The 115,343-nt window shown below is 41.9% G+C and carries 90 protein-coding genes, 3 tRNA genes and 1 pseudogene (1 of these 94 running past the window's edge); 17 read left to right on the top strand and 77 right to left on the bottom strand.

What is annotated here, in order from left to right; genetic code table 11:
* From rimO to V7D18_RS26015, 4 genes are all read right to left on the bottom strand, one after another.
* A protein-coding gene (rimO, locus tag V7D18_RS26030; RefSeq protein WP_426158804.1) for a 30S ribosomal protein S12 methylthiotransferase RimO crosses the window boundary here: on the bottom strand, positions 1 to 1,269 show its 5' portion. 72 nt of this gene lie to the left of the window's left edge; the window shows 1,269 of its 1,341 coding nt (coding positions 1-1,269); it begins with the start codon at positions 1,267 to 1,269; the stop codon falls past the left edge of the window.
* 69 nt (positions 1,270 to 1,338) lie between these two features.
* Positions 1,339 to 1,593 carry a DNA-directed RNA polymerase subunit omega gene (rpoZ, locus tag V7D18_RS26025; protein WP_426158802.1) on the bottom strand — a complete coding sequence of 85 codons (255 nt, stop codon included), beginning with the start codon at positions 1,591 to 1,593 and terminating at the stop codon, positions 1,339 to 1,341.
* 26 nt (positions 1,594 to 1,619) lie between these two features.
* Complete coding sequence (gene gmk, locus V7D18_RS26020; protein WP_426158800.1) at positions 1,620 to 2,240, bottom strand: guanylate kinase; 621 nt, start codon at positions 2,238 to 2,240, stop codon at positions 1,620 to 1,622.
* A 12-nt stretch (positions 2,241 to 2,252) separates the two neighbouring features.
* On the bottom strand, positions 2,253 to 3,131 hold the full coding sequence (locus V7D18_RS26015; RefSeq protein ID WP_426158798.1) for a YicC/YloC family endoribonuclease: 879 nt from the start codon (positions 3,129 to 3,131) through the stop codon (positions 2,253 to 2,255).
* Positions 3,132 to 3,271: 140 nt separating this feature from the next.
* Here V7D18_RS26015 and V7D18_RS26010 point away from each other — a divergent pair, with 140 nt between their 5' ends.
* Positions 3,272 to 5,017, top strand: coding sequence for an Rqc2 family fibronectin-binding protein (locus V7D18_RS26010; protein ID WP_426158796.1), 1,746 nt, complete (start codon positions 3,272 to 3,274; stop codon positions 5,015 to 5,017).
* Between the two features lie 76 nt (positions 5,018 to 5,093).
* On the opposite strand, the gene V7D18_RS26005 is transcribed toward V7D18_RS26010, so the two are convergent.
* From V7D18_RS26005 to V7D18_RS25995, 3 genes are all read right to left on the bottom strand, one after another.
* Positions 5,094 to 5,282: a hypothetical protein gene (locus V7D18_RS26005; RefSeq protein WP_426158794.1), complete on the bottom strand. Its 189-nt coding sequence runs from the start codon at positions 5,280 to 5,282 to the stop codon at positions 5,094 to 5,096.
* A gap of 193 nt (positions 5,283 to 5,475) precedes the next feature.
* Positions 5,476 to 5,625, bottom strand: coding sequence for an exodeoxyribonuclease V subunit alpha (locus V7D18_RS26000; protein WP_426158792.1), 150 nt, complete (start codon positions 5,623 to 5,625; stop codon positions 5,476 to 5,478).
* Positions 5,606 to 6,217 (bottom strand): accessory gene regulator B family protein, encoded by a 612-nt coding sequence (locus V7D18_RS25995; RefSeq protein WP_426158790.1) that lies wholly within the window; start codon positions 6,215 to 6,217, stop codon positions 5,606 to 5,608. The genes V7D18_RS26000 and V7D18_RS25995 overlap by 20 nt, the downstream gene beginning before the upstream one ends.
* A 465-nt stretch (positions 6,218 to 6,682) precedes the next feature.
* On the opposite strand from V7D18_RS25995, the gene V7D18_RS25990 reads away from it, so the two are divergent.
* A complete protein-coding gene (locus V7D18_RS25990) occupies positions 6,683 to 7,696 on the top strand; it encodes a sensor histidine kinase (protein ID WP_426158788.1) in 1,014 nt (337 codons plus the stop codon).
* Positions 7,693 to 8,433, top strand: coding sequence for a LytR/AlgR family response regulator transcription factor (locus V7D18_RS25985; protein ID WP_426158787.1), 741 nt, complete (start codon positions 7,693 to 7,695; stop codon positions 8,431 to 8,433). The genes V7D18_RS25990 and V7D18_RS25985 overlap by 4 nt, the downstream gene beginning before the upstream one ends.
* A gap of 58 nt (positions 8,434 to 8,491) precedes the next feature.
* Here the strand turns inward: V7D18_RS25985 and ilvA are convergent, their stop codons facing one another.
* The 23 genes from ilvA to V7D18_RS25870 form a co-directional block, all read right to left on the bottom strand.
* On the bottom strand, positions 8,492 to 9,715 hold the full coding sequence (gene ilvA / locus V7D18_RS25980; protein ID WP_426158786.1) for a threonine ammonia-lyase: 1,224 nt from the start codon (positions 9,713 to 9,715) through the stop codon (positions 8,492 to 8,494).
* Positions 9,716 to 9,718: 3 nt separating this feature from the next.
* Positions 9,719 to 10,660, bottom strand: a complete 942-nt coding sequence (ftsY, locus tag V7D18_RS25975) for a signal recognition particle-docking protein FtsY (RefSeq protein WP_426158784.1) — start codon at positions 10,658 to 10,660, stop codon at positions 9,719 to 9,721.
* Positions 10,661 to 10,671: 11 nt separating this feature from the next.
* Positions 10,672 to 14,232 carry a chromosome segregation protein SMC gene (smc, locus tag V7D18_RS25970; RefSeq protein ID WP_426158782.1) on the bottom strand — a complete coding sequence of 1,187 codons (3,561 nt, stop codon included), beginning with the start codon at positions 14,230 to 14,232 and terminating at the stop codon, positions 10,672 to 10,674.
* 143 nt (positions 14,233 to 14,375) lie between these two features.
* Complete coding sequence (gene rnc / locus V7D18_RS25965) at positions 14,376 to 15,062, bottom strand: ribonuclease III (protein WP_426158780.1); 687 nt, start codon at positions 15,060 to 15,062, stop codon at positions 14,376 to 14,378.
* An 84-nt stretch (positions 15,063 to 15,146) separates the two neighbouring features.
* The gene (gene acpP / locus V7D18_RS25960) at positions 15,147 to 15,377 is read right to left on the bottom strand and encodes an acyl carrier protein (protein WP_104436156.1); all 231 of its coding nucleotides are present in this window, start codon (positions 15,375 to 15,377) and stop codon (positions 15,147 to 15,149) included.
* 19 nt (positions 15,378 to 15,396) lie between these two features.
* Entirely contained in the window at positions 15,397 to 16,410 is a 1,014-nt protein-coding gene (plsX, locus tag V7D18_RS25955; protein ID WP_426159247.1) for a phosphate acyltransferase PlsX, read from the bottom strand.
* Between the two features lie 109 nt (positions 16,411 to 16,519).
* Positions 16,520 to 17,866 carry an MATE family efflux transporter gene (locus V7D18_RS25950; protein WP_426158778.1) on the bottom strand — a complete coding sequence of 449 codons (1,347 nt, stop codon included), beginning with the start codon at positions 17,864 to 17,866 and terminating at the stop codon, positions 16,520 to 16,522.
* Positions 17,867 to 18,060: 194 nt separating this feature from the next.
* The gene (locus V7D18_RS25945) at positions 18,061 to 19,077 is read right to left on the bottom strand and encodes a substrate-binding domain-containing protein (RefSeq protein ID WP_426159246.1); all 1,017 of its coding nucleotides are present in this window, start codon (positions 19,075 to 19,077) and stop codon (positions 18,061 to 18,063) included.
* 46 nt (positions 19,078 to 19,123) lie between these two features.
* Positions 19,124 to 20,086 (bottom strand): ABC transporter permease, encoded by a 963-nt coding sequence (locus tag V7D18_RS25940; protein ID WP_426158776.1) that lies wholly within the window; start codon positions 20,084 to 20,086, stop codon positions 19,124 to 19,126.
* Complete coding sequence (locus V7D18_RS25935) at positions 20,070 to 21,581, bottom strand: sugar ABC transporter ATP-binding protein (protein ID WP_426158774.1); 1,512 nt, start codon at positions 21,579 to 21,581, stop codon at positions 20,070 to 20,072. Before V7D18_RS25935 ends, V7D18_RS25940 begins: the two co-directional genes overlap by 17 nt.
* Before the next feature lie 27 nt (positions 21,582 to 21,608).
* The gene (gene rbsD, locus V7D18_RS25930) at positions 21,609 to 22,007 is read right to left on the bottom strand and encodes a D-ribose pyranase (RefSeq protein ID WP_426158772.1); all 399 of its coding nucleotides are present in this window, start codon (positions 22,005 to 22,007) and stop codon (positions 21,609 to 21,611) included.
* Positions 22,001 to 22,945 carry a ribokinase gene (gene rbsK / locus V7D18_RS25925; RefSeq protein WP_426158770.1) on the bottom strand — a complete coding sequence of 315 codons (945 nt, stop codon included), beginning with the start codon at positions 22,943 to 22,945 and terminating at the stop codon, positions 22,001 to 22,003. The genes rbsD and rbsK overlap by 7 nt, the downstream gene beginning before the upstream one ends.
* An 18-nt stretch (positions 22,946 to 22,963) precedes the next feature.
* Positions 22,964 to 23,599 carry a deoxyribose-phosphate aldolase gene (deoC, locus tag V7D18_RS25920; protein WP_426158768.1) on the bottom strand — a complete coding sequence of 212 codons (636 nt, stop codon included), beginning with the start codon at positions 23,597 to 23,599 and terminating at the stop codon, positions 22,964 to 22,966.
* A gap of 71 nt (positions 23,600 to 23,670) precedes the next feature.
* A complete protein-coding gene (locus V7D18_RS25915; RefSeq protein WP_426158767.1) occupies positions 23,671 to 24,684 on the bottom strand; it encodes a LacI family DNA-binding transcriptional regulator in 1,014 nt (337 codons plus the stop codon).
* A gap of 83 nt (positions 24,685 to 24,767) precedes the next feature.
* The gene (locus V7D18_RS25910; RefSeq protein WP_426158765.1) at positions 24,768 to 25,217 is read right to left on the bottom strand and encodes a PTS sugar transporter subunit IIA; all 450 of its coding nucleotides are present in this window, start codon (positions 25,215 to 25,217) and stop codon (positions 24,768 to 24,770) included.
* Between the two features lie 12 nt (positions 25,218 to 25,229).
* Entirely contained in the window at positions 25,230 to 27,197 is a 1,968-nt protein-coding gene (locus V7D18_RS25905; protein WP_426158763.1) for a BglG family transcription antiterminator, read from the bottom strand.
* Between the two features lie 70 nt (positions 27,198 to 27,267).
* Complete coding sequence (locus V7D18_RS25900) at positions 27,268 to 28,152, bottom strand: class II fructose-bisphosphate aldolase (protein WP_426158762.1); 885 nt, start codon at positions 28,150 to 28,152, stop codon at positions 27,268 to 27,270.
* A gap of 26 nt (positions 28,153 to 28,178) precedes the next feature.
* Positions 28,179 to 29,285: a PTS fructose transporter subunit IIC gene (locus V7D18_RS25895; protein ID WP_426158760.1), complete on the bottom strand. Its 1,107-nt coding sequence runs from the start codon at positions 29,283 to 29,285 to the stop codon at positions 28,179 to 28,181.
* A gap of 36 nt (positions 29,286 to 29,321) precedes the next feature.
* Positions 29,322 to 29,630 carry a PTS fructose transporter subunit IIB gene (locus V7D18_RS25890; RefSeq protein ID WP_426159244.1) on the bottom strand — a complete coding sequence of 103 codons (309 nt, stop codon included), beginning with the start codon at positions 29,628 to 29,630 and terminating at the stop codon, positions 29,322 to 29,324.
* Between the two features lie 183 nt (positions 29,631 to 29,813).
* Complete coding sequence (locus tag V7D18_RS25885; RefSeq protein WP_426158758.1) at positions 29,814 to 31,904, bottom strand: glycoside hydrolase family 3 C-terminal domain-containing protein; 2,091 nt, start codon at positions 31,902 to 31,904, stop codon at positions 29,814 to 29,816.
* A 27-nt stretch (positions 31,905 to 31,931) separates the two neighbouring features.
* On the bottom strand, positions 31,932 to 32,786 hold the full coding sequence (locus V7D18_RS25880; protein WP_426158757.1) for a carbohydrate ABC transporter permease: 855 nt from the start codon (positions 32,784 to 32,786) through the stop codon (positions 31,932 to 31,934).
* A gap of 13 nt (positions 32,787 to 32,799) precedes the next feature.
* A complete protein-coding gene (locus tag V7D18_RS25875) occupies positions 32,800 to 33,687 on the bottom strand; it encodes a carbohydrate ABC transporter permease (protein ID WP_426158755.1) in 888 nt (295 codons plus the stop codon).
* Positions 33,688 to 33,760: 73 nt separating this feature from the next.
* Positions 33,761 to 35,122 carry an ABC transporter substrate-binding protein gene (locus tag V7D18_RS25870; RefSeq protein WP_426158753.1) on the bottom strand — a complete coding sequence of 454 codons (1,362 nt, stop codon included), beginning with the start codon at positions 35,120 to 35,122 and terminating at the stop codon, positions 33,761 to 33,763.
* Positions 35,123 to 35,449: 327 nt separating this feature from the next.
* On the opposite strand from V7D18_RS25870, the gene V7D18_RS25865 reads away from it, so the two are divergent.
* Complete coding sequence (locus V7D18_RS25865) at positions 35,450 to 36,310, top strand: AraC family transcriptional regulator (RefSeq protein WP_426158751.1); 861 nt, start codon at positions 35,450 to 35,452, stop codon at positions 36,308 to 36,310.
* Here the strand turns inward: V7D18_RS25865 and V7D18_RS25860 are convergent.
* The 6 genes from V7D18_RS25860 to V7D18_RS25835 form a co-directional block, all read right to left on the bottom strand.
* Positions 36,307 to 37,830 carry a family 43 glycosylhydrolase gene (locus V7D18_RS25860; RefSeq protein WP_426158750.1) on the bottom strand — a complete coding sequence of 508 codons (1,524 nt, stop codon included), beginning with the start codon at positions 37,828 to 37,830 and terminating at the stop codon, positions 36,307 to 36,309. The genes V7D18_RS25865 and V7D18_RS25860 overlap by 4 nt on opposite strands.
* Before the next feature lie 9 nt (positions 37,831 to 37,839).
* A complete protein-coding gene (locus tag V7D18_RS25855) occupies positions 37,840 to 39,351 on the bottom strand; it encodes a sialate O-acetylesterase (protein ID WP_426158748.1) in 1,512 nt (503 codons plus the stop codon).
* Between the two features lie 200 nt (positions 39,352 to 39,551).
* A complete protein-coding gene (gene rpmF / locus V7D18_RS25850) occupies positions 39,552 to 39,734 on the bottom strand; it encodes a 50S ribosomal protein L32 (protein WP_097006282.1) in 183 nt (60 codons plus the stop codon).
* 2 nt (positions 39,735 to 39,736) lie between these two features.
* On the bottom strand, positions 39,737 to 40,264 hold the full coding sequence (locus tag V7D18_RS25845) for a YceD family protein (protein WP_426158745.1): 528 nt from the start codon (positions 40,262 to 40,264) through the stop codon (positions 39,737 to 39,739).
* Between the two features lie 114 nt (positions 40,265 to 40,378).
* Entirely contained in the window at positions 40,379 to 41,572 is a 1,194-nt protein-coding gene (locus V7D18_RS25840) for an acetate/propionate family kinase (RefSeq protein WP_426158743.1), read from the bottom strand.
* Between the two features lie 20 nt (positions 41,573 to 41,592).
* Positions 41,593 to 42,162 (bottom strand): PduL/EutD family phosphate acyltransferase, encoded by a 570-nt coding sequence (locus V7D18_RS25835; RefSeq protein WP_426158741.1) that lies wholly within the window; start codon positions 42,160 to 42,162, stop codon positions 41,593 to 41,595.
* Between the two features lie 162 nt (positions 42,163 to 42,324).
* Between V7D18_RS25835 and V7D18_RS25830 the strand changes: the two genes are divergently transcribed.
* Positions 42,325 to 43,584 carry a nucleotidyltransferase gene (locus tag V7D18_RS25830; RefSeq protein ID WP_426158739.1) on the top strand — a complete coding sequence of 420 codons (1,260 nt, stop codon included), beginning with the start codon at positions 42,325 to 42,327 and terminating at the stop codon, positions 43,582 to 43,584.
* Here the strand turns inward: V7D18_RS25830 and V7D18_RS25825 are convergent.
* Genes V7D18_RS25825 through V7D18_RS25785 form a run of 9 tightly spaced genes read right to left on the bottom strand, consistent with a single transcriptional unit; the run spans position 43,579 to position 51,672 of the window.
* Complete coding sequence (locus V7D18_RS25825; protein WP_426158737.1) at positions 43,579 to 44,085, bottom strand: NUDIX hydrolase; 507 nt, start codon at positions 44,083 to 44,085, stop codon at positions 43,579 to 43,581. The genes V7D18_RS25830 and V7D18_RS25825 overlap by 6 nt on opposite strands.
* 36 nt (positions 44,086 to 44,121) lie before the next feature.
* On the bottom strand, positions 44,122 to 44,466 hold the full coding sequence (locus V7D18_RS25820) for a phenylpyruvate tautomerase MIF-related protein (RefSeq protein ID WP_426158735.1): 345 nt from the start codon (positions 44,464 to 44,466) through the stop codon (positions 44,122 to 44,124).
* Between the two features lie 53 nt (positions 44,467 to 44,519).
* On the bottom strand, positions 44,520 to 45,686 hold the full coding sequence (locus V7D18_RS25815) for a class I SAM-dependent methyltransferase (RefSeq protein ID WP_426158734.1): 1,167 nt from the start codon (positions 45,684 to 45,686) through the stop codon (positions 44,520 to 44,522).
* A gap of 2 nt (positions 45,687 to 45,688) precedes the next feature.
* Positions 45,689 to 47,053 carry a PFL family protein gene (locus V7D18_RS25810; protein WP_426158733.1) on the bottom strand — a complete coding sequence of 455 codons (1,365 nt, stop codon included), beginning with the start codon at positions 47,051 to 47,053 and terminating at the stop codon, positions 45,689 to 45,691.
* A gap of 39 nt (positions 47,054 to 47,092) precedes the next feature.
* Positions 47,093 to 47,365: an ACT domain-containing protein gene (locus tag V7D18_RS25805; protein WP_104436132.1), complete on the bottom strand. Its 273-nt coding sequence runs from the start codon at positions 47,363 to 47,365 to the stop codon at positions 47,093 to 47,095.
* Between the two features lie 14 nt (positions 47,366 to 47,379).
* Entirely contained in the window at positions 47,380 to 48,177 is a 798-nt protein-coding gene (locus V7D18_RS25800) for an MBL fold metallo-hydrolase (protein WP_426158732.1), read from the bottom strand.
* Positions 48,178 to 48,181: 4 nt separating this feature from the next.
* Positions 48,182 to 48,766, bottom strand: a complete 585-nt coding sequence (gene coaE / locus V7D18_RS25795; protein ID WP_426158731.1) for a dephospho-CoA kinase — start codon at positions 48,764 to 48,766, stop codon at positions 48,182 to 48,184.
* A gap of 15 nt (positions 48,767 to 48,781) precedes the next feature.
* The gene (polA, locus tag V7D18_RS25790; RefSeq protein ID WP_426158730.1) at positions 48,782 to 51,313 is read right to left on the bottom strand and encodes a DNA polymerase I; all 2,532 of its coding nucleotides are present in this window, start codon (positions 51,311 to 51,313) and stop codon (positions 48,782 to 48,784) included.
* A gap of 8 nt (positions 51,314 to 51,321) precedes the next feature.
* Entirely contained in the window at positions 51,322 to 51,672 is a 351-nt protein-coding gene (locus tag V7D18_RS25785) for an anti-sigma factor family protein (protein ID WP_426158729.1), read from the bottom strand.
* A gap of 121 nt (positions 51,673 to 51,793) precedes the next feature.
* Between V7D18_RS25785 and V7D18_RS25780 the strand changes: the two genes are divergently transcribed.
* The 4 genes from V7D18_RS25780 (at position 51,794) to upp (ending at position 54,937) form a co-directional block, all read left to right on the top strand.
* Positions 51,794 to 51,876, top strand: a tRNA-Leu gene (locus tag V7D18_RS25780).
* A 162-nt stretch (positions 51,877 to 52,038) separates the two neighbouring features.
* Positions 52,039 to 52,878 (top strand): DUF4163 domain-containing protein, encoded by an 840-nt coding sequence (locus tag V7D18_RS25775; protein ID WP_426158728.1) that lies wholly within the window; start codon positions 52,039 to 52,041, stop codon positions 52,876 to 52,878.
* A gap of 72 nt (positions 52,879 to 52,950) precedes the next feature.
* Positions 52,951 to 54,276, top strand: coding sequence for a uracil-xanthine permease family protein (locus tag V7D18_RS25770; RefSeq protein WP_426158727.1), 1,326 nt, complete (start codon positions 52,951 to 52,953; stop codon positions 54,274 to 54,276).
* Between the two features lie 31 nt (positions 54,277 to 54,307).
* Entirely contained in the window at positions 54,308 to 54,937 is a 630-nt protein-coding gene (upp, locus tag V7D18_RS25765; RefSeq protein WP_288828325.1) for a uracil phosphoribosyltransferase, read from the top strand.
* A gap of 80 nt (positions 54,938 to 55,017) precedes the next feature.
* Here upp and V7D18_RS25760 read toward each other — a convergent pair whose 3' ends face one another.
* Genes V7D18_RS25760 through V7D18_RS25750 form a run of 3 tightly spaced genes read right to left on the bottom strand, consistent with a single transcriptional unit; the run spans position 55,018 to position 59,107 of the window.
* A complete protein-coding gene (locus V7D18_RS25760; protein WP_426158726.1) occupies positions 55,018 to 56,349 on the bottom strand; it encodes a sodium-dependent transporter in 1,332 nt (443 codons plus the stop codon).
* A 7-nt stretch (positions 56,350 to 56,356) separates the two neighbouring features.
* Positions 56,357 to 57,040: a UDP-N-acetylglucosamine pyrophosphorylase gene (locus tag V7D18_RS25755; protein WP_426158725.1), complete on the bottom strand. Its 684-nt coding sequence runs from the start codon at positions 57,038 to 57,040 to the stop codon at positions 56,357 to 56,359.
* Positions 57,041 to 57,052: 12 nt separating this feature from the next.
* Positions 57,053 to 59,107: a DNA topoisomerase gene (locus V7D18_RS25750; RefSeq protein ID WP_426158724.1), complete on the bottom strand. Its 2,055-nt coding sequence runs from the start codon at positions 59,105 to 59,107 to the stop codon at positions 57,053 to 57,055.
* A gap of 196 nt (positions 59,108 to 59,303) precedes the next feature.
* On the opposite strand from V7D18_RS25750, the gene V7D18_RS25745 reads away from it, so the two are divergent.
* Positions 59,304 to 59,783: a YbaK/EbsC family protein gene (locus V7D18_RS25745; RefSeq protein WP_426158722.1), complete on the top strand. Its 480-nt coding sequence runs from the start codon at positions 59,304 to 59,306 to the stop codon at positions 59,781 to 59,783.
* 77 nt (positions 59,784 to 59,860) lie between these two features.
* Here V7D18_RS25745 and V7D18_RS25740 read toward each other — a convergent pair whose 3' ends face one another.
* From V7D18_RS25740 to V7D18_RS25720, 5 genes are all read right to left on the bottom strand, one after another.
* Entirely contained in the window at positions 59,861 to 60,748 is an 888-nt protein-coding gene (locus V7D18_RS25740; protein WP_426158720.1) for a DMT family transporter, read from the bottom strand.
* Between the two features lie 76 nt (positions 60,749 to 60,824).
* The gene (locus V7D18_RS25735; protein WP_426158719.1) at positions 60,825 to 61,883 is read right to left on the bottom strand and encodes an aldose epimerase family protein; all 1,059 of its coding nucleotides are present in this window, start codon (positions 61,881 to 61,883) and stop codon (positions 60,825 to 60,827) included.
* 66 nt (positions 61,884 to 61,949) lie between these two features.
* Positions 61,950 to 63,038, bottom strand: a complete 1,089-nt coding sequence (gene asd / locus V7D18_RS25730; protein ID WP_426158717.1) for an aspartate-semialdehyde dehydrogenase — start codon at positions 63,036 to 63,038, stop codon at positions 61,950 to 61,952.
* A gap of 160 nt (positions 63,039 to 63,198) precedes the next feature.
* A complete protein-coding gene (locus tag V7D18_RS25725) occupies positions 63,199 to 65,433 on the bottom strand; it encodes a DNA gyrase/topoisomerase IV subunit A (protein WP_426158716.1) in 2,235 nt (744 codons plus the stop codon).
* 11 nt (positions 65,434 to 65,444) lie between these two features.
* Entirely contained in the window at positions 65,445 to 67,364 is a 1,920-nt protein-coding gene (locus V7D18_RS25720) for a DNA gyrase/topoisomerase IV subunit B (protein ID WP_426158714.1), read from the bottom strand.
* 156 nt (positions 67,365 to 67,520) lie between these two features.
* Here V7D18_RS25720 and V7D18_RS25715 point away from each other — a divergent pair.
* Positions 67,521 to 67,591, top strand: a tRNA-Gly gene (locus V7D18_RS25715).
* A 100-nt stretch (positions 67,592 to 67,691) separates the two neighbouring features.
* Here the strand turns inward: V7D18_RS25715 and V7D18_RS25710 are convergent.
* From V7D18_RS25710 to V7D18_RS25665, 10 genes are all read right to left on the bottom strand, one after another.
* Positions 67,692 to 69,029: an FAD-dependent oxidoreductase gene (locus tag V7D18_RS25710; RefSeq protein ID WP_426158712.1), complete on the bottom strand. Its 1,338-nt coding sequence runs from the start codon at positions 69,027 to 69,029 to the stop codon at positions 67,692 to 67,694.
* Positions 69,026 to 70,069: an SGNH/GDSL hydrolase family protein gene (locus V7D18_RS25705; protein ID WP_426158711.1), complete on the bottom strand. Its 1,044-nt coding sequence runs from the start codon at positions 70,067 to 70,069 to the stop codon at positions 69,026 to 69,028. Before V7D18_RS25705 ends, V7D18_RS25710 begins: the two co-directional genes overlap by 4 nt.
* A complete protein-coding gene (locus tag V7D18_RS25700; protein ID WP_426158710.1) occupies positions 70,066 to 72,045 on the bottom strand; it encodes a heparinase II/III domain-containing protein in 1,980 nt (659 codons plus the stop codon). The genes V7D18_RS25705 and V7D18_RS25700 overlap by 4 nt, the downstream gene beginning before the upstream one ends.
* Positions 72,046 to 72,057: 12 nt before the next feature.
* Positions 72,058 to 73,665, bottom strand: a complete 1,608-nt coding sequence (locus V7D18_RS25695; RefSeq protein WP_426158708.1) for a response regulator — start codon at positions 73,663 to 73,665, stop codon at positions 72,058 to 72,060.
* Positions 73,650 to 75,539 (bottom strand): sensor histidine kinase, encoded by a 1,890-nt coding sequence (locus V7D18_RS25690; protein WP_426158707.1) that lies wholly within the window; start codon positions 75,537 to 75,539, stop codon positions 73,650 to 73,652. The genes V7D18_RS25695 and V7D18_RS25690 overlap by 16 nt, the downstream gene beginning before the upstream one ends.
* Before the next feature lie 66 nt (positions 75,540 to 75,605).
* The gene (locus V7D18_RS25685) at positions 75,606 to 76,490 is read right to left on the bottom strand and encodes a carbohydrate ABC transporter permease (protein ID WP_426158705.1); all 885 of its coding nucleotides are present in this window, start codon (positions 76,488 to 76,490) and stop codon (positions 75,606 to 75,608) included.
* Positions 76,491 to 76,501: 11 nt separating this feature from the next.
* The gene (locus V7D18_RS25680) at positions 76,502 to 77,437 is read right to left on the bottom strand and encodes a carbohydrate ABC transporter permease (RefSeq protein WP_426158703.1); all 936 of its coding nucleotides are present in this window, start codon (positions 77,435 to 77,437) and stop codon (positions 76,502 to 76,504) included.
* Between the two features lie 74 nt (positions 77,438 to 77,511).
* Positions 77,512 to 78,960, bottom strand: coding sequence for an ABC transporter substrate-binding protein (locus V7D18_RS25675; RefSeq protein WP_426158701.1), 1,449 nt, complete (start codon positions 78,958 to 78,960; stop codon positions 77,512 to 77,514).
* 213 nt (positions 78,961 to 79,173) lie between these two features.
* Positions 79,174 to 79,449 (bottom strand): acylphosphatase, encoded by a 276-nt coding sequence (locus V7D18_RS25670; protein WP_426158699.1) that lies wholly within the window; start codon positions 79,447 to 79,449, stop codon positions 79,174 to 79,176.
* On the bottom strand, positions 79,446 to 81,596 hold the full coding sequence (locus V7D18_RS25665) for an EAL domain-containing protein (RefSeq protein ID WP_426158697.1): 2,151 nt from the start codon (positions 81,594 to 81,596) through the stop codon (positions 79,446 to 79,448). Before V7D18_RS25665 ends, V7D18_RS25670 begins: the two co-directional genes overlap by 4 nt.
* A gap of 180 nt (positions 81,597 to 81,776) precedes the next feature.
* Between V7D18_RS25665 and V7D18_RS25660 the strand changes: the two genes are divergently transcribed.
* A tRNA-Thr gene (locus V7D18_RS25660) sits at positions 81,777 to 81,849 on the top strand.
* A gap of 49 nt (positions 81,850 to 81,898) precedes the next feature.
* Here V7D18_RS25660 and V7D18_RS25655 read toward each other — a convergent pair.
* The 14 genes and pseudogenes from V7D18_RS25655 to V7D18_RS25590 form a co-directional block, all read right to left on the bottom strand.
* A complete protein-coding gene (locus V7D18_RS25655) occupies positions 81,899 to 82,102 on the bottom strand; it encodes a holin (RefSeq protein ID WP_426158695.1) in 204 nt (67 codons plus the stop codon).
* Between the two features lie 364 nt (positions 82,103 to 82,466).
* A complete protein-coding gene (locus V7D18_RS25650) occupies positions 82,467 to 82,826 on the bottom strand; it encodes a molecular chaperone Hsp90 (protein WP_426158693.1) in 360 nt (119 codons plus the stop codon).
* A gap of 116 nt (positions 82,827 to 82,942) precedes the next feature.
* Entirely contained in the window at positions 82,943 to 97,372 is a 14,430-nt protein-coding gene (locus V7D18_RS25645; protein WP_426158691.1) for a SpaA isopeptide-forming pilin-related protein, read from the bottom strand.
* An 83-nt stretch (positions 97,373 to 97,455) separates the two neighbouring features.
* The gene (locus V7D18_RS25640) at positions 97,456 to 98,175 is read right to left on the bottom strand and encodes a hypothetical protein (protein WP_426158689.1); all 720 of its coding nucleotides are present in this window, start codon (positions 98,173 to 98,175) and stop codon (positions 97,456 to 97,458) included.
* A gap of 93 nt (positions 98,176 to 98,268) precedes the next feature.
* The gene (locus tag V7D18_RS25635; RefSeq protein ID WP_426158687.1) at positions 98,269 to 98,487 is read right to left on the bottom strand and encodes a hypothetical protein; all 219 of its coding nucleotides are present in this window, start codon (positions 98,485 to 98,487) and stop codon (positions 98,269 to 98,271) included.
* A gap of 59 nt (positions 98,488 to 98,546) precedes the next feature.
* Complete coding sequence (locus V7D18_RS25630; protein WP_426158686.1) at positions 98,547 to 98,957, bottom strand: DUF5710 domain-containing protein; 411 nt, start codon at positions 98,955 to 98,957, stop codon at positions 98,547 to 98,549.
* Between the two features lie 440 nt (positions 98,958 to 99,397).
* Positions 99,398 to 99,697 carry a type II toxin-antitoxin system HicB family antitoxin gene (locus V7D18_RS25625; protein WP_426158684.1) on the bottom strand — a complete coding sequence of 100 codons (300 nt, stop codon included), beginning with the start codon at positions 99,695 to 99,697 and terminating at the stop codon, positions 99,398 to 99,400.
* A 68-nt stretch (positions 99,698 to 99,765) separates the two neighbouring features.
* Positions 99,766 to 100,032 (bottom strand): Txe/YoeB family addiction module toxin, encoded by a 267-nt coding sequence (locus V7D18_RS25620; protein WP_426158682.1) that lies wholly within the window; start codon positions 100,030 to 100,032, stop codon positions 99,766 to 99,768.
* Positions 100,029 to 100,283 (bottom strand): type II toxin-antitoxin system RelB/DinJ family antitoxin, encoded by a 255-nt coding sequence (locus V7D18_RS25615; RefSeq protein ID WP_426158680.1) that lies wholly within the window; start codon positions 100,281 to 100,283, stop codon positions 100,029 to 100,031. The genes V7D18_RS25620 and V7D18_RS25615 overlap by 4 nt, the downstream gene beginning before the upstream one ends.
* Positions 100,284 to 100,631: 348 nt before the next feature.
* Complete coding sequence (locus V7D18_RS25610) at positions 100,632 to 100,826, bottom strand: hypothetical protein (RefSeq protein WP_426158678.1); 195 nt, start codon at positions 100,824 to 100,826, stop codon at positions 100,632 to 100,634.
* A 9-nt stretch (positions 100,827 to 100,835) separates the two neighbouring features.
* Positions 100,836 to 101,279, bottom strand: a pseudogene (locus V7D18_RS25605) (single-stranded DNA-binding protein).
* Between the two features lie 63 nt (positions 101,280 to 101,342).
* Complete coding sequence (locus tag V7D18_RS25600) at positions 101,343 to 105,527, bottom strand: N-acetylmuramoyl-L-alanine amidase family protein (protein WP_426158676.1); 4,185 nt, start codon at positions 105,525 to 105,527, stop codon at positions 101,343 to 101,345.
* An 8-nt stretch (positions 105,528 to 105,535) separates the two neighbouring features.
* Positions 105,536 to 108,943 carry an InlB B-repeat-containing protein gene (locus tag V7D18_RS25595; RefSeq protein WP_426158674.1) on the bottom strand — a complete coding sequence of 1,136 codons (3,408 nt, stop codon included), beginning with the start codon at positions 108,941 to 108,943 and terminating at the stop codon, positions 105,536 to 105,538.
* A gap of 13 nt (positions 108,944 to 108,956) precedes the next feature.
* On the bottom strand, positions 108,957 to 111,026 hold the full coding sequence (locus tag V7D18_RS25590) for a DUF6273 domain-containing protein (RefSeq protein WP_426158673.1): 2,070 nt from the start codon (positions 111,024 to 111,026) through the stop codon (positions 108,957 to 108,959).
* Between the two features lie 732 nt (positions 111,027 to 111,758).
* Here V7D18_RS25590 and V7D18_RS25585 point away from each other — a divergent pair.
* The 5 genes from V7D18_RS25585 to V7D18_RS25565 all read left to right on the top strand — a co-directional run bounded on the left by V7D18_RS25585 (position 111,759) and on the right by V7D18_RS25565 (position 115,069).
* Complete coding sequence (locus V7D18_RS25585) at positions 111,759 to 111,971, top strand: zincin-like metallopeptidase domain-containing protein (protein ID WP_426158671.1); 213 nt, start codon at positions 111,759 to 111,761, stop codon at positions 111,969 to 111,971.
* Between the two features lie 95 nt (positions 111,972 to 112,066).
* A complete protein-coding gene (locus V7D18_RS25580; RefSeq protein WP_426159241.1) occupies positions 112,067 to 112,555 on the top strand; it encodes a GNAT family N-acetyltransferase in 489 nt (162 codons plus the stop codon).
* Positions 112,556 to 112,669: 114 nt separating this feature from the next.
* On the top strand, positions 112,670 to 114,148 hold the full coding sequence (gene istA, locus V7D18_RS25575) for an IS21 family transposase (protein ID WP_426158669.1): 1,479 nt from the start codon (positions 112,670 to 112,672) through the stop codon (positions 114,146 to 114,148).
* On the top strand, positions 114,145 to 114,921 hold the full coding sequence (gene istB, locus V7D18_RS25570; RefSeq protein ID WP_349666727.1) for an IS21-like element helper ATPase IstB: 777 nt from the start codon (positions 114,145 to 114,147) through the stop codon (positions 114,919 to 114,921). The genes istA and istB overlap by 4 nt, the downstream gene beginning before the upstream one ends.
* The gene (locus V7D18_RS25565) at positions 114,914 to 115,069 is read left to right on the top strand and encodes a hypothetical protein (RefSeq protein ID WP_349666728.1); all 156 of its coding nucleotides are present in this window, start codon (positions 114,914 to 114,916) and stop codon (positions 115,067 to 115,069) included. Before istB ends, V7D18_RS25565 begins: the two co-directional genes overlap by 8 nt.
* Positions 115,070 to 115,343 lie beyond the last annotated feature (274 nt).

The following is a 115,343-nucleotide window of genomic DNA, read 5'->3' as shown; positions in this document are numbered from 1 at the left end:
AAAATCTCCAGACATCAGTTCTTCACCAGTCTGAACAAAAATCATTCCATCCACTCCCGGACCATCCATATAGGTTCTTGCTACATAAGCATTCTCATCAGCAACTTTTCCTTCTATCATCACTTCCAGTGTCTTTCCAACCATTGACTGGGAATGATCTATGGAAATTTCCTGCTGAAGTTCCATAATTGCATCCCGGCGTTCCTCTTTGATCTCCTGGGGTACCTGATCAGGAAACTCTGCAGCCGGGGTATCCTCTTCTGAAGAATAGGCAAATACACCCAGACGTTCAAACTCCATTTCATCCACGAAGTCCATCAGCTCTTCATGGTCTTCTTCTGTCTCTCCCGGAAATCCGGAAATAAGAGTCGTTCTCAGTGCAATATCAGGAATTTCTGCACGAAGCCTGTTAATGATATCCTTCAGCTGCTCTTGGGTTGTTCTTCTTCCCATGCGTTTTAAAATACGGTCACTTGCATGCTGAATCGGCATATCTAAATATCGGCAGATTTTGTCCTCTTCTTTTATTACCGCAATCAGCTCGTCAGTAATCTCCTCAGGATAGCAGTACTGAATGCGGATCCACTGAATGCCTGATATCTTGCAAAGCTTCCTTAGCAATTCAGGAAGGGATTTTTTTCCGTATAAGTCCACACCGTACAAAGTCGTCTCCTGAGCCACTAAAATCAGCTCCTTTACACCCTTCTCTGCCAGCTTTTCTGCTTCCTTCACCAGTTTTTCCATGGGAACACTGCGATAGTTTCCTCTTAAAGTTGGAATGATGCAGTAGGTACAATGCTTGTCGCAGCCTTCAGCAATTTTTAGAAATGCATAATGACCTCCGGTGGTAAGGATTCTGTCTGTTTCTGTCTCAGGAAGTACGTCCAGATCGTGGAAACAGCTTACCGGTTCCTCCCCTCCCAGTGCACCCTTTAAAACATTGGATATCTCATCGTAGGTTGAGGTTCCCAAAATGCCATCCACTTCCGGAATCTCATCGATGATCTCCTGCTTATAACGCTGTGCCAGACAACCGGTGACGATTAATGCCTTACATTTGCCGTCTATCTTTCTCTGAGCCATCTCTAAAATGGTGTTGACGCTTTCTTCCTTGGCATCGCCGATAAAACAGCAGGTATTGATTACAATGACATCTGCTTCATACTCGTCATCTGTAAAGGTATACCCGTCTCTATTTAAAAGGCCTAACATCATCTCCGTATCAACCAGATTCTTATCACAGCCCAGTGAAATGCATAATAACTTCATGTTTAAACTCCTGTCGTTCTTTTTTCCTGAAAGAAAAGGCCATCTACCCAAACGGAGACGGCCCTCTTCCTAATTATCGTCTTCTTCTGTTGCGTCCGCTTCGCTTAAAATCTTCACTTTGCCCTCATATAACTCTTCTACGGCAACTGAAAGCGGCTTCTTGCCGGCTCCCGGAATCTCAGTATCAGAGCCTCCGATGATCTGTCTTGCTCTCTTTGCTGCGGCAATTACGATGGAATAACGGCTCTGGACAACCGGTGCTTCTCCTGGTTCAACCTCGCTGTTTACTACGTTAATCAAATCTGAATAAGATGGATGTAACATCTTCCATTCCCCTTTCTAAATCGAATTTATATATTTTTTAATTCTTCCCGGATCTGGGATAAAAATGCCATATTGTTGGAAGCTCGTTTATGCTGTATCTGAATCATAAGATGCATCTCTTCCACACATGTGTCGATCTCATCATTAATCAGAATATAATCATACGCTTCCATGCCCTGTGCTTCTTCAGCAGCTCTGCGCAGCCTGGCATTAATCACTTCCATGCTTTCCGTACCTCTGCCGACCAGACGCCGTTTCAGCTCTTGTGCATTAGGAGGCATGACGAACAGCAAAATAGCTTCCGGAAACCGTTCCTTTACTTTCAGTGCTCCCTGGATTTCTATTTCGAGAATAACATCTTTCCCCATTTTCATCTGGTTTAAAACATATTCCCTGGGAGTGCCGTAAGAATGATTGACGTACTGAGCGTACTCAATCAGTTCTTCCTTTTCAATCATATTTTTAAAATGTTCTTCTGTAACAAAAAAATATTCTCTTCCATCCACTTCGCCCGTTCTGGGTGCCCGGGTTGTGGCTGAAATAGACAGCGCATAATTCTCATACCGGTTCAGAAGCGCTTTCATAAGTGTGCCCTTTCCGGCACCGGAAAAACCGGATACAACTACCAGCATGCCATGCTCGTTCATACTGCGATTCTCCTACTCAATATTCTGGATCTGTTCCCGTACTTTTTCTATTTCGGTCTTTAATATAATTGCCTTGTCTGATACCTCTAAATCACTGGCCTTAGACAGAATGGTATTGGCTTCCCGGTTCATCTCCTGAGCAATGAAATCCAGTTTTCTGCCCACAATTCCTCCTGCCTCCAGTTCAGACCGTGTATGATCAATGTGGCTTCTTAACCGGACCGTCTCTTCATCCACACAGATCTTATCCGCATAAATGGTAACTTCTGCAGCAATTCTGCCTTCATCAATGGCAGCTCCTGCCAGAAGTTCTTTGACCTTGTCTTCCAGTTTCGCCCGATATTCCACAAGAATCTTTGGAGATCTTTCTTCAATAAATTCAAGAATATCATTCATCAGGTTCAGCTTTCCAAGGAGGTCCGCCTTTAAATTTTCGCCCTCTGTTAATCTTGTCTGCACAAAACGTTTTGCAGCTTCCTCTACTGTTTCTGAAAGAAGCTTCCACATCTGATCCTCATCTTCCGGTACTTCTTCCATAATTAGTACTTCCGGACATCTGGCGAGTGCAGAAACCTTGATATCGTTCTGAATTCCGAACTGCTCTTCCATCTTTGCAAAATATCCCATGTATTCAGCAGCCAGCGCACTGTTATACTTTAAACACATCTTGTTTTCTGTATAATCTTCATAACTGATAAAAACGTCTACTTTTCCGCGCTGAATATAATTCTTCAACAGATTCCTGATCCCTGCTTCAAAGAAATTAAACTTTTTCGGCATCTTTATGCTTAAATCCAAATATCTGTGATTTACAGCCTTCATCTCGACGGAAATTTTATATTCATCCGTGACGGTTTCGTACCTGCCGAAACCTGTCATGCTCTTAATCATTACAAATGCCTCTCTTTCGCCATAGATATAAACCATTATAAGTCATAATAAAAAACAAGTCAAATGGTTTTAAATTTTACAGAACACAGTTTCTGTGTTATACTATCTTCATCTATAAACCTTACCGGAGGACACAAACAATGGCATTAGATGGAATTGTTATGGCAAATCTCACGGCAGAAATGAAAGACCGGCTGGAAGGCGGAAAGATCTCTAAAATCGCCCAGCCGGAAAAAGATGAACTGCTGTTTACTGTTAAAAATCAAAAAAATACATGGAAGCTTTTAATTTCCGCCAGTGCCAGCTTACCACTGGTTTATTTTACGGAAAACAACAAGCAGAGTCCCTTAACAGCACCCAATTTCTGCATGCTTTTAAGAAAGCATATCGGGAATGGACGCATTATGAAAATCAGCCAGCCTGGTCTGGAAAGAATCCTCTGCATGGAAATCGAACATCTGGATGAATTAGGCGACAGACGAACAAAAAAACTTATGATAGAAATCATGGGCAAGCACAGCAACATCATCTTCTGCAATGAAGAAGATATGATTCTGGACAGTATTAAACACATTTCTGCCCAGGTCAGTTCTGTTCGTGAAGTTCTGCCAGGAAGAAAATATTTTATACCCCAGACCATGGATAAAAAAGATCCTCTGACGATTACAGAAGAAGAATTTATTGCAGCTGTCAGGCACGCAGCCGCGCCGGTACAGAAGAGCCTTTATTTAAACTTAACCGGTATCAGTCCCATTATCGGCCATGAGCTGTGTCATCTGGCGTCCATAGATGGAGATCATTCCGCAAATGAACTGACAGAAACGGAGCTTTTGCACTTATACCGCATGTTCTCCTTTATGATAGAAGATATTAAAAAAGGATCTTTTAAGCCAAATATTATTTATAAAAATGAAGAACCGGTTGAATTTGCCGCAGTCCCCCTCACCTGCTATGAAGGCAGTGATTATGAAGCGAAGTCTTTTGAATCCATCAGTACCCTTTTGGAAACCTACTATGCATCCAAGAATGCAGTAACAAGAATCCGCCAGAAATCTGTGGATTTAAGAAAGATTGTTCAGACAGCGCTGGAACGTAACTACAAAAAATACGATTTGCAGGAAAAACAGCTAAAAGACACGGAGAAAAAGGATAAGTACAAAATATACGGAGAGCTTTTAAATACCTATGGTTATGAACTGACAGGCGGTGAAAAGCAGCTTACCTGTCTAAACTACTACACCAATGAGGACATTACCATTCCATTGGATGAACAGCTGTCTGCTAAGGAAAACTCCCAGAAGTATTTTGATAAATACAATAAAATGAAACGGACTTTTGAAGCAGTCACAGGACAGATCAGCGAGACAAAACAGGAAATCGACCACTTGGAGTCCATCAGTGCTGCACTGGATATCGCTCTGCTGGAAGAAGATCTTGTTCAGATTAAAGAAGAACTGATGGAATACGGATACGTCAAACACAGAAAAAGCGGAGACAAAAAACCGAAAGTCACCAGTAAGCCCTTCCATTATATTTCATCTGATGGATTTCATATGTATGTAGGCAAGAACAACTATCAGAATGAAGAGCTGACCTTTAAAGTCGCAAGCGGCAATGACTGGTGGTTTCATGCTAAAGGAATTCCCGGTTCTCATGTGATCGTCAAATCAGAAGGGAAAGAGCTGCCGGACCGGACCTTTGAAGAAGCCGGAGCCCTGGCAGCATATTATTCCAAGGGAAAAGACAACGATAAGGTTGAGGTGGATTATATACAGAAAAAACAGATCAAAAAAGTCGCAGGAGCTGCTCCAGGGTTTGTGATCTATCATACCAATTATTCTATGGTTGCGGAACCGGGAATATTTTGTGAAACAGCAAATAACTAATTAATATGAAAAAGCAGATAGCAAAGGAAACTAATTCTTTTACTATCTGCTTCTTCATGTTGCACTTTCCGTTATTTTATTCTTGATAAATATCCAAACGTTCAATGACAACTTTTCTATCAGGAATCGTTGTTATCACTTCTATCAGATATTCTCTCGGAATGATCATTCTCTCATTATCTCTAATTATATCTTCGTTCAGAACGGAACTGTGAGAAATTTTGCCATCCAGACCAAGAATTTTTCGAAACATTTTTGTTTTCATCTGTACTTTCTCCCACCAACCTTACGCACAGTAAAACATTCGTAATGCACAACTATCAATTATATTAACACTCATAGATGACCAATTCATATTATGTAATTACGGTCATACTCCCCTTGCCTAAGGACAATATAATCGCCTTGAGATTATAAATTTTAGGCCATAATCAGAACTACGAAAGAAACGTTTAAATTTAGTTATTTTTTGCCTCAGTCTCATGTTTTTTCAGAACTGCTTTTGGTATTTCTCTTTCATACATAGTTGCGGGAATGCTCTTTCCAACTGAATCAACAGATACCTTAAGCAAAACCTTTTGTAAACCTTCAACAATTTTCTTCTTCATTTTTAAAATCTCCTTTCATAACATCTTTATTTGGAGGAAGTAAGGTTAACACTTCCAAAGCAACCGGATAAATAATCAACTCTCTTAGATTTTCATTGTAAACAGCTATTAATACCAAAAGGCTTAACAATAAGATTGATGTAGTTTTTTTCTTTAATATGGCTGAACGTGTAAAATAGGTAATGTTTTTGCTTTTGGGAACCATGCATACGAATACAGTCAGACTAAACATATATATTGCCATTACATTTAATAGGTTTAGTTTAAAAGTAACTGCTCCTGATAAAGACAAAAACCAAATTAGTAACATGCCTAAAAAACAACCCATATTTGTTTTTGCGTGAATTCCCCCCGCTTGCAGACGAAGAGTGCAAAATACAAACAAAACAATAAAAGTTTCAACTCCTTTACCCAATAAAATACCAAGTAATTGAATAAACAGAAGTTTTAACAAATTATCTAATATTAATTCAACTCCATATTGTATTGTAATATTATCATCTTCATCTCTTGGATTAATCTTATTTAACAAACAACAGAGAGAAGCTGAAAACTTCGAAATAATCACTTTATCACCACCAAACAATGCCATTTTACCATAAATTCCAACTAACAAATGTTTTTGCAATTATCGTTGTTTTTTTATTCCTGAGCGTCAATTTCTTAACTTCAAAATACAATTTCACTTTACTTTTTGTCATATGAATTGTAGAATAATAGTACCCGGCAGATGAGGTGGCATAATATGACTTACTTAATTTATTCTCTCACAGGAAGCCTTTGCAGTTATTTCTCATGCGTTAATTTACTTCCTCATAAACTAAACAAATTTAAGAAACTGATTTTGTTTTTATACTCATTTATAACAGTATATCTGTTTAATCAGATGTTTGGTCAGATCAGCACTTTTTTAACTTATGGAGGCATTCTGTTTATTGCGATGATTTTTTCAAAATTTGACTTTTTTTCCTCCTCCTGCATTCTTTTTGGTTACTTATATTCAGTTACTTTTAATTATATTATTATGTGGTTAACGGGCTATTTTTTGCATATGGACATGGCAGAACTGTTAATCCGGGATAATCTAACTATTATATTCTCGATACTCTATTGTATGTTTTGCGGATCAACTACAAAAATGCTGGGCTGGTATTTTCATAAAAAACTGAATTTGTCAAAGTATTTAACCAATCCTCATCTTTTAAAGGCCATTTTTACGGACCTTTTTATTTTAGTGTTCTTTTATATATTTAATTTCTCTTATGGAGAGTATCTGGGGTACAACTATGGTGTGATTGCTTTGAATGGAATACTGTTTTTACTGCTCTTTGCAATCACTTCGAATTTAATGTATTCTATTTATAAAGCAACTATGGGAGAACAAGCCTATAAATATCGCATGTCGCAATTTGAAAATCTTAGAATTTACACAGACCGTCTTGAACTGTCCTACAGTACAATGCGTAAATTTAAGCATGATTACATGAATATTCTTATAACAATGTCGGGATTTATGGAAGATAATGATCTGCAGGGATTAAAAAAATATTATGGTGAAAAAATAATTCCTATCAGCCACGCTTTTACAGAATCGGATACAAAGCTCGGCACCCTGTCAAACATAAAGGATACCGCTTTAAAAAGCCTCCTTTCCTCTAAATTTATCTATTCTATGGAAACTGGAATAAAAACTGAAATTGAGTTGACAGAGCCAATTACAAATTTATATATGGATTCCCTCGATCTTTCCAGAATCATAGGTATTTTTTTAGATAATGCTATTGAGGCTACTGCAGAAACGAATGAAAAAGAATTGCATTTTTGTATGTTTTATAAAGATGATAATCTTTATATTATTATTAAGAATACTTCTCTTCCACCTGATTATACTTTATACGAACTCAGGGATCAGGGGATTTCAACAAAAGGTGAAAACAGGGGTGTCGGTTTGTACAATGCTTCTATGGTACTGAATCATTATGATAACATCGTATGGAATACCATTTATAAGGAACCATATTTTACTCAGGAACTGATCCTGATGCATTATGGTAGCAAGGAGCAGCTATGATACATATATATCTCTGCGAAGACGATAAAAGACAATTAGCACGCTGGATAACTATAATAGAAAAATACTTATTAATGAATTCAACGGAGTCACTACTGTATTGTACGTCATCTACCCCGGAAGATTTATTAAAGGTCAGAAGTCATTCTAATATTACCGGACTATATTTTCTTGATATTGATTTAAGAGCGGAAAAGAACGGAATTGAACTGGCAGAAGAAATTCGTAAATATGATCCCCGCGGATACATCGTCTTTGTTACAACTCACAGTGAAATGGCTTATCTGACTTTTCAATATAAAGTAGAAGCCATGGACTTTATTATTAAAGATAAAATAAGTGACCTCCCTGAACAGATCTATTCATGCATAAAAAATGCAGAAACAAAATATCGAAACCAATTAGATTCATCTGACCGTCTCTTATCAATTAAAGTTGATAAAGCATCACTGGTTCTGGACCAGGATGATATCGTGGCAATTACTACCAGTGAAGAATATCATAAAATAATTATTCATACTTTAAATGGTTTCCGCCAGATGTCAGGCTCTCTAAAAGAACTGAGTACCGCTTTAAATTCTCATTTTTGTCAATGCAACAGATCCACAATTGTGAATCTTAAGCATGTGATAAAATATTCAAGAGATGAGGCACTTTTATATATGAACAATAAAGAATCTTATCCAGTCTCCATTCGGCTGCTGTCAAAGGTCCATAAATCATTAAAATGCTTGTAATAGTAAAAAGCAGAAGCTGTATATATCCAGTTTCTGCTTTTTATTTTCACATCTTAAATTAATCTCCATAAGTCCCCTTGGATTTTACAAGCTTTGGCCGATATCCCTGAGAAGTAAGCGCAGCCATAATTGCATTCTTATGGTCTGTTCCAAATGCCTCCAGAGTAATTCTTAATTCCACTGCCGTATTACGGTTAATGCTGATAAACTGGTTATGTTCCAGGCGGATGACATTACCCTGTTCTTTTGCAAGAAGGGCGGATACCTTTGCCAACTCTCCCGGCTTATCAGGAAGCAGTATTGATACGGTAAAGATGCGGTCTCTCTGGATCAGTCCAAGCTGTACGATGGAAGCCATGGTGATCACATCCATGTTTCCGCCGCTTAAAATAGATACAATTTTTTTGTTGTCTACATCGATATGTTTTAAAGCAGCAACAGTAAGCAGACCGGAATTTTCTACCACCATCTTATGATTTTCCATCATATCCAGGAATGCTACAATGAGTTCTGAGTCTTCAATTGTAATAATACTGTCCACATTTTCCTGGATGTATGGGAAAAGCTTGTCACCCGGACATTTTACTGCAGTACCATCTGCGATGGTGTTGACACTGGGAAGCGATACTACTTTCCCCTGGCGAATTGATTCCTGCATACAGTTTGCGCCTGCAGGCTCCACACCAATTACTTTAATCTTTGGATTTAACATCTTTGCCAGAACTGAAACGCCTGTACAAAGACCGCCTCCGCCGATTGGAACCAGAATATAATCAACAGTCGGAAGCTCTTTAATGATTTCCATGGCTATGGTACCCTGACCGGTTGCCACATCTAAATCATTAAAGGGATGCACAAAGGTAAGTCCTCTTTCCTCTGCAAGCTTATAAGCATAGCTGCAGGCTTCATCAAAGACATCTCCTTCTAAAATAACTTCGGCTCCGTATCCTTTTGTTCTGTTAACCTTCATCAGAGGGGTTGTTGTAGGCATGACAATGGTAGCGGGAATTCCGGCAAGCTTTGCTGCATAGGCAACACCCTGAGCATGATTGCCTGCAGAGGCGGTAATCAAACCTTTGGATTTTTCTTCCTCTGTCAGTGTGCTGATTTTATAGTAAGCGCCTCTTACCTTATAAGCCCCGGTATACTGCATGTTTTCCGGCTTAAAATACACCTTGTTTCCAGTCTGCGCAGAAAAATACTCACTGTAAATAAGTTTCGTTTCCAGGGTGACCTTGCCAACGACTTCTGATGCTTCCTCAAACTTTTCCAATGTCAACATAATTTACGCCTCTTCTTTCTCTTCTACGTGAAACAATGCATTTACAAATTCTTCTGCATTGAATTTCTGCAAGTCATCAATCTTCTCTCCGACGCCAATATATTTCACCGGGATTCCCAGTTCGGATTGAATTGCCACCGCAATCCCCCCCTTAGCCGTACCATCCAGCTTGGTAAGTATAATTCCGGTAATATCTGCCACTTCCATGAATTGTTTCGCCTGTACAAGAGCGTTCTGTCCGGTAGTTCCATCTAAAACCACAAGAGTTTCCCGATATGCTTCCGGATATTCCTTATCAATGATCCGATTGATCTTTTTCAGTTCTTCCATCAGGTTCTTTTTATTGTGAAGACGTCCTGCCGTATCACAGATCAATACATCTGCCTGCCTGGATTTTGCCGCAGCAACCGCATCATATACAACTGCAGCCGGATCAGAACCTTCCTGCTGGGCAATAATATCAACATTTGCCCTTCTGGCCCATTCTGTCAGCTGTTCAATCGCTGCTGCACGGAATGTGTCAGCTGCTGCAACAATGACTTTCTTTCCATCATCCTTCATCTGTCCTGCCAGCTTACCAACAGAAGTGGTTTTTCCCACTCCGTTTACACCGATAATTAGTAAAACAGAGCGGCGTTTTTCGAATTCATAGGCATTTTCGCCCAGATCCATCTGGTCCATGATACTATCCATAAGAAGCTGCTTGCATTCGGATGGATCCTTGATGTTTTGTTCCTTTACCTTTTTTCTCAAGTCTTCCACAATTGATGTCGTAGTCTGGATTCCCAGATCACCCATGATCAGAATTTCTTCAATTTCTTCATAAAACTCGTCATCAATGGCCGAAAAACCGTTGAAAATGGAATCCACTCCTGCGATAATATTATCTCTCGTTTTTTGCAGTCCAGCTACCAATTTTCCAAAGAATCCCATTTTTTCTCCCATCGTCGGCCTCCTTAACTTTCTAAATCTTCTTCGATCAGATTAACAGATACAAGCGTCGAAACGCCTTTTTCCTGCATGGTAATACCATACAGACGGTCTGCGGATACCATGGTACCGCGTCTGTGGGTAATAACTATAAACTGTGTAAATTTTGTCAGCTTATGCAAATATTTTGCAAAACGATCAACATTGGAGTCATCAAGCGCAGCCTCAATCTCGTCAAGGAGACAGAACGGAGATGGCTTTAGATTCTGAATTGCAAAAAGCAGTGCAATTGCTGTCAGCGCCTTTTCCCCTCCGGAAAGCTGCATCATATTCTGCAATTTTTTTCCGGGCGGCTGGGAAACAATCTGTATTCCTGCCTCAAGGATATCCTCATCCTCTACAAGTTCAAGTGCACCGCGTCCTCCTCCGAACAGCTCCTTGAAGACTTTGTCAAATTCCACTCTGATTTCCCGGAATTTTTCCTCAAACTGTTTGCGCATTCCTGTATCCAGCTCATCGATGATTTTTAACAAGGTTCCCTCTGCAGTGATAAGGTCATCATGCTGGGTTTTCATAAATTCATAACGCTCTGAAACTTCCTTATAATCCTCAATGGCATTTACATTAACATTGCCGAGTTTGCGGATCTCTTCCTTTAAGGATCCAATCATTTTTTTAATATCCGGCAGAGAAGTCCATTCTTCATTCCTTAAAGCCTCAGCTTTCGAAAATGTCAGTTCATATTCATTCCACATGTAGTTTACGTGGTTTTCCATGCGTTCTTCCATTTTTTCCTTCTGACTCTGAAGGCGGAACAATTCCTTATCCAGCAGACTTATGCGCTGGGTAAGTTCTTCTCGTTTTTGAAACAGTTCTTTCTGCTCTTTCGATTTTGCTTCTTTTTTAGCAAGCTTCTCACTAATGGCCTGATCCAGTGTTTCCCTGGCTGAACTGATTTCTGCCATTCTGGCTTTGATGGATTCAATTTCCTTCTGTTTTTCTTCTATGATCAGACCGGAACCGCTTGTTCCCTGAGACAGTTTTAACATTTCCTCTTCCAGCCTGCTTATTTCATCCTTCACACGCCGGATATTTTCCAGCTCAAAATCATCCTTGTGCTTAAGACCTGAGGCTGTCAGCTGTGCTTCTGATAAATCTTTTGAGAACTTTTCTCTGTCAGCCCTTGCTTTCTCAAGGTCCGCATTAAGACCTTCCAGTTCACCGTCGATTTCCCCGCTTCTGGCTGCCAGTTTTTCCACTGCAAGAATCAGATCCTGTCTGTTTTCTCCGATCTCTTTTTTCTGAACCTCCAGCTGGGTATTTTCCAGTTCTAAATCCCCATAGGATTCCACAATTTCTGCTTTTTTATCTTCTATTCTGTGCAGATTTATTTTAACTGTATTTTGTCTTAAGTAAAGCTTCTGCTTTTCGCTTCGGATCGTTTCAAGTTCTTCCCTGCATTCATTTAGAAGACCTTCGTTCATTACCAGTTCTGTCTCGATCTGACCGGTTTCTTTCAGTGCCTTTTCGCAGGCAGCCTCCAGTTCCTCCATTTCGCGCTTTCTTCCCAGCAAGTTACTGGTATTCTTAAAAGCACCTCCTGTCATGGAACCGCCAGCACTTAAAAGTTCGCCTTCCAGAGTTACAATTCTTAAAGAGTACTGGAATTTCTTCGCAAGGGCAATTGCATGGTCGATGGTATCCACAACAACCACTCTGCCAAGGAGATAATTCATCAGTCCCTCGTACTGGCTGTCTGCTTCAACCAGAGAATTGGCAAGCCCCAGAACTCCCGGTTCGTTAAGGGCTTTCTCCTGATTAAAGCCATTTTTGTTACCAATACTGGTAAGAGGGAGAAATGTGGCTCTGCCGTATTTATTCTTCTTTAAATACTCAATCAGCTGCTTTGCTGTCTGGTCTGAGTCGGTAACAACATTCTGAATGCTTCCGCCCAGTGCCGTTTCTATGGCAACCTCGTACTTTTTTGAAACAGTAATCAGATCTGCCACAACACCATGGATTCCCCGTATCCGGTCCTTCACTTCCATGACCCTGCGGATGCTTCCGCCATAGCCTTCATACCGCTCTGCCAGATTACGAAGGGATTCCAGCTTGGTGGAACTGGTATGGTACTCCTGCTGTCTGTCATTTAAATTTTTCGAAAGCCGTTTTACTTCACGCTCCAGTTCCTCCGCTCTGCTTTCGCTTTGTTCCTGAAGCTCATTATACTTAAGAATGCTGGCATCGATCTCATCCGCTTCTTTTTGAAGCACCAGAAGCTGCTGATCCTGTTCTGACTCATCGCTTTTATATTTAAGAAGCTTTTGAAGAACTTCAGACCTTCGTACATTCACCTGTTCCAGCATGGTTTCATAACGCTGCTGTCTGGCATTTAAGGCAGCCTTTTCATTAAGGAGTTCAATAATACTTCCTTTTCCGGACTCAATCCTTTGTTCCAGAAGATGAATTTTTTCATCCTCTGCAGCAAGAACCGCCTCACCCTGTTTAAGCTGTTCCAATGCGGCCTTTACAGACTCGGCAATAACAGACCGTTCCTCTTCATAGGAGGCTGCCTGGGACTGTTTCATATCTATCTCGGAGTGAATGGACCTCACTCTGCCTGCAATATGCTCCGCATTCATCTGTTCCGTATTAATCTGCTCTTTTAATACATTAATACGGCCCTGAAGATTTCCCGTTTCAATATCAGAGTTATTTTTTTCATTGCGGCTTATTAAAATAGATTCATCCAGTTGGGATAAATATGTATCGAGTGTGTCATACTGCTCTCTTATGCCTTCTGATGTATTTTTTGCATCATCCAGATCACGGCTGACGATCACTTCTTTCTCATCCACTTCTTTCATCTGCAGCCGCAGTCCCTCTGTCTCCATCAGGAACTGATTTACATCATACTTTTTCAGTTCTTCCTTTAATCGTAAATACTCTTTTGCAGACTCAGACTGCTTTGCCAAAGGGCCAACCTGTTTTTCCAGTTCTGAAAGAATATCACTGACGCGGACCAGATTCTGCTTTTCATCCTCCAGCTTTTTCTGGGCGATGGATTTGCGGCGTTTAAACTTAACAATTCCAGCCGCCTCATCAAAAAGCTCCCTGCGTTCTTCCGGTTTACCACTTAAAATCTTATCAATCTGTCCCTGTCCGATTATGGAATAACCTTCCTTGCCGATTCCGGTATCATAAAAGAGCTCATTAATATCCTTTAAGCGGCAGGCGCTTCCATTGATCATGTACTCACTCTCGCCGGACCGGTAAACTCTTCTTGAAACAGTCACCTGATCATAATCAATGGATAAGTGGTGATCTGAATTGTCAAGCGTTATGGCTACATAGGCAAATCCCTGGGGTTTTCTCATCTCTGTTCCTGAAAAAATGACATCCTGCATACTGGAACTTCTTAATTGCTTTACTTTCTGTTCACCCAGTACCCAGCGCACCGCATCAGCAACATTGCTCTTACCGCTTCCGTTGGGGCCCACAATGCCTGTTATTCCGTTATGGAATTCGAATACTATTTTGTTGGCAAAAGATTTAAAACCCTGAATCTCTATACTTTTTAAATACATACTCCACGCTGACAGCCATCACCAGCTGCCCTTTCCTTATTATTGTCCATGCTTTTTGGACATAGAGGGATACCCGAAGGGTGTTGCCTTATTATTGTCCATGCTTTTTGGACATAGAGGGATACCCGAAGGGTGTTGCCTTATTATTGTCCACGCAGCTTCAGAATTCCATGATAAGCCGCCACCTGCTCCGCAGCCTTCTTGGTTCTTCCGGTTCCCTGTCCGATTGTTTTATCCCCGATTTTTACCTGTGTTTCAAATATTTTATTATGATCCGGACCTTCTTCTCTTAAGAGTTCGTAAGTCAGTGCTTCCTCTGTCTGGCTCTGAACAATCTCCTGCAAGATAGTCTTGCTATCATAAAAGAGCTGCTTATGTTCCAGATCATTCATGATGAATCGAAGGATAAACTCTTTTGCATTAGCAAAACCACCGTCCAGATAAATGGCTCCTATCAGCGCTTCCATCGCATCTGAAACAATCGAAGCTCTCCCTCTGCCGCCGGTTGACTCTTCACCCCGGCCAAGGAGAAGATATTCTCCAAGCTTTATCACTTCCGCACAATATGCAAGAGTCGGTTCACAAACAATACTCGCCCTGATCTTGGTTAAATCGCCTTCCGGCTTTTGAGGGTACTTATGATACAGACAATCACTGGAAACAACCTCCAGTACCGAATCACCTAAGAACTCAAGTCTCTCATTGCACTCCGTCTTATTCAAACGGTGTTCATTGGCATAGGAGCTGTGGGTCATGGCCTGTGTCATAAGATGCTTGTCTGAAAAACGGTAACCAATCCGTTCTTCCAGTTCTTTAATATTTCTGCTCATCTCATTCCTCTTTCCTTATTATTCCCCTGTTATGAAAGAAGGTGCTGCGGTCAGACCAAACGGTCTTAGCAGCACCCACATCTATTAATTTAATGCATTCTTGACCTGTTCTACTGCGTCGCTGACACTTACAATATTCTCTGCTACTTCAGTCGGAATCTCAATATCAAATTCTTCCTCAATGCCCATAACGATCTGGAACACATCAAGGGAGTCAGCACCAAGATCATCCACAAATGTGGAGTTCATAGTAACCTCCTCCGGCTCAATATTCAATACCTCTGCAATAATTTTCTGTAATTTTTCAAATTCCATTTGTTTTCCTTCCTCTCTCCTATTCTTGATTTTCTTCTTTCATTTTAAGACTTTCTCTTATCTTATCATTAATTCCCTGTTCTTTGAAAGTTACGCATTGAAGTATGGAGTTTTTTATTTCTGCTGCTTTTGAATTACCATGAGTCTTTACTACCAGACCATTCAGCCCTAAAAGCGGAGCGCCGCCGTACCGGGATGAATCAAATGATTTTAAAGTCTCCTTTAAAGCAGGCTTTACAAGCAGAGCACCGATTTTACTCCTGAAACTACTCATCATACCACTCTTTACCTTGTTAATCAAGGTCGCGCCCACTCCTTCATACAGCTTCAGGATTACATTGCCCACAAATGCCTCACATACTATGACATCTGCACCGCCATGCGGAATCTCTCTGGCCTCAATGCTTCCGGTAAAATGAATATCCTTACAATCCTTTAACAGCGGAAATGTCTCTTTCACTAACGCATTTCCCTTTTCTTCCTCTGCGCCGATGTTAACAATGGCAACCGTTGGATTTTTAATGCCTACAACATGCTCCATATATAGGGAGCCCATTCGGGCAAACTGTACCAGATGAGAGGGTCTGGCATCCACATTAGCGCCGCAGTCTATCAGCAGGGAAACGCCTTTTTCTGTTGGAATAAGGGGTGCAAGCGGTGGTCTTTCAACACCCTTGATCCGTCCGACTATCACCTGACCGCCAACCAGTATGGCGCCTGAGCTACCGGCCGATACAAACGCATCCGCCTCCATTTGTTTTACCAGATTCATTCCCACAACGATGGAAGAATCTTTCTTCTTACGTATGGCGTTAACCGGAGGTTCTTCCGTCTCGATTACCTCTGTCGCATTCACAATCTGTATCTGATCCTTATGAAACGTGTGCTTTGCAAGTTCTTCAGATATCATCTGTTCCTGCCCTACTAAGAGAACCCGGATCTCTTTATTCGCGTTTACCGCCTCTACGGCACCTGCTACCGTCTGTACTGGTGCATAGTCACCGCCCATGGCATCCACAGCTACTTTTATCATCATGATTCCCCTTTCAAGTGTTTCCTAAGATAATCTATTACATAATATACTAAATATTATACTATAAATCAATAATAAATTAAGAATTTTAAAACCAATAAAAACGGTCTTAGCTGACCAGCTTTTTCTCAACCTTTTTTATAACGTAAACATAAGATATTCCAGTAAACAAAGCCGCGCTGAGCCATGCCGCAGGATCACAGGCACATGCAAGCGGAAAGCTTAACAGCTTCATTGCAAGTGTTGCCGTAACCAGTCTGGCGGCCAGTTCCACTACACCGCCAAGCATGGGAAGCAATCCATATCCGCAGCCCTGCATGGTATTTCTGAAAATAAAAATAGTTCCGAGAGGAATATAAAAAGCAGCACACAGATAGCTGTAGGTTTTTGCCCATGGAAGAATCTCTGCAAGATCAACATTGCCGGAGAAAAACAGCCTTAGCGCATAGGGAAGTCCCAGTACAACGATAATCGAGCATACAACCGCGTAAATTACCTCTGTTGTCAGAGCAAGACGAACACCCCGTCTGATTCTTCCGATATCTCCCTTCCCATAGTTCTGCCCTGAATATGTAGCCATGGTCTGTCCCATCGCTATCATCCCCTGAATCACCATGCTTTGAAATTTATTGGCTGCAGTATTTGATGCCACTGCTATAGAACCAAACAGATTCACCGCCGACTGCATTATCATGGTTCCTGACGCAGTAATTCCAAACTGCAAAGCCATGGGAATACCAACGGAAAGCTGGATTTTCGTATCGTACTCATGAAGTTTCCAATGATGCCTTTCCGGTGTAAGAACAGGCATTTTTCTTGTAATATAAATAATACATAAAAAAGCTGCAGCTCCCTGGGATACGTTGGTGGCCCATGCCGCTCCTGCAACCCCCATTTTAAAATTGATGACAAATACTAAATCCAGCACTATATTTAAGCATGCTGAAAATACGAGAAACATAAGGGGTATCCGGCTGTTTCCTACAGAACGGAGAAAAGAAGAAAACAGGTTATAAAATACGTTTGCGAAAATGCCCATGCAAATGATAGAGATGTAAGTATACGCATCTTCCATAATATTCTGGGGAGTATTCATCATTCTTAAAAGAGTCCTCATGAAGGTCAGACTGATTAATGTCATGAATCCGATTACAAATATGGATAGTATAATTCCATTTGCTACAGATCTCCTTGTTCCGTTTTCATCGCCTGCCCCGAACCTCTGACTGGTAAGAACCGTAAATCCCGTACTCATACCTTGTGAAAAACCGATTACCAGGAACATAATGGTTCCGGTAGATCCTACTGCAGCCAATGCATCCGGTCCCACAAAACGGCCTACGATAATCGTATCCACCATATTGTAAAACTGCTGAAAAATGTTTCCGATTAAAAGCGGAAGTGTAAATTTTAATATGATGGGAAGCGGATTGCCTCTCGTCATGTCGGTCTCCATAATCTTTCACCCTTTGCCTGTTTAATATTCTGCCATACTTTACCATGTGACACAGACGTATTTTACCATGTTATCAATCACTTGTCACGGTCCTTTTCAAACTGTTTTCACTTCATTACTTGTTTTTTTGCAAAAAAACAGCTGCCAGAAACCGGTTTATCAGGGAATCTGGCAGCAGTCTGTATCTGTATATTTTATTCTTTTGTAACCAACCCGTTTACATTTTCAGAGGTAACCAGTTCATTATCCAGGATAACGTATTTCTCTACACTTTTACCCTCCAGGTAATCATAAGCGGTTTTTAAAATAGCTTTACCAAGGAAAAACGGAGGCTCTGCTATGGTTGCTTCTACCTTTCCTCCTTTAATTGCCTCAATGGTGTCGTCAATGGCGTCACAGCCAATCATTGTGATTTCATCTAAGCGGCCTGCAGCCTCAATTGCTTCCAAAGCCCCCAGAAGCATTTCATCATTTGCAGCATACAATCCGTCAATGTGGTCATTTGCCTGTAAAATATTTTCCATTACACTCATACCCTTTGCCCGGTCAAAATCAGCCACCTGGCAGGCGACAATTTTCATATCCGGATGCTGGCTTATGATTTCATTAAATCCCTTGGAACGGTTCTGAGCCACATTGGTGCCCATAATTCCCTGAAGCTCTACGATATTACCTTTTCCGCCCAGAGTATCTGCCAGATACTGTCCTGCCAGCTTTCCTGATTTAATGGCATCATATCCAATATGAGAAACCACCTCTCCTCCGCTGGCTTCCCGGTCCATGGTAAGTACCGGTATTCCGGCTTTGTTGCAGTCTTCAATAGATGAAACGATGGCATCAGAATCACATGTATCAATAATAATGCAGTCAGGTTTCTTGGTAATCAGATTTTCTACGTCTTTCATCTGAGTAGCCGGATCATCCTGGGCATCTGTAATGTATAATTCCACCCCCAGTTCATCAGCTGCCTTTTGTACCCCATCCTTTACATCCACAAAGAACGGATTGGTCTGTGTATTCATTGCCAGACCGATAACATATTTTTTCTTTGATCCTGCATCTGTTTTTGCTGTGGTTTCCGCTGACTTTGCTGTGGTCACTTCGGTCTGAGTTGTTTCCTTTGCCGTCTCCGGTGCTGTTTCAGTGCTGCATCCGGCGAGAGAAAATACAAGTAATCCTGCCATCATTGTTGCTGCAATTCTTTTTTTCATCATAATTCTTCCCTTCCCTTCTCATATACATTAAAATAGTTTCTATTTATTCCGCTTTCGCAGATAAATCCTTAACCTTTTTATCCACCAGCACCGCAATCAGCACAACAGATCCTTTTACTATGCTGGTCGCGTGAGGGTTGACATTCATAAGAGTGAGGATGTTATCTATGATCCCCATGATCATGGCACCCACTACGGTAGGAAGTACAAATCCCGTTCCTCCGCTTAAGCTGGTTCCTCCAAGGATTACCGCCGCAATCGCATCCATCTCAATTCCCTGACCGCTTGTGGACTGAGCCGATCCAAGCCTTGCTGTCAGTACAATAGCAGCGACACCGCTTAAAAATCCATTCATAATATAAGCAGTCCATTCTGTCCGTTTCACGGATATGCCTGATAAACGGGCAGCTTCCCGATTTCCCCCAAGAGCATAAATGCTCCTTCCAAACCGGGTCTGTGTCAGTATATAATGTGCTGCCAGAAAAAGGAGTATAAGAATAATCACAGGAACCGGCACTCCCAAAACAGAACCTTTTCCAATAAATTTATAGGTATCCGATTTTACCGGAATCGGAGAGCCCTTTGTATAGATCAGAACACAGCCCCTCAGCAAAGTCATTGTCCCCAGCGTTGCAATAAATGGAGGTATCCCGCAGTGAGAGATAAAAAAACCGTTAGCTGTACCGCAGGCAGTTCCTATGGCAACTGCTGTTATTACCGCAAGGAACGTATTGCCGGTTGAAGCCAGTACTCCTGACGCAACGACTCCGGAAAGTCCCAGAATGGAACCAACAGATAAGTCAATTCCACCGGTTAGGATTACGAAGGTCATTCCGCATCCAATAATCCCGGCAACAGTAACCTGTTTGAACACATTAAACAAATTCGATATATTTAAAAAGCTTTTTGATAAAAATGCAGCAAACAGGCAAATGATAAGTAATATTAAAACTGACCGGTAAATATTGATCTGGTTGATCAATTGTTTCTTAGCTTTCTGATTCATTTTCCCTCACCCCTCCAGATGCATGTGCTAATATTATTTCCTGATTCATGTCCGTTCCTGAGATCTCCAATACCATACGTCCCTCCCGCATGACAATCACACGGTCACTGACTCCGATCAGCTCCGGCAAATCTGTGGAAACCATAAGAATACTTTTTCCTTTTTCAGTCAGTTGGTTTATTATCGCATAAATTTCTGCCTTAGCCCCAACATCCACTCCCCTTGTGGGTTCATTGAGAATGAGAATATCAGAATCTGCTTCCAGCACCTTTGCAAAGACGATCTTCTGCTGATTGCCTCCGCTTAACTTCCCGGCCAGCTGGGAAGGCGAACTGATCCGGATATTCAGCGATTTCACCTGATGGCTGACCCGCTCCATTTCCAGTCTGGTATTAAGATGAATTCCTTTTGTCAGCTTCTTTAAAGACGACATGGAAATATTTTCTCTGATGCTTCTTACTAAAACCAGTCCCTCCTGCTTCCTGTCATCAGAAACAAAACCAATTCCGGATTTCAGAGCTTTTACAGGTGCAGAGCAGTCTTTTCTCTCCCCATGCACCCAGAGTTCACCGCTTTCCATTGGTATGGCGCCATATAATATTTTTGATAATTCAATGGTCCCTGATCCCAAAAGTCCGGTTATACCAAGAATTTCTCCTTTATGAAGCTTCAGATTCATATCATGTACATTCCGGCTGTTAATGTTTTTTGCTTCAAATACTACCTCCTGTGGCTTGTAATCACGGACAGGGTATAAGTTAGAAACACTTCTGCCTACCATCATGGACACTACATCATCATAATCGGTGTCGCCGATCTCTTTCGAAGCAACATATCTGCCATCCCGGAACACCGTCAGACGATCTGAAATTTTAAATATTTCATCCATACGGTGGGAAATATAGATAATCGCAATTCCCTTCTTTTTAAGCTCTTCAATAATTCCAAACAGTATTTTTATCTCTTCCCCGGCCAGTGCGGCAGTCGGCTCATCCATGATGATGATTCTGGCGCCTATGGTGAGGCACTTGGCAATCTCTGTCATCTGCGCTTCAGCAACAGAAAGATTCTTTACTTTGGTCCTTGAACTGAATTTCAAACCCAGATGGTCTAAATTATTCTGTGCCTCTTTAAACAGCTTATCCCAGTCCACCTTCTTAAAGCTGTTTACCGGAAGCCTCCCAAGAAACATGTTTTCAGCTACTGATAATTCAGGAACCATATTAAATTCCTGATAGATCATTGCAATTCCTGATTTTTCTGCTTCCCTGGCCGAGTGAAATACCACTTTTTCCCCATTTAAATACATGGCACCTGATGTATATGGCTGAGCCCCTGCGATAATTTTCATCAGAGTGGATTTCCCAGCTCCGTTTTCTCCGCACAGAGCATGAACCTCACCCTCATATATTTCCAGATGGACTCCGTCAAGAGCTTTTACACCAGGAAAAGTCTTAACGATTGATTCCAGTTTCAGAACTAACCTTCCTCCCATTTCATTTCCCCTTCCCCTCGCCTGGTTTCAATATGCACATCCTGAGATCAGAATTACATTGGTATAACCGGTAAACTCACCTGTGAGAATAATTGCTTTTGCTCCTTCTGTCATTTTTTTCAATTCACTGTGAGGAATATACTCTACAGGAATTCCCTCCGGCAGAAGAGCCAGGGCTTTTTTATGCAGCTCCCCGCTTACAACAAGAGCCTCCTCGGCAAAAACAGCCTTTTCCGTTACCATATACTTTTCAATCTCTTCAAGAACCTCTAAGTAGGTCGGACTTCCCTGTTTCCAGCCTAAATCTACCCGCTCCACTCCCTTAGGGACAGGCAGTCCGGCATCTGCAATTACAAGCATATCCATGTGTCTTATTTCCGCCATGATTCTTGATAGCTGCGGATGTAAAATTCCAGTCTTTAACATTGCAGTCCCTCCGTCTTATGAGATTGAATAAATGCATCGATTTCTGACCGTTCCGGCATTGCCGGTGTTGTTCCGATTCTCTGAACAGAAATGGCTGCCAGTGCATTGGCAAATGCTGCAGCTTCCCATAAATCTTTTCCTTCTGCCAGGGCAGCCGCAAGACCGCCGTTAAATGCGTCTCCTGCTCCTGTGGTGTCTACCGCATCTACATGATAGGCGGGTATTAACCCTCTTCTTTCATTCGTTGCAATATAAACCCCTTTGCTTCCCATTGTGATGAGCACATTTCTGACTCCCTTTTTCAGAAAATAGTCCGCTGCCTTTCCAGCGCTCTCTTCATCGTCTACCGGAATTTGGGTAAGTATCCCAGCCTCTACCTCATTGGGAGTGATCAGTTCCACCCGGCTTAATATGCTGTCACTGACGGGTTGTACAGGGGCTGTATTTAAAATAATTTTAACTCCTTTGCCGTACGCCATTTCTACCGCCTTCTCAACGGAAGAAATGTTTGTTTCCAGCTGTATCAGCAAATAATCGGACTGGTCCAGCAGATCTGCGATGGATTCCACCTCCTCATCGGAAATCGTATCACATGCACCTAAAATCACTGCGATTTCATTCTGGCTGGTATTCTCATCTACCATGATTAATGCAGTGCCTGTCTCAGCCTGTTCGCTGCGAAATACCCTTTTTGTATCCATCCCCAATTCTGTCATGGTCTTAATGGCAAGCTCTGCTAAGGTGTCATTGCCAACCTTCGTTACCATTGTTACGTCTGCACCTGCCTTATGGGCAGCTACCGCCTGGTTAAACCCCTTTCCGCCAGGTCCCATTTTAAACAGACTCCCCTTTACCGTTTCACCCGGCACAGGCAGATGGGGACATCTTCCCATCAGATCTACAACAAAACTCCCGAATACCGTTATTTTCTTACCCATAAGCATCTCCTCTTCTCTTTACAGCAGTGCAACTCCATTTCCAGCACCAATCCGGTCTGCTCCTGCTGATATCATGGCCCTGGCATCCTCCGGTGTACGAATCCCGCCGCTAGCCTTAACCTTCATTTTCTCTCCCACTGTCTTCTTCATAAGGGTAACATCTTCTGCCAATGCTCCCCCAGTACTAAAACCGGTAGACGTTTTGACAAAATGTGCGCCGGCCTCCATGGAAAGTTCACAGGCCTTTACTATTTCATCCTTTGTCAAAAGACAATTTTCAAGAATTACTTTTACCGTTTTTGCGTGGCTGGCTTCAACAACTGCTTTGATATCAGCCCGCACAAGGTCATAATTCTTATCTTTCAGTGCGCCGATATTTATTACCATATCCACTTCATCTGCTCCTGCTTTTACAGCCTCTGCTGCTTCAAAAGCTTTAGCCGCTGTCAGCATGGCTCCCAATGGAAAGCCCACCACACAGCATACAGCCACGCTGCTGTCCTTTAGTTCCTGCGCTGCCAGAGGTACATGGCAGGTGTTGACACAGACAGATGCAAATCCGTATTCTTTTGCCTCCTGACAATATCTTCTGATTATTTCTGCCCCGGCATCTGCCTTCAGCATTGTATGGTCAATCATGTTTGCTATGTTCATATCCATCCTCCGTAATTTTTTATATGTAACCGGTTACATATCAGGGTAAAAATAAACTGCCTTACTGCAGCCTATTTTATCTTTTCTGAACCGCGAAGCACCATTTGATATGGAACAAAGATCTTGCGTCCTGAGCTTTTGCTTTCCTTACGGGTCAGTTTGTCAATCAGCATTTCCATCGCCAGATAACCCTGATTCCTTGCGTCCCTGTCAATCGTTGAAAGGCGATAATCAATGATTTTCAGGCATTCAATCTGATCAAACCCTACTATGGAGATATCCCTGCCGATTTTCAGCTTATGCTCCGTTAAATATTTGAGCACACCCAGGCTGGTCTGGTTGTTGGAAGCAAAAATAGCAGTAGGTGGATCCGGGAGCTCCAGTAATTCCTTCGTCCTCTCATATGCTTTCATGATCTTAAAATCACCTGATACGATATATTCCTCTCTTAGCCCAATCCCATGATCCCTAAGAGCTGATTTGTATCCGTTCAGACGGTCTTTTCCCGGCATAGAGGTGTTGGGACCCGTTATCACTGCAATCTTCTTATGTCCATTCTGAATTAAAGCCTCCACAGCCTTATATGCAGCTTCGTGGTTCTCTACAAATACCCCATCCAAAATGGAATTTCTGATGTTGCGGTCAACTAATACAACTGGAATTCCTTTGTTTTCAAATTGGATCAGCTTATCCCTGGTCACCTCATCAAGCTCCGAAATGGGAGTAATCAAAAGTCCCGAAAGTCGCTGGCTTTCTGCCATCATAAGACATTGATGCTCTCTCTCCGGCAGCTCTCCGGTATCAAACAAAACAATATTGTACTGGTTATTTGCAGCCCTTTCCCCTATTCCGCTTATAATGCCCGAAAAAAACTCATTGGCGATATCCGGGACAATCACGCCGATACTGGAAGAATCACGTATACTGAGACTTCTGGCTATGGCATTGGGTACGAATTCTGCCTCTTCAATTGCCGCTAATACTTTTTGCTTTGTTTCTTCTTTCACATATCCGGATTCATTAATTACTCTGGAAACAGTTGCGGAAGAAACACCTGCTTTTCTTGCTATATCCCGTATGTTCATTTCAAGCTCTCCTTGTGTAACCGGTTACATGTATAATATTAACATATTTTAATCCTAAAGTAAATAGTTTTTATCATATTTGTTCATAAAAATGCATTCACCAATTCTGTATAATTCTTAGCCGCTTTTAGTTTTTCAAGAGTTATGCCATTTCCCAGTTTTCCTGCCAATTCCGAAATCAAACGAAGATGTTCCTTTGCTCCTTCACCGTTTGAAGGTACAGCAAAAAGAAAAAACAAGTTGGAAGGTTCTTCGTCATATGATTCCCATTCAATCATCTGCTCCGTTTTTCCAACTGCAATCCCTACACGTTTTACAAAATCAGATTTTCCATGGGGTATTGCCACATTATTTCCAATTCCTGTTATCCCCTCCCGTTCCCTGATATAGACATCCTCCAGATAACCATTTAAATCATCTATATATCCGGCCCTTTTAAGCAGTTTTCCCAAATGATATATGACTTCCTCTTTGTTTCTGGCTTTCATGTTCAAATCAATGACTCTCTGATCCAGAATTTCCTCTAATGCCATAGACTTACTCCTTTACCTGATAAAATATTGATATACTTGAAATGCAGAACAAAAGCTTTTAATCATATCCATATTCTCACTGTTCTCTGTCAACAGCAGAAAATCCTTATAAAACTGTTTTGTTCTTCGTATCTCATAATTTGATGTCATTTTTACCGCAAGCAAAAAAACTACATCAACAAAATCCCCGGACCAGTCAACCGGCTGATCCAAAACCGCTACTGCAATTCTGGATTCATTTACTTCCACCATATTTCCATGAGGAATTGCAATCCCATGTCCAATACTAGTGGTAGTTGCTTTTTCCCTAAAAAAAACACTGTCCATATATTTCGCTGTAACATCACCTTTTTCTTCCAGCCGCTTAACCATCAGCCTCAGAAGTTCTTCCTTGTCAGCTGCAGCCGGATGATAAAAAATCAGATCTACATCAAAAAGCTGATGACAAAGATTATCAAAACGGAATGTGTAAGCAGAGATGTTTTTTCTGATTTCTCTTACCCTCCGCTTCACCCCTTCAACCATTTCATCTGACAACCGGTCTTCGATCATCACTATTCTGGGATCCTCTTTATTTAATTTGACAGAGCTGATAATCAAATCCATGTCAGGATATAAATCAATTCGAAAATCATGAAAACTGACCGCTTTTATTTCCGATATTTCAGGAATACTGTACTTAAGCAATTCTATTATAAACTGACTTGAAGCAAGTCCTCTGTTACTGACCATTAATGCCAAAAGAGGCCTGTTCTTTTTCTTTCTGATAAGAGCAGCCTGAATATAGAGAGCAATCCCGGCCAGTTCCTCCTCAGTGACCTGTACCCCATAATATTCTTCAAACAGATTGCTTGTGGACCAGGCAGCAAGAAAAGTCTGCTTATACTCATTTTTTACATATTTACTAATACTGTCCGATGTCATTGTAGAATATTTAAGGCGAAAAATAACCGAGCGCATATGCATCAGCAGGTTTTCGTATAATATCCCATCAGAAGAAAGGTCCACATCCAGAACAGAATCAATCGTCTCTAGCACAAGCCTTACAAAGCTTTTTAAATTATTATCATACTGGCCTGCATAATCATCTTCTCCAAGGCAGGAAAATCCTTCAATTTTACGGGCTGACAAAAGCAGTATGGATAAAAGCTTCACATCTGCCATTGATATTTTAATCCTGTATTCTGACTCAATTCTTTGATAAATGGACTCTGCAAACGAATATTCATTATAATGCTCCACATCTTCGTCATTCTCTCTTCCAAATATGTCATCATCACCCATATGATTTCTGGCAAGAGAAAGGCAGGTCATAATCCAGACCATATTAAACGAGATATCCGCCAATTCGACTCTCCATGCATTTTCTGCATCAACAATCATCCTTCTGATCCTGTAAGCATCCAAACCTGGGGCATAAGTACCAAGCAGCGCTTCCATTATATCGGGCATCATATAAAGAATATAATCTTTAATAGCAATCCGGTAATTGTATTCATTGCCCGCTACGCAGATTCCTTTATTCCGCACAGCTGTAATTTTTAAATTTCTTTTTTCAAACCACGGAGAAATCTTTTTTAACATGCTGGTAACCGTAGGCGGACTTAAATAAAGACTCTCAGCCAGCTGGCAGATTGTAATGATTTCATCAGGCTTCAGTTTTAATAATTTTCCCGTCAGCTGCCTGTTTCTGTTTTCCAATTCCTCACAAAAATCAGAATCCTGGGAAGTATTGATTCGTTCTTTTAAAATCTCCAGCTGAGCAATACTGCATTCCAGCCAGATTCCGGTCCCCTGTTTTTTTTTGATGCTGCCCAAATGGTTAATAGACATCCAATCATTCAGTTGATTAATTTTGGTTCTTATTGACTTTTCAGATAATCCCGCACTCTCTGCCAGCTGAAGCAGAGTAAATTTCTTTCCTGAAAGAAGACATTTTAGTATTCGGTTATAATATAATGTGTTCTTATCTTTTTTCAAATAATCACCTCAGTTTTTTTATGTGCGGCAGATAGTAAGACATCATTCTGCCGCACCAGATATTACATCTTTATTCATAACCAGCAGCAAACGATTCTCCATAGCAATACCGTCCGGCAGATCCTATGACTCTCATATAATCTTTTACAAACCGCTTTATTCCCGCTTCCGCGGCCATGCACAGACACATGTAATCCAGAGTGGAATCCTCGTTCAGTGCATGAAGCATTGCCTGTTTCCCTGCTTCAAATGCATCTGTACATACATTGATCTTATTAATTCCCCCAGCTATCGCCTTCCTTAGATTCTCCTGCCCTGAGCCTGAGCCCCCATGAAGTACCAGAGGCATATTCAGTACTGATTTTAATTGAGAAAGACGCTCAAAGTCCAATTTGGGTATTTTCCCTTTTGGATATGCACCGTGAGCAGTTCCAATTGCTACAGCCAAAGCATCAATACCAGTCTTTTCAACAAACTCAGCGGCGAGATCCGGATTTGTATATAAATCCGGATCGGTATCATCAGAATTTAAGGCCAGCCCGACATGCCCCAGTTCTCCCTCAACAGAACAGCCCATTCCGTGAGCTAATGCAGTAATGACTGAAGTTCTGTTTATATTCTCATGAAACGGAAGTGCCGACCCGTCAAACATAACATTTGTGAACCCCCTGTTAATACAGTCTGCTATCACATAAAATTCCGTACCATGATCCAGGTTTAAGGCTACTGGTACACGAACTCTTTGAGCCAGTTCCTTTATTACAGGCAGCATTTCCTCAGCATGGGCATGTTTTTTCATCTGCCCAGGACCAAATTGGATGATTATAGGAGAGTGTTCTTCCTCTGCTGCCAGAATACCCGCCCTGGCCATTTCAATATTAATGCTGTTCATAGCCATTACGCCATAATATTTTTTATTTGCATCTTCAAGAATTGCCTTCATTGATACCAGCATTATAATCGTTCCTTTCTTTATATTCTTTACTGTATCTGAATATCCAGGTCAATATCTATATCTGTTTCTTTCTCTTCCTCATCTTCTATTCCAGATTTCTTTACAAAACCATATATTATACCTGTCACAACAGAACCAGCGGTTAGTGCAATTAAAAACCAGACAGGATTTTTCATCATTGGAACCACGAATATTCCACCATGGCCAGCCACAGATTCACAGTCCATCCCCACTGCAATTGCGCCCGCCAGTGCCGAACCAATCATACAGCTGGGAATCACCCTTAGCGGATCTGCTGCAGCAAAGGGAAGTACCCCTTCTGTAATAAAACACAGTCCCATGGGAAATGCAGTTTTTGCTGTTTCCAGTTCTACTTTTGAGAATTTATTTCTTTTTATAAGGGTTGCAATAAAAATACCGATCGGAGGTGTCATACCTCCTATAATTTTTGCAGCCATAGGGCCATATATTCCATCTGCGCCCAATGCATTGGCTGCCATAGAAGCAGTCTTATTGACAGGACCTCCCATATCAAATCCCATACAGGCACCAATGACTCCTCCAATAACTGCCTTCGCACCTCCGTTTAGAGAAACAATCCATTTTTGAAAAACATTCATAATTAAGGATAATGGAATCGCAAACAGGCAAAGGAATATCATACCGCATATAAATGTTGAAATTACAGGTATGATCATAACCGGCATAAGACCCTCGCACCATTTAGGCAGCTTCCAGGTTTTCATCCAGTTAACAAACGCTCCTATAATGAATGCCATCAGAAGTCCACCCAGAAATCCAGCCTTCGACTGTGCCGAACAATAACCGATGACTATTCCAGGAACGATACCCGGACGCCCTGCGATGGAATAGGCGACTCCCGCAGTCATCACAGCGACAGCAAAATCCATTGCTACTGATCCGAGCTTATTTACTCCCCACCAGAAACCTAACCATGTAAAAGGATTTAAATTAGAAAACGGAGTTGCACCCGCTTCCACTGCATTGCCAATGTTATATCCCCCAAACCCCTTGGCAAGTGCACACAATATACCGCCGCATACAACAATTGGAATCATATAAGAGATTCCAGTCATAACATGTCTTTTAACATTGAATTTCTGTTTTGCCATTTCTTCTCCCTTCTGATACGATACCTTCTATACCTGCTATTTTCCCAGTTTCTGGTGAATTTTCGAGATCACCCCTTTCGGACTCTTCATTATCATGCTGATGGGTATCTCAACAACCGCTTTCCCCTCAAACCGGTCCTTGTTTACCCGGATATCCGCGGCAATCAGAATAATATCTGCGTCCCTGATCTCCTCTGGTTTCAGCTCATTTTCCACCCCAATGGACCCCTGTGTTTCCACTTTAATAAAATCCCCCATTTCTCTCGCAGCATTTTCCAGCTTTTCCTTGGCAATGTACGTGTGCGCAATCCCCGCAGTACAGGCAGTAATAGCCAGTATTTTCAACATATCAATCCCTCCTCTTCTTAGGTTATCTTTAGATTACCATATATAAATATAAAGTGGTAAATTTAAAAAGGCATATTAAAGCGGTAAATTTTAACCCGCCGAACTATCTGTCAAAAAAAAGACAGCCCCTGCATATTTAAGCAAGTCTGTCTTTTTTCTAAACCAGTATATCAGTAAATCTTAAATCTCTGCCGTCAGCTTAACCGGCTTACATCCCATAAGCTGTATGCTGGTTTCATCCGGCTGGCTGAAGCCTGCATATAATTCAATGCTGTTCCCGTCTTTTATGTATTCCCCTTTCTCATTTACAACCATAAAAGCACGTTGATCAAGCTTTATTTTTACACTCTTTCTCTCCCCGCAATTCAGTTTCACCCTTTTAAATCCGCAGAGTCTGGGATTAAGAGGAGCAAATTCTGAATCCATAACCTTTACATAGACCTGGATAATCTCTTCAATAACCCGGTCACCAGTGTTCTCAGCTACAGCCTCCACTTCCATATCTTCCACGTTTAAATAAGCCTCATTCATTGCTGCCCGCCCGTAGGTCAGACCATATCCAAATGGATACTGGGGCTTACTTTCTATATAACGATAGGTTCTGTTTTTCATGGAGTAATCCGTAAATTCAGGCAGATCACTTTCCGGGTCATAAAACGTCACACATAATTTTCCTGATGGGGAATAAAGGCCAAACAGGATCTCTGCAAACGCCTTTCCTCCTCTTGCTCCCGGGTACCATGCCTGTATAATGGCATCATACTTTTCCTTGGCAATGCTTAAGTCAATATCACTGCCTGCCATCATGCACAACACAACCGGAGTACCGGTTTCAGACAGTGCCTCCATTAATTTTCTCTGAGGTTTGGGAAGCAGCAGTGACTCCTTATCTCCTGAAGCGTACTGGTTTCCCTGGTCTCCTTCTTCCCCCTCCAGGAGTTCATTCAGACCCAGACACAAAATAACCACGTCACTGTGTTCTGCTACAATTAACGCTTCTGAGATACGATCATGGTCAAATGCCAGATTTTCTGTCTTTGATCCGCTAATATTACAGCCTTCCGAATAGAGCACTCTGATTTCATCCTTTGCAAATGCCTTTATTCCCTCCAGAATTGTAATGTACTCGGATGAAGTACCATGGTAATTCCCAATGAGTGCCGCCCTGCTGTCTGCATTAGGTCCAATCACCCCGATCGTTTTCACGGATCCTTTATCCAAAGGAAGGATTCCGTTATTTTTTAACAGAACCATACTCTCCCTGGCCGCACGCTCTGAAAGCTCCAGATGCTTCTTACACTCCACCATCTCATAAGGAATGGAATCAAATTCGTTTTCATCAAACAGTCCCAGCAGATATCTGGTAGTAAACAGGCGTGTACAGGATTCTGTAATCGCCTCCTCGCTTACCAGCCCATGCTCATATGCGTTTAATATATGAAGATAGGTATTGCCGCAGTTTAAATCACAGCCAGCATTTAATGCCATGGCTGCAGAAGTTTTTGCATCAGGACTGATTAAATGGCGTTCATGGAAATCACGGATTGCCCAGCAATCCGAAACATAATGCCCCTCAAATCCCCATTCACCTCTTAAAATATCCTGCATTAAAGCTTTGCTGGCACAACAGGGTTCTCCGTTTGTCCGGTTATATGCACCCATAACAGCTTCGGATTTTCCTTCCTTTACTGCTGCTTCAAATGCAGGCAGATAGGTTTCTCTTAAATCCTTTAAGGAAACTTCCGCATTAAACTCATGACGAAGAGCTTCAGGACCGGAATGAACAGCAAAATGTTTCACACAGGCTGCCGCTTTCATGGTCTCTTTCTCTCCCTGGAGTCCTTTTATGTAAGCAACGCCAAGCCTGCTGCTTAAATAAGGGTCTTCCCCGTAAGTCTCCTGTCCTCTGCCCCATCTGGGATCCCGGAATATATTAACATTTGGTGACCAGAATGTCAGTCCTTTATAAATATCCCTGTCACCCTGTCTGGCAAACGCATTGTATTTTGCTCTTCCTTCTTCTGCAATGACCTCTGCAATTTCATGCACCAGCTCCTCGTCAAAAGCTGCCGCCATACCAATGGCCTGAGGAAAACTGGTTGCTGTACCGGCTCTTGCCACTCCGTGAAGCGCTTCGTTCCACCAGTTATAAGCTGGTATACCCAGTCTGCGTACAGGCGGCGCGTCATATCGCAGCTGGCTTGCCTTCTCTTCTAATGTCATATTTGATACTAACTGTTCCGCTCTTTTTCGCGCTTCTTTCCGATCCACTAATCTTTCCTCCTGAAAATTTATGTCTTATCCCTTTACTGCCCCCGTTGTAAGTCCGTCTACAATCTGGTTGCTGAATATACTGTAAACAACAATCGTCGGTGCAATCGCTATAATAATTGCCGCAAACATCTGAACATAGTTTGTGGCATAGGGACCTACAAAGTAAGTCAGAGTTACGGGAAGTGTTTTTTTTGCAACGTCAGATATAAATACCATGGCCAGCAGCAGCTCATTCCAGTTGCCTACAAATGTCATAATACCTGCAACAAACATCCCAACTCTGGAGAGTGGCAGTCCAATTGTGATAAAACAGCCATAGATGGAGCATCCATCAATACATGCTGCTTCAAATATCTCATTGGGCATGCTTTTAAAGAATCCTGTCATTAAAAAGATCGTCATTGGAAGGGAAAACGTAATATATGGAATTACCAGTCCAATCAGCTGATTGGTTAAATGCCAGTTGGAAAAGCGGACAAAAAGCGGGATCAGAACACAATGTACCGGTATCATCATTCCAATCAGGAAATACTGCATCATATATTTAAGAAAACCCAGCCTCATTCTGGCAATGGCAAATGCCGCCATGGCTCCGATCAGCAGACTGATTACCAATGCGCTGGTACATACAATAACGGAATTTAAGGTTGCAACCCCTAACTGACCGTTGGTCCATGCAAAGATGTAGTTCCCCAGCTGAAGAACACTTGGTGGTGTAAATGGTGAAGTCAGCACTTCCCTGTTTGACTTTAAAGAAACACTCAGCATCCAGAACAGCGGAAGTAAATACACAAGAGCCAGCGCAAGCAGCAATGCATATAAAAGCACATTTGCTGCTGTAATCTTTTTCTTTTTTTTCTGGTTATCTTCTATTTTCATTGTTTTCCTCCCCCTAAGACTCGTAGGTTTCTACTTTTATGCATTTATTGATGAGGAATGTGGCTAAAAGGCATAAAATGAGCAGTACCATGGAAATCGCACTGGCATAACCATATTTATAATATTTGAATCCCTGCGTATATAAATGGGTAGCAAGCACATCGGTGCGATGGTTTGGTCCGCCCTGGGTCATATTATAAATCAGATCAAAAAACTTAAGAGAACCAATACAGTTCAAAGAAAGAGTTGTTACCAGCATAGGCTTGATTAATGGCAGCGTTATAAAGCGGAACGACTGTCCTTTGGAGGCTCCGTCGATATAGGAGGCCTCATAGATGTCTCTTGATATCCCGCTGATCTGAGCCATATAAAGCATCATATTCTGACCCGCGTACTGCCACAAAGCGACAAATCCGATCACCCACATGGGGAGAGGGATGAATCCTTTGGTGTCAAACAGCCAGTTAGGTCCCTGGATACCAAAGGTGCTCAAAAGATTATTAATGCCTATTTTAGGATTGAAAAGAAACGCCCATAAAAGACCAAGCGCAGCTGATGAAAGAACGCAGGGCAGGTAATAGATATTTTTAAATAAGTTCCTGCCTGCCTTAATATTTGTCAGTAAGACCGCCAGAAACAAACCGATAATCTGCTGGGTAACACCAGAGAAAAGCATAAAAAATATGGAGTTTTTTAAAGCGATCTTCATGGTCTCGTCACTGGTGAATAAATCTATGTAATTTTTCAATCCGACAAAGTCCGGTTTCGTCAGTCCCGTATAATTACACAGGGAATAGTAGATAACCTGGATAATCGGAACAAATAAAATCAGAGTGAATAAAAGGAATGCCGGCGCAATAAAAACCAAAGCCGCTTTCTTATCCTCCAATAGCCTGTTCATATGGCTGCCTCTCTTTCTATAATGAGGGTATGCAAAGGCATTTATGCTTCGCATACCCTCATCATCCTGTCAATTATTTTTTCCGGACATTCTTATCATAGAAATCCTGTACCTTCTGAAGTGCCTGTTCCGGAGTAGCGTTTCCAAGGAATACATCCACCATGGCAGCATCAAATGTATCTCCTGCTTCCACGCTTGCCAGTGATTCATTATAGAATCCCAATGTACCCGTTACATTCTTTAAGATGTCATTAATATAAGCAAACTGCTTTGGAGCCTTATCATAATCAATGGCAACCTTGGTAACCGGAATCTTGCCGGCAACTTCTGCCGTATATTTCTGAGCTGTGTCATCGGTAAACATTTTCATAAGTGCAAGGGCTGCTTCTTTGTGTTTTGTAGTTGAACTCATAACAAGGTTATCTGTTTTTACGATCATACGGTTTGGATCTGATCCACCATCAATAGCCGGGAACTGGAATACACCGCATTTGTCTTCAAACTCCGGATTATTTCCGTTGATCTGAGCAATTGCCCATGAGCCCTGTACCAGCATGGCTGCGTCTCCATTATAGAAGTTTGCAGTTGCCTGATCGTTGGAATCTCCGGCTGCTGTATCCTGGAAATACTGGGAAAGTTCTTTTAACTTCGTTGCTGCATCAACGAAGGTGGGACTGGTCCAGTCAAGAGTACCTGCATTTACCCCAACCAGATTATCCGGGCCGCCTTCACGGTCGCAGAGATAACCGGCTATCATGGACAAACACCATGCAGTACCTGCAGAACAGGAAATTGGGGTATAACCGGCTTCTTTAATCTTTTTACATGCTGCAAGAAGTTCGTCGTAGGTTTTTGGAACCTCAACTCCTGCCTTTTTAAATATATCCGTATTGTAAAATACGCAGGCAGCTGCAAAGTTTGTAGGAATTGCCATTATCTTTCCGTCATATGTAATACGTTCAAAGATACCGTCTGTAAAATTACCATACCACTGTGCTTCCTGGTTTTTCAGAATATCGGTCAAATCTGCCGCTGCACCAGATTCCACATACTGGGTTAAATTAGGTCCAGGATTGCAGATAAATACATCAGGTGTATTGCCTGAAGTAACTAACGCATTCAATTTTGTCGGATATTCCTCCAGATTTGTAGTTACAACATTACAGTAATACTTTCCCTTATACTGTTCATTAAACCGGTCTATCACCTGCTTATAGCCCTTGCTGATTAAATCTTCTGTTGCATTTAAATCATCCCAGAACATCCATGTAATCTGCTCTTCCTTGCCTGTTGCAGTAACAGAACCGGAAGTAGTCTCTGCGGCTGCGCCAGATGATCCGGCACCTCCACTGGTATCTGTCGATACCCCGCATCCGGAAAGTGACCCCAATACAAGTGCTGCTGCCAAAAACCCCGAAACAAATCTCTTTACCATACCTTTCCTCCTTAACAATCTTCGCATTTTTTGTAGCGTTAATGATATGCTATAACTCTATCAGAATTCTGTCCTGTTTTCTTTATAATTATTGCCTCTCTATTACTAATTATTGCTATTATAATATTTTGTTCATACTTTGCTTTTAAACGTAATATACATAATACACTTTTTGTATTCCTGTTTTTTGTATCATTTAACTATTACGAAAATAAAATATGCCTGTTTTTGTATTTCATATTGATATTTAAGGAAGTATATTTTATAATTTTTTTAATATCAAAAGCAATTATTCATTGTCATTAACGAATATAGGGAGGACTTACTTTGATTGAAAATCTGAAAGGAACTCATGAGACTGTAAATTATAAAGAATATACCAACATCCGTCTGTACGACAATACCCAGGCAGAAGACTATCCTTCCCACTGGCATACTCCACTTGAAATCATCATGCCTCTTACCGGCAAATACACCATTGTTTTGAGCACGCACAGCATTGACTTAAAACCAGGTGATATTATCTTGATCTGCCCGGGCGTTATTCACGCATTAAAAGCGCCAAAATCCGGACGCCGGATTATTTTTCAGGCTGAGCTTCCCATGTTTCACGAGATCAAAGAGCTGGAATCCATACTCACGCTTCTAAATCCTACATTTCTCGTCACACCGGAGCTTTACCCCTCTATACATGATCAGCTTTATCACTATACGCTGGAAATTATGGAAGAATACAGAAAAGACATGCCACTTACAGAAACAAAGATCTATTCCAGACTTTTAGAGATGTTCGCTCTCATCGGACGCAACCATACACAACAGGTCAGCTCTCTGGATATCGGCAACATCCAGCAAAAGAAATATGCTGAGAAGTTTATTTATATCTGCAATTACATCAGCAGCCACTGTACGGAAGAATTAACGCTGGAAGAAGTTGCCGCTCTCCTTGGCTTTAGCAAATACCATTTTTCCCGCCTGTTTAAACAATTTGCAAATATTTCTTTCTATAAATATGTTAACAAAAAGCGGATTGCCGTTGCCGAAACACTGCTAATTAACCCTCAGCTGTCTGTTACCGAGGTAGCACTGCGTTCCGGCTTTTCCAGCCCCTCCGCTTTTATACGTATGTTTAAAATCATTAAATCCTGCACTCCCACAGAATTTCGTCAGATGTATATACAGAATTAATCCGCAAACTCTGCATGAAGCGGTCCAAAAACAGCCGAACGGCCGGAAGCTTCGTGTACGGCAGATGCATAAACGCCAACAGTACAGCCGGTGAATCCTCCGGCTTTTTGTGAACAGAGATCTTTAATATCCAAAGGCTGTCCTGTTATCTGTTTATCAATCTCAACAGTAAGTATCTGACCTTGTCCACGCAGCCGGATCTGATGAATACTGCCGGCAACCTCCGTTCTGCTCCATTCCTCCCGTTCATTTCCTTTTCTGATTACAGTAACCGCTTCCAGCCGTCCTTCCCTTTCACGAACAACCGCTTTTACATAATGCGTTTCATTATAAAAATAGAGAAGTCCTGCCTCCTCAGTTCCGTTTGGTTCTGACTCCATAGTCACCTGTATATCGAACGTCCTGGATAAAAGCCTGATTCCAATGTAAGCAGGTACCGACAAATCTTCCATCGTTTCAGGGAGAAAAGGCAGATGCAGCCTGCCATCCGCCATCTTCGCAGGCAGACTGGCCGGATGGTCTCTTAAACCAATGCAGCGCATATCAAGAGGTTCCGTCCACTCAATATCCGAGGCAGGCAGCAAAACCTTCTGCTCATTATCAGTAACGGAGGTTTCCAGGCATTCCGGAACCTTTCCCAAACCCGGACTTATCACAGGCCAGCCATCCTCCCATATCACGTCCGCAAGAAATGTTTCCCGTCCCAGCTCCGCACAGCCGTTTAAAGGTCTCGTTCCAAGCATGACCATAAACCATTCTCCACCCGTCGTTTCAACCAGGTCTCCGTGCCCGATACACTGTACAGGGTTCGTGCGCCCCAGATGGCGGTGCGTCAGAATGGGATTATTGGGACAGGATTCGTATGGGCCATAAAGGTTTTTGCTCCGCGCGACTGTCACGCTGTGGTTAAACTCAGTTCCTCCCTCCGCAAGAATAAGATAATACATCTGACCGATCCGGTACAGATGAGGCCCCTCTGCCCATATCGTCCGTTTCATACTTCCGTCAAATAAAACAACCGGTTTGTTCACAAGCCTTTTTTCCTTTAAATCAAGCTCCTGAATCCATATCTCACAATCTCCGTAATAAGCCGGATGTTCCTTTGTCCGCTGTCCGATATAATAACAGGCATCTTCTTCGAAATACAGACTGGGATCAATTCCCTGCGCAGCCGTGAGGAAAACAGGATCTGACCATGGTCCTTTGGGATCTTCGGCTGTAACATAGAAATTTCCGCCACCGGATACATTGGTGGAAATTACATAAAACAGACCTTTGTGGTACCTGATTGTCGGGGCATAAATGCCTTTGGAAACACTGGCTCCTGCAAGGCGAAGCTGCTCCTTCCGTTCCAGAACATGTCCGATTAAAATCCAGTTTTTCAGGTCACAGCTTTGAAAAACAGGGATACCAGGTGCATATGCAAAAGTAGAATGAACCATGTAGTAATCATCTCCAACCCTGCATATGGATGGATCAGGATAAAAGCCTTTTTGTATTGGATTTGTTATTTTTATCATGGAAGCCTCCTAAATGATCACTGCAGTAAATGGTTTAACAGGAAGATCTGCTTCGTTAAATAAATTAACTTCACAGTATCCCTTTTTCGCAAATCTTATTTCAACCGGCTCCTCTGTCAGTGTATCAAAAAACAGCAGTAAATCCTGATCCAGTCTGAATTCCTTTACACTCCTCACAATACCGCCCTGTTCTGCACACAGACTCTTAATAAAATTCCCCTTTATGTGCAGTTTTTCTCCTGTATGGGAAAAATGCAGACGAATCTGGTTTCCATCCCGTTCTCCCCCCTTAAATTCCGGGGATTCACATAAGATATCTTCCCCATAGATCAATCCCCTTGCTAAAAGAGCCAGACGTTCTCCAACTTCCTTCTTCTTTTTCGGATGTATATCCTCATACATTCCCAGATCCATAATAGATATCATGCCTGTTCCCGGTACGTTTTTCGCTACCCGTTCCTGGCTTTCTCTCACCACCGGATAATCCTCTCCCCCGATGCCAAGCCATTTACCAAAAGGTGCCAGCTGAACAAAGAGAAACGGCAGTTCATCCTGCCATAAATCCCTCCAGCAGCGGATTAAAGCAGAAAAGGTTTTATCATAAATCTCTCCGTGTCCTGCATCGGACTCCCCCTGATACCATAAAACTCCCTTCACGGAAAATGGAGCAAGATCTTTCAGCATCATTTCATACAATCCCGATGGCCGGTAGTGATGATAAGGACCCATAGGAAGAAGCGGTGTATCGGCAGTCTCAAGAAGCCATCTCTCCTGATCCTGCTCATTCATGCCATACATCATTGCTCTCCACGCAATCTGGTGAAGATAGGAATCCTCATATTCCCAGGCCTTAAGGCTGCGCTGTCTTATTTCTTCCTCATCAGCAGACTTAAGAGTTTCCTCATATTCTTTTAGAAACACAGAAAGGGGTTCCTCATTAAGGTAAGAAGTTTCCATCCATGCACAGGCCGGAGTTCCGCCCCAGTTACAGCCTATAATCCCTACCGGAACACCAATCACCTGCTGAATGGCTCTGGCAAACGTATATCCAGGAGCAGAAAAACTCTCCCACTGATAGTCGTGTTCCTTAAACCAGCTTCCGCAATCAGGAAGTTCTCTGTATTGACCCGGATAAGCAATCCTTCTGCAGTTAAACATCCGAATCATATCGTTTTGTTCCCATTCCTTTATTTCGTTCCAATGGGCGTCATATCTCAAAAAATATTCCATGTTGGACTGACCGGCTGCTATGTATATATCACCAATGCAGATGTCTTCAAGAACAATATGCGGCTCCTTCTTTTCATCGGCAAAAATCTCTAATGTTTGTCCGCAGGCTGCTTCCTTAGCAGGAATTTCACAATAAAACTTCCCATCCTTTACATCAGCAGAAACACAGTCACCGCCAAAGCTGACTGTAAGCCTCCAGGCTCCCTCAGCTTCTCCCCATATTTTAATCTTCTTATTTCGCTGAACAATCATTCCATTTTGAAAAATTTCCGGCAATTTAATTCGTGTCATATTGCACCCCCATAAGCTGATTCATTATTTTTTCCAGTATATCACAGAACATAATGATAAAAAACAAAATACTTGCGTCCTTATTATCAATATTAGCTAAAAGTCAGTGCACCGCTCCTTCTCTCAAAACAAGAAAAGACAAGGTCCTGAATAATCAGAATCCTTGTCTTTTTATGTTTTGAGCTATTTCCATACTGAAATTATTCAGCAACAGAAATGATTTCTTTCTTGTTATAAGAACCGCAAGCTTTGCATACTCTGTGTGGCATCATAAGTTCACCGCACTTGCTGCATTTCACTAAGTTCGGAGCGCTCATCTTCCAGTTTGCTCTACGTTTGTCTCTTCTAGCTTTAGAAGATTTATTCTTTGGACAGATAGACATGGTTACACCTCCTTAAACTGTTTAAAAATATCCTGGATGACTGCCATTCTCGGGTCAACCGAACTAACATCGCAGTCACAAGTCTCATGATTGAGATTTGTTCCACATCTATTACAAATCCCCTTACAGTCTTCACTGCAGAGAACCTTCATAGGCAGATTCAGTATGAGTTCATCACAAACCAACTGGTCTACATCCAGACAATAACCATTAACATATGGCTGTTCCTCAAGATCCTCTTCATCCTCTTTGTCGGTTTCACTCAAATCAACCGTACGAACGACATCGAAACTCAGCTCATTAGGGACAGGATCCAGACAACGGTCACATGGAATAAGTAAAGTGAGTTCCACTTTTCCTTCCAGTTCCAGTTTCTTTCCTCCCAGATTCATGATCCGCAGCACTACCGGTTTGGCATCTGCAATTTCATAATCTCCATAGGGTCCATGATAAGTTTTCATCTCAATATCAAGAGTATAAGTTTTCTCTTTCCCTTCCAGGGTAAACAACTCGGTTAAATTTATAAGCATATTATAGTCTCCTAATACGCACCTATGTTATTATACATAGGGGCGCACTATTTGTCAACAAAATATTTCCATATTTCACACTATAAAAACTATAATGTGCCAATATTTAAGGAATTATACCAAAGCTTTTGTTTCTCTTGCAATTGCAAGCTCTTCGTTGGTAGGGATCACACATACTTTTACCTTGGAATCAGGTGTGGAAATCATGATGCGTTTGCCTCTGTGGCTGTTTGCTTCTGCATCGATTTCTACTCCAAGATAGGATAAATATGCACAGATTCCTGCACGGATCGGCTTATCATTCTCTCCTACGCCTGCTGTAAATACGATGGCATCCACGCCATTCATTGCTGCAGTATAAGCACCGATGTATTTTGCAACACGGTAGATATATGCATTAATTGCAGTATCTGCCAGGTGATTACCCTCTGCCTGTGCTTTCTGAACATCACGGAAATCGCTGGAAATTCCGCCGGACATACCGAGAATACCGGATTTTTTATTTAAGATATCCAGTACTTCATTGACGCTCTTGCCTTCTTTGTTGCAGATAAACTGAATCACAGCCGGATCAATATCACCGCTTCTGGTTCCCATAATAAGACCCTCAAGAGGTGTAAGACCCATACTTGTATCTACGCACTTGCCTCCGATGGAAGCAGAGATGCTTGCGCCGTTTCCTAAATGGCAGACAATAACCTTTCCGTTCTTATGATCCAGTCCGCAGAAATCCAGTGCTTCTTTGGAAACAAAGCTGTGGCTTGTTCCGTGGAAGCCGTAACGGCGGATGCTGTATTTTTCAAAATATTCCTGAGGAATTGCGTAAAGAGAAGCCTTCTCCGGCATACCCATACCAAATGCAGTATCAAATACAGCTACGTTAGGTGTTCCTGGCATAGCTGCCTCGCACGCCTCAATACCCATTAAGTTTGCCGGGTTATGCAGAGGTCCTAAATCGAAACAGTCGCGGATTACTTTCTTTACATCTTCATTTACAACGATGGAATCACTGTAAATTGTACCGGCATGGAGAACACGATGTCCTACTGCGGAAATTTCACTGGTATCTTTGATTACTCCATGCTCAGGATTAACCAGGGCATCCATAACCAGCTTGATTGCTACAGTGTGATTAGGCATCTCTTCTGTTAACTCAAATTCGCCTTTTCCTTCTGCCTTGTGAGTCAGTTTGGATCCGTTAATACCAATTCTTTCGCATAAACCTTTTGCTAAAACTCCCTCATTTTCCATATCAATCAGCTGATACTTTAAGGAAGAGCTTCCGCAGTTGATAACTAAAATTTTCATAAAACTAAATTCTCCTTCGATTATTTTACAATTTCGCCGTACTGTTCTCTGCCGCAGCCTGCTGCGTTAGATTCATCTGTATCAATGTGCATAGCCAGAGCATAGGTTTCGCTTACACGAACAACTACATCTCCGAAAACAAGACTTCTGCCATTTGTATCAACTTTTACAGAAACAATTTCGCCGTTTTTAACACCCAGCATTTCAGCATCTGCAGGCGTTGCATGAATATGACGCTTTGCTGCAATTACGCCCTCTGTGATATCAATTTCACCTGCCGGTCCGATAATCTTACAAGGTCCGCTGCCGGCAATATCTCCGGATTCTCTTACTGGTGCGGCGATTCCTGCAGAACGGGCATCTGTCAGGGAAAGTTCCACCTGGGTAGACTTTCTGACCGGTCCTAAAATGGAAACTCCCTTGAATTCACCTTTTGATCCCACAACAGTAACTCTCTCCTCGCAGGCAAACTGACCTGGCTGGGATAATTCTTTCTTCTTGGTTAATTCATATCCCTGTCCAAATAAAATCTCAAGATGTTCCTGAGATAAATGTACATGACGAGCTGATGTTTCAACGACAAAATTCATACTTATCTATTCTCCTGTTCTAATTGATCAATGTTTCTTCTTGATTCTCACTCTATTCTATGAGCATTCCCGAAAATTTTCAAGTGTTGTGACAAAATAATTTGCATTTTTTGCGAAACAATAGCATAATATAGGTTGAAAAAAAGAAAAAGGACGTTTTTTATGTTAAAAGAGAAAAATTTGTATGCCGTAGGAATTATCGCCGAATACAATCCGTTTCATAACGGTCACGCCTATCATATCAGAAAAGCGAAGGAGCTTGCTAATGCAGAGTACGCGGTCGTAGTCATGAGCGGGGATTTTGTACAGCGGGGTTCACCTGCCATATATGACAAATATACACGGACAGCCATGGCACTTTCCTGCGGAGCTGACTTAGTGCTGGAGATTCCGTCCATTTTTGCTTCCAGCAGCGCGGAAGATTTTGCCTCCTGCGCAGTTGCATTATTAAATGGACTTGGAGCAGTTGATTCTCTGTGCTTTGGCAGCGAAAGCGGGGATATGGAAAAACTTTCCGCTATTGCTACTATTCTCGCCAATGAACCGGCCATTTATTCAGAAGAACTGCGCATTCAGCTGAAAAAAGGGGCTACCTTTCCGGAAGCAAGAAATAGCGCTCTTGTTACAAGCGGTGCTGTCAGGGAGGAAGATGCCTCAATTCTGGCCTCTCCCAATAACATTCTGGGAATAGAATATTTAAAAGCCATTTACAGGCAGGATGCTTCCTTAATTCCGCTGACCATTGCCAGAAACGGAAGTGACTATCACGATCCGCTGCTTACACCAGACCGTTTTTGCTCCGCAACCGGACTTAGAAAGGCTTTAAAGGAGTCAGATCAACTCTCCTGTGAGGAAACTATCTTTGATTATGTACCGGAACCGGTAAAATTAAAAATACTGGAGAGCAAACCTCTTTACTATGATGATTTCAATCTCCTTTTAAACGCTGCTCTGCTCCGTCTTTCTATGGAAGGGATTCCATTTCAGGATTTCGCTGATGTTTCGGATGAACTGGCAGCAAGAATTACAAAACAGCTCCCTGACTATCATACTTTTGAAGAAAAGATCAATCAGTTAAAGACCAGACAATACACTTATACAAGAATCAGCCGTGCATTGCTTCACATTCTTCTCGGGACGACAAACCAGCTGACAGCAGCCGGCAGACAGGCAGGGTATGCTCCTTATGCCAGAATTCTGGGATTTAAAAAAACTTCAGTTCCCCTGATGGGAGAAATAAAAAAGAGAGGGAGCATCCCTCTCATCGCGAAAACTGCCGGCGCCAAAACCGGTTTTACGGGAGCAGCCGCCGCTATGCTCCGCCATGATTTCTATTCTTCTCATATTTATCAGACTGTATTACAGGCAAAATATGATATAAAAGTCAAAAATGAATTCACACAATCCGTCGTCATATTATGACGGCGGATTGATGAATTCTCTGATGTTATCTTTATATAGAAGAAAACGGGATTTGGGAACCACAATCCCCTGCTTCCACAAATCAAGCAGTTCTTCAAAGGTTACCAGTTTCGCATCAACGACTTCTTCTGCCTGTAATTTCACATCCTCCATGGTAATATTCTGCCTGGTGATATAGGTATCAACAAACCGTTCTTTCTGGCGAATGCTGTGAATCAGTTTCAGATCCTTTTTCGCTGCATGAATTCCGGCTTCTTCCAAAAGTTCTCTTAATGCACCTTCTTCGCTGGTCTCACCTGCAAGAACAGAACCGCCGGTACACTCCCACATTAAACCATAAGGCTTATCCGGATGCCGCCTGGTTAAAAGAATCAGATTCTTCTGATTTACGGTCCAGATATCAGCCACCAGATGATATTCCCCTTTACCCAGCGGAACTCCCCGGACATGAGTTCTCCCGGTTGCCGCTCTGTTTTCATCGTAGATATCCCAAAGCTCCATAAGCCATTCCCCTGTCTGACGTGTCAACAGTAAAATTTAGAAGTTTGCTCCGTTCCAGCCCCAGTGCTCCGCTTCTTCGTATTTTATATAGATCTTATCCTGTGAAATTCCTAATACTTCTTTGTATATCCTGGAAATCTCAGCGGTCAGGTGGTCTAAATCCCGGTCAGAAGCACGTCCGAAAATTTTAACTTCTATAAAAGCAATCTTCGTATTGTTCTTTCCTTTAAAATAAAGAGAATAGTTATCTTCAAAGCCCACCATCAGCCAGCTTTCTGATTTTCCTGGAATCAGGCTGATTGCCTGACCAAGTTTATCTTTTAAAATATCCTTCTCTTCCTCTGATAATGCAACATTTACTTTGGAATTAATAAAAGGCATGAACACTCCTCCTTAAATGATTACTCAAATTTCACTTATTATTTTATAATAGTTTACTCTTTATAAAACAAATTGTAAAGAGTCAGATTTCCGTGAAGGAATTCCATTATTTCATCAATTTGATTGCGATTATTCTTTTTTTCACCCTGCTTTACTGCGCGGATTAATATATTCTTTGGAGTGTGTTCCATATCAATGAATTCCAGAATCTGGGTTCTGTATCCCTGATTCTCCAAAATCTCTGCTCTCAGAGCATCTGTATACAGGGCAGCCATACGTTCCTTAATCAGACCATACTGCAAAACAGGAGCCATCAGACTGTTTTCAATCTGTTTATTGAGCTCATGCTGACAGCAGGGTACGGACAGGATCACAGATGCTCCCCATGAAACCGCTTTTGTAAGAGCAAAATCAGTGGCTGTATCACATGCATGAAGGGTAACAACCATATCCACCTGATTCACACCCTCATAAGAAGCGATATCACCATGATAAAATCTCAGTTTCCCATATCCATAGCGTTCACTTAACTGGTTGCAGCTGTCAATCACCGTCTGCTTTAAATCAAGACCTATCATGCGAATGGAGTATCCCTTTTGGATATGAAGATAATAATACATGGCAAATGTTAAATAGGACTTTCCGCAGCCGAAATCAATAATTACATTTTCTCTGTCTTTATGAAGTCTTGGAAGTATATCTTCAATAAATTCCAGAAAACGGTTAATCTGACGAAATTTGTCGTATCTGGATCTGATAATGGTTCCATTTTCCGTCATGACTCCCAAATCAACCAAAAACGGTATGGGAGTTCCTTCTTTTAAGATATAGTTTTTCTGCCTGTTGTGCTCCGTTACTGCAGGAACAGCCGTGATTTTTTGCGGAATACGCTTACTCTTTATGTCTGGAATTCCCTTCTTACTGATCAGAATCCGGACCTGGCCTTTCGAAGATTCCAGTTCCAGCTGGCGAAACGTCCCATCCAGTAAATCCGCCGCATAATCTGCGCATTCTTCTTTCGACAGGTTCTTATGAAAAGCTTGGTTTCCAATCAGTTCCTCTGCCTGAAACAGCATCAAATCTTTCTGTTTCAGAGGACGAATCTTTACTTTGGACATTCCCTGTTTCTCAACCGGATTGCTGATGATGATACGGACCAGAAATTCATCCAGGTATTCTCTGAGTGCTTCCGTCAGTCTGCTTTTTTCCATCTGTTCCATGGCTAATTCTTAAAGCTGTGTATCGGCGCAGGAATTCTTCCTCCGCGGCTGACAAACTTTTCACAGGAATACCGATTGACTGGCATGACAGGAGCGTATCCCAGGAGGCCGCCGAATTCCACCGTTTCTCCGACAGATTTGCCGATTACCGGAATAATACGAACTGCTGTCGTCTTCTGATTGATCATACCGATTGCGGATTCATCGGCTATAATTCCGGATATCGTGGAGGCAGGAGTATCTCCGGGAATTGCAATCATGTCCAGACCAACGGAGCAGACACAGGTCATTGCTTCCAGCTTTTCAAGGTTTAATGCACCCAAGGCAACTGCATCGATCATTCCCTGATCTTCACTGACAGGAATAAAGGCACCGCTTAAACCGCCTACATAGGACGAAGCCATAACTCCTCCTTTTTTCACCTGATCATTAAGCAGAGCCAGCGCAGCCGTCGTACCCGGGGCACCAACGCGCTCCAGACCGATCTCTTCTAAGATCTCAGCCACACTGTCACCGATTGCAGGTGTGGGAGCCAGAGACAGATCAATAATACCGAATGGAATGTTAAGTCTTTTAGAAGCCTCCTGGGCAACCAGCTGTCCTACACGGGTAATCTTAAATGCAGTTTTCTTAATGGTCTCGCAAAGAACCTCAAAGTCCTTTCCTCTTGCGGTCTCAATCGCCCGTTTTACCACACCAGGTCCGCTGACACCCACATTAATAATGGCATCTGCTTCTGTCACACCATGGAATGCACCTGCCATAAAGGGGTTATCATCCGGCGCATTGCAGAAGATTACCAGTTTTGCGCAGCCAAGAGAATCATTCTCCCTTGTCTCCTCTGCTGTTTCCAGGACAATTTTACCCATAAGCGCAACTGCATCCATATTGATTCCTGTCTTTGTAGAACCCACATTCACGGAACTGCAGACGCGGTCTGTGCATGCAAGTGCTTTTGGTATGGAGCAGATGAGATTTTTATCTGCAGTTGTCATTCCCTTGCTCACCAGTGCAGAATATCCACCGATAAAATTGACGCCCACTTCCTTTGCTGCGCGGTCAAGAGTCTGGGCAATGGTAACAAAATCATCCGGTGTTTTACATGCGGCAGCGCCTACCATTGCAATGGGAGTTACGGAAATTCGTTTATTCACAATGGGAATTGCAAAATCTTTTTCGATCTCTCTTCCAACAGATACCAGATTTTTTGCAACAGTGGTAATCTTGTTGTAAATTTTTTCATTCACTGCTTTTAAGTCACTGTCACAGCAGTCAAGCAGACTGATGCCCATGGTAATGGTACGCACATCCAGCAGTTCCTGCTCGATCATCTTATTGGTCTCGTTTACTTCAAACATATTCAACATATAGAAAACCCATCCTTTTCTTAAGCCTCACTGCGGTAATCAGATCCGATGCATTTTTGTAAAAATTTCTTCCCTCTGGCATTTTACCTTTACACCAATCTCGTCTCCAATCTGTTCCAGTTCATCCGCAAGCTCTCCAAAAGGCTTCGCTGCTTCGTTGATGTCAACAATCATCATCATATTAAAATATCCCTGTACAATGGTTTGGGAAATATCCAATATGTTTACCTGGTTGTTTGCCAGATAAGTACAAATCTTTGCAATAATCCCCACTGTGTCTTTGCCAACTACTGTAATAATCGTCTTATTCATCATGCATCTCCTCTTTATATTGTGATAATTTCCGACATCTGATCCCGCTTTGCAACGGCTATGGAAAAATCAGATGCCTTAAATGGATTATCTCCCTCTGAGATTTCAAGCTTTACGGTTTCATAAGCAAGCTCTTCGTAATTATTCTCCTTGCTTAAATGACCCAGCAGAATCTTTTTTAAATTCTCATGAAGAATGCAGCACAACAGCCGTCCCGCATTTTCATTGGATAAATGTCCATGATCTCCCAATATCCTGCGTTTTAAGTAATAAGGATAAGGTCCGGCCTGAAGCATATTCACATCATGGTTGGACTCTAAAAGCACCGCGTCCAGTCCCTGCAGATGCTCGATGATGTACTGATTGTAATGCCCCATATCCGTTGCCACTGCAACTGACTTATGTTCATGCTGAATCCGGTATGCCACCGGATTTGCCGCATCATGATCAATGGAAAACGGTTTGACCTCTAAATCTCCTACAAAAAAATCCACATCCGGACGAATGGCATAAAATAGTTCCCGGGGATATTCTCCCAGATATTTCTGCTTTGAAATTTCCTCCAGAGTCTCCCTGGTTCCATATATGGGAACGCCATACTTTCTGGCCAGTACTCCCAGTCCTTTGGTGTGGTCAGAGTGTTCATGAGTGATTACAATTCCAGTGAGCTCGTTTCCTTTTAATCCGATTTCATTTAAGCCCTGTTCAATCCTCTTGTTGCTTATTCCGGCATCTACCAGAATATGAGTTGTATCAGAACCCACATAAATGCAGTTTCCGCTGCTCCCGCTAGCAATGCTTACCAGTCTCATATCGTTATCTGTCCCCTGTTTTCAATATTTCCGCCAATTGGTTCTCTAAATCCTCAACTGAACCATCGTTCTCGATTATCCGGTCACAGCGCCTTACATACTCCAGTTCCGAGGCCTGGCTTCTGATTATTTGTTCCGAACGTTCTTTTGTATAACCCCTGTTTTCCGAAAGACGTCTGATTCTGACCTCCTCTGATGCACGGACATACCACATCTCATTATAGATATCTTCCGCTTCTTCACCCATAATTGCAAATTCTACCACAATAAGTCCGGCTTGGGAAGCGGAAATTTTTTGTCTGATTCTTTTCCATACAAGAGGGTGGATAATAGAATTAACCTGCTCTCTTGCAGATTCATTTTCAAAAATCACTTTTCCTAATGCAGCGCGGTTAATGGTGCCGTCAGAATTAAGGATGGTTTCTCCAAAGGTTTCTTTCACCCGCAGATATCCCTCTTCTCCCGGCATCATCAGTTCATGGGCAACTTTATCCGCTTCAATTACCTGCGCATTGTATTTCGTTTTTAATATGGAAAGAACCAGACTTTTTCCGGCTCCCACACCGCCTGTAAGCCCAATTACATTCACGCTTTCCACCATCCTTTATTTGGCATCGAACCAGGATTCTCCAACATTGGCATCAACTTCCAGAGGCACATCCAGCCTGGCAGCACTCTTCATCTCTTCCACCAGCAGTTTTTTTACCTGGTCCAGTTCTTCCAGACGTGTCTCAATTAAAAGCTCATCATGAACCTGAAGGACAATTCTGGACTGCAGTCCCTGTTTCTTTAGTGCGCGGTCTACCCGGATCATGGCAATTTTAATAATATCTGCCGCGGTTCCCTGAATGGGTGAATTCATTGCCACACGTTCTCCGAAGGAACGCTGCATAAAATTGGAGGATTTTAACTCCGGTACGGGACGGCGGCGGCCAAACATGCTGAGCGCATACCCGGTTTCTTTTGCATCAGATACCAGCTTATCCAGGAAAGCCTTCACTCCTGGATAGGTTTCAAAGTATTTTTCAATGTATTCCGACGCTTCTTTTCTGGTAATGCTTAACCCTTCGCTCAGTCCAAAAGAACTGATTCCATAAACAATACCGAAATTAACGGCCTTTGCATTGCGCCGCTGTAAGGAAGTCACTTCCAAAAGCGGTACATGAAACACTTCTGAGGCAGTGATCGCGTGAATATCCTCGGCCTGCTGATAAGCACCGATCAGTCTTGCATCTCCCGACATATGAGCCAGAACCCTCAGTTCAATCTGGGAGTAATCGGCATCTACAAAGACACAGCCCTCCTGGGGAACAAAAACTTTTCGAATTTCTCTTCCAAGTTCCATGCGGATTGGAATGTTCTGTAAATTGGGCTCTGTACTGCTGATCCTTCCGGTAGCGGTAATCGTCTGATTAAAGGTACCGTGAATCCGTTCATCGGAACCTATATAGGACGCCAGCCCATCGGCATAGGTGGAATTTAACTTTGTCAGCTGCCTGTAATCCAGAATCAGTTCTATCACAGGATAATCCGGAGCCAGTTTTTCCAGCACGTCGGCGGCAGTGGAATAACCTGTTTTTGTCTTTTTTCCGCCAGGAAGCTTCAATTTTTCAAAAAGGATTTCTCCAAGCTGCTTGGGTGAATTAATATTAAAGGTTTCACCTGTCTGCTCGTATATTTTTTGTTCCGTTTCCTTAATCCGGATCTTCAGTCTGTCTCCGTATTCTTTCAGCCTGTCCCGTTCCACCCGGATTCCCGTTTCTTCCATAGAAAACAAACTGTATACCAACGGCATTTCAATTTCATAAAATAACTGTTCCATATCTGTCTTTTTTAATTCTTCTCTTAAAATGTTTCCGCACAAAAATGAAACGTATGCCATGGAGCAGATACAGGCAACTGCCTGGGAACGATTTTCCTCCAGTGCCCGGGGTATGGTTTGTTTTCCCAGAAGTTCTGTTTTCGAAGGAAGGGACAGGGAAAGATATTCCTCTGCTAAATCATTATAATCATAGGAGCTTTTTAACGGATCAATTAAGTAAGCTGCTATGGAAGCATCAAACACCGTCTTTTCTCCATTCAGGTTCAGAAATGGAAGCTGGCTTTTCAGATCTAAAACAGTAATATCTTCTGCCTGTCTTATGACCTCTTCTGCCTTTTTTTTCAAATATTCTGACGTTAAATTCCCCTGAGGAATAAAGCACCAGCACTCTTCTTTTGAAAAACATAAAGCCAGTGCAGAAATATTTTTATCTGTTCCTGCCAGCTGCAGGCCAATGCTGACGCCTGTGGCACACCTTGCAAAAACTGCCTCTGCTTCAAAAAGATCCGTAACTTCTTTTTTAATCCAGCCAGATGAAGAAATCTCCTCTCCTTCCTCCGGGAACCCGGCAGGTTCAAAATCCATATCCATGATTTCTGCAATCTCAGATTCCGCAATGGTTTTACTCTCATCCAGACGAAGATTATAATCTGTTTTCAGGCAAAGAGAATCAGCCTCATTGTTTACCTGCAGCTCATACTCAGTCAGTGCTTTTTGAACCTGGTCAGACTCCAGCTCCTCCTTCTTACCATAAAGAGCTTTTAAGGAACCATACTGTAAAAGCAGCCGGCATGCGGTTTTTCGGCCAATCCCTGCCCCCCGCTCCAAAGAAAATACTTCCTTTAACTGTTCCGGCTCCAGACCAAATTCTGCCTTTACCCCATCTGCAGACCAGCTTATTAATTTTACCCCTTCTTCTCCCAGTCCGGGAATCAAGACCGTTACATGCTCATTTACTGCCATCAGAAAGGTCTCATTACCAGTAAGCACTGAAACATCTCTTCCTTCCTCCTCACAGTTTTTTGCAAGGGAGCAGATAAGGTCCAGAGAACGTGCCCCCTCTTCTTCAAAAACAGGTATTTTCAGAGCAGTCAGTGCTTCTTTTAAAAGTGCTTGTTTTTTCTTTAAATCCTGAGCAGCCAATCCATCTTTACTGTAATTGCCAAAAACCGCTGCAATATAATCCGTTTGCTTTTCTTCTATTATACGAACCACCACATTGCGTATTCCTTTTACGCAGTTGTCTGGAAGTGCGTAATATACCTCTTCCAGCATACCGGTCCCGTCAATCAGTACTGTTTTTTTTCTGTTCATCTGTTCTCCTATCCAAGCAAGCCCAACTGCAGCCAGATTCTGCACTGAAGAAGGACTGTAATGACAAGTGCCATGAAGCAAACGGTAGATACCGCATATCTTGCTATTTTTATCAACTGTATTAACTGAAGCCTTTGTCTGGACTGTTCCAGAGCCGCCTCCAGCGCTCCCTTGATATTATAATTCCCTGTTTCAGAATCCAGCTGCATGATTCCTGCCTCTATGGTAAAATATATTTCCAGTTCTTCCATACAATCTGCACAGGTCTGCGTATGTTCCAAAAATTCTTTCAGTTCCTCATCTGTCAGTTCACCGTTTATATATGGAATGACCAGACGTTCTGCTTCCTTACATGTCATCGCCCAGACACCTCCTTAACCATAGCTTTTTATTATCATACAATATATTTTGCCGTTTTTCAATTTAAATACTTGCCAAATGGAAAATCCTGTGATAGAATAATGAACGTTGTAAGTGCAAGCCGGCATGTCGGAATGGCAGACGAGGCGGACTCAAAATCCGTTGATGGCAACATCGTGTGGGTTCAAGTCCCACTGCCGGCACTACACCCTTGGCAGGGAACTGGACTTCGCAAACCGAATTTATTTTGGTTTTGCGGAGTCCTTTCTCTTTGTCCCCATATTTTTCCTACAATTTCCTTAATTTTACATAATATTCTAGGAAACACTGCCCCAATTATGATATACTGTCATAAGAAAAAACTATTGATTAGAGGTGATTTTACGAAACGTCGTATCATGCTAATGGCTGCACTTCTGTCCGCACTGTCACTTTACGGGTGCAGTCACCGAAATTATGTAAAGGCAGATCTGCCAGACGCGCAGACTACCGAAAGCAAAGAAACAACCACAATCTCCGCTTCGTCTGTCATAGAAGTTCAGAACGAATCCGAAAGCAGAGAAAGTTTAAGCACAAACCCCAGCTCAGGAGCAGGCACCTCTATTTATGTCTATAAGAATGATAAGGTGACCATCGAATATCCGGTCCTTACACAATTGGCAGATGAATCTAAATTAGAAGCTGTCAACAACCTGTTAAAAGACAATGCGCTGGAAATCATCAAAGCTTATTCTGTTGATCCATCAAAGGACAGTCTTACTGTCAGTGCTGATATTGTCTCTTCTGACAGGAACCGAATCAGTGTTGCTTATACAGGAATGCTTTCTGCTGACGGAGCCGCACACCCCACCAATATATATTACACCAGCGTAGTTGATTTAAAAACAGCCGGGAATATCAGGCTGAAGGATTATGTGGATCCAAAACTGCTGGCTGAATATGTGCTCTCTGATAAGTGTAAGTTTTATAACACATCTTCTGAGCTCAATGAGGCTTTGATGAGCTCGCGATCCGATATGGACAAAGAGACATATACCAAAATTTTTCAAAATGCTGATTTTTCGTCAGAACAGCCTGAAAAAGGATCTGCAGAATTTCCGGAATCCTTTAGCTATGAGGATCAGGGAGTCATTATTGTCTCCATACCTGTCGCTCATGCCTTGGGGGATTTTGCGTTAATTGAATATACTCCTGAGACAAAATAACAAAAATAGTTGCCATTTATCCCTTTCTCTGATAAAATAGGACGGAAAAATAAAAAGAAACGGGGTATAATCATGAGTAACAACGCAAAATTGACAACCCGAGACTATCTGCTCAGCATTCAGCATCTCTTCGCCATGTTCGGCGCAACCGTGCTGGTACCCTTACTGACAGGTCTCAATCCATCGCTGGCATTATTCTCTGCAGGCGTTGGCACCTTAATATTCCACTGCTGTACTAAATTTAAGGTTCCTGTGTTTCTCGGTTCTTCCTTCGCATTTCTGGCCGCGGTTACCGCAATTATCCGACCGGAAGGAACCGTGATCCCTGAGAACGTACCTTTAGTACAGGGTGGAATTATTTTTGCCGGTCTGGTATATCTGATCTTTGCCTTCATCGCTTACACCATTGGTGCTGAGAAAATCAAAAAGATTTTCCCTCCCGTTGTGACCGGCCCGGTAATCGTAGTCATCGGAATCAACCTGGCAGGCACGGCAATCAGCGATGCAACGGGCAATTTAAGCCTGGCAGACGGTGTAACACCTGCCATTGCATTGAATCTGGGAATTGCGGTATTTACATTATTCGTAGTTATTCTCTGTTCTATTTTCGCTCATGGTTTTTTCAAGCTGGTTCCGATTCTCATCGGAATAGCGGCCGGTTATCTTCTGTGTATTGTATTAGGAGCATTGGGAATCTTCCATATGGACTATTCAGCCATTTCCGCTGCATCATGGATTAATATCCCATTTGTGACAAAGGACTTAAACGGTGTGACATTTATGTCTGTTCCAAAATTCAGTTTAGGTGCCATTCTTTCCATCGCGCCTATCGCCTGCGTCACATTTATGGAACACATTGGAGACATCACCACGAACGGAACTGTTGTTGGAAAAGATTTCCTCAAGGATCCAGGACTTCACCGTACATTAATGGGTGATGGTCTTGCTACCCTTCTTGCAGGATTTATGGGCGGCCCTGCCAACACTACTTATTCAGAGAATACAGGCGTTCTGGCAACTACTAAAAACTACAACCCAAGGCTTCTTCGTGTAACCGCCGTATTTGCCATTGTTCTGGGCCTTTTCGGAAAAGTCGGTGCAATCCTTCAGACTATCCCGGGTCCTGTAAAAGGCGGTGTGGAAATTATGCTGTTTGGTATGATCGCTGCTGTGGGCATTCGCTCTCTGGCAGAATCAAATCTGGATTTTACACACAGCAGAAATTTAACTATCGTTGGTCTGATCCTGGTATTCGGACTGGGACTTGCCCAGCTTGGAGGACTTAACGTAAGTGTCGGTTCTGTAACATTAAACATTTCAGGTCTTTTCGTCGCTGTTATCATTGGTGTCTTTATGAACCTGATACTGCCTGAAACTCCTGATACTGCAAGAGATTAAAGAAAGGATTAAAACTATTATGGATTTATTAATGGACAATGTAACTGTATTTACCCACCCGCTGATTCAGCATAAAATTTCAATTTTAAGAGACAAGAGAACCGGCACCAACGAGTTCCGTGCTCTGATCGAAGAAATCGCCATGCTGATGGGATTTGAGGCATTAAGGGATCTTCCGTTACAGGATGTGGAGGTAGAGACTCCTATTGAGACCTGCATGACCCCAATGATTGCTGGTAAAAAAATGGCAGTTGTTCCTATCCTGAGAGCAGGTCTTGGTATGGTTAACGGAATTCTGGCTCTTGTACCGTCTGCCAAGGTAGGACATATTGGTTTATATCGGGATGAAAAAACTCATGAGCCCCATGAATACTACTGCAAGCTTCCAAGCCCGATTGAACAGAGAACCATTGTTGTTACCGATCCTATGCTTGCTACCGGCGGTTCTGCAATTGCAGCCGTCGACTTTATCAAGCAGTACGGCGGTAAGCACATCAAGTTCATGTCCATCATCGCCGCTCCGGAAGGCTTAAAACGGCTTCACGAGGCACATCCGGACATTCAGATCTACGTAGGACATTTAGACCGTCAGTTAAATGAAAATGCGTATATCTGCCCAGGTCTTGGAGATGCTGGTGACCGTATATTCGGTACCAAATAAAATCATCTGATAAAAAGCCCGGTACTTCCTGTCCTTGTAAGACATGGAAATACCGGACTTTTTAACAGCTGTACTTAATATCAGCCGATTCCTTTATATACAATACTTAATATTAATACCAGGGCTGCAAGAAATACATAGAGATACTTGGCCGTAAAAATGAAATAAGATCCAAGCGGTTTCTCACGTCCACAGTTTAATTCGTTTAGAATTTCTTCCTTTTTCAATACCCAGTAGATCATTACAGAACATAAAACTGCACCAAATGGCACCACATAGATGGTAATATAATCCATCCAGGCTCCCATATAGGGTTCATATTCAATAAAAAGTCCTATGAGGAACACGACGGCGCCCACAAAAATAACAGCAGTCTTTCTTGGAAAACGCAGATGCGTTTGAAGCGCTTCTGCGCATACTTCAAACATATTAACCAGGGAGGTTACTCCTGCAAATAGTACTGACAGAAAAAACAATACTGCTATTACTCTGCCTGCCGGGATTTGTGCAAATACCTTAGGCAAAGTTATGAACATCAGGGGAGGACCGCTTGCCGGATCCATCTGGAACGCAAATACGGCAGGAATAATGGCAAAGCCTGCCAAAAGAGCTGCAACGGTATCTAACAAAGCAGTGGTAACCGCTGCTTTTGGTATATCCTCTTTTTTATCCAGATAGCTGCCGTAAATTACCATTCCCGAACCAGTAATGGAAAGAGAAAAGAAAGCCTGTCCCATAGCCATAACCCAGGTTTGCGGTTTTAACAGAAGTTCCCACCTGGGCACCAGCAGATATCTGTATCCATCGAAAGCCCCGGGAAGAAAGAACACCCGGACTGCAATCAGCAAAAAAAGAACAAAAAAAGCAGGCATCATGATTGCATTCACTTTTTCAATCCCTTTTAAAACTCCTCCTGCCAGTACAGCTACCGTAATTATAACAACAAGGAGATGCCATGGTACACTGCCATAATGCCCGGTTGCACGGGAAAAATATTGTGCTGCCTCTTCTTTCAAAATAGCACCTGACAAGGCTCCCCATAGATATCTTAGAACCCAGCCCACTATAATTGCATAACCAATGGCAATACCAAATGAACCAATTAAAGGGATTGCGCCCAGAAACGAACCGCCTTTTTTCCCTCTCGTCTTTAAAGCATAATCATAAGAGCCGATGGGGCCCGTTCCGGTGAGCCTGCCAAACGCAAACTCTCCGGACAAACCAACCAAACCAAATAAAAATATAAAACCAAAATATACCAGTAAAAAAGCAGCGCCTCCATACTGTCCCAGCCGGTAGGGAAACATCCAGATGTTTCCCATACCGACAGCTGACCCAACAGAGGCCAGAATGAATCCAATTCTTGAACCGAATTTTCCGTTTCCTGCCTGGGCATGTTTACTTTCGTTCATGTTTTATTTATTCCTCAGCAGTATTCTTTTCTACAATTTCTCCCTGCTTTTTGTAGATGGAATTACCTTCTACGCAGCCTCTGACACAGGACAGCGGATAAATATCTGCTTTTGGTCCGATAACTGTACCAGGATTTAAAACAGCACCACAGCCGATTTCTGCAAAATCACCAAGGATGGCACCAAACTTCTTAAGCCCAGTTTCGATTTCTCCATCCTCCGCGTGTACAGTAACAAGAGATTTATCTGTTTTCACATTCGAAGCAATTGAAGATGCTCCCATATGAGACTTATATCCTAAAATAGAATCTCCAACATAGTTAAAATGAGGAACCTGTACTCCGTCAAAAAGAATGGAATTCTTTACTTCAGAAGAGTTTCCAACTACTGCACCTTCGCCGATGATTGCATTACCTCTGATAAATGCGCAATGACGGATCTGTGCATTCTTGCAGATAATTACATGCTCGCCCATACAAGCTGTTGGCGGAAGATTTACAGACTTATGAATCCATACTGCTTTTCCCACATGAACATATTCATCCTTTGGAAGACGCTCTCCCAGGGAAACGATAAATTCACTGATCTTAGGAATGATTTCCCACGGATAGGTGGTCTGCTCAAATAATAATTTGGCCACTGTATGATTGGTATCAAATAAGTCCTGGTTTGTCATATCTTCTTTTTTCATGTTAATAATCTCCTATTTTTGTTTTTTATAATTAGCTGCCGCAGCATCGAATACATTACGTAAATCATAATGATTATTCAGCTTCAATACCCAAGCGGTACGTCCGGCAACAAAATTCTCCAGTTTCTGCATATACTCTTCTGAGGTTATGCTTCCCTCTGATACATAAGTTAATCCCTTTTCCCAGCTGGCTGTCAGCTCCGGATTAAGAAGCTGTTTTATGGAGGCGTTTACTACATCATAGATCATCTCTCCTAACAGTGTGGGCAGAATTATCTGGGTTTTCGTGTTCAGGAACAGGTAGCCGATATGAAACAGCTTTTTTAAAATCTCAGCTCTTGTAGCACTGGTTCCTATCCCGCTTCCCTTAATCTGGGCACGGAGCTCTTCATCCTCGATTAACTGCCCCGCATTTTCCATGGCAAGAATCATGGATCCTGATGTATAGCGTTTTGGCGGAGAAGTTTCACCTTCTTTAATAATCAGCTTTTTAATGGGCAGCTGCATACCCTTTTTTAATGAACCAAGCATGGCAATAAAGGCTGGATTGTCCATTTGCTTCTGAGACACTTCCGAATTGTTCTCATCCTGATTTTCACTGTCAGGGAGTGGTTCGTCAGCTTTTTCCTCTGATTTCTTTTTACCTGCGGACACATCTGCCACTTTTAAGTATCCCTCTTCCAGCATTACCCGGAAGTTTGAATAAAAGTGTTCTTTATCAGCAGCCAGCTCCAAAGCATACTTCTGATAAATGGCAGGCGGATAGAAAATACTCAAAAACCTTCTTGCAATCACTTCATATACCTTTGCCCCAAGGGGTGTTAATCCTCGAAAGGATGAAATCCCCTGACCAGTAGGAATAATGGCATAATGGTCAGTTATCTGCTTATCATTAACGTATCTGGTTTTATCAATTGTTTTGTAGGCTCCCCGGCTTAATGCTTCTTCTGCCGCCTCTTTTAAAGGTTCAAATCCCTTTAACCCACTGATGTTTTTATAGATTTCTTTTGCCACTGCAGTGGAAAGAACTCTGGCATCCGTTCTGGGGTAAGTGACCATCTTCTTCTCATAAAGCTCCTGAACTACCTTCAGTGTCTCATCAGGACTGATCTTAAACATCTTAGAACAGTCATTCTGAAGTTCAGCCAGATTATAAAGCAGCGGAGGATTCTTGGTTTCCTTTTTTTTCTCAACCGATACAACAGCTGCCTCCATGGGATCTGCTGCTGAAAGCGTCTCAATCAGTTCTTCCGCATGCTTTCTTTCTTTAAAACCATTCTCTTTATAAAGATAAGGTGATTCAAAAAACTTAGAACCCGGCGCACTTCTCCATTCACCATCAAAATCCAGATCATCTTTGGCAAACGTACCGATCACACGATAAAACGGTGTCTTTACAAAGTCCCTGATCTCCCGTTCTCTTCGTACAACCATTCCCATGACGCAGGTCATGACACGTCCAACAGAAATAACGGTATTCTTCCCGCTCTTTAAATAGTTTGAAATATGCTGTCCGTATCTTAGTGTAAGCAAACGTGAAAAATTAATTCCCATGAGATAATCTTCTTTTGCACGCAAATACGCGGAAGCTGAAAGATTATCATATTCCGCCTCATCCTTTGCCTCCCGTATGCCTCTTAGAATTTCCTCTTCCGTCTGGGAATCAATCCAGACTCTCTTCTGCTTTTTATTGTTCACCCCGGCCATCTGTGCAACAAGCCTGTATATGTATTCTCCTTCTCTTCCGGAGTCAGTACAGACATAGATCGTATCCACATCCGGACGGTTTAACAGACCGCTCACAATTTCAAACTGCCTGGCTGCTCTGGGAATTACTTCATATTTGAATTCTTTGGGAAGAAACGGCAGGGTGGATAAGCTCCATCGCTTATATCTGGGATCATAGCTTTCCGGATAGCTCATAGTGACCAGATGTCCCACGCACCAGGTTATAATCACCTGGTCAGCTTCCATGTATCCGTTGCTGCGTTTTCCGTTTATCTTAAGCGCATTTGCGAACTCCTGAGCCACACTTGGTTTTTCTGCAATGTATAACGATTTTGACATATAACTCCCTACTGCTTTGTGATAGTAACCGTTCTATTATACCATTAAAATTCATGAATAGCAAATATTTCTGACAACTCTCACCAAAAGGCACATCAAAAATCATTATAACATTGATAAATTTTAATATCAATGGTACAATGGTTAACAATTTACTTAAAATTCCATTACATGAATGCAAAGGAGTGTTTGTCTTATGTCAGTACAAAAAGTAAAAGAATACTTTAAAGAATCTGGAAGAGACTGCCAGGTTATGGAGTTTCCTGTTTCCAGTGCAACCGTTGAACTAGCAGCAAAAGCCCTTGATGTGATTCCGGCAAGAATTGCAAAAACTATGTCTTTTCATGGATGTGAAGAAAACAACTGTATTCTGGTAGTTACAGCCGGTGATATGAAAATTGACAATGCAAAGTTCAAAAAAACATTTGGGATTAAATCAAAAATGTTGTCCGCTGACGAAGTATCTGCTTTCACAGGTCATGAAATCGGTGGCGTGTGTCCTTTTGCCAATCCTGACTGTGCAGCCACTTACTTAGATGTATCTCTCCAGAGATTCTCTTCTGTTTTCCCTGCAGCCGGCAGTTCTAATTCCGCCATTGAACTGACGAATGAAGAGCTGTTTTTATTTGCCCAGGCGAAAGAATGGGTAGATGTGTGTAAAAGTAATGTAGTTTAGAATACTGAGAGCAGGATACGGATATATCATATGGAATGCGATCTACAGTTTCTTTTAAAACACAACTCCCGCTATATTTAAGCAGCGGGAGTTTGTTTTTTGAATTCCGATAAGATAACCGACAGAAACAGCAAAGCACAGCCTGTCAGTAATTTTATAGTTACCGGCTCTCCCAGCAAAAAAACGGAGAACAGCAGACCAAATACTGATTCAAAAGACAGAATAATGGAAGAAGTGTTAGGACTTAAATGCTTCTGTCCCATATTCTGAAGCAGGAAGCAGATCATTGTGCTGAAAATACCAAGATAAAGAAGGCTGACAGCCATTGAATGGCTGATTACAGACAGATCCAGTCCTCCCTCTAAAAGCGGAGCAGCAATCCAGCTTAATCCTGCCGCAACTGCCATCTGCATCACAGTGAGTATTATCGGATCATGGGTTACTGTATATCGGTCAACAAAGACGATATGGAAAGCAAAAAATATTCCGCATATCAAAGTCATCAAATCACCCACATTCACACTTAAATCCCCCTCAAGGGAAATAAACCCCAATCCGATGACAGCGATAACCGCTGCTCCCACATTGTTTTTTGAAGGTTTTGTCTTATTAAATAACCAGTGCAAAAAAGGAACGAGAATGACATATAAAGTGGTAATAAAAGCATTTTTACTGGCGGTCGTATACTTCAGTCCATAGGTCTGAAAAAAATAGCTGATAAATAGAAAAAAGCCTAAAATAAAACCGCAGAAAATGTCTGTTTTTCCCACATTTCTTAAGCGCTTCCAAAAAACTGCTACAAGTGCTGCAAACGCAATGGTAAACCGCAGTGCCAGCAGATAGGTTGGTGATATGACATCCACCGAATTCTTCATTACCACAAAAGCACTTCCCCATATGATTGTGGTAATAATCAGCCCCATGACTGACAGTGCTTTTATTCCTTTTTCATTCGCTTTATTCATAAGTATGTAAAAATGTCCTTTCACAAGCGTACAGGGGCGCAGTAATCTGCGTCCCTGAATTTATATCCATGCTTTACTAAATTGTAGAAAACTTATATATTGTTGTTGTCTGATATTCCTGTCCTGCTTTTAAGATTGGGGAAGGGAACTCAGGAGTATTCACCGCATTAGGATAGTACTGGGTTTCAAAACAATAGCAGCAGCGTTTGCTATAAACTGTACCACCTTTGCCAGGCATCTGGCCGTTTAAAAAGTTAGCAGTATAAAACTGCATTCCCGGAAGGTCGGTATACACTTCCATTCTGACTCCTGTCTTATCAGACTCTGCAACTGCGCATAAAGCCAGTTCTTCTGACGGATGATTTAATACCCAGTTATGGTCATAACCGCTTCCAAAAACAAGCGCTTCATAATCTTCATTGATATCCTGCCCGATTGTTTTCATAACAGTGAAATCCATGGGAGTTCCCTTTACAGGAGTAAATTCTCCTGTAGGTATTGAAATTTCATCAGCTCTTGTATATGTATCAGCATCAATCCATACCCTCTGCTCTAATGCACTGCCGCCATCATGGCCATCCAGATTGAAATAGCTGTGATTAGTAAAGTTTGCCACTGTATCTTCATCACAGATCATATGATAATCGATTTTCAGGCCATCATCTGGTGTCAGGGTATATGTTATGGTAATATTCGCATTGCCGGGATATCCCTGATCTCCATCTGGTGAAAACAGGGAGAAGCTTACACTGGTACCCATCTCATTTTCTTCTGCTTCACTGTCCCAAAGACGTGAGTGATAAAGATCCGGACCGCTGTGTAAGTTATTGGTGCTGTTATTAGCCTCAAGCTTATATTCTTTCCCATTAATTATAAACTTTGCACCGGCAATACGGTTGGCATTTCTTCCAATGGGAGCTCCGAAGTGAGGCGGGTTTTGCAGATAATCCGATACACTGTCATACCCCAATACCACATCCGTTTCCTTTCCGTTCCGATCAGGTACATTCATGGTTACCCAGACTGCACCCAGATTTGTAAATGAAGCAGATACTTTGTTTTCATTTACCAGTGTATATAAATACACCTCTCTGCCATCCGGCATGTTTCCCCAAAGTTCTTTTTTGTATGCCATCTTACTTCCTCCATATACCTATTTTATAAAGGCTCTCTTCTGGACAGAGAGAGCCTCATAATCCAGTTAATCTCTGGCTTTGATGTACCCTTTCGCAGTCAAAAGCTCTGCGCAGAGTACTGCGCCTCCGGCTGCCCCGCGAACAGTATTGTGGGACAAACCGATAAATCTATAATCATACACAGAATCTGTTCTTAAACGGCCCACAGAAACTCCCATTCCGTTTTCAAAATCCACATCAAGGGCTACCTGGGGACGGTTATCTTCTTCTAAGTACTGGATAAACTGTTTTGGTGCACTTGGAAGATCAAGTTCCTGGGGAAGTCCCTTAAAGTTTACCAAACGGTCTATTAATTCTTCTTTTGCAGGCTGTTTGCGGAATTTTACGAAAACTGCGGCAGTATGACCATTGAGAACGGGAACACGGACGCACTGGCAGGTGATTACCGGCTCCTGTGCTTTTACAATCTCGCCATTTTCAATAGTTCCCCATAGACGAAGCGGCTCCTGTTCACTTTTCTCTTCCTCTCCGCCGATATAAGGAATAATGTTTCCTTCCATCTCCGGCCAGTCCTTAAAGGTCTTTCCTGCTCCTGAAATAGCCTGATAAGTTGTAGCTACCACCTCGTAAGGTTCAAACTCTTTCCATGCAGTCAGAACGGGCGCATAGCTTTGAATGGAACAGTTTGGTTTTACTGCAATGAAGCCCTGCTGTGTACCAAGACGCTTTCTCTGATCTTTTATTATTTCAAAATGCTCTGGATTAATCTCCGGAATTACCATAGGAACATCCGGTGTCCATCTATGGGCGCTGTTGTTGGAAACAACTGGTGTTTCAGTTTTTGCATATGCTTCCTCTATGGCTTTAATCTCATCTTTCGTCATATCCACTGCGCTGAATACAAAATCCACGCCTGCTGCAACCGCCACAACCTCATTCACATTCATGACTGTTAAGTGTTTCACTGCTTCCGGCATGGGAGTTGTCATCTTCCAACGGTCTCCAACTGCCTCTTCGTATGACTTTCCAGCTGATCGGGGGCTGGCTGCCACAGTCACCACCTCATACCATGGGTGGTTCTCAAGCAGAGATATAAATCTCTGTCCAACCATACCGGTAGCTCCCAATATACCAACTCGCAACTTCTTTTCCATCGCTTTCTCCTCATTTCTTTTCATTTTGTAATACTATAATACGCTAAATTCTTAACTATCCTATAACAAAGTGAAAAAAAAATCAATATTTATTCGTCAGAAAAATACATTTGTGCGTGCAGGAAAGACATTTCTTAAAAATGTATGTTGCAGTAAAGCACTAAAGGCGAACCTTGCTGCCTTTTCCATCCCGTTTGCCTATTTTTAAGCGGTTTAAATGGACTTCCTTTTCTTTGTACCGTATAACTGGTTCGTCTCCCGGCAGATAGACAGCTTCCAGACTCTCACCTGGGGAAAGTTTAATTCCTCTCACACCTCTGGCATTCTTTTTCATCTCAGGAATCTCATCTGCAGAAAAACGCAGGAATACACCGGAAGAGGTCTGAAGGACAGTATCTGTCTCTCCCCCATATGGAAGCACACAGATCAGCACATCATCATCTAAAAGCCTGGTTGCAGCTACAGTCCGGTTATTGGTTTCAAATTCTTCTCCAGGCACCATCTTAATCAATGCCTGCCTGGTTGCAAACAGGAACTTTTTCCCTTTTAATCCGCCTGCATGGGATAAATAGATAATCCCTTCCTTTGTTCCGTCAAATTTACTTAAATTATCAATGGGAGTTCCCTTATCCCGAAGCTTTCCGCCCGGTATATCCAATACTTTTATCTGATGTAAATTCCCTGTATTGGTAAAGATACAGATCTTATCCGTATTCAGACAGTTTACCACAAAAGGATTCTCTGTTTCAATGGTTTCTTTGTTTCTGTCATAAGTATTTTTATCCAATACCTTGCAGTATCCAAACCTGTCCATAACAAAGGTCACTTCTGAAACAGTTACGGCTGCTTCATCGTAGACAGCTTCCTTTCCATCCTCAATCAGGGTTTTTCTTGGCGTGCCATATTCTGTCTTAATATAATCCAGATCCTTTTTAATGACCTCATCCATGTTTTTTCTGCTTGAGAGGATTTTTTCATATTCCTTAATCTTTGCCAGAGTTTCCTTAAATTCCTTTTCCAGCTGAAGAATCTCTAAGCCGATCAGCTTATATAACCGCATTTCAAGAATCGCACTTGCCTGTTTTTCTGTAAAGCATAGCTTTCTGGCATCCTCTTCAAATCCCTTAACCCGGAAAGAAATATTTGAAATATCACCTGTCATCAGGCAGTTTTTGGCATCTTTTAAGTTTTTTGATCCTCTTAATACCGCTATAATTAAATCAATAATATCGCAGGCCTTTATAAGTCCTTCCTTAATTTCTTTCTTTTCCAGCTCTTTATCCAGAAGAACCTTATATTTTCTGGTAGCATTGGCATACTGGAAGTCCAGATAATTTTTCAGAATTCCTTTTAAATTCAGGATCTCCGGGCGCCCATCTGCGATTGCAAGCATATTTACGCCATAGGTATCTTCCAGCTTTGTCTTTTTATACAGTATATTACGTATTTTCTCTACGTCCGCATCTTTACGAAGCTCCAGAACAATCCGGATTCCTTCTTTATTAGACTGATTGGATATATCGATCACATCTGTAAGCTTTTTGTTTTCAACCAGGTCGGCAATATCCATAAGGAATTTATTAATTCCGGCTCCAATCATGGTATATGGAATCTCAGTTATGATCAGCTTGTCCTTATCTGCTTTCCGTTTTCCAAGCTCCACCTCTATTTTTCCCCGAAGCTTGATTTTACCCATTCCGGTTTCATAAATAGCGGGGAGATCGCTCTTATTTGCAATAATACCACCTGTAGGAAAGTCAGGACCGGGCAGATATTCCATCAGTTCCACTATGGAAATATCAGGATTATCAATATAAGCCTGAACTGCGTCCACCACTTCTCCTAAATTATGTGGAGGAATGCTGGTGCTCATTCCGACTGCGATTCCCTCTGCCCCATTAATCAGCAGATTGGGGACTCTTACAGGAAGAACCTCGGGTTCTTTTTCCGTTTCATCATAGTTGGGAATAAAGTCCACAGTTTTATCCAGATCTTTTAAATAAACCTCTTCGGCAAACTTTTCAAGCCTTGCCTCCGTATATCGCATGGCCGCTGCTCCGTCCCCTTCAATGGAACCGAAGTTTCCATGACCATTTACCAGCGGAACTCCTTTTTTAAATACCTGAGACATCACAACCAGCGTTTCGTAGATGGAGCTGTCGCCGTGGGGGTGATATTTACCCATGGTATCGCCCACGATACGTGCTGATTTTCTGTGGGGTTTGTCATGATTTAAGTGCAGTTCGCTCATATCATAAAGCACACGGCGCTGTACCGGTTTTAATCCGTCTCTCGCATCCGGGATAGCTCTTGCTGTAATGACACTCATGGAGTAGTTCATGTAGCTTTTCTGCATTTCCTCGGAATACTCTGTTTTAATAATTTTTTCTGCCATATTCCTTCTCCTTACGCATCAATCTCCGCTTCATCCGCATGCTCATAAATAAACTGTCGTCTTGGAAGTACATCACTTCCCATGAGCATTTCCGTTATCTCAGAGGCCATACGTGCATCTTCAATCTCCACCTGTTTCAGAACGCGGTGTTCCGGATCCAGAGTCGTCTCCCAAAGCTGCTCTGCATCCATCTCACCAAGACCTTTATATCGCTGAAGGGTAAACTCGCCGGTATGTGTTCTTCTGTAACGCTCCAGTTCCTTTTCATCATAAAGATACTGTTCTTCTCCGCGTTTCGGAATCACTTTAAACAACGGCGGCATAGCAATGTAGACATGACCGTCGTAAATTAATTCCGGCATAAAACGATACAAAAAGGTTAACAGCAGGGTATCAATATGACTGCCATCCACATCGGCATCCGTCATAAGAATAATTTTATCGTAACGAAGCTTTGTAATATCAAAATCATTGCCATAGCCCTCAGAAAATCCGCATCCAAAGGTATTAATCATTGTCTTGATCTCGGCATTGGCCAATACCTTATCAATGGAGGCCTTTTCTACATTTAATATTTTACCGCGGATGGGCAGTATGGCCTGATACTGTCTGTTTCTGGCTGTCTTGGCAGAACCGCCCGCCGAATCTCCCTCGACTATAAAAATTTCGCACCTTGATGCATCCCTGCTCTCGCAGTTAGCCAGTTTCCCGTTGCTGTCAAAAGAAAATCTTGACTTGCTGAGCATATTTGTCTTGGCTTTTTCTTCCGCTTTGCGGATTTTGGCAGACTTTTCCGCACAGCTTATAACGGATTTAAGGACTTCCAGATTACGGTCAAAATATCGCTGCAGCTCATCTCCTGCCACCGTAAATACTGCCTTTGTAGCATCCGCACTTGCAAGCTTTGTTTTTGTCTGTCCTTCAAAGATCGGGTCGGGATGCTTAACTGCGATTACTGCAGTCAAGCCGTTTCTTGTATCTGCTCCGGTAAAATTGGTGTCCTTTTCTTTTAATATACCGAGCTCTCTGGCATAGCTGTTAATCAACTGGGTGAAACGGGTTTTAAAACCGGCTAAATGGGTGCCGCCCTCCTGGGTAAATATATTATTGCAGAAACCAAGTATATTTTCCTCAAACGTATCTACAAACTGAATGGCAGCTTCCACTTCAACCTTATCAACAATTCCCTTAAAATACACCGGATCATGAACGGCTTCTTTTCCAGCGTTTAATTCTTTTACATAAGCCACAATTCCTTCCGGCTCATAAAACTCTACCGTTTCCTCTTCTCCTGGTCTCTTATTGGAATAGGAAATGTGAAGATTGGGATTTAAGTATGCCGTTTCGTGAAGACGGCTTTTAAGCCATTCTGCTTTGAAACGTATTTTTTCAAATATGGTCTCATCAGGAAGGAAATTGATTTCCGTTCCTGTCTCTCTGGTTTTTCCCAACGTGGGAAGCAGGCCATCCACCAGCTCCACCGTTGGTATGCCCCGCTCGTATTTGTCGTAATGAATCAGACCATCCTTATATACTTTGACACTCAAGTAATCAGACAAGGCATTTACCACGGAAGAGCCAACGCCATGAAGTCCTCCGCTGGTCTTGTAAGCATCATTGTCAAATTTACCGCCGGCATGAAGCGTGGATAAAACCACTCGTTCCGCCGAAACACCCTTCTTATGCATCTCAACCGGAATTCCCCGGCCGGAGTCTTTGACTGTACATGACCCATCAGCCTCCAGTGTCACCCAGATCTGATTGCAAAAGCCAGCCAGATGCTCGTCCACTGCATTATCAACAATCTCATAAATCAGATGATTCAGTCCCTTTGTCCCAACACTTCCTATATACATTCCCGGACGTTTCCGTACCGCCTCAAGGCCTTCCAGCACGGTAATACTATCCGCATTATACTGCGTTTTCGCCATGTTACTCCTCCACATCTTGTATTATCAAATCCCATTATACAATGGTTTTTCCATTTTTGGCAAGTTCATGGGGTATTTTTTACCAATTTCCAGAAAAACCTATTGAAATAATCCAGTCTTCTGTGATATAATACGGAATGTGTCAAACAATAGCGTGCAGATATAGTTCATTGGTAGAACATCAGCTTCCCAAGCTGAGGAGGCGGGTCCGATTCCCGTTATCTGCTTCAAACCTTTGGTTTACAAGGAAAAAGACAACCGCCCTAATACAAGGGGCAAACCCCAGTATATGCAAGGAATCCTTGTAGATACTGGGGTTTTTACTATTTAGTATTCGTTTATTCTTGCTTTTTCAGGAAATTTCTGTTCCCTTAACCACTTCCTTAGTATGTCAGTATCTATATTACCAAGGTCAATTCCTCCTGATTTTAAACCAAGTGCCACTGCAGTACCCGCTGCCTGCCCGGTAGCAAAACAGGGACTCATAATCCGTATGGATGACATCATGATCCTGTCTGCACTGATGGTCCGGCCTGCAACAGCCAGATTTTTCAATCCTTGTGGAATCAGACAACGATATGGAATGCCATAACATTCTCCATTCTTGTACTTGGAATTTTGATAAAGTTTCTCATTCTTTGTGCCTTCTTCAGGCAGCGCCGCATGAATATCGATGGGATAGGAATAGTAAGCAATTGCATCCGAAAAATCGGCTCTATTTAAATAATCCTCTTTTGTCAATGTATAACCGCCCTTTATTCTTCTGGATTCCCGTATCCCAAGATAGGGACCGCTTGAAGCCAGGACACATTTCTCCATACCCGGAACGTACTCCTTTAAAAACGTGATGAGCTCCGGCAGATTTCTTCTGGCCTCCATTTCAGCCTGGCTTTTCTTCCATGGATCAAGAGGCTTCAAATCATATACATGTCCGAAATTTAAGCCAGCAATTCCGTCTGCCTGCAAAGACATTCCCCCTACCTTTGTCTCATTTAATGGAAAACGCCCGTCTTTTTTTGCTTTTTCTGTTGCAACCGAAAGATTCCCGTTCTCCCCCTCTTTATCCACGTAGTCCATAAACCGTCTGACATCAATATTGGCAACACGGAAGCAGAGCGTCCCGGCCTGTACTCTCCCGTTCTCATCTCCATACTCCCAAACCGCTCCTGCCATCGCGGCTAAATCCCCATCCCCGGTACAATCAATAAAGTAGTCCGCCCCAATCCATTTAAATCCCCCTTTGTTGTAGACTTTAACTGCTTCAATTTTTCCATCCTTAAATTTAGCTTCTGTGACTGTTGTGTGAAACAGCACATCACAGCCACTGTCTGTTACCAGATCATCCATGACACGCTTTAGATGCTCCGGATCGATGGGATACCAGTCGATCTCCTCCACGCGGTCCGGCTTTCGATCATAAAAGGGACTTTTATATCCATCTTTTTTTAATTCCTCTAAAATTTCCCGTCCAATACCTCCAATTAAATCCTGTTCTCCGTTTGTAAAAGGTCCAAACGCAGGTACACTGGCTAACGTTGCCATACCACCAAAATATGCCTCCTGCTCAATTAACAGCGTATTACAGCCATTTCTGGATGCTGCTATAGCCGCTGCCACACCTGATGGACCTCCTCCTGCCACGATTACATCATATTGCTCTTTCATACTGCCGAACTCCTTTCCCTTTTTTCTGTCAATTGGTTTGCAAGATTAACGCCCATACGAATATGACCGTTATCAGAAGGGTGAAGCAGATCCGTGCTCAAATAGGTGAAATCCTTTAATATCTCTTCTCCTTTGATCAGATGAAATCTGTGATCTCTCACGTTTAATGCCGCCTGCCTTACAATATCCTTGAAACTGCGGTAATGCCGATAGTATGCGGAATCCTGATCCAGTGCGATGAGCCCTTTGTTTGGAAACATATCAATAACGAAAATATCTCTTGCCGGACTTTTCTTTAAAGTCTCCAAAAGATATCCAACCCGTTTACTGGTTTCTTCTTCCTCAAAAAACAGTACCATATTCACACCAATTTCCAGTGAAAGAACATCTACAGAAAGTTCTGCTAAATAGTCAGCCACTGCCTCCTCGCATAAACAGGAGCCAGACAGACCTTTGTTCATCACATCCCAGCCCGCTGTCACCGCTGCCTGGTTTATGTAACTGTTGGAATATAGGTTCGCCACACTGCCACATGTAATGGAAGATCCATAAGCAGCCCATAAAATGCCTGGTTTTTCTTCCTTTTTTGGTGGTCTTAAGGTGCTTTCATAAGTGTCAATATAATGGAAATAGATAGCTCCGTTCATCCCAAACTGAATTCTCCAGATCCATGAAGCAAACTGTTTCCCTGTCAGCATTTTTTGATTTACAATCTCATAGACAGACGGGTCTTCCACATGAAGGACGGTGCAGACTCCAGCCTTTAGTACTTCTTTTTTATGGAGTAAGTCCCCTTTGTAAATCAGCACATCAATATCCTGTTCCACTGCTGTCAACGCAATATCAAAGTATTTGGACTCTGTCACAAACCGGAGTTCACAGCCATGGGCTCTGTCTGCCCGGAACCTTGCGTTTCTGTTTTCCGCCACTCCCAGAATTCGGCTCAAATCGCGGGGAAAGCGGCAAAGCTTCTTTCCTCCCATTCCTTCCACTACTTCCAAATGATCCACATTATGAAACTCGATACCATAGTCAATCATACAATTAACTTCCTTTCTCCTCCGTCTGCCTCCTTTACATGAATCATCATACTTCCGTTTAACACTTCAAACGACACAGTGTCCACTTTGCAGGCACCATCACTGCTGGTAATCACATGAGCAAACATGGCCTCCCCTCCAAAAGAACGCTCAATCCTGAAGTTAATATCTGATACCGAAGGATTATCTGGTCCTTTTGCGCTAAATACAGTCTGACCAAATCCATACCCGAATATATGAGTTGTCACTTCTCCATCCTGATAAGCAGTTACGATCAGATTGTCCGCTTTTGTCTTTCTAATGGAATGAAGATGTTTATACGGTTTGTTTTCAGAGAAGCCTTCTACTGGCTGTCCATTAAAAGCTGAAATGTTCTCTCCCGAAACATGCATGACCCAGTCAATGGCTAAATCAGGATCTGCCCCGGTTACCAGAAAGACTTCTGCAAAATAATTATCCGTCCAGGCAATTTTCCTTGTCATTTTAACAGATCTGTAATGTTCTTCCTTCCACTGAACAATGGTAAAGCTGTCCGGCATAGTATAAGGAGCGGTCCAGTCTGCTTCTGCTTCTGCATAAATCATCCCGTCCAGTTCCTCATACCGCTTTAAGACTGCGTTTACCGGTGCCTGATTTTCTTCCCCGATCATCACGGTGTTGTGAGACCCTGTATTTTTATAATAATCATAATGCATCAGAGCACCATATCCGGTGGTACCAAGGTCGGGAGAGATCCGTTTTCCATAAGCCAGATAACTGATGTCCAGCCGGTCGTAATGATCGTGCTCCCCGCCATAGCTGTCATGCTTAAACAGCAGATACCGTTGATTTGCACCTCTTAAAATGGTATTTCCACTGAGTCCTTCTTCGACATGATAATTTTCAAACGAATGGCTGCATGGGGTTATCTCATCCACTCCATAGATAAAAGCTTCCACATTATCCCGCTTCTCGTTTTTATATAATTCATTTAAAATATACAACAGTTTTTCCCCTCCGATCTCCCGATAGGCAAACTCATAGAGATAGAGACTGGAGGATGTATGTCCATAGTTTGTATCATTTAACATTGGAATCCGAAATCCTGGCTCTAAATAATCCACTAATAACTCCATCATGGCCCTGTAATTGGGATGACCGATATGGCTGTGGGGGGTATGCAGTGCAAACTTTTCATATGCGAAAAAACTGGTTAACGCGTAAAAATGGTAACCAAAGGCCCCTTCAAACCACATATGGTTCTTAAGCATTCCATGCTCCAGCTGATAAAGAAGACCATACGGCTCATAAACAGCAAATTTCACATAAGAATCCTTATGAAAAATCAACCCGATAATGGCTATGGCGGAATTAATAATTACCTCATGATTATGCAGCTGATTATGGCGGTGTTCCATGAGAAATTCAGCACCTGGAAGCAGCATGCCATCCCGAATAAAAGTTTGTTCTGCCTCCGTCATCACATCGGACATAAGATCGTAGGTCATGGCAAAGCTTCTAAGAAAATTGGCCTCATCCAGGGTCTGAGCACCAGATTTTCCAGGACCATTGTAAGGGATATCACCATGTACCTCATAATCTTTGTAATATTTGGAATATTCTGTCATAATGGAGATTGCCTTTTTTGCATAAGGCTCCTCTCTGGTAACGAGGTATAAGAGTCCCATTTTAAATGCAGCGGTGTAATTTCGGGAGTTTATGATTCCCCACCAGGTACTGTCATAAGGCTCCCCTGTAAATACCTGACCACAGGCCGGGCATTTATGGTGATGTCCATTCGTTCTGTTAAATTCCAGCTGAACCGAACATTTCGGACAGTAATAATAGAGAAACCAGTTTGCTATGCCGTTTTTGGGAACCAGAATCGGCTCTGCCATTACTTCCCTGACTTCCTCTTTTAACTGACTGATTGCTTCAGGCCAAAGCTCACCTTTTTTTTGCAGCTGTGTAACTTGTGCTTTTGTAAACTGTATCATGTAATCCCTCCCTTAATATAAGCGCTCTTCTTCTACTGCCTTTTTAAATTCGGTTGGCGTACAGCCGTAAAATTTCTTAAAACTGCTTGCAAAATACCTTTGATTCTCGTACCCACACTCTTCCGACACTTCCTGTATCTTTAAACTGGTCTTCTGAAGAAGCATTCCGGCATGCTCCATCCTTTTCCGTATCAGATACTCTCCAACCCCTTCCCCGGTATGCTGTTTGAAGATCTGACGCACATAGCTGGAACTAAAATGTACCTTGCCAGCGACCCACTCTAAATCTACCTTACTGTTTTTTATATTGTTTTCCAGTAACAGTTTCATCTGCTTTACCACTGCACTGGCCTTTGTTTCTTCTGAATAATCAGAGATCATCAGACAGCAGGTTTCTATATAGCTTTCCAGCATTTCCTTCATATCCATAAGGCTGCCATAATGAATTCTGTTCTGCATAGAGGCTGCAGGTTCCATAATCTCCCGGTCAAATCCGGCATGTTCCATATCATTCTGGATTGCGTAAATCAGTTCCTTTACAGACACACTGATGTAGTCATTTTTCTTGTTGGCCAAAGAAGCATAGCTTTTTATTAACCCTTTCAGTTGTAAAAGCGCTTCGTCTTTTTGTCCCATCCGTACGGAAAGGCGTATCTGATTTTTCCAGTCTCTGATTGACGAACTGCTGCCCTCCTCCTGTTTTCCGCGCTCTTCTTCATAGAATAAAATGGGATGTTCTGTATTAATCATCCCACGCCAGACCGCCATCGCTTCCTGATAAGAAGCACTCAGTCCCTTTCTGCTCTTGTGAGGACGGCCCATGGCAGAAGTAAGCTGGATCTGATAATACTTTTTCAGGCTGGTCTGTATCTTTTCCATACCTGCTTTTATCTTACCGGTAAAAGCTGCTTCCCCGTCTCCTGTCCCGCACCAGATTACAACCAGATGGACTCCATCAAAACTGACCGCATAAAGACTGATATCAGGGGGAAAATAACCTTCCCGTATCAGCAGCAGAAACTCTTCTACACTTTCCTGACTTTTAAAATCCCAGGTTCCACCTGCAAGGCGGAGTACGCCTGCCAGATAATAGTCTCCGGATAAATCCATACCAGGCTGATCATAGTCCGTTTCCCTGCACTCTCTTCCTTCCAGCAAATCCTTACATACTTTTTCCCTGTAGAGACCTTCTCTGATGACCGCCTGTTCCCGAAGCAGGCTCATATTCTGTTGGAGTGTTTTCTGACTGTCCAACTCGTTCATCATCTTATTCAAAACATCCTCCAGCTCCTGGGGCAGAAACGGTTTTAACAGATAATCCTTAACACCCAGAGAAATAGCCTGTCTGGCATAATCAAATTCATCGTATCCGCTGATTACAACATATTTACTTAAAAGTCTGGCTTTCTGCATCTCTTTAATCAGCTCCAATCCATTCATGAAAGGCATGGATATGTCTGTGATTAAAATATCCGGTTTTAAAAAAAGGGCTGATTTTAAAGCTTCTCTTCCATCTCCTGCTACTGCAACCACTTCTACAGCTAACGAAGAGCTGCGAATGTTTTTTACAAGTAAATCTCTTACATAATCCTCATCATCTACAATCATGACCCGATACATGAATCCATCTCCCCATCTGTGACTGGAAGTGTAAGCATTGCTTTGGTCCACTGACCTTCTACACTCTCAAATTGAAGTCCGTAATTCTCTCCATAAAATAAGCGGAGCCTTTCATTTACATTATAGATTCCATAGCCTTCTAAACGGTCTGTTCCCCCTTTTTTTAATGTTTCATTAAGAATCTTTAACTTATCCTCTGGAATTCCTGCTCCATTGTCCCATACAATCAGTTTTAATATTTTCTCTGCTTCTTCACCGCATTGTTCTTCATAAATCCGTATCAGCCCCGCCCCCTGCTTCTCTTTGATACCATGATAAATTGAATTCTCCGCCAGAGGCTGTAAAATCAGTTTGATTACTCTTAAATCCAGCCACTGCTCATCTACATCAATCTGGTAATTTAACTTTGAATGATAGCGGATTCTTTGAATATCCAGATAACTGGAGACATGTTCAATTTCTTCTCTTAAGGTGATAATTTCCGCTCCTTTACTCAGTGAAATACGAAAGAATTTCCCCAGGGAATTGGACAAAATACTGATTTCCTCTGCCCCCTGGTCGGCAGCCTGCCACGTTATGGCATTTAGCGTATTATAGAGGAAATGAGGATTTATCTGGGCCTGCAATGCCCTCAGTTCAGCCTTTCTCTTCTGTTTTTGTACTTCAGCTGCATGATCCCGCTCCCACTTTAATTCTTCGATTGTCTCATCCTGTTTTCTTACCAGGTTTTGGATCTCTCCGATCATATAGTTAAAACTCTTTGCCAGACTTCCCACTTCATCTTTATACGGATAAAAAAATCGCGTATTAAAATCTCCTTTTTCAACCAGGCTCATGCGCTTTTCCAGTTTTCTTAAAGAGTTGGTCAACTGATGGGATAGCAAAAGGATGGCAGTCACACCAACGAAAAAAATTACCCCCATGGTCTCTAAAATTACGTCTCTTAAACTCTGTAAACTGCCCAGCAGAGTTTCTCTTGATTTCAGCCCAAAGATCTGCCAGCCATTTTCGGAAAGTTGATTGCAAGTCACTAAATACATATTGCCTTCATACTCATAATCGCTGGTGATGACTGCTCCTTTTTCTCCCTCTTTCCGGGCCAGCTTCATCAGTTCTGCAGAGTCAATGCCTTCTGAGCCGATAATTGTATTTCCTTCCTGATCCAGAATAAGAATCTTATCAAAAAACTCATATTTTCCTGCTAATAAATGTTCCAGTTCCTTTGTCTTTAACTGAAGAATTAAATATAAGCTGCCCTTATATCCCTCCACACTAAATCTTCTCACACAGGGAATAATCTGATCCGTATCCTGAAAGATCTGGTCTGTTTGTGACGGGAACCACTGAATGGCTTTCCCCGGGCCTCCCATATAGGAACTGAAATACTCCGACTTTTTAAATTGAAACTGCCAGTTTCGCATTCGGATAAAATTGTCAAATTCCCGCTTGTCTGTATAAATATAGGAAGAATGCAGCAGATTCTCCCCTGTCTCCAAATCCTTTAAAAAAGAAGAAACGGTCCCCATGGTCTTAATCAGATTCAAATCATTGGGATTGTTTAAATAATCAGAAAAGCTAACTACAAAGGTATAATTGGTAAGCATACCCTGGGCTCTCTGTCTGATCACTCCAAGCCGCATATCAAGGGTATCCACAATCTGTGCAAGCACACTTTCCGCACTGACTCTGAAATTCTCTTCGATGTCATGAGACGTATACCGATAATAAGAAAACCCGCTGATTGCCGTTGTTAAAAAGAACATAATGCCAAATATCAGGATAATCTTGCTTCGAAACCGCAGGTTTTTATAAATTTTTTTCATCATCATTTCCCTTATTTTATCGCCTTTCCTGGTATGTGTTTTCAATACCATTCTATCATAACATCCGAAAGGCCGAATAGCCAGAACACAGGCTGTTCCGGCTATAAAATGTAAAGGCTAACCTTTTACCGCACCGGCTGTCAGCCCTGCAATAAACTGTTTATTAGAAAACATGTATACGATTAAGATTGGGATAATCGCTATGGAAGCACCTGCAAGCATAATATGCCACTCCGCCGCTGAATTCACGGAATACTTTAGCTGGACAACCGCAACAGTCAAAGTCTGAAGCTTTGGTATGGAAATTGTCATGATTAAACTGGTGATATAGTCATTCCACGCATTCCGGAAGGAGAATAACGCCACAACTGCAAGAATTGGCTTGCTTAATGGAAGAATGATGCGGGAATATACCCCGTAAATGCTGCATCCGTCTATAATCGCGGCTTCATCTAATTCCTTCGGGATTCCTTTGGTAAATCCCATAACCAGAAATACATTGGTGGCCTGGCCTCCGGTCAAAGCAATCACCAGCGCAAATATGGTTTTGTTGATTTTCAGTGCACGGAGCAGTTCATAAATGGGATAGAGCGTAACCGATCCAAGTGACACAAACATCATGGACATATAAAGTGCAAGCAGAATCTTTTTCCCTGCAAAGTTTTTTCTTGCCATAACAAACCCGGCAAGTGAAGTGGTGACCACTGCAAGAATCGTCACTGATACGCTGACCATTACGCTGTTTAACGTATATTTTGTAAAATCAGCCTGAATAAACGCTTTGTAATAGTTTTCAAAATGCCACGCACTGGGGAAGAAACCGCCTCCCTGGGTCAGTTCTGCATTTGTCTTAAACGATCCAAGAATGGTATAAATCACTGGATACAGTGTAAAAATAATCATAATCACCAAAAAGATCCATTTTGAAATTAACGCAGCCCAGGCTTTGTCAGACAGATGTACTTTATTCATTCTGATATTCTGTGCGTTTGCTTCTGTCATATTCCGCCTCCTTAATAAATATCATCCAGTTTCTTGGAAACCTTTAAGTATATCACCGTAACCACACCTGCAATAACGGCAGAAACCACGCTGACTGCCGCACCGTAGCCATACTGGGGGACTGTTGCTTCCGCGGCAGAAATCGGGAAGAAATACCGATAGCCGTAAAGAGACATGACCATGGTTGCATTATTGGGGCCGCCCTCGGTAAGTACCATAACATTGGTTATATCATGAAAAGCAGATGTAATTGCCAGCATCATAATGATCTTTAAAATCGGTCCCAGCATGGGAATGATGATATACCAGATAGTCTGTAGTTTTCCTGCTCCGTCGATTCTGGCACTTTCAATGGCATCCTCAGATACCTGCTGGATTCCTGCTATGAAATAAACCATATAGTTTCCTACACCGCCCCAGACGGCAGTCATAATGAGCGTCTTCATCGCGTGGTCTTTTCCAAGCCAGTTTATGGGACGGCTGATGATTCCTGATTCTAAAAGATATTTATTGATTTCACCATTATAAGAATTAAACAATAAGTAAAATACAAGACCCATGACGGCAGAACTCATGATCGTAGGCAGAAACATAATACTCTGGGTGACTCCATTTCCACGTTTCTGCTGATTTAAAAGAAATGCGAGGAAAAAGGCCAGAGGGATAATAAAAATAACTTTTCCAAATCCGTAAGTAAACGTATGAAGTACACTTTCCCAGTACACTTTATCCCGGAATACTCTTGCTAAATTAGCAAAACCTACAAATATCGGCACCCCTGTTCCATAGCCGCCATATTGATAGAATACATACTTTAACGTCCAAACAACCGGATACAGAGAACAGGCTGTAAAAAGAATCAGATTTGGCAGTAAAAACGAATATGTCTGCAGGTTGCGTTTTAAAGTCTTTTTTATTCTGGGATTCCTGCTTATCGTTTCTTTCATCTGTGTACTCCTTTCTTAACGAAAGAGGGGCTGCCTCTTTTTGAAGTGGCCCCTCTTTTCCATTACTTACTTATTTACTGCAATGTTGGATTCATCGGATCATAACCGGGAATCTTTACTTCATAGCCTGTGTTATTTTTTACAGCTTCCCGATAGGCCTTGTTATAACGATCTGTTAAATCCTTTAATGCAGCATCTACATCTGCATCTCCGTAGTAAATTGATTCACAGGTCTTAAACATATCCTCGCCTTCCACGACCATACCGGAAGCAAATGCTGAGTGAGGCGGTTTTGGAAGAAGTGCGTCAATATCGGTAATCAGAAGCCATTTTTTATTCTGGAAATCAATACTTGGTTTTGCTTTTGCAATGACACTTGGAAGAATGCTCACACCGTAACCGCCTTCATAGTAACCAACCAGATAATCTTCATTTGCGAAAATATCTTTGTATACTTTAAATGCCTTTTCAAGGTTTGGACTCTTCGCATTAAGAACATAGCCGCCGGTCCCGGTAAAGTACTGTTTTCCGGCTGCTTTACCTCCAACTGTGGGAATAGGAACACAATCCCATTTATCTGAATCCATAGGGAACTGATTCTGGTATACTCCTGGTTCTGCATGGCTGTATGACATGTACATACCAATTTTTCCTGCTGCAAACTGCGTTCTTAACGGATCGATGTCAAGGGACTCACAGCCTGGGAATGCACTGTCCTCAGAAAGCAGTTCTTTCCATAATTTGAGTGACTCTGCCCAGGGTGTGAAGTCATATTCTCCCTTAGCAAAGTCGTATCCGTAAACAAGACCTGTTTCACGTTCAAGTCCTACCATCAAGGACCGCAGTAAGCCGGAGCTTGCACTCTTCATATTCTCAGCAAACCCATAAATCCCTTCACCGGACAGCTTAGAAGTAATGAGTTTGGAATCTGCCACCATTTCTTCTAACGTTTTTGGCGGTTCTGCAATTCCCACGCGTGCAAATATCTCTTTATTATAGAAGAGACGGCAGGTCGTTCCATTGGTGGAAATAAAGTAAAGCTTTCCGTCCAGTTCATTATACCCCGGGAAGATAACATCCTTAAAATACGCCTTCATATCATCATCCATAAAGTCATAAAGATCTGCCCACTGACCTTCGTTAACGTATTTATCAAACATTTGCTCCTGCTGAACCATGATATCAGGCAGCTCACCGCTTTGTACCGCCATGTCAATCGCCTGAACGTAGTTGTCCGTATAGAGTTGATAATTTACCTGAATATTATCTGTATTGGTTTTGTTATACTCGTCAACCTTTTCCTGTACATAGGATGCATCATGGCGATCCTTCGACCAGATATTAATTATGGTTTTATCCCCGCTCGCCGCCTTCCCGTCAGACGCTGCCGCCGTTGTTTCCGCTGCCGCTGTCGTCTGTGCGTTTTTTGTTTCATTCGTTTCTGTTCCGCCAGAACAACCAGCCAGAGTGCCCGCTGTCATGAGTGCAACAAGCGTAATTGCTCCAATTTGTTTTAACCTCATAAGATGTTTTCCTCCCAATTCTTGTTTATGGGTCCATTATACGAAATAAACCGATGACCGTAAATGCAATATCCGCCTATCCCATGTTCGAAATCCGATGTTCCAGTTCATAGTCTGTACACATTTATATTTTTATTGATGTTCCTCAGAATACCAAAAATCCCAGTAATACAAGTTTCCTTGTAAATACTGGGATTCTTAAAATTCCTTATTTTATCTTATCTGAAATCCAGACTCATGTCTGACAGGTACTAAATCCGCCTCATAATGACTGATTACGATAAAACGGTCACCTTTTAATATATCAAACAAGTGATCAATTTTTTCCCGTTCCCCCTGGAGTTCCATCTCCACACGTCCATCATCCAAATTTCTCACCCAGCCTGCCAGTTTAAACTGATTGGCAAACTGCATGACCCGAAAGCGGAAACCCACACCCTGAACTCTGCCGCTGATATAAATATGCTGTCTGATAATTTCTATGCTCATGTATTCACCGCCTTATATGCATCTTGCGGAACCAGAATCAATGTTTCTTTAAGGAGTTTTTCAAAGGATTCCACTGGCATCGGTCTGGCAAATACATATCCCTGTACAATATTGCATCCTGCTGTTTTTAAGAATTCGACTGTTTCCGTATATTCCACCCCTTCTGCAATCGTTTTAATCTGAAGTTCCTTTGCCATATGAATGATATTGGATATTACAATGCGTTCTCTTCTGATATCACTGCTTTTTCTGAAAAACATTATATCCAGTTTGACAATATCAATTGATAGATTTTTTAAAAGGTTCAAAGAAGAGTAGCCTGCACCGAAGTCATCAAGGGAGCAGATAAATCCCTTTTCATGAAGTCTCGCCACCAGACTGTTAAAAACAATATCATCAGTAAGCATAACCGTTTCTGTAAATTCTAATTCCAGCAAACCGTCCGGAATCTCGTATTTCTCCTTAATACTTCCATAGTAATCCACAAAATCATCTCTGAGAAGCCCTACTTTTGAAACATTGACAGCAAGGTTAATAGGTTTACTTCCTGATTTTAAATATTGGTGAAACCACTGGCAGGACCTTTCAAACATATAACGATCCAGCATAATGATTTTTTCGTCCCGTTCCATGATGGGAATAAACTGACCGGGCAGTATGGTTCCTTTTCTGGGATTTTCCCATCTTACCAGCACTTCTCCCCCCACGATCTCATCATTCATCTGTATAGAGACCTTTGGCTGTATAAAAATCCGGAATTCCTGCCTTTCTATGGCACCTTCCATTTCCGCTTCCAGCTCCGATTCTTCTACAACCTTGTCCCACATTTCCTTATTGAAAATACCGAACTGGTTTCCTGGCAGATTTTTTATGTATTTTTGTGCAATGTTGGCTCGATTTACAATAGTATCTATGGATACGTTCCTGTCCTCTTCCTCCAGAAAATAAACTCCCATGCAAAGTTCCGTTGCGATTCTTTTATTATAAGACAATTCCTTCAGTCGAAACTCTTCAATCAGTTTTTGAAAGCAATTTTTCAATTCCACCCGCGTTTCATATTGATAGAGTCCTACAAAATTATCTGCCGACACTCTGCAGAACAGGGAATTCTGCCCCGAGCATTTTTGCAGCAGGCCTGCAATCTCTATTAAAATCCGGTCTCCTTCTTCATATCCAAGAACATCATTAATAAATTTAAATTTTTTGATATCACAATACCATACCGCACAACTCTTTAAGTCCGCAGTCCGCAGGATCCGTTCCGCTTCTTTTTTAAATGAGTGAAAGTTCCGGCTGCGGGTCAGGGAATCCGTATATGCGATGTTTACCAACGTCTTCTGATTTGCTGCTATTGTCCTGTATTGTTTGTAGAAAAACACAAAAAACAAACTCGAAGATATCAAAATCATAATCCCAAGTCCAACAGCTGTCTCCATATATCTGTCTTGAAGTCCTGATTCCGAAAAAACATTCAATAGATACCAGTCATTGTAATCCAGTGGAATTAAAACAGCAAGCTCATGATTATTCTCTAAAAAATTCAATTCCGATGATGTCTGCTGATTGTTGGTTATCATATCATAAATTTTATTTTTTATGTTATTCCAGTCAGCTGCATCACGATCACCGGCTGATGCCACTAAACATCCCCTGTTATCAAAAACAGCACAGATACCGTCTCCTGCCAGAGTCTGGGTATTCAGTATCTGTTTCAGCAAATCCCGGGCATTCCCTGTGTACAGGTATCCCAGGGGCTGGTTATTTTTCCCTATTATCAATACATTGAAATAGGAGTCTTCTCTGTCCAGTCTTGACCAGTCCAGCTTTTCGGAATACTCTATCTTCATTCCTTCCATCGAAAAATTCATCCGGTTAATAATTTCCGGAAGCTGCCTGGCATGATCAGAATCCATACCACGAAAGCCTGCAGCTATGGTTTGTAAAAGGTGTATGTCGCCTTCAATCCGGCTTTTGACCGTAAACTGATTCTGCCTTGCAGAGCTATAGTAATAGTCATTATTTTCTTTTTCATTTTTCTGTATCCTATAGATAAGAAAACTTAAACAGCAGATGATTAAAAACAGCCATAGGAGTACAGGAATCGCCAAATCAAATTTTCCAATCCTATTCTCATCCTTAGCATGCATAAAAGTCAGACTCCTTATAAAAATAAAAACTGACATCTGGTTCTTTTATGTTAATTATAGCTTTTTATGGTACGTTTGGCAATGATTACATAATCTAAGTTTTTTTTCATAAAAGGGTTGATTTTTCACATTCTATTTGTTATACTGTCATAGGTTCGGCACTCGCCGAAATTCCGGATTGCTTCCGTAGCGCAGTTGGTAGCGCAACGCATTCGTAATGCGTGGGTCGGGGGTTCGAGTCCCCCCGGAAGCTGTTGGAAAACCTCGTGTTTACGGGGTTTTTTTATGTATATTTTTATCTTTTAAACTTTTAATTCAGGCAGCCCGGCTATTGACGTAAGAAGTGAAATAATACCGGCTAATCCAGCTGTAGAAGTTACCATAACCCAGTTGACTTCTGACATAGCAGCTGTGGTTCCTATTGTAGCAATAGCGGTTTGTGCCATTGTTTTTATGGCTCTGATTCCTGCGGCTTTTATCCATCTTATCAGATATTCTTTATTCATTTCTTTTCCTCCTTATAAAATAGCATCTATAATATAAAATATGCCAGCTCCGACAATTTTATTAATGATTCTACATTTCCATACTGCCGGATTATTAAAAAAACCGACAATTAAGCCGGCTTCTTCTTGATATAATATCATGTATTCTTTTTTATATAAATTTTAAGTGCTTTTATAGCTAGAAATAAAGCATACATACACATTCCTATACCGAATAATCCTAAGAGTAAAAGAATTAAATTAAAAATAGTAAGAATCAACATTCTGACAGCCCTCCTTATAATACCGGGAAACCAAAGAAAAGCCCCGTATTAAACGAGGTTTTTCCGATTTGCATGTATGGATGGTTTAAAACTCTGATGTTTTATCCAAGAATAACCTCTTTCTTTTCCAGGATAGCAGTTGCTGCCGCACAGGCCGGGCAATCACAATAGATCGCTCCAGCAGATTTGATTTTCTTTGCATGTCCAGCGATATTCTTTGCAGTATCTGCTCCGAAAATACGAATTCCGTCATCAGATTCTGCGAAGCCGATTAACATGTCAATCGGTACAACATCCGCTTTCAGCTCATCCATAAATTTTTTCGTTTCCGCTGCTTCCTCTTGTGTCCCAACGGCATCCAACCAGCTCTGGGCTGCTGTTTTTGCCTCATTGCTGCAGGATGGTGCATTGATTAATTCGTGTGTTTTTTCAACTACATAATCTAATACTTTTTTATTCATATGGAATACCTCCTTCTTTATCTGGAAATTATTTACATTCTATCACAAAAAATGTGGTTTTACAATTGACCGATTACGCAGTGGGGCGAGCAAGGAATACGGCAATAAATACATTCTTATACTTGTTCTTCACCTTTCTTATTTTTTCTTCTCTTTACGGTAGAAATACCAGATACAATAGCTGCCAGACCCAGACTCAAGAGTAATCCTCCTTTAAGACTTGTATCGCCTGTCTTAGGTAATCTGCTAAGCCAGTTCCAAAATCCTTTTCCTTTATAACTGGTAATTCCAAAAGCATTTAAGCTTGATTGATATTTTGCAGTTATAATGCCTTTTTTCTTTCCGCTCTCTGGACTGTTAAACATTGTGAGTTCTCCTGTTACGGTTCCGTCGTCCGTTACATAAATAGTCAGGTAGGTATCAGTTTTTTTATATCCTACTGGAGCTTTTATTTCATGAACAGTGTATTGTCCAGAACTAATCGGATTAAATGATATGATACCGTTTTTATCTGTCATTCCTTTGAATACCGGCTCTCCAGCTTCATTTCTGATCTCCAGTTCAGCTCCAGCTAATCTTTTCATTGTTTCAACATCTGCCTTTTGAATTATCACTTCCGGAGAAAGGTAATTAATAACTGATACTGTACTGTTTTCTGATATCTCGCCATTTCTGATGGTAAAAGCGTAAGTATGATCTGTTTTAAGGTAACTGGGAGCCGGCTTAGTCTCTTTGTATGTATAGGTCCCATTTTCTGGCATATCAAATTTCGCGTATCCATCCTCCCCAGTATTCACAGTCAGGTATAAACTTCCGTTAGATTTGTAAATAGAAAATTCCACTCCTTTAATCCCCTGTCCTGTTGCTGCATCTGATTTGTAGAGATACATTTTATCCGAGCCTGGGTTTTGTTGCTTAGGATCGGTCATAGTGACCTCAAATAATCCGGGGCCTTTTGGTACAGTAAATGCTATATCAGCGGAAAGGAGGTATCCATTTGGAGCATTTATCTCATGGAGATAATAAGTTCTTTCTGCCACTAATTTTCCTGTGATATCTATAGTTTCATCTGTTGATACAAAGTCTGGAACAACTACGTTTTTTTGCTGATCCAATATCTGTAAAGTGGCTCCTCTTAAAATATGACCTGATGAATCCACTTTTCTTATACGGACTCTTGTTTCATCATTTCTCATTTCTATCTGGTCTACGCTTCCATCCTCGCTGACAATAAATGTAATATCTTCTGCATAGGTATAGCCATCTGCCGGCTTTTCTTCAATAAATCGGTATGTTTCTCCGGCTATTAGTTTTCCGATGATTTCATGGGGCTGCTCCCCGGACATCCACTCTTCTACCTTATTCCCTTCATGATCTATTACACTCAGACGATTTCCGGGGAGTTCTTCGCTCCCTGTGATTGCCTTTTTAGAGAGGATTACATGAGTCGGATCATCAATCATAACCACAGTATTTTTATTTCCATTTGTACTGACAGTAAAAGAAACATCTTCTTCATAGGCATACCCATCCGTTGGTTTCACTTCATGGAGCCAGTAATTTTTTTCAGCAATCAGCTGCCCTTTTAACACCTCAAACTCATTTCCTGTTGTAAAGATTAAATCTTCCCCGGCTGTGACACCATTTCCATCACGAACCGCTTTTGCAGCTGTTTTGTCCTCATTTAAAATCTGAAGCGTACATCCGGATAATGGACGTGCTGCTTCAGAAGGAGTACTCTCCGTCAGAGACTTGGCCAGTTTTTGAATTTCAACTTCCGTTTTTTGATCCTTCATAATGACGGTTATGGTTTCCGCTTCTTTTGGCACAGTAAATGTCACACTCTCACTGCAGGCATATCCGGCAGGAGGCTCCTCCTCCGAAAGTTCATAGGTTCTGCCAGCAATTAAAAGCCCTGTTAAAATAACTGGTTCTCCTGTTGGTGTAAACTCTTTGATCAATGTGCCAGTATCCTTTTCCCTGATAGAAAACCGCCCTCCGCTTAAAAGTTCTCCTGATTCTGCATCCGTTTTTAAAATACTCACTTCTGTTTTCTGATCCTCTATGATAATCGTCTCAGGAATTCCGCTGTCTTCTGCAGTAAATCTAATATCCTTCTCGTAAGCGTATCCATCTGGGGAACAGACCTCTTGAAAGATATATTCTTTCCCAGGCGTCACAAGTTTTGCTGGGATCTGTACCCTCTCTCCTTCCTTAGTAAATTTATAAATTATCTCATTTGTCTCTGCATCAATCAGCTGATAGCTGCCTTCGGGAAGCTCCTTACCAGTATCATGGTCAAGCTTGGAAAAAAACAGCTGCACCGTCCGGTCTTCCATATCAACGTTATCAACCATTCCTGAAGCGTTTACTTCAAATCGGTACGCACCGCTTATCAGGCTGTTCCCATTGCTGTAAGAGGTTGTCTCCATAAGTTTATAGCTTCCTCCGGCTGTCAGGATTTCCCGGATGGATTCATCATTCCGGTTGCTTTCAAATACTTTACTCTGAAAGTTTTTCAGGATTTCTCCGGTCATGATCTTCTCTCCCGGTTCATATCCATCTGCTTCAGCTTTTGTAATTTCATATTTGGTTCCATAAGGTAGACCGGAGAAGGTAATAAATCCATTTCCGGTAAGAGTAATATCCCCTTCCCCTTTGATTCTTCCAGTTTGGGAGCCAGTGAACGCCTGATAGCCAATTAAGATCGTTCCTGTCTGATCTGTGAATTTCACATGATAGGTAAATGCATCAGCCTGGCTCTTTCCTGTCCCAGTCAGTTTATTAATGATACTGATAGAGCCCTCCGGGACAATGGGGTTCCAGAGGTACGTAGTTTTTGTGACCGCTCCAGCTGTCATTATAAAGTTAGCTTTGGCTTCCGTTCCGTTTTCTCCGTTAACTACAGCTACCACATCCACGGTTCCACTTTCATGAGCAGTTATATTGGTAAGATTCCAGGTGACGTTTCCGTTTAATTCAACACCATAGGAGGTGGAGCGTAAATAATCAAGGCCCTCTTCAAGAACTGCTTTTACTTTTATATCTGCCGGATAACTGTATGGATTGGTATAGGAAATTGTGTATTTCATGACGCTTCCTGCCTTAACTGCACTGTGATCTGCCCCGACGCTGCTTGTCACTTCGGCAATGGGACTTTCTTTCGTGATTGGATTGGTTATGGTGTAATCGTGGGTATCATCACTGACGATCCAGTCTGCCAGTATATTTCCCTCAGAGTCAGTTAGTTCCTGTCTGGTCTCTAAATAAGTTCTGGAAGGCAACGAGTAGGTTCCCTGTTCATCAAGATAGATCCGTCTGGTTTCTTTCTCAGATTTTTCTGTCTGGCCGTCTGAATACCTGGTATACTCGGTAATCTCATATAAATGCCCATCCGCGATCCCGTCATTAGCAGACAAAGAGAGGCTGCTTCCTGTTCCGATCAAGGCTGGAAGCTCTGTCCCGGTATCTAAATCCTTTAAGATGAGGTAGGTTTTTACAGGAACTCTTCCGGTTATGGTAAGGGCTTCTATGGTGCCGTTCTCACTTGCCAGTTTTAAAACACTGAAATCATTGGATACATTTAGGATTCCTGTTCCTGCCTGATTTACAGTAAAAATCACCGGCGCTGAAAGAACGTATCCAGCTGGAGCATTTAACTCCTCCATGATATAAACCTGTCCTGCTGACAGCTTCTTTGTCAGGGTGAAACCGTTGGGTCCCGAAATGGTTGTTGCTATGGCTTCTCCGTCCTTTTCATATTCGCCATTCACCGCTACTGCCTTGTAAACAGCGATCACCGCTCCTTCCACTGCCATGCCAGTATCAAAGTTTGTTTTCTTGAAGTAAATATTTGTTGGATCATTCTCAATTTCACAGGTATAAAGTATTTCTTTTCCGTTCGCTTTCCCGTCAAATTGGAAATTTTTGATTTCCCCGGAAATCTGGTAAAAATCCGGTGGGGAGATTTCTTTTACCGTAAATGTATAGGCTTTTACAGTTCCATTGGTCTGGACTTCACCTACCGGAAGTCCGGTAAGATCTGCAACTCCATCTGACCCAGTGACCATGTACCAGGTTTTTCCGGTCTCTTTATTTGTCACCTCAAATCTTGCATGTTCCAATCCGTTTCCAGTATCGGAGGCTTTCTTTTTTATCTCCAGTTTCCCAGTGGCAGAGGTATTGATCACTTTATAAAATGGTATCTTTTCCGGACCTATGATGATCTTTTCCGGATCTGCTTTCTGCATATAGTCCGGTGCCTCTGTTTCCACGATGTAATAGGTTCCATAAGCGGTTTTATTAATCCTATGAGGTTTTAGATCTCCTACAGAAAGTCCTGCCGGAATGTCCCCATTAAACTGATCCTCTTTCGTATAGGTTCCATCCGATCCAGAAGTCCAGGTCTCAACCAGGTGTGCTTCATCTTCTAAAAGATTCCCGTCTGCATCCGAGCGGTATAGGGCAAGCGCTGCGCCGGTGACTGCATATTCTACCGTTCCATCTGTCACTACCTTTAAGACATTTATGTACTTTTCCTCATTTTCAAGGCTAAATCTCTGTACATCTCCGGTCTCTTTAAGGACGATTGCTTTCGGATCGGCTGCTTCAAACCCATCGGGGACTGTTTCTTCTACCAGAACGTAATTTCCAGTCTTTCCGTCTCCCGTTTCCGCATGGAAGGGCAGATAGTCAATCCGGTGCATTCCCTCTAAGGTGTCATAGCTTTTAATCCCCCCGTTTTCTTTATAGTTAAACTGATATTCAAAGATCAGAGGCAGCTGACCGTCTGTATCAAGGGAACCATTTTTCACGTTCCGGTAAATGGTGATCCGAATGGTTTTTCCTGTATCAGTTGTCCATGTTTCCACGATTCCCTCCCCTTTTCCTGCCTGAATGATTCCGGTAAGGGTTGCGGTTCGCTCTCCGCCCTTGGTGTACCAGGTAAAGGAAGTTAATTCCTGTCCTTTTTCTTTGTAGGCAGCTTCGAAATCCGTAATAAAGCCAGACTGGTTATCTGATAGTCCCAGAAGCGCTTTTAATCGTGCCATGACGTTGGAGCTGATTTCTGTTTCCTCCGTGTACTCCGTTAAGTCATTGGTGGTCCACTGATCTACCCGTTTTGTTTGGTCATACATCGGCTTTCCATTTTCCATTAATATAGTCCCATTGCTGTCTGTTTTCGCTTCATAAAGAGCAAGCCCGGCTGCGTGATCATTTAGCAGAGAAACCTTATTTCCTTTACTGTCCGTGTAGTACTTATAAATTTCCAGCTTTGTATGGTCATTTTTTAGATTAACCGTTTGGACTTCTCCTGTTGCTTTGATGGTTAATTCCATGGAGGAACGAACATATCCGTCTGCGGCCTCCAGCTCTTCTAAGATATAGTCACCGGCTGGGATTCCTTCAAAATATTTCGGGTTGCCATCCGTGATCCAATCGGCCGACACTGTAACCGGTTCATTCTCCGAGGTACGTTCCACGGTCCATTTTGCTGGTGTAGTCTCTGCTTTCACCAGATAATACCCTTTCGGGTAGGTGTCACTGTCCGTGGTATAGATCCGTTTTGCTTTATAAAGGATCAGACGGGCACCGGATACCTGGCTGTAACTGTAGGCTCCCTTTGGCTCCGTAACGGTTAGTCCTTCCTGGTAATCGCTAATTACGTTCAATGTCTGTTGGTTGGCTGCGTCGGTTTTGGAAATCTCTACCTTTATTTTTTCATCTTCCATTCCGGTTTTCTGAACATCCTTGGTTTCTGTCACGGTAATTCCCTCCGGAAGACCTTTGGTATATCCGGAAGGAGCCGTTACCTCCTCCATGATGTAAGTTCCTGGAATTACTCTCTTTAGCATATCCACCTGACCTACTGTCATATCTCTCTTAAACGGATCGTTTGGATACTTCTCTCCGCTTATCCAGGTGTTTTCCATCACCCAGGACTCACCCTGCCGGTGATAGAGTTTCTTATCATCCGTGGTGTTTTCTTCCTCTCCTACGTCCTTCATACCAGTCTGATTGTCAATGCTGTAGGAAGCATCGTTATAAGCGGAAAGAAGATCATCATATTTGTAGCGGACATAGTCTCCATCAATATCATAGACCGGATCTCCCTTTTTATAGGTCTGCCCGGATTTCTGGTAATACTCCGGCAGTCCATGGTCATTCAGGACTGGATTCATGCTTTTCGCCAGACTGCTTCCGTTATAGGTTCCTATGATATATTCCTGATCCGTATCAGCATGGATAGAAGCAATCCGAAACGTCTTTATCTTTTCTCTGGCAATAACCGCTCCACCCTGTGTCAGGGAGATATTCACCGGCCATACCAGAATCTTATTCCCTTCCTTTGTGTATGCCATGCCGGTAATCGGATTAACATATGCATCCCTGTTTCCATCGCTGTCAAGGTGGTACATGACCGTACCAGAGCTTAAGTTAAAGATTTTATCAGCGGAATTATATTTCACCGCCAGTAAATTCCCTCCGGTTAGCTCAAACGTTGGTCGTCCAGCTTTCAGGATAAAAATAGATTCCTGGTTTTTCACTAATACCTTATTTCCATTCCGGTCATAGCCATAGAGTTTCCCATCAGTACCAGTTTCAGTTGCTGTTAAGTTTCCAAGAGAGTAATAAAGAATATCGGTATCATTCCGGGCTATGGTTTCATAAGTCCATGTACCGTTTCCGGTTTCTCCTGCAAGACTTCCATCCGGATCTTGCCCGATAGGGCGGGGCACGCTGTCTTTTCTTAAAAACTCCACAGTTGTCCCGGCATAGCCTTTTAATACCTTTATGGATTGAACATTGTTATTTCGGTCTCTGGCCACTTCTACACCTTTGTATCCGTAATCTCCGCTGTTCCCACTCTCTGATATGGTTATAGCATCGTAAAGGGCCATCTTTGCCCCAGATACATAGCGGTTCTGATCATCATCGGTATCCAACGTTCTCTCTATCAAACCGTAACCGGCAAAAACACCATCTACATAAATCAGATTTACATCCTCCCCGGCGTCCTTTCTGGACTGAAGGTATTCAATGGTTCCTTTGTACCAGGCATAGCCTAAGTAAGTCCCGTTCATATAGGCGAACTCTAAATTTTCAGTTCCACATTTCTGTTTTAGTGCCAGCTCCGTTCCTTCTAACCTGGTATCTGTTTTATAGGTAACGGTATGATCAGAATCTTTAATCTTAGACACTTCAAGGCGAACCGGTGTATTTCCTATATAGATTCTGGCGGTATCTTCTACCTTAGTTCCAACCTGATTTTTGTCCTCATAGATGGCTGCAGCTACCCGGCTGTCCCGGTTTCCGTCAAGATAATAGGTTGTCTGATCCGAGTAGATTTCAATAGCTACCGGCTTGGATCTTACGTATCCGGCAGGAGGCTTGATCTCACACAGGACATAAGTTCCGGCTCCAAGAGGCTGTGGTGTTACCAAATAGCCTGTATTCTGATCCTGATAAGAAGTACTTGTTAAATCTCCTTCCCTTGCCTGTACCCCATCCCTGGTAGTCGTAAAAGCCTCAAACTGTCCGGTTCTTCTTCCCTGTTCATCTGAAAGGACTACCTGTTCTCCTTCTTCACAGACCGGGCTTCCGGCTGGAACCAGCCCGCTGTAGGACTCACCTGACTGAATAATATTGCTGGCTCCCATTGCCTCTAAAAATTCCTTAGAGCCTCCGATCCGGGTATCTGTTTCATAAAATTTCACCTTTCCGTCTGTGTTTTCCCCCTCTTCTCTGGAAGCGGCATAGAGAGCAAAGAACGCTCCATCATGGAGGATATTTTCTCCTGTTTCTGAGTCCAGTTTTTCAATTCGTAGCCGGCTTGTATAAAAGGTATTTTTAAACTTCCGGTAACCATAGCCCTGGTAACTGGAGCTGCCATCTCCATTGGGTGCTGTGTCGGTTGTTTCATCCGCTGGCTCTGCCACACTCCACGGTACCAGCATGGAAGCATATTTCCCGTCATAGGCTGTCTGAACTCCCTTCATGGACGTTCCGGATTCACTCGCTTCCTTATTTTCTGAAACCGATCCATAATGATAAATTTTTTCGATTCCGTCTGTCTCATAAGTGGTTCCGTTTGCTGTATGCTTTCCCGCATTTCCATTGTCGGCCAGATAATGACTGGAATCATTTCCTCCGGCTTCTGGCTGATCAACCAACGTGTTGTAATAATCCTTGACCGGATCAGTTTCGCCCTGGGTAATGGTAAAGTGTCCATTTCCAGAAGGATCACCGACAGACGATCCAGAAAGCTTATCAAGGTCTAATCCATAGGGATAGATTTCATAATTTCCCAGATAATTGTGTCCACGAATTACATACTTTCTTAAATCCTCTGATTCTCCCGGCCATTCCTCATTAAAGCGGATATGGTATTTGGCTGAAAGCTGTGAGGCGGTATCTGTCAATTTGTAATTGTAATAGCTGCTTAATACCTCTGGTGTCTGATCTGATCCGGACTTACCCCCCTCATAGACCGCAGGAAGTTGGATTTCCTTTGGAGCATCGGTTTTATAATGCTTGTTAAAAAGATCCCCCAAGTCTTTGTTAAAGGGCTGCTGTTCTACAGCTACGTAGGTACCATAAGGAAGATATTCAGAAATTCCGTAAGTATATCCAGAAGTAGAATCCTCTATATTTGCACTGAGTGTTGTAAAATCCTTGTCACTTCCTCCATCTGCTTCACTGTCCCAGGCAATGGAATAGATCTCATCAAAGTCATACGTGAAAAATGGTTTTAGATAGTTTTCTGCCTTTTTAATGGCTCCAGAAAGGGCTTTATCATAAATCTCATCGGAATACGATTCACTTCCTGCAGCACTTTCTGTTTCTCCTGTCTGATTTTCCTTTACCAGTTTCGCTACTTCATCATCTAAATACCAGGTGATGGCAAACTGGCGGACGTGATCGGAACGGAGGGCGTTATCTTTTGCGGTATCTGAAGTATTGATTTTATTTTCGATATCCGTATTGTTATGTACGGCGGGATACTCTTTTTCCCCACCAGCCATTCCAAAGAGGAGCTTTTTAATAAAAGCAAATGGTTTGAAAGAACTGCTATTATTCTCTGTCCGGTCCCATTGGTCTTCGTTGGCCACTTTTATCGCATCAAAGAACTTATCATAGCGATAACCGTCTTTTCCACTTTCAAGAATTGCCGTATAACCTGGGTTCTGATCTGCATTGATAAGATAATTGGTATAACTGTAAAGTTCCGTATTGGCTATGGCTGCATCGTTGGAATCCTTTGCTAACGGGCTTGTCTGATAATCAACTCTGGTATAAAGCTTCTGGACCTTTTCTGGAAACTTGTCCCGGTAGGTATTGATATCCACGGTGTTTCCATTCCAGTCCTGCCACGTCACGGTTCCGTCCTCTGCCCGGTAAAGCCGTTCCAAGTTTGATTTTAAGTAAGTCTTAAAGCGGAAGTTTTTTAAGTATGCTGCATTTTCTCCCTTACCGCCTCCACTTTCAGTGTAATGATCCTCATGGCCAGTTGCTGCATAGGTGTTATTGTCGTATGTCCCGCCTGCATTTATCTCTATGTCCTTCGTAATCTTTACCTTTTGCATGATGGGCCGTTCTACAACGGAAATGCTGTCGTTACGGGTTCCTCCATCTGCATACAGCTGATTCTTATCATAGCGGAGAGTAACCGCTTCGATATAGGTTCCCGCACTTGAAAGCTTTGGAGATACGGAAATATTTCCATAATAAAGGGCATATTCCTGGGGTGTGGTATAGGTTCCGGAAATCAGATCATAACTATAAGTGATCTTATAGTCTGTAGTCTCCGTCCCCTCACTCCCCTCAACATTGATGGTATAGCCCTTTCCGTCATACACGGCATCTACCGGCGTGTCCACGTCCTTTAAATCATATCCCGGTCTTACCTGGACTTCCTTTTCTACCAATACGGTCTTAATACTTCCATCGCTATTCCGGATTGATTCTCCTTTTGCATAGACCCAGTAGGTATGAGCAGGATTTTCTTTTACTGTAAGAGTAGTTAAATCCTCTGAATAAACTGCCTTTGTCTGTGACAACGCTCCGCTTTTTACTTTTGCGTAGGTGATAAATCCATTGGTGTTTTCGGTATAATCCTCCAGCTGATCCGGTTTGTATGGAACATAAAAATAACCAGAAACCGTTGTCCCATTTATTTCATACTGGATATCCATTTTTATATAAAGCAACTTTAATGCCTCATCGTATAAACTGTAGGTAATGGTGCTTCCCACACGGTAGGAATAACGGACCACCGCTTTCCCATCTATAATCTCCTCAACTCTCAGACAGTTGAATACGGAAAGTCCGGCATCTTCCATTCCTTTATAAAGGCTTTCTGCCTGTTCTTCAAAGCTATCTCCCTCCAGAGGAATGATCATCCAGGGCGATCCTTCATCCGGCTCCTTAAAGGAAGCCTTTTGTAAGACGGAATTCACATCCTCGGTTAAATCTCCGGTATCTTCCTTATCTGAAAAGGTAGGAATGGTATATCTTAAAGCATTGGAAGGGCGGACCGCTGTATAGTCATATTCCGGATCTGACACCTTGGTGGCAACAGCGGTTTCTCCGTTTGGCAAAGAAATGGTATCCCCAACGTTTGCATCCACATAGGAACCGTTAATGACAACCTTGGCTCCCTCTTCTTCTGCTATGGCATTTTCACTGGTATAAACATACTCCGTATGGGTTCCATTCGGATCTTCCACCACCTTGCTTTCTGTCCGGTAAAAGGAAGCTCCTTCAGGGATATTGTTTGCATAAATCTGATAACCATTTGTGGTACCACTGCTATTTACCGTAAAGGTGTTTGCTTTCTTTGCCCGGTTAATATCTAAGGTACTGGCAGAGACCGTTCCTTCAGCTGACGGGCTCCCTCCGCTTTGAAACGCTTCCCGGTTAGAAACAGAAGCATCTTTTCCATAAACGGATAGTTCGTAGCCCTCTGATCTGGTCAGTTCTTTTATGTAGTACTGGGTTCCATCCGCATTGACGATTAAGGGACGTCCGATCCAGCAGTTTCCGTTTAAGCTTTCATTGTTCTCAATTGGATAGAAATGGCTGCTCTCCCCGGTGTTGTCCCTTCCCTGATTGGAGGATAGCTTTTCATAACCGGATGCCGTTTCATTCCGACTGTCAGTTAAGGAAATGCTACTGCCATGTGAGGTATGGCCGATAAATCGTTCTGCATCGGATTCTTTTCCTACCGCAGCTGCCATTCCGGTATATAGGTTTCTGGGTGCTTGGTCTGCCCAGCTGTTGGCCGTCTTTTCAATGTTTCCGGTCTGGTAGTTAAACCTATAACCCGGTGCCTTGGTGATGGAAAGGAAACTGGCATCCCCATTCCGATCCGTTGTGGCTACTGATACTAAATCGTCTTTTTGAAATACCACACCGGAATGTCCGTCTGGATGGGGAATATCGGCTGCAGCAAACAGTCCGTAGACAGCCCCTTCTAAGGTTCCGTCTCCCTGTGCATCTCCGTAGGCATCATAGGAAGCGCTTTCCCCTGACTTTAAATCCATGTCCTTTTTATTAAAGTGAATATCTCCTTCCGTCCGGTGATCATAGACAGTGAAAGTCCAGTCTGTAATGGAGGAAGACAGCGGGAAAAGGCGGTCTGTGTCTGTTGATTCCGTCAGGGAATAAAGGGAACTTTCGCTTCCGGAATCCTCATCAGAAGAAGCGGTTAAGGAAAAAAGTGAGACTGCTTTTGATGCCACAAGCTTTATACCTTTTACTACTTTTTCCAAAAGTCCGGTTAACGTAACTTCCGCGTACACAGCCTTTGCCTGAGAATCGGTTGCAACCTTTGTCTTTACCGGAGCGGTTTCTAAGGCGGGGGCTTTTGTTTCGGCTTGTGTTTGAGCCTCAGTCTCCACTTCCGTTTCTACCTCTTTCGTGGATTCTGCTGTCGTTTCAGATTCCACAGTTGTTTCTGGAATTTCTTCCAATTCTGCTATACTTTCGGACTCTGTTGGCACTGTCGTTTCTTCTTTGGTTTCTGCTTGAGTCTCTGCTTGTGTCTCTGTTTCTGTTTCCGCTTCTGTCTCATTTTCTGTTTCTTCTATAATTTCAGACTGTATTTCCTCCGGTTCCTGAGGTTCAGATGCTTCGGTTTCCGGTTCACTCAATTCCTCCTGGTCGGAAACTTCTTCCTTTAAATCTGTTTCAGAGTCAAACAGGGTAAGTTCCTGATCCATTCCGTCTAAATGGTCCAGTGATCCAAAGCTGACAAACTGCGTACTTTCCTGAGACGGTGATGATTTTAAACGGATCGTACTGTCTGTTAAACTGTCACGTTCAAAATCAGGATCACTGCTACTGCCCTCGTGATCAAGTCCGGAAGATTCATAATCCTTATACTCACTTGACGTAACCGTTCTCCATTCTAACGGAATATCATCCGGGTGGCTTCCATGAAGGGAGTAACCGGGAGCCGGGAGAAGCTCTTTTGCGGAATAATGATACTTTAGAGAAATAAACTCTTTGTAAAACTCATCCCGGTCTTCTTCCAGAGCCTTTTTCTGAGTTTGTCCAGTGGGATCAATGGCATGGAAGAAACCACCTTCCTCTACCAGATCCTCACATTCTTTTACTCCTTCCAGCCAGTTGGCCCATGCGGTGTCGTGAAGATCCTGGTTTGCTTCCTCCGCAGCTCCTATTTCATCTGCATTGGTCTGTTCTCCAGTTTCCTCATCATACTCTGGTTCCGGTATTTCTTGGTATTCAATGACGGGGGCTGGATGACCACTGCAATAACCTTTTAAATAGGTGTAATTTCTAGCATCCGAATGGGCTGTCTTACTGTGAATATTTCCTCTGGAATCTACATAGTGAAGAACACCATCCGAATCCGTAATATGTTCATCTGCATTACAGGGATCGTTTTCAGGGTCGTCCCAGGTTTCAAACTGAGAACCGGAAGAATTTCCCTGATTGTAAAGGTTTGCTTCGGAAACGTTAAGCCTGGTATCCCCGCTGTAATTTAAAGAGATCCTTGCATCATCACTCCCCTGATCTTCTTTCCATGAAGCATCGGTTAAAGAACCTAAGTTTGAGGAATAATCGCCAGCTCTTCTTAATTCTAAATCTGTATCATCAAGCTGGGAGTCATCAAACTTTTCTAAAATGTCCCATTGGGTATTTGCAAGGGGCTTTCCTGTTTCGGAATCAAAGGTGTTAAGACCTACGTTATAACTGGCACCAAAGCCTTCCGTATGTTTAAAGCGCTGAACCTCTGCTTTACCAACAAAACCGACACGTACATGGACTTCTAAGTCTTTATCCATCTTGGCACCAAAATAAGTTTGAGATTGATCAAAAGCATACATTGAACCATCTGGATATCTTGAATCTTGAGTATAAAATTTAAACGTCGCAAGCTGCGCCGATCCCAAATCCTTGGCCAGCTCTGTTCCTACCTGTCCCGGATTTGGCCAATATAAGGTTGCGATTCCCTTTCCATCGTCTGGAACCTCACCAGACTTAGAAGTAAACACAAGTCCTGCATCGGTGGGACCGTTAAAGCTCCAGTCTCCATAAAGATCCTTTGCAGCCAAATGCTGATAATAATCCTTCACTGCATCATTAGAATATGGAATTGTGATTGTATAAGTTTCCAAAGCGTGATCCACCTTGGCATAGTAAACGGTTTCTTCTGTATCCACGTCAAACTGTTTTGTAATAGTCGCTGCTCCCCAGACATTACTGAACATCCACTCTGCACTATTGTTACAGCCTCTTGCCTTAAAATCATCTGGTATCTGAGTATTGGTTAACTGATTATAAACGGAAGAATCTCCCACTGCGTTTGGATTCATTTGCTTTAGCACAGACTTATAATCCGCACTTTTACGGAACAACTCTAAATCCGTTTTCCAGTCACCGGTAAATTCACAATTGTTTGCTGCAATCCAGTTAATAATGGCAGCAACAATGTATTTTGCTGTGCCGGTATTGGCATCGTTACAGGCAACAACACTGACGTTGCGTCCCATGTAGGTGGCATAAACAATCATAAGAAAGTTAAACTTTTTTAATTCTGGATTTTTTGCATTATCCCCAGTTGGAAATTCATCTGGCATGTTATTATCTTTAACGCTCCAAAAATTTTGTAAGAATGCCTGACTTCCAAGACCTATCCTGGAACTTTCCGTATGCATTGCTACACAATAGATGAAAGACTTGTCAAATTCGTCATAATCACTCTCACTGGATTGATCACTCTTTACCAGATACTGCTTTGCTCCTGCCGGAAAATTTCCTTCTGCTACGGCTGCCCCTAAGTGAAAGTCCTTAGTCTCATACATCAATCCTGTCGGAATATATCCTTTGCTATTATTTGCACTGTATCTACTGGAATTCCAGGATACCCACGCGGATGGTTCTATGGTTTGTGCGTAATCTGCAAAGGATATCATATTTTCCGGAAAGTAAGGTAAAAATGCCATCACCGTAAAGATTATCGCCATAAGACCGGCTGATTTTCTTTTTATATCAAATCTTTGTAACCGATTTTTCATTTTTTTCCTCTATTTGCAATAAAAAAAGACCACCGATTATGTGTTAACCGATAGTCTTTTATAAGTTTCTATTCTATTTCTATTTAAAAAAATGGGTTGGCTCTGTCATTTTTATGCTGTTCACTGGATTCTGGATCATAAACAAGATAACCTATTGCATAGTTTGAATAGCCATGCCAAGCAGTAAAATCAGTTGTCTTTTTTGTTTTCACCTTTCCATCAATCATTAACTGGCCAAGTTCATTGACCTGATATCCGTCTGGGGTAATGGTATTGGTATAAAGATAGCCATATTCATTAAAGCAGTAAGCATACTTTAGACCGTCCTGACTACCATCAGGGGCAGTCAATAACCAATTCCAACTACTTATTGTGCTATTTCGACTATTTCCATACCAATAGTTGCTAATTCCATTTTGATTGATAGATTTTGAGCCGTCTTGGTGCCAAGAAATATTCTCATATGGCAATGAATTTGCATATTTTAATTGTTCTTCTTGGGAACCGTATGAAGCCACATCACCGTTTGTCATTATAACAACTCCATCTACATTAGTAGACATACCGCCAGCAAATATTGCATTCATCATAAAATTCCCATGTAAGTCTTTTACATAATAAGTATAAGTATCTTTCTTTATAGCATTTCCTGAATAAAAACTAAAATCTTTATTTTCCCACTCATTCGTTGTATACCCGGCCGGAAGCTTATCCGGAGTCCAGATAATTTCTGCAAAAGCTGGTGTTGGTATCGTAATGGTAAATGCCAAGGATATTACTGCTCCTAACAATCTCTTTTTCATAATTTAGTCCTCCCTATGTATATGTAAAATTTGGTAATACTCCTACTTTTCTTTATAATACATTCTGAATAGAAATTTACAACAATGCATACATTAAAAGTTATACACCTTATAAATATCCCCTGGCTTCATGTTCAAATTATCAATTATTTTCACCTGCATGTTCTGACTTGGCATAAAACCATCCCCTGTATAATCAGGACAAGTAACTCCGTCCTCGGTAAATGCGATTTTATACAAATTAATTCTCTTTTTAACTTCGTCATCAGCATTATCAATATCAAAGAAAGGACCACTAGGTTCTTCATACAAATAGTGATTTCCTTGGGTTGCTCCACAATGTTCACAATGATTTGCGATATAACTATATCTCATAGTCTTTGAATAAGAATAATAATATCTAAAATGCTTCTTAAAAAAAACTCTAGCTGAGTATTATCAGTTTCATCATCCAATGTAAAAAAGTTTAAATACTTATTATTGTATCTGTATCCTATCAAGTTACCATTTTCGCCTTTTTTAATAGAAAAAAATTTTTGGAATGCTAATCCAACTACACTAGTTTCATTTTTACATTTATGACACTTACGAGGGGCTTCTACAATATACATATAATCACATATCAGATCGCACTGCTCATAAACTTCTGGAAACCAATCAAAGTATTTATAATAATCAAACTTATTTGTAACATACCATTGTTTCCTAATCTGATCCCATTTAGCTCCTAAAGCTTTTACCGAGTCCTTTTGCTCGTAAGGAACATTTAGATATAAAGCCATACTCTTTTCCCTTAAATCTCTAATTTGACATCTCTGCAAATTCGTGCTATTCTAAAGATACAAAAGGTAGCCAACTCCACAGAGTGGCTTCCAAAATTGACAATCTATTTTATAAAAATAATCACCAATGCTTGGTAGGCGGGGTGATTATTTTTTTGTACCTTTGTCATTGCTGTTCACGTATACAAGTATTGTAACGATTAGCGCTGCAATATTTATGATAACCAATTCCTCATATGTGCTCATACAATTACCACATCCTTTCGGAGATGGAAACCACCTGGCAGATTGACTACCGTAATAACTATAACATATTATGGAAAAATTTTCAAATTTTCGTTGAATTTGTTACTATAATTTATAAAGACAAACGTATTAATATCATTTTTTATTTGTTAATGAACGGAACTAAGTTCCGTTCATATCAGTTAATTATAATATCATGGTCTAGCTCGGTTCATCTTATTCAAGCGTATGGAAGGCATATAAACATCAATCAAAACCGCTCTTTCATTTTCATGTACTTCTACTTGTAATAGTGGCGTAGGATCTGGAATATCCTCCTCATCCTCCTCTAATCCATAAAGAACACAGCCAAGTAATTCCCTCGCTGAAAAAATAGCAGTCTCCTCATCATTACCACTGGTAGCACAATCCAAATCAGGAAATACTACTGCAATTTCCTTTCCTGGTTCATAAGTAAAAATAGCAGGATAAAAATAACGTTCTGTTTTTTTCATGGTAAAACGGTTCCTCTTTCTTTAAACCATGAACGGAACTATGTTCCGTTCACAATACTATGGGACTTTTAGGATAGATTTTGATAATGGGTACGGCATTGAATAATTTCAATCTTGCCACCATTAATACGATATACAAACCGATTTGCTTCATCAATTCTGCGACTCCAATATCCCTGCATATTTCCTTTTAATGGCTCCGGCTTACCAATACCAGAATACCCATTCCTATCGATATCCTGTATTAATAGATTGATACGCTTAAGGGTTTTTCTATCCTGGGTTTGCCAATATAGATAATCTTCCCAAGCCTCCTCATCCCATATTTTTTTCATTCGTCCACCTCAATGACATCATGAATTTTCCCTTCGCCTTTTTCCATTCTTTCTTTTGCTGCCAACAGATGAGCCTGGTTCTCTACTGAATAAAATGGATCTGCCTGTACCGTAAATGGTATGCCATTGGAACGAATCACCTGTTTCAAAAAAATATTAATTGCTGTGCTGGTATTCATACCAAGCTCTTCAAAAATCATTTCACACTGTTTTTTAAGTTCATCATCTACTCTAACATTAATACTGGCCATATCTCGCCCTCCTTTATATGTATTTACTATACCACTTTTGTATTGCAATTGCAATACATTGCATTACATTGCTTTGCAATACTATGTGCATTTAAATATAATCGGAGTTAATCATGCCCGGTTAGGATTTACTTTTAATGAGATGGTATACCACCTTTCTATGTATTGATCTCTATCTCTTCATCCATAAGTAAGTTCTAGTCTCCTTTTATGAGCGGAATTGAGTTCCGTTATTTCTCATTTATTAAGCATGAACGGAACTCAGTTCCGCTCATGCCACAAGTGTTCTAAATTCTTTTCTATCGGTTAAACATATTCGGATGTCAATGTACAAGTATCTTTCAATTTCTAAGTAACGGTGAACTTGGGTTTTCTTGATATTCTTTTTACATAATACTCAGGCACATCTACATACTCTCCAGTATTTAGTAAAACTCCAACCAATTTATCACTTGTCCCTATCACGATTCCGTATTTCATTTTATTTTCTAACGTCACCGATACCGGAATGTTTTTGTTTTTTTCTTTAATAGTTAATTTCATCCTCTTCACCTATGAATTAAAAGGAAGTCCTTCGTCTTCGACACCATCAGGGATATTCATAAAGCCATCATCAACAGCTCTGGAAGGATCTGGTCTGGAATTATCACCTGATGCATTCTTGCTATCCGCAAACTCCTGATCATCCACAATAACATCAAATGTATAAACTTTAACTCCTTCTTTATTGATGTAGCTTCCAGTTTGGATTCTTCCTGAAACTAATACTCTCATCCCTTAGCGAAAATACTTTTCTGTGAATTCTCCTGCTCTGTCAAATGCAGTACAATTAATGAAATCAGCTGTCTGTTCATTACCTTCCTGGTTCCTTCGACCTCTCCGATCAATAGCCAGTGTGTATTTTGCAACTGCCAGTGACTTCTCTCCCTGAGAATATCTTACTTCCGGATCACGGGTTAACCTTCCCATTAAAATCACACGATTAGCGAAGTGGATATGATTGTTATAAATTTATTAAAATTGAAAGCAGCTCAGCCTTATCATACTTATCAATATTTTTCATGATATCCACTGGCCTTTTTCATTCACTGTATACCCGTCCGGGGTCACCGTGTTCATAAGCAGCTTTCCTTTTGTCCCATCAGAAACCGGGTTAAAGTAGTACCAGATACCATCTATATTTTGCCAGCCACTAAGCATCTGGCCCTGCGTTCCATCAGAAGCTGCTTTTAAATAGTATGTAACTCCATCTGCATCTGTCTGCCAGCCCGTCACCATGAAGCCGTCTTTATCAAACCGGAACCAGGAAGCCTTTTCCTGATCTCCCGTTGCAAATGGGTTACTAATATATGCCCATTCATCGGTATAGGTCCTGTCGGAAGCAAAGATCCACTTCCCATTTCCAGTCTGGGTCCATGTGCCGGTGATGGCACCAGAGGGAGCTGCCGGTCCTTTGATATTTCCTGCAGCCGTTACTCCTACGGATCGGCTACCGCCTCCCCCGCCACCACCTCCTCCTCCGGAACTGCCTCCAGAAGTGGTGTTATCAATGACCTTTAAATTTAATATTATCTGTACCGGATCAGAAAGCTTTCCATCACTGCTTTCCACATAGACAAAAGCGTTTGAACTTCCTGAGTACTGTGATTTTCCCAGTATCTCATTAATCCAGCCAGCGATTATTTCCTGCTTTTCATTAATCACAACAGCCTTGACATTTCCTTCTGAATCTACAGAAAGGATTCCTGAATCAGAGGACCGCCACTGGATTTTCTTTTTCTCCCTATTTTCTGGATAAACAGAAGCAGAGAATTTCTTTGCTTCCATACCGCTCCAGGTGTAAGTAGGGTTGGTTCTTCTTCCTGTTTTGGTAAGGACCAGATCGAATGTCTCACTGTTTCGGTCTGCTTCCAGGCATTCTGCCTGGAATGTAAGTTTAACCAGACAGGTGGCCGCTTTCCTTCCGTCTTTTGTAGTGGCCGTAATCTCCACATTCTTTTCTTCACGGTAAGGAGCTTTGCGAAGAGCTTCATTGATCCAGGCAGCACCATCAACTGGAGTTACATTTCCCTGCTCATCAACGGATAACGCTTCCGGATCAGAGGAAGCCCAGATTACAGTCCGGTCATAGGGTTTATGTTCCGCTGACTCATCAAGATCTGGGAGAACCGTTGCAGATAGTTTCTTTGCAATAAATCCCTTCTTATCTGCAATTTGTGAATGAATATCTCCGGTCATTTGGAAGCCAAGCTCATAGGATAACTCTTTCTCATTCAGAGTAATTCCTTCCGGAACCACTCTGGTCTGGTCATCCGTTACAAAGTTGATATTTACCTGGCAGACAGCGGAAGCTTTATTCCCAAGCTTGTCTTTTCCATCAACTGTAATGACAACATCCCGGTTTCCGCTTCCTGATACTTTCGCATAGGGATCGTTGCTTTTGATTCCATTGTCGGTAGCTATGATGTTACGAATCCAGGCGGCATCCTTTATTGCAGAAACCGACGCTTCCCGGTATGCCTCATTATCCTGTGTTACTTGTACCACTGCCGGATCGGAACTGGTCCATACCACTTCATCCTTAGAGAAGAAGTCCGGGGTGAACGTTGCCGTTAAGGACTGGGGAGCTGTTACTGTAACCGTTTCCTGTGGATTGATCCGGTCCCCAGTCAGAGTTCTTCTCACGGTATAGGTAAGCGCCTGTTTATCAAGAACTGCTCCTTCCGTTGCAACTAAGGTATTGTCAATGATCTGGAACGTAACATTGATTCTGCTGTTGGCAGTACAGGGTTTCCCTTCAAAGGAAGTGGAAGGTCTTGTTTGCGCCGTTAAAACTGCAACTCCACCATTTTGGTGTCCAGCTCCATAAATCATATTGGGAATCTTGTACTGGTAGTTCTCATCTGCCTGTTTCTTTTCTGCCTCCGCTATAATGGTTTGAAAGAAGGAGGAGGAAAGAATAACTGATAGGCTCGCTGACTGTGAGGTGTATCCGTCAGTTTCCTCATCATTGTTTTTTGCAAGACCAATAAGTTGGGGATCGTCAATGCTCCATTTCACCCGGCTGTCCGCCACGTCATTGTTGGCATCAATCACAGCTTTAATATTTACTGGCTGTACCTCGGTTCCTTTTTCTAACACACCGTTGATATACCGGGCGATCAGCTTCCCTTCTTTGTTCTTAATCTCTGTCGTTATTACCGGGTTTTTTCGGTTTCCGGTTCTGGTCTGAACAACTGCAAAGGTATAACTTTCAGGATCTACCGTTACTGATACGGCCACCTTCTTATAGAGCGCAGAAACGGTTACATTTTCCTCCGGCATGGTAAATGCATAAGCATGGCTGCTGTCGGAATAGGTACTGCTCTTTTTGATTCCCTTACTATTTACATAGAAAGGAGAATCTTCAATCTGGAATTTTTCTGTATCTGTATTTTTCGGTGCCGTTGTTACCGTGACCGCTGAACCAGCTGCAATAGCTCCCCGGTTTTCTTTATTAAGGGGTTTGGAATACTGGGAATTTCCTCGTACTTCCAAGGTTGCAATATCATAAAAGTTCTGGCCGTTTGCTATAGTATCAATCTGATTGACATTTAAAAGATATCCTCTTACAGGTCTGCCCAGAGAATCAGGTGCAAAGTGATCCAGGGTATAATCCCCAGACTCTTCATCAAGAACTGTCAGGATACCGTTTTCCAGTTCTTCATAAAAGTACTGATCCGAAATGGTCTTTTGTACTCCACCCTGAACCAGTGTGTAATAAAGATCTCCTGTATGCCAGTAACCGATATGGGCAGCGTAGGTATAATCATTATCATCCATGATTTCTGAACCGCAGACATTGGCATTTATCTTACTCTCCGTATCAGCAAATAAAAATGCCACATCCTCTATGTAATTAAAGTTTGTTGCAGCCCCCTGTCTGGTTCCGATAAATGTTCCTTCCCTTGCCATGGAACCAAGCTGGGAGTTTCCAATGGTTCCCGCAAAACGGGCTACTTTTATTTTCCCGGCTGCATATTTACCTGTAATTCCTCCGATGGCAGTCGAGCGATAACCACCAATGGTTCCGCTTACATAGGTGTTAAATACATTTGAAGCGTTCTGATACCCTACAATACCGCCAATGTATCCGGTTCCCTGGATTCTTGCAGTAGTTCCTGTGCCAGTAGATACCTCGCAGTCAATGATAGAGGAATTGGAAGCAACCCCGGTAATCCCTCCGGTATAAATAACTTCATTTCCTCCTTTAGCATCAATCATGACCTTTTCACAGATAGCATTCTCAATCACAGTACTGCTGATCTCTCCCGCAATTCCTCCGGAAATACCAGTGGAACTGATATCTGCATTTTTTACCGTCACGTTACGAATCTCACTGTTTTCTGCATATCCCACAACCACACCGATCCGGTCATTTCCTTTTATGGAGCTGCTGTCCGGAATTATGATCAGGTCATGGATGTTTGCATTGGATACCGATCCAAAGAGTCCTACGTTGTTATAACCAGCAAAGGAAGTCAATTTTAAATTTTTGATGGTCTTTCCATTGCCATCAAAGAAACCATTAAATGTGTGGGTAACTTCCCCAGACTTTTCAGAAAAGTCCTGATAAAAGCCAATGGGAATCCAATCCACCCCCTGAAGATCAATATTCGCACCCAAGGCAAAGTAACATCCGGAATAATCTCCGGCATATTTGGCTCCCTCCGCCTCCGGTACCATCATTCCCATGGCCGTAAGCTCGGATAGTCCCATAAGCTGCTCCCGGTTTTTAATCAGGTATGGTTTTTCTTCTGTTCCCTCTCCCTGACTTCCGCTTAAGAATTCAAAGCTTGTTTTCCCTGACCAGGAATCCCAGATGTCTCCCAGGAAACTGGAAGAAGGAACTGAAGAAAGAAAGGAAGCTGCTAAAACTTTTTTTACATCCGTGAAAGTAGGTTCTACTACTTCAGATGGCGTAGCAATATCTGCCGGATCTGTTATCGGAATTTCAATCGGTTCCGGATCTGCAGGGGGGATCTCTTCCGCTTCCTCTTCTGTCAGATCTGCTTCGGGAGTCTCATCATTATTAACGGTTTCTTCCTCTATTCCATTATCTCGGCCCGCTTCAGAGGGCGTGGCTACTTTTGAACTGGAAACTTCTGTCCCTGATTCCGCATATACAGTCCAGGGCGGTACTGCGGTGATTGTCAGGGTGGCACACATTACATATGCCAGCCCTCTCACAAATTTTTTTCTCATTGTTCCTCCTATTTATTTTTCCAAACTCCATTTTCATCTACTCGATATCCATCTGGAGTAAACTCATCTTGATACATTGATCCATAAGGCTTACCTGGTTTTAATGGATCATATTTCCAACCATCAGGATTACTTCCACTAGGATTGCTTCCATAATAGGTTTGTGACTCATTTTGTTTTGTAAAGTAATACCACTTACTGTCAATGAGTTGCCATCCGGTAAGCATCTTAGTCGTACTGGGATCAAAGAAATAGCTCTTATCATCCATTGGCTCGTAATTCCAACCAGTTAATGCGGCCCCGAACCTATCCCCTGGTTCTTTTTTAAGCTTATACCAGGTCTTTTCTCCTTCCAGATACCAGTCGTAATTTAGTTTTCCTGCTTCATCAATATGGTACCAATCTTTCCCGTCACCAACCCATTCATCCCTTGCTGTCGTTCCATCCGGCTTTGTATAGGTAACATCATAAGGGTTGTCCGGATTTGCGGCGAATGTACCTCCGGTATCCGGTACGGTTGGTTTTGCAGTACTATCAATAATCGGTGTAATAGGAACAGTTATTTTCTCTTCCTCAACCCGGTTCTCTGGTTCCGGCTTTATCGGATCTGGTACAGCAGGTTTTGAAATAGTATCCCATTGTGCATAATAAGTGGTGTCTCCTAAAATTGGAGTTTCTTCTATTACTTTAGTTCCCCTGGTGGGGTCAGTGTACCAGCCCAAGAAAATATATCCCTCTGCATTAATGGCGGGAAGTTCTCCTATAACTTGACCATAAGTAATTAACTTATCCTCTGGATTTTTCTTTAAAGCCTCCAGATTTCCGTCATAATGAACCGTATACTCATTTACTTTCCATTGTGCATATACGTTCAGATCATTTGACGGCATAACATTTCCGCTATAGGAATAGCAATTTCCTTCTGTTTCTGCTGAGTACCAGCCATCAAAAGTATATCCGGGCCTACTTACGTTGTTCTTCCCCTCTAAAAGAATTTGATCAAAGGAACCTCCATAGGTTATGGTATATTCTTCCTCTGCATTGCTCCCATCTAAGCCCCCTCCATTCCCTTCAAGGATAAGCTTATAATTGTTTTTATTGTACTTAGCCACGATTGTCGTATCATCCATAATGTTGGTGTAGGGTTTATCCCAGCCTATAAAGGTATATCCTTGTCTTTCCGGGTCTGCTGGTGGTGTTGCATCTCCTCCGATAACAACTTCTAGATTGCCTAACACTCTTCCATCCCAGTCCTTATAAGTGACAAGACTAGCGTTTCGGCTCCAATGAGCATATGCCGTAACATCATCTGCAGGCATTTTATTTCCTGTATAGGCATATTTCTCTCCTCCGGTAGGTTTGGTGTACCAACCATCGAAAGTATGATATTTCCGCGTTGCATTATCTCTTCCATCACTCAAAGACTGATCAAAAGAATCTCCATAAACAAAATTCTTCTCCTCATCGTTTTTTCCATTTAGTGCCCCACCATTCGCATCAAGAGTTAACACATAGCTGTTTATTTTGTAAATAGGTTTTACAACTGTATGATCCCCTATTGATGTAGTATCTGTATCCCAACCCACAAAGGTATATCCGGGACGTGCCGGCGCAGCTGGAAGCGTTGCTGATTCTCCTACTCCCACCACCTGGGTACCGATGACATTTCCTTCCCAGTCCTTATATGTGACGGACACTGTCTTCTTTTCTTCATATTTTGCGTTAACCACGATATCTTCTCTTATGTCACTAAAATCAGTATCCCAGCCGATAAATTTAAACCCATTAGGTGTTGTTATATTTTTAGGTTCAGTGGCTGAACTACCAAATGGAACCTGTTGAGTTTCAATCACACCGTCTATGCCTTTGAAAGTAACTAAATGATTTTGAAGATTCCATTTAGGAAATATATAAGTTACTTTACCGCTGCCATCTGGTACCCAGGTACTCAGTTTTTCGCCATCATCTGTAACCCAACCGTCAAAAGTTGCATTAAAATTTCTACCGTGCTCTAATGGACTATTTTTCCAATATGTAGTTCCTTCTAGTGTAATTCCGTTTCTAGGTATTAAATCAAGGTTATATGATACACCTTTCTTCTTAACCATAATCCGTTTCATGTTCCAATAGCCAAATGGACCTTTAATTGGATAACCGTAAGGTCTATCCATAAACCTGTCATTCACAAATCTTAAATATTTATCACCGTTTATTCCGGAATACGGAAAATTAAGATCTTCTTCATATAGGGCAACGAGGACATCGTAATTATCAGGAACCCAAACTGCATAGAAAACTTGTGTTGTTAAATCTTTCTTTTTTATCTTGGTTCCTGAAGGGTAAAAAACATTGTAATTAACATGATAGGGATAATTATAATTTTGTGGACTAAATCGTATTGTTTTATTACCCTTGGTAGTACTACTAATATCCAGGTCATAATAAGATGCTCCCCTCATGTACCCAAGCAGCCGCTGCCCTTCTAACGTATAGTCTTTTAGTGTATAGTATTCATCACCGTCAGATACATCTACCCAATCTGTATACTTAATATTATCAGTTCCATTAGTTGGATCATCTGAATTGCAAAGATTATATATTATTTCAACTTGGTTAGCAGCGAACAAACTCACGCTAGGATCAATAGTGGGGCTCATATCGTAAATGCATCCTTCATTGTCTGCATAATACCACTGTTCTACCGAATCACGCACATTACTAATACTGCCGTAAAAGAAATAACCGAGCTCTTCGTTTAAGTCCCTTCCTTCGAGATCTTTTTTTAATATTCCGTTTACATACCATATGCTATAGGTACTGAAATCCCAGTTTGTGAAACCTTTTACTTCCTGCCTTTCATATAAGAAAATACTTTCATTATCTGAAAGTAAACGGTTTGAAAAGTCAGACCAGTTTGATTTTGTAGGGGATATGTTATCGTAAACATAAGGAGCCAAATTATAATATTCATCAACCAGATCTACTGAAATTGATAGCTCTATTTCGCTCTTATCATCTACCTCATACCAAAGAGGAAATTCCGCCTCGCCTTCTACATATCCATAATCTCGATACTGCATTTCTCCATATCTGTCTTCAAATTTCCAGAACTTTTTTCCTGCCTTTTTAACCTGGGAGTAATATTCTGGAATCTCCTCTGGCTCTATCTGGACAAATTTCACGGCCTCCGAAGGAGTTGCTTTATTCCCTGGGATTTCAGCCTCTGACTGGGTAGCCACCTCTGCCACATTTTTTTCTGCTTCAGATGGAGAAGCAAGCGCTCTCATTGCTTCTTCCATGCTTGATTTTGTCGTCATTTCATTGAGCGCAAAAGATGGTGGCGCATACCCTACCGTGGATATTGCAATAACAGCAGCAAGGCAAAAGCTTAAAATTCTCTTTACATTTCTTCTCATGTTACTTTCCCCCTTATCCCTGTGGAATCGTTATGGCCGGTCTGAACCCTATGCCTGTCTCTGATACATTAACTGGCTGTATATTCCCGTCTGTCAAACTGACTGCGTAAATTCCTTCACCAGACCATGAATCTGCCAGACCTCCATTTTGAGGAGTCCGCAGATAATAGCCTTTTGAATAAGCAGAGATCTGGGAATCCGGATTATTTGTTTCACTGCCACCGAATTTCCATAGATAATCCCGATACTTTAACGCTTCTTCCACGGACAGAATAAAGATCTTATCCTCCATAGACTGATACAACCGATCAAATCCCATTAAGCTGCTTTCATTCAGCTGCTCATACGTTGCTTTCCCGGTGGAACCTATGTATGATCTGGTAATGCCGATATAAGTATTATGAATAAACAGCGAATCGAAAACATTATTCAGCAGCCACTCACGGATCTTTGAGTACTTATAGTTATTGTTATCTCCAAAATTAAACTTTTCGGATACTCCCATGATGTCAGACCGGATCACACTATCACAAAGAAACAATGCAGCTTTTTGACTGTTCCCCATTGCATCCTCGTAATCCTCATCAATGCAGCGAAATAAATAGATCCGGTTTCCAACGGTCCTGGCCTGGATATCCCCCAGGCTGTAATGAACCACTTCTGGCGCCTCATCTGTCGGCTGGTAACAGATATCACAGGTGCCGTCATGATCTGTATCTGTATGTCCTGTTGCAGGTAATATCACTGTTTCTTCCTTTCCGCACTTTGCGCATCTCACGGTCTCATAACCGTTATTCATACAGGTAGGTTCCACTCGTTCAATCACTTCATAGCTGTGACTGCAATTACCTTCTTCATAGGTTTTCTCGAAACCCACTCTCATAACCGTGTAAGTATCGCCATCTATGACAAACTCTGCCCGAATCAGCTGGGATACGTTCTTAATATTTAAAATTCTCTGGCTGAGAATCATGGTTGCAGGAGTATGATTCTTTGCAATTAAGTACACCTCCTTGCGGTCTGATCCGTCTGCCATAGAAGCAAGGTTTAAAAGCCGTTCATTGCTTTCTTCCAGACTTTTTGTAATAAGCTGCTGATTTAATGGCTCTTCCCCAGTAATAGCAAGATCTGCTTTTCTCGCTGTATCCAGCCATTGACTCAGTCTGTTTCTTGCCTCCTGATCCGGATCATCTTCCTCTGGCAGCTTCTCGCCTTTTTTAAATTCCACATAATATTTCTGTGTTCCGGTTCCGCTCACAACCGTACTCCAGGGACTGGATACCAGAGAATGATAATAATACCGGTCCTTTCCAATAACTGTTTCCGGAAAGTCAATCGTAAGTTCCGTATATTCCTCACTCTGCCCGCTCTGGGATTTAAAAATTTTATTGCTGTGATTATTCTCTTCTACAAAGTATAGCTTCCATGAAACCTTTTTCGCTTCAGAAGGAGAAGCCGGCTTTGACTGCTCTGCATTAGAAGGGGTGGCCGGTTCCTTTTGTGGTTCCTCTGGATTTCCATACTGGGGTTTAGCGTTATTTTTTGAACCTGACCTGCTATGTCCAGATCCACCACCTCCTCCGGTACCTCCTCCTGAAAAATTTCCCGTAGATACTGTCTTTTTTGTTACTGCTGTCTGTATTCCTTTTCCAGCTTGATACTGCGCGATTCCATCTCCATTAATCCAGGCCCCGGAGCTGTTAACCCGAAACCCATCTGGGGTCCGCGTATTTTCATACATTGCCCCTTGCGGGTAATGAGAATCAGGATTTTCCGCCAGGTAATAGCAATACCCGTCTACCCAGTGCCATCCAGTCAGCATTGATCCTTTTGATCCATCCGATACCGGATTAAAGAAATACCATCTCCCGCCAATTTGCTGCCAGCCGGTTACCATGTACCCAAAATCATCGAAGTAGAACCAAGCGTTATCGATCAACTTCCAAGTACTATTTTCATAAGTCTGACCCCTTTCATAGCGCCAGTGGCCATTATTTTGAATCCATGCTCCATAGCTTGGAACAGGAACACTTCTTATCATTAAGAGAACAGTTAATAAAACAATTTTTTTCTTATTATTCATTGTAAATATTCATCACTCCTTCTTATTTGCCTCTTTTTCTGCCAAAGCAGCCCTTTTTCCTTGTGGCAGCACTCAGATTAACCTAATAACTGTTTAACAGCAGTTCTACATAGTCAGGCAAACTCACCTGTAAAAAAATCATTTTCTGATCATTCACACACCTCCCATCCTAAAATAAAATTCAAATTTCTCTGTGTCTAAAACAAATTTTTCAACTTTGCAGAGGAAAGACGTCTTTTTCCCATCTTTGCGTAAATTTCTAACAACGCTCCCTTCTCATCTATCTGCTCTGTATTGGTAAAATAAATTGTTATTGGTTCACCCTCTTGGTACAATTCTGGTTCCTGAAGTGACCAGAAATACAACTGTTAAAAAATACATTACATACCGTCATTAACGCCATACTGCTACCCTCCCTGGATTAAGTAATCATCCCCGCCATACACGGGCTATGGATCTAATTGGGTATAACGATGTAAATCTCACAAATGTACAGTTGTGGTTGGGACACCTAACATTCAGATCACAATGATAAATTATGGAAGGAGGGGAATTAAATGGCTGACTTAGAAAAATTAATCTATGAGTTGGAAATTACAGAAGAATAACACAGTAGCTTAAACAGACTGTGATGGTTTAAGCCAAGAAGTTAGATGTGTGGATTTATATGGCAAAGGAAAAATCAAGAAAGTATAAGAACATATGGGAATAAAAGTGCAATGAGACCCCATTGTGGCACATTCAACTGATCATACAGATCGCCTAAACCGTCCTATGATGAACATGCTCGACACTCTGGATTACGCAAGAGAAGAACTTAACGCTGAAATTGGAACAATATTTACTAAATGTAATTTGGGAATTGAGTTTGATGAAACGGGATACATAGAAGAACAGCATACGGCAGAACTAATTATAAATCCTATTATACCAGAACTTTCATAATTATCAAATACCAGGAGAAAAATTAATGAAAAATTAACAACTCAGAAAAAACAGCTGAAAGTCCAAGAATCAATATTGCCTTTGAAACTGATTAAATTGCAGTACTTCGTTTAGTAAAATTAGATAATAAATATAAAACACATCTAAATGATATGATGGAAGAATGGTATGCATCAGGTGAAAAAATCGTTCCTTATGCAATCGTAAGATATGACTATCGTGATTTTGAAAATTATATTAATTGTTTAGACAGCAACGTTGAAAAAGAAGGATATGTACCATATTCCACGTTATTTTGCCTGGATGAAGAAAGAAATTTGTTTGTTGGTGCCGTTAACATCAGACATTATCTAAATGAATCTCTGCTATTAAATGGTGGACATATCGGAGATGGTGTACGGCCTTCGGAAAGAAGAAAAGGAGTTGCAACCAAGATGATTGGACTTGCCCTGGAGGAGTGCAAAAAGATTGGATTAGATAAAGTTTTAATGGTATGTGATAAAAAGAACGTAGGTTCCGCAAAAAGTATAGTGAATAATGGCGGTGTCCTGGAGAATGAAATTTTGGTTGAGAGTTGTAAATGATATTATAAAAGTGTACCACTTCAACACTATTTGACACTGAATTAGTTTACCACCTTGAAATAAATTCCTGTAAGATTGAAAAGAACAAAAATCTTACAAGGAGATGAAAGAAAGGTGATTATTGAAGTGGATTTATACTCTCAAATCCGCACTCTCCATACGGAGGGTGAATCCCAGCGGTCTATTGCCAAACGTCTAGGCATTTCCAGACAGACCGTCAAAAAGTATTGCGAAGGCAATACACATCCAGATGTGCGCAAATCTTACACCCGCACAAACAACGTCATTACAGATGACATCACAAACTTTATCATTGCCTGCCTAAAGCAGGACATGGAAGAAAAGCTGTCCAAACAGCAGCATACTGCCAAACGAATCTATGACCGACTTGTTATAGAAAAAAGCTTTACTGGTTCCTACTCTACAGTTCGGGAGGTGGTACGAAATCTACGGGCAGAACAGCTTGTCCCTCCCCAGGCCGATATTCCATTGGAATACGATGTAGGCGATGCCATTCAAATCGACTGGGGTGAAGCCACCATCTATCTGGATGGTAAGAAAACAAAAATCAACTTCTTCTGCGGAAGGCTCTGTTACAGCTGCGACATATTTGTACAGGCATTTTATTCACAGAATCTGGAGTCCTTTCTGGAAGCCCAGCAGAGTATGTTTGATTATTTCAAGGGCATTCCTAAAAGGCTCATCTTTGACAATGCCAAGGTAGCTGTAAGTGAAGGTTTTGGTCTGCATGCCAGAGCTACGAAAGGGTATAGGTCCTTTGCCGCCCATTATGCTTTCCAGACAGATTTCTGTAACATTGCCAGTGGTAATGAAAAAGGTCTGGTGGAAAATCTGGTGGGTTATGCCCGCCGAAATTTCATGGTGCCGGTTCCAAGAGTCGCTAACCTTGCAGAGCTGAATGAACATCTTATCAAGGATTGTCTGAAATACCGGAACACTCACAAGGTAGATTCACGCTCCTGCAAAGTAAAGGAAGCTTATGAAAAAGAATGGTACTATTTAAAGCAGATCCCAGCTTACCGCTATGATACCAGCCGTATTGCTACTCCAACAGTTGGAGATTATTCAACCCTCCGGTTTGATAAGAATGATTACTCGGTTCCTGTCCGCTACCTGCGTAAGCAGATGACTGTAAAAGGCTATGCCAATGAGGTATGTATCTTCCATGAAGGAGAGCTGGTTGCAACCTTTTGCCGGCTCTATGGATCCGGTAAAATAGAATACCGGCTGGAGCATTACATTGACCTTCTGGAAAGAAAACCACGCGCTGTATTTCAGGCAAAGCCTGTCAGACGAAATGTGACCAAGGAACTGCTTGACTGGGGAAGACTTCTTCCGGGCGGCAATAAGGAGATGGTAAAGCTCCTGCGTCTATGCGTTGACTATGGCGAAGAAAGAATCCTCTCCATCAGGGAACAGCTTCCAAAAAACATCGTGCCATCCGTGGATATGATACGAAGCCAGCTCCATGAGAATCCAGAATCAAATATCGTATATCTAAGTAATGAAATTCCGGTTACTCAGACTGATCTCACCAAATATGATGAAAAATGTGGAGTGGCTATACGATGAAAGAATTACAGGCACAAACCATTGAAATGTATTCTAAACAGCTGCGGACACCGATGTTCAACAATTACGCCGATGTTATACGACAGTTAGATAAAAATCAGGGCTATGAGTATTTCCTCATACAGCTGATGAAACTGGAACTGGATTCCAGACAAGAAAGCACTCGCAAACGCAAAATAAAAGTAGCATCTTTCCCCTATATAAAGACCATGGATGAGCTGGATTTTTCCCGCTTTGAACACATGGACGAAGCATTTTTAAAAGAACTTTCCTCCTGCGGCTTTGTCACAAAGAAACAGAATATCGTAATGATAGGCAATCCAGGAACCGGCAAGACCCACCTGTCCATAGGACTTGGCGTGAAGGCCTGTATGCAGGGCATGAACGTAAAGTTCTATACAGCAGCTAATCTTTCCAATGAGCTCATTGAAGCTCAGGACAATCATCGGCTGGTTCGCTTGGAAAAACAGATATCCAAAGCTGATTTGTTAATTATTGACGAGCTGAGCTATCTGACCTTCAACCGGCATCAATCAGAGCTACTATTTAAAGTGGTGGCAGACCGTGCAGAACGGAAAAGTGTCATCGTTTCAACAAATCTACGGTTCTCCGAATGGACTACCATGTTTGAAAACCAGACCATGGTGACTGCATTAATTGACAGGCTTACTTTCCGGTCGCATGTATTAAATATGAATTCAGACAATCCTTACCGTGCAGAGCATGCTGCTGTGGTATCTGATGATGGAAAGGAGGAATCTGTTCATGAATAACCTATCATACAGCCAGCTGGAGATAAAATACCAAGAGGCGCTTGAAACCATTTTTGATCAGCAGATGGAGATCAAAGAACTGAAACAGGAAATCAATGATTACTGCCAGGCAATTGATGAATTGACAGATGTTGTTGGTACAATGTAATAACATATGGGGAATGCTCCAGGGTATTCCCCTTAATCAGAAGCAAAGTGGTAAACTTTTTCACTGTCAAATGGTAAACTTTTTCAGTGTCACGAGTGGTAAACTTTTTAAATGTCAAAATCATCGGATTGGTAAACTAATTCGGTATCAGCCTGGTAAACTTTCAAAAGGTCAGGTGGTAAATATTTTCATTGACATTCACAGAGAGTATTGTGGAACAAAGATATTGGATCAGTATTAACTAAATTACAATTAATTACGATATCATTTTATC

This window comes from Lacrimispora sp. 38-1 (assembly GCF_049890855.1).
In the GTDB taxonomy this organism is placed as follows: Bacteria; Bacillota; Clostridia; order Lachnospirales; family Lachnospiraceae; genus Lacrimispora.
This window is presented reverse-complemented; position numbering and strand designations above follow the sequence as displayed.

Excerpts from the sequence above, each read along its gene's own strand:
- rpoZ (WP_426158802.1), bottom strand. The coding sequence starts at position 1,593 with ATGTTACATCCATCTTATTCAGATTTGATTAACGTAGTAAACAGCGAG.
- gmk (WP_426158800.1), bottom strand. The coding sequence starts at position 2,240 with ATGAACGAGCATGGCATGCTGGTAGTTGTATCCGGTTTTTCCGGTGCC.
- V7D18_RS26015 (WP_426158798.1), bottom strand. The coding sequence starts at position 3,131 with ATGATTAAGAGCATGACAGGTTTCGGCAGGTACGAAACCGTCACGGAT.
- V7D18_RS26010 (WP_426158796.1), top strand. The coding sequence starts at position 3,272 with ATGGCATTAGATGGAATTGTTATGGCAAATCTCACGGCAGAAATGAAA.
- V7D18_RS26005 (WP_426158794.1), bottom strand. The coding sequence starts at position 5,282 with ATGAAAACAAAAATGTTTCGAAAAATTCTTGGTCTGGATGGCAAAATT.
- V7D18_RS26000 (WP_426158792.1), bottom strand. The coding sequence starts at position 5,625 with ATGAAGAAGAAAATTGTTGAAGGTTTACAAAAGGTTTTGCTTAAGGTA.
- V7D18_RS25995 (WP_426158790.1), bottom strand. The coding sequence starts at position 6,217 with ATGGCATTGTTTGGTGGTGATAAAGTGATTATTTCGAAGTTTTCAGCT.
- V7D18_RS25990 (WP_426158788.1), top strand. The coding sequence starts at position 6,683 with ATGGCAGAACTGTTAATCCGGGATAATCTAACTATTATATTCTCGATA.
- V7D18_RS25985 (WP_426158787.1), top strand. The coding sequence starts at position 7,693 with ATGATACATATATATCTCTGCGAAGACGATAAAAGACAATTAGCACGC.
- ilvA (WP_426158786.1), bottom strand. The coding sequence starts at position 9,715 with ATGTTGACATTGGAAAAGTTTGAGGAAGCATCAGAAGTCGTTGGCAAG.
- ftsY (WP_426158784.1), bottom strand. The coding sequence starts at position 10,660 with ATGGGAGAAAAAATGGGATTCTTTGGAAAATTGGTAGCTGGACTGCAA.
- smc (WP_426158782.1), bottom strand. The coding sequence starts at position 14,232 with ATGTATTTAAAAAGTATAGAGATTCAGGGTTTTAAATCTTTTGCCAAC.
- rnc (WP_426158780.1), bottom strand. The coding sequence starts at position 15,062 with ATGAGCAGAAATATTAAAGAACTGGAAGAACGGATTGGTTACCGTTTT.
- acpP (WP_104436156.1), bottom strand. The coding sequence starts at position 15,377 with ATGGAATTTGAAAAATTACAGAAAATTATTGCAGAGGTATTGAATATT.
- plsX (WP_426159247.1), bottom strand. The coding sequence starts at position 16,410 with ATGATAAAAGTAGCTGTGGATGCCATGGGCGGTGACTATGCACCAGTA.
- V7D18_RS25950 (WP_426158778.1), bottom strand. The coding sequence starts at position 17,866 with ATGGAGACCGACATGACGAGAGGCAATCCGCTTCCCATCATATTAAAA.
- V7D18_RS25945 (WP_426159246.1), bottom strand. The coding sequence starts at position 19,077 with ATGAAAAAAAGAATTGCAGCAACAATGATGGCAGGATTACTTGTATTT.
- V7D18_RS25940 (WP_426158776.1), bottom strand. The coding sequence starts at position 20,086 with ATGAATCAGAAAGCTAAGAAACAATTGATCAACCAGATCAATATTTAC.
- V7D18_RS25935 (WP_426158774.1), bottom strand. The coding sequence starts at position 21,581 with ATGGGAGGAAGGTTAGTTCTGAAACTGGAATCAATCGTTAAGACTTTT.
- rbsD (WP_426158772.1), bottom strand. The coding sequence starts at position 22,007 with ATGTTAAAGACTGGAATTTTACATCCGCAGCTATCAAGAATCATGGCG.
- rbsK (WP_426158770.1), bottom strand. The coding sequence starts at position 22,945 with ATGGGTAAGAAAATAACGGTATTCGGGAGTTTTGTTGTAGATCTGATG.
- deoC (WP_426158768.1), bottom strand. The coding sequence starts at position 23,599 with ATGAACATAGCAAACATGATTGACCATACAATGCTGAAGGCAGATGCC.
- V7D18_RS25915 (WP_426158767.1), bottom strand. The coding sequence starts at position 24,684 with ATGAACATACGGGATATAGCAAGAAAAGCAGGTGTTTCTTCCGCAACT.
- V7D18_RS25910 (WP_426158765.1), bottom strand. The coding sequence starts at position 25,217 with ATGGCATTAGAGGAAATTCTGGATCAGAGAGTCATTGATTTGAACATG.
- V7D18_RS25900 (WP_426158762.1), bottom strand. The coding sequence starts at position 28,152 with ATGCTGGTATCAATGAAGGCAATTCTTGAAGATGCAAATAAAAAATAT.
- V7D18_RS25895 (WP_426158760.1), bottom strand. The coding sequence starts at position 29,285 with ATGGCAAAACAGAAATTCAATGTTAAAAGACATGTTATGACTGGAATC.
- V7D18_RS25880 (WP_426158757.1), bottom strand. The coding sequence starts at position 32,786 with ATGAAAATAGAAGATAACCAGAAAAAAAAGAAAAAGATTACAGCAGCA.
- V7D18_RS25875 (WP_426158755.1), bottom strand. The coding sequence starts at position 33,687 with ATGAACAGGCTATTGGAGGATAAGAAAGCGGCTTTGGTTTTTATTGCG.
- V7D18_RS25870 (WP_426158753.1), bottom strand. The coding sequence starts at position 35,122 with ATGGTAAAGAGATTTGTTTCGGGGTTTTTGGCAGCAGCACTTGTATTG.
- V7D18_RS25860 (WP_426158750.1), bottom strand. The coding sequence starts at position 37,830 with ATGATAAAAATAACAAATCCAATACAAAAAGGCTTTTATCCTGATCCA.
- V7D18_RS25855 (WP_426158748.1), bottom strand. The coding sequence starts at position 39,351 with ATGACACGAATTAAATTGCCGGAAATTTTTCAAAATGGAATGATTGTT.
- rpmF (WP_097006282.1), bottom strand. The coding sequence starts at position 39,734 with ATGTCTATCTGTCCAAAGAATAAATCTTCTAAAGCTAGAAGAGACAAA.
- V7D18_RS25845 (WP_426158745.1), bottom strand. The coding sequence starts at position 40,264 with ATGCTTATAAATTTAACCGAGTTGTTTACCCTGGAAGGGAAAGAGAAA.
- V7D18_RS25840 (WP_426158743.1), bottom strand. The coding sequence starts at position 41,572 with ATGAAAATTTTAGTTATCAACTGCGGAAGCTCTTCCTTAAAGTATCAG.
- V7D18_RS25835 (WP_426158741.1), bottom strand. The coding sequence starts at position 42,162 with ATGAATTTTGTCGTTGAAACATCAGCTCGTCATGTACATTTATCTCAG.
- V7D18_RS25830 (WP_426158739.1), top strand. The coding sequence starts at position 42,325 with ATGTTAAAAGAGAAAAATTTGTATGCCGTAGGAATTATCGCCGAATAC.
- V7D18_RS25825 (WP_426158737.1), bottom strand. The coding sequence starts at position 44,085 with ATGGAGCTTTGGGATATCTACGATGAAAACAGAGCGGCAACCGGGAGA.
- V7D18_RS25820 (WP_426158735.1), bottom strand. The coding sequence starts at position 44,466 with ATGCCTTTTATTAATTCCAAAGTAAATGTTGCATTATCAGAGGAAGAG.
- V7D18_RS25815 (WP_426158734.1), bottom strand. The coding sequence starts at position 45,686 with ATGGAACAGATGGAAAAAAGCAGACTGACGGAAGCACTCAGAGAATAC.
- V7D18_RS25810 (WP_426158733.1), bottom strand. The coding sequence starts at position 47,053 with ATGTTGAATATGTTTGAAGTAAACGAGACCAATAAGATGATCGAGCAG.
- V7D18_RS25805 (WP_104436132.1), bottom strand. The coding sequence starts at position 47,365 with ATGAATAAGACGATTATTACAGTAGTTGGCAAAGACACAGTGGGGATT.
- V7D18_RS25800 (WP_426158732.1), bottom strand. The coding sequence starts at position 48,177 with ATGAGACTGGTAAGCATTGCTAGCGGGAGCAGCGGAAACTGCATTTAT.
- polA (WP_426158730.1), bottom strand. The coding sequence starts at position 51,313 with ATGAACAGAAAAAAAACAGTACTGATTGACGGGACCGGTATGCTGGAA.
- V7D18_RS25785 (WP_426158729.1), bottom strand. The coding sequence starts at position 51,672 with ATGACATGTAAGGAAGCAGAACGTCTGGTCATTCCATATATAAACGGT.
- V7D18_RS25770 (WP_426158727.1), top strand. The coding sequence starts at position 52,951 with ATGAGTAACAACGCAAAATTGACAACCCGAGACTATCTGCTCAGCATT.
- upp (WP_288828325.1), top strand. The coding sequence starts at position 54,308 with ATGGACAATGTAACTGTATTTACCCACCCGCTGATTCAGCATAAAATT.
- V7D18_RS25760 (WP_426158726.1), bottom strand. The coding sequence starts at position 56,349 with ATGAACGAAAGTAAACATGCCCAGGCAGGAAACGGAAAATTCGGTTCA.
- V7D18_RS25755 (WP_426158725.1), bottom strand. The coding sequence starts at position 57,040 with ATGAAAAAAGAAGATATGACAAACCAGGACTTATTTGATACCAATCAT.
- V7D18_RS25750 (WP_426158724.1), bottom strand. The coding sequence starts at position 59,107 with ATGTCAAAATCGTTATACATTGCAGAAAAACCAAGTGTGGCTCAGGAG.
- V7D18_RS25745 (WP_426158722.1), top strand. The coding sequence starts at position 59,304 with ATGTCAGTACAAAAAGTAAAAGAATACTTTAAAGAATCTGGAAGAGAC.
- V7D18_RS25740 (WP_426158720.1), bottom strand. The coding sequence starts at position 60,748 with ATGAATAAAGCGAATGAAAAAGGAATAAAAGCACTGTCAGTCATGGGG.
- V7D18_RS25735 (WP_426158719.1), bottom strand. The coding sequence starts at position 61,883 with ATGGCATACAAAAAAGAACTTTGGGGAAACATGCCGGATGGCAGAGAG.
- asd (WP_426158717.1), bottom strand. The coding sequence starts at position 63,038 with ATGGAAAAGAAGTTGCGAGTTGGTATATTGGGAGCTACCGGTATGGTT.
- V7D18_RS25725 (WP_426158716.1), bottom strand. The coding sequence starts at position 65,433 with ATGGCAGAAAAAATTATTAAAACAGAGTATTCCGAGGAAATGCAGAAA.
- V7D18_RS25720 (WP_426158714.1), bottom strand. The coding sequence starts at position 67,364 with ATGGCGAAAACGCAGTATAATGCGGATAGTATTACCGTGCTGGAAGGC.
- V7D18_RS25710 (WP_426158712.1), bottom strand. The coding sequence starts at position 69,029 with ATGAAAGAGCAATATGATGTAATCGTGGCAGGAGGAGGTCCATCAGGT.
- V7D18_RS25705 (WP_426158711.1), bottom strand. The coding sequence starts at position 70,069 with ATGATTGACTATGGTATCGAGTTTCATAATGTGGATCATTTGGAAGTA.
- V7D18_RS25700 (WP_426158710.1), bottom strand. The coding sequence starts at position 72,045 with ATGATACAGTTTACAAAAGCACAAGTTACACAGCTGCAAAAAAAAGGT.
- V7D18_RS25695 (WP_426158708.1), bottom strand. The coding sequence starts at position 73,665 with ATGTATCGGGTCATGATTGTAGATGATGAGGATTATGTAAGAGATTTA.
- V7D18_RS25690 (WP_426158707.1), bottom strand. The coding sequence starts at position 75,539 with ATGGTATTGAAAACACATACCAGGAAAGGCGATAAAATAAGGGAAATG.
- V7D18_RS25685 (WP_426158705.1), bottom strand. The coding sequence starts at position 76,490 with ATGACAGAAGCAAACGCACAGAATATCAGAATGAATAAAGTACATCTG.
- V7D18_RS25680 (WP_426158703.1), bottom strand. The coding sequence starts at position 77,437 with ATGAAAGAAACGATAAGCAGGAATCCCAGAATAAAAAAGACTTTAAAA.
- V7D18_RS25675 (WP_426158701.1), bottom strand. The coding sequence starts at position 78,960 with ATGAGGTTAAAACAAATTGGAGCAATTACGCTTGTTGCACTCATGACA.
- V7D18_RS25670 (WP_426158699.1), bottom strand. The coding sequence starts at position 79,449 with ATGAGCATAGAAATTATCAGACAGCATATTTATATCAGCGGCAGAGTT.
- V7D18_RS25665 (WP_426158697.1), bottom strand. The coding sequence starts at position 81,596 with ATGCATGCTAAGGATGAGAATAGGATTGGAAAATTTGATTTGGCGATT.
- V7D18_RS25655 (WP_426158695.1), bottom strand. The coding sequence starts at position 82,102 with ATGAATAAAGAATATCTGATAAGATGGATAAAAGCCGCAGGAATCAGA.
- V7D18_RS25650 (WP_426158693.1), bottom strand. The coding sequence starts at position 82,826 with ATGAATAAAAAAGTATTAGATTATGTAGTTGAAAAAACACACGAATTA.
- V7D18_RS25645 (WP_426158691.1), bottom strand. The coding sequence starts at position 97,372 with ATGAAAAATCGGTTACAAAGATTTGATATAAAAAGAAAATCAGCCGGT.
- V7D18_RS25640 (WP_426158689.1), bottom strand. The coding sequence starts at position 98,175 with ATGAAAAAGAGATTGTTAGGAGCAGTAATATCCTTGGCATTTACCATT.
- V7D18_RS25630 (WP_426158686.1), bottom strand. The coding sequence starts at position 98,957 with ATGGCTTTATATCTAAATGTTCCTTACGAGCAAAAGGACTCGGTAAAA.
- V7D18_RS25625 (WP_426158684.1), bottom strand. The coding sequence starts at position 99,697 with ATGAAAAAAACAGAACGTTATTTTTATCCTGCTATTTTTACTTATGAA.
- V7D18_RS25620 (WP_426158682.1), bottom strand. The coding sequence starts at position 100,032 with ATGAAAAAAATATGGGATGAGGAGGCTTGGGAAGATTATCTATATTGG.
- V7D18_RS25615 (WP_426158680.1), bottom strand. The coding sequence starts at position 100,283 with ATGGCCAGTATTAATGTTAGAGTAGATGATGAACTTAAAAAACAGTGT.
- V7D18_RS25610 (WP_426158678.1), bottom strand. The coding sequence starts at position 100,826 with ATGAAATTAACTATTAAAGAAAAAAACAAAAACATTCCGGTATCGGTG.
- V7D18_RS25600 (WP_426158676.1), bottom strand. The coding sequence starts at position 105,527 with ATGAGAAAAAAATTTGTGAGAGGGCTGGCATATGTAATGTGTGCCACC.
- V7D18_RS25595 (WP_426158674.1), bottom strand. The coding sequence starts at position 108,943 with ATGAGAAGAAATGTAAAGAGAATTTTAAGCTTTTGCCTTGCTGCTGTT.
- V7D18_RS25590 (WP_426158673.1), bottom strand. The coding sequence starts at position 111,026 with ATGAATAATAAGAAAAAAATTGTTTTATTAACTGTTCTCTTAATGATA.
- istB (WP_349666727.1), top strand. The coding sequence starts at position 114,145 with ATGAAAGAATTACAGGCACAAACCATTGAAATGTATTCTAAACAGCTG.
- V7D18_RS25565 (WP_349666728.1), top strand. The coding sequence starts at position 114,914 with ATGAATAACCTATCATACAGCCAGCTGGAGATAAAATACCAAGAGGCG.